72 protein-coding genes and 2 tRNA genes are annotated in these 81,154 nt (G+C 46.4%); 47 read left to right on the forward strand and 27 right to left on the reverse strand.

Translation table 11 applies throughout. The features are described from left to right. Positions 1-574: 574 nt before the first annotated feature. From EPO18_RS10730 to EPO18_RS10760, 7 genes are all read left to right on the forward strand, one after another. Entirely contained in the window at positions 575-1,531 is a 957-nt protein-coding gene (locus EPO18_RS10730; protein ID WP_292433364.1) for an AAA family ATPase, read from the forward strand. Positions 1,532-1,534: 3 nt separating this feature from the next. Next, on the forward strand, positions 1,535-2,866 hold the full coding sequence (locus EPO18_RS10735; protein ID WP_292433365.1) for a DUF58 domain-containing protein: 1,332 nt from the start codon (positions 1,535-1,537) through the stop codon (positions 2,864-2,866). A gap of 109 nt (positions 2,867-2,975) precedes the next feature. Further along, the gene (locus EPO18_RS10740) at positions 2,976-5,027 is read left to right on the forward strand and encodes a transglutaminase-like domain-containing protein (RefSeq protein ID WP_292433366.1); all 2,052 of its coding nucleotides are present in this window, start codon (positions 2,976-2,978) and stop codon (positions 5,025-5,027) included. Between the two features lie 65 nt (positions 5,028-5,092). Beyond that, positions 5,093-5,794, forward strand: coding sequence for an arginyltransferase (locus EPO18_RS10745; RefSeq protein WP_292433367.1), 702 nt, complete (start codon positions 5,093-5,095; stop codon positions 5,792-5,794). A gap of 181 nt (positions 5,795-5,975) precedes the next feature. Beyond that, positions 5,976-6,236: a DUF5062 family protein gene (locus EPO18_RS10750; protein ID WP_292433368.1), complete on the forward strand. Its 261-nt coding sequence runs from the start codon at positions 5,976-5,978 to the stop codon at positions 6,234-6,236. 23 nt (positions 6,237-6,259) lie between these two features. Then, the gene (locus EPO18_RS10755) at positions 6,260-7,273 is read left to right on the forward strand and encodes a Gfo/Idh/MocA family protein (RefSeq protein ID WP_292433369.1); all 1,014 of its coding nucleotides are present in this window, start codon (positions 6,260-6,262) and stop codon (positions 7,271-7,273) included. 186 nt (positions 7,274-7,459) lie between these two features. Then, a complete protein-coding gene (locus tag EPO18_RS10760; RefSeq protein ID WP_292433370.1) occupies positions 7,460-7,645 on the forward strand; it encodes a DUF6726 family protein in 186 nt (61 codons plus the stop codon). Between the two features lie 97 nt (positions 7,646-7,742). Here the strand turns inward: EPO18_RS10760 and EPO18_RS10765 are convergent, their stop codons facing one another. From EPO18_RS10765 to def, 11 genes are all read right to left on the reverse strand, one after another. Further along, entirely contained in the window at positions 7,743-9,365 is a 1,623-nt protein-coding gene (locus EPO18_RS10765; protein ID WP_292433371.1) for an ArnT family glycosyltransferase, read from the reverse strand. A 6-nt stretch (positions 9,366-9,371) separates the two neighbouring features. Next, the gene (locus EPO18_RS10770) at positions 9,372-9,650 is read right to left on the reverse strand and encodes a lipid-A-disaccharide synthase N-terminal domain-containing protein (RefSeq protein WP_292433372.1); all 279 of its coding nucleotides are present in this window, start codon (positions 9,648-9,650) and stop codon (positions 9,372-9,374) included. After that, positions 9,643-10,374, reverse strand: a complete 732-nt coding sequence (locus EPO18_RS10775) for a glycosyltransferase family 2 protein (RefSeq protein WP_292433373.1) — start codon at positions 10,372-10,374, stop codon at positions 9,643-9,645. Before EPO18_RS10775 ends, EPO18_RS10770 begins: the two co-directional genes overlap by 8 nt. A gap of 106 nt (positions 10,375-10,480) precedes the next feature. Beyond that, a complete protein-coding gene (gene rpsI / locus EPO18_RS10780) occupies positions 10,481-10,873 on the reverse strand; it encodes a 30S ribosomal protein S9 (protein ID WP_292433374.1) in 393 nt (130 codons plus the stop codon). An 11-nt stretch (positions 10,874-10,884) separates the two neighbouring features. Continuing rightward, a complete protein-coding gene (gene rplM, locus EPO18_RS10785; protein WP_292433375.1) occupies positions 10,885-11,313 on the reverse strand; it encodes a 50S ribosomal protein L13 in 429 nt (142 codons plus the stop codon). A gap of 141 nt (positions 11,314-11,454) precedes the next feature. Further along, on the reverse strand, positions 11,455-12,819 hold the full coding sequence (locus tag EPO18_RS10790) for a sigma-54-dependent transcriptional regulator (RefSeq protein WP_292433376.1): 1,365 nt from the start codon (positions 12,817-12,819) through the stop codon (positions 11,455-11,457). 16 nt (positions 12,820-12,835) lie between these two features. After that, positions 12,836-15,034, reverse strand: coding sequence for a sensor histidine kinase (locus EPO18_RS10795; protein WP_292433377.1), 2,199 nt, complete (start codon positions 15,032-15,034; stop codon positions 12,836-12,838). Beyond that, entirely contained in the window at positions 15,016-15,624 is a 609-nt protein-coding gene (locus tag EPO18_RS10800; protein WP_292433378.1) for a DUF4390 domain-containing protein, read from the reverse strand. Before EPO18_RS10800 ends, EPO18_RS10795 begins: the two co-directional genes overlap by 19 nt. Further along, a complete protein-coding gene (gene rsmB, locus EPO18_RS10805) occupies positions 15,602-16,888 on the reverse strand; it encodes a 16S rRNA (cytosine(967)-C(5))-methyltransferase RsmB (protein ID WP_292433379.1) in 1,287 nt (428 codons plus the stop codon). Before rsmB ends, EPO18_RS10800 begins: the two co-directional genes overlap by 23 nt. A gap of 7 nt (positions 16,889-16,895) precedes the next feature. Continuing rightward, entirely contained in the window at positions 16,896-17,825 is a 930-nt protein-coding gene (gene fmt / locus EPO18_RS10810; protein WP_292433380.1) for a methionyl-tRNA formyltransferase, read from the reverse strand. 2 nt (positions 17,826-17,827) lie between these two features. Continuing rightward, complete coding sequence (gene def, locus EPO18_RS10815; RefSeq protein ID WP_292433381.1) at positions 17,828-18,334, reverse strand: peptide deformylase; 507 nt, start codon at positions 18,332-18,334, stop codon at positions 17,828-17,830. Between the two features lie 331 nt (positions 18,335-18,665). Between def and EPO18_RS10820 the strand changes: the two genes are divergently transcribed. Next, on the forward strand, positions 18,666-20,369 hold the full coding sequence (locus EPO18_RS10820; protein WP_292433382.1) for a site-specific integrase: 1,704 nt from the start codon (positions 18,666-18,668) through the stop codon (positions 20,367-20,369). A 39-nt stretch (positions 20,370-20,408) separates the two neighbouring features. On the opposite strand, the gene EPO18_RS10825 is transcribed toward EPO18_RS10820, so the two are convergent. Beyond that, the gene (locus tag EPO18_RS10825; protein ID WP_292433383.1) at positions 20,409-20,732 is read right to left on the reverse strand and encodes a hypothetical protein; all 324 of its coding nucleotides are present in this window, start codon (positions 20,730-20,732) and stop codon (positions 20,409-20,411) included. Positions 20,733-20,812: 80 nt separating this feature from the next. Continuing rightward, positions 20,813-21,475, reverse strand: a complete 663-nt coding sequence (locus EPO18_RS10830; protein ID WP_292433384.1) for a recombinase family protein — start codon at positions 21,473-21,475, stop codon at positions 20,813-20,815. A 163-nt stretch (positions 21,476-21,638) separates the two neighbouring features. On the opposite strand from EPO18_RS10830, the gene EPO18_RS10835 reads away from it, so the two are divergent. The 25 genes from EPO18_RS10835 to EPO18_RS10955 all read left to right on the forward strand — a co-directional run bounded on the left by EPO18_RS10835 (position 21,639) and on the right by EPO18_RS10955 (position 47,849). After that, entirely contained in the window at positions 21,639-22,022 is a 384-nt protein-coding gene (locus tag EPO18_RS10835) for a hypothetical protein (protein ID WP_292433385.1), read from the forward strand. Further along, positions 22,019-22,327, forward strand: a complete 309-nt coding sequence (locus EPO18_RS10840; RefSeq protein ID WP_292433386.1) for a hypothetical protein — start codon at positions 22,019-22,021, stop codon at positions 22,325-22,327. Before EPO18_RS10835 ends, EPO18_RS10840 begins: the two co-directional genes overlap by 4 nt. Beyond that, positions 22,327-22,932, forward strand: coding sequence for a helix-turn-helix domain-containing protein (locus EPO18_RS10845; RefSeq protein ID WP_292433387.1), 606 nt, complete (start codon positions 22,327-22,329; stop codon positions 22,930-22,932). Before EPO18_RS10840 ends, EPO18_RS10845 begins: the two co-directional genes overlap by 1 nt. Positions 22,933-23,167: 235 nt before the next feature. Beyond that, the gene (locus tag EPO18_RS10850; protein ID WP_292433388.1) at positions 23,168-24,166 is read left to right on the forward strand and encodes a hypothetical protein; all 999 of its coding nucleotides are present in this window, start codon (positions 23,168-23,170) and stop codon (positions 24,164-24,166) included. Positions 24,167-24,274: 108 nt separating this feature from the next. Beyond that, positions 24,275-24,451: a hypothetical protein gene (locus EPO18_RS10855; protein ID WP_292433389.1), complete on the forward strand. Its 177-nt coding sequence runs from the start codon at positions 24,275-24,277 to the stop codon at positions 24,449-24,451. 183 nt (positions 24,452-24,634) lie between these two features. Beyond that, positions 24,635-25,759, forward strand: coding sequence for a LysM peptidoglycan-binding domain-containing protein (locus EPO18_RS10860; RefSeq protein WP_292433390.1), 1,125 nt, complete (start codon positions 24,635-24,637; stop codon positions 25,757-25,759). A 50-nt stretch (positions 25,760-25,809) separates the two neighbouring features. Then, positions 25,810-26,862, forward strand: coding sequence for a DNA-processing protein DprA (gene dprA / locus EPO18_RS10865; protein ID WP_292433391.1), 1,053 nt, complete (start codon positions 25,810-25,812; stop codon positions 26,860-26,862). Between the two features lie 14 nt (positions 26,863-26,876). Further along, entirely contained in the window at positions 26,877-27,344 is a 468-nt protein-coding gene (locus tag EPO18_RS10870) for a Smg family protein (RefSeq protein ID WP_292433392.1), read from the forward strand. 90 nt (positions 27,345-27,434) lie between these two features. After that, entirely contained in the window at positions 27,435-29,747 is a 2,313-nt protein-coding gene (gene topA / locus EPO18_RS10875) for a type I DNA topoisomerase (protein ID WP_292433393.1), read from the forward strand. A 621-nt stretch (positions 29,748-30,368) separates the two neighbouring features. Beyond that, the gene (locus EPO18_RS10880) at positions 30,369-34,064 is read left to right on the forward strand and encodes a pyridine nucleotide-disulfide oxidoreductase (protein WP_292433394.1); all 3,696 of its coding nucleotides are present in this window, start codon (positions 30,369-30,371) and stop codon (positions 34,062-34,064) included. 410 nt (positions 34,065-34,474) lie between these two features. Then, entirely contained in the window at positions 34,475-35,215 is a 741-nt protein-coding gene (locus EPO18_RS10885) for a TorF family putative porin (protein WP_292433395.1), read from the forward strand. Positions 35,216-35,304: 89 nt separating this feature from the next. After that, entirely contained in the window at positions 35,305-35,907 is a 603-nt protein-coding gene (locus EPO18_RS10890) for an RNA polymerase sigma factor (RefSeq protein ID WP_292433396.1), read from the forward strand. 4 nt (positions 35,908-35,911) lie between these two features. Next, positions 35,912-36,583: an anti-sigma factor family protein gene (locus tag EPO18_RS10895; protein WP_292433397.1), complete on the forward strand. Its 672-nt coding sequence runs from the start codon at positions 35,912-35,914 to the stop codon at positions 36,581-36,583. After that, complete coding sequence (locus EPO18_RS10900) at positions 36,580-37,827, forward strand: S8 family peptidase (protein WP_292433398.1); 1,248 nt, start codon at positions 36,580-36,582, stop codon at positions 37,825-37,827. Before EPO18_RS10895 ends, EPO18_RS10900 begins: the two co-directional genes overlap by 4 nt. Positions 37,828-38,053: 226 nt before the next feature. Then, the gene (locus tag EPO18_RS10905; protein WP_292433399.1) at positions 38,054-39,607 is read left to right on the forward strand and encodes an InlB B-repeat-containing protein; all 1,554 of its coding nucleotides are present in this window, start codon (positions 38,054-38,056) and stop codon (positions 39,605-39,607) included. 502 nt (positions 39,608-40,109) lie between these two features. After that, a tRNA-Val gene (locus EPO18_RS10910) sits at positions 40,110-40,186 on the forward strand. Between the two features lie 62 nt (positions 40,187-40,248). Next, positions 40,249-42,156, forward strand: coding sequence for a threonine--tRNA ligase (thrS, locus tag EPO18_RS10915; protein ID WP_292433400.1), 1,908 nt, complete (start codon positions 40,249-40,251; stop codon positions 42,154-42,156). 21 nt (positions 42,157-42,177) lie between these two features. Then, on the forward strand, positions 42,178-42,702 hold the full coding sequence (gene infC, locus EPO18_RS10920; protein WP_292433431.1) for a translation initiation factor IF-3: 525 nt from the start codon (positions 42,178-42,180) through the stop codon (positions 42,700-42,702). A 160-nt stretch (positions 42,703-42,862) separates the two neighbouring features. Then, positions 42,863-43,060 carry a 50S ribosomal protein L35 gene (gene rpmI / locus EPO18_RS10925; RefSeq protein WP_292433401.1) on the forward strand — a complete coding sequence of 66 codons (198 nt, stop codon included), beginning with the start codon at positions 42,863-42,865 and terminating at the stop codon, positions 43,058-43,060. 13 nt (positions 43,061-43,073) lie between these two features. Beyond that, a complete protein-coding gene (gene rplT, locus EPO18_RS10930; RefSeq protein WP_292433402.1) occupies positions 43,074-43,436 on the forward strand; it encodes a 50S ribosomal protein L20 in 363 nt (120 codons plus the stop codon). A 135-nt stretch (positions 43,437-43,571) separates the two neighbouring features. Further along, the gene (gene pheS / locus EPO18_RS10935; protein WP_292433403.1) at positions 43,572-44,591 is read left to right on the forward strand and encodes a phenylalanine--tRNA ligase subunit alpha; all 1,020 of its coding nucleotides are present in this window, start codon (positions 43,572-43,574) and stop codon (positions 44,589-44,591) included. 68 nt (positions 44,592-44,659) lie between these two features. Further along, a complete protein-coding gene (pheT, locus tag EPO18_RS10940) occupies positions 44,660-47,035 on the forward strand; it encodes a phenylalanine--tRNA ligase subunit beta (protein WP_292433404.1) in 2,376 nt (791 codons plus the stop codon). A gap of 2 nt (positions 47,036-47,037) precedes the next feature. Next, a complete protein-coding gene (ihfA, locus tag EPO18_RS10945) occupies positions 47,038-47,334 on the forward strand; it encodes an integration host factor subunit alpha (RefSeq protein WP_006893011.1) in 297 nt (98 codons plus the stop codon). Beyond that, positions 47,318-47,671 (forward strand): MerR family transcriptional regulator, encoded by a 354-nt coding sequence (locus EPO18_RS10950; protein ID WP_104424099.1) that lies wholly within the window; start codon positions 47,318-47,320, stop codon positions 47,669-47,671. Before ihfA ends, EPO18_RS10950 begins: the two co-directional genes overlap by 17 nt. A gap of 101 nt (positions 47,672-47,772) precedes the next feature. Further along, positions 47,773-47,849, forward strand: a tRNA-Pro gene (locus tag EPO18_RS10955). 43 nt (positions 47,850-47,892) lie between these two features. Here the strand turns inward: EPO18_RS10955 and EPO18_RS10960 are convergent. Both EPO18_RS10960 and EPO18_RS10965 read right to left on the reverse strand, forming a co-directional pair. Continuing rightward, complete coding sequence (locus tag EPO18_RS10960; RefSeq protein WP_292433405.1) at positions 47,893-48,114, reverse strand: hypothetical protein; 222 nt, start codon at positions 48,112-48,114, stop codon at positions 47,893-47,895. Next, the gene (locus EPO18_RS10965; RefSeq protein ID WP_292433406.1) at positions 48,111-48,491 is read right to left on the reverse strand and encodes a transposase family protein; all 381 of its coding nucleotides are present in this window, start codon (positions 48,489-48,491) and stop codon (positions 48,111-48,113) included. The genes EPO18_RS10960 and EPO18_RS10965 overlap by 4 nt, the downstream gene beginning before the upstream one ends. A 639-nt stretch (positions 48,492-49,130) precedes the next feature. Between EPO18_RS10965 and hxlA the strand changes: the two genes are divergently transcribed. The 8 genes from hxlA (at position 49,131) to EPO18_RS11005 (ending at position 58,602) form a co-directional block, all read left to right on the forward strand. Beyond that, entirely contained in the window at positions 49,131-49,772 is a 642-nt protein-coding gene (hxlA, locus tag EPO18_RS10970) for a 3-hexulose-6-phosphate synthase (RefSeq protein WP_292433407.1), read from the forward strand. A gap of 2 nt (positions 49,773-49,774) precedes the next feature. After that, positions 49,775-50,308, forward strand: coding sequence for a 6-phospho-3-hexuloisomerase (hxlB, locus tag EPO18_RS10975; protein WP_292433408.1), 534 nt, complete (start codon positions 49,775-49,777; stop codon positions 50,306-50,308). A 137-nt stretch (positions 50,309-50,445) separates the two neighbouring features. Continuing rightward, a complete protein-coding gene (gene tkt / locus EPO18_RS10980) occupies positions 50,446-52,431 on the forward strand; it encodes a transketolase (protein ID WP_292433409.1) in 1,986 nt (661 codons plus the stop codon). A gap of 162 nt (positions 52,432-52,593) precedes the next feature. After that, positions 52,594-53,274, forward strand: a complete 681-nt coding sequence (locus EPO18_RS10985) for a hypothetical protein (protein ID WP_292433410.1) — start codon at positions 52,594-52,596, stop codon at positions 53,272-53,274. Between the two features lie 3 nt (positions 53,275-53,277). Further along, positions 53,278-54,393: a hypothetical protein gene (locus EPO18_RS10990; protein WP_292433411.1), complete on the forward strand. Its 1,116-nt coding sequence runs from the start codon at positions 53,278-53,280 to the stop codon at positions 54,391-54,393. 406 nt (positions 54,394-54,799) lie between these two features. Next, on the forward strand, positions 54,800-55,786 hold the full coding sequence (locus EPO18_RS10995) for a transaldolase (RefSeq protein ID WP_292433412.1): 987 nt from the start codon (positions 54,800-54,802) through the stop codon (positions 55,784-55,786). 1,154 nt (positions 55,787-56,940) lie between these two features. Then, on the forward strand, positions 56,941-58,122 hold the full coding sequence (locus EPO18_RS11000; protein WP_292433413.1) for a pyridoxal phosphate-dependent aminotransferase: 1,182 nt from the start codon (positions 56,941-56,943) through the stop codon (positions 58,120-58,122). Positions 58,123-58,257: 135 nt separating this feature from the next. Then, positions 58,258-58,602 carry a hypothetical protein gene (locus EPO18_RS11005; RefSeq protein WP_292433414.1) on the forward strand — a complete coding sequence of 115 codons (345 nt, stop codon included), beginning with the start codon at positions 58,258-58,260 and terminating at the stop codon, positions 58,600-58,602. A gap of 277 nt (positions 58,603-58,879) precedes the next feature. Here the strand turns inward: EPO18_RS11005 and EPO18_RS11010 are convergent, their stop codons facing one another. The 5 genes from EPO18_RS11010 to EPO18_RS11030 form a co-directional block, all read right to left on the reverse strand. Further along, complete coding sequence (locus tag EPO18_RS11010) at positions 58,880-59,050, reverse strand: BrnT family toxin (protein WP_363331497.1); 171 nt, start codon at positions 59,048-59,050, stop codon at positions 58,880-58,882. Positions 59,051-59,075: 25 nt separating this feature from the next. Beyond that, the gene (locus EPO18_RS11015) at positions 59,076-59,516 is read right to left on the reverse strand and encodes a VOC family protein (protein WP_292433415.1); all 441 of its coding nucleotides are present in this window, start codon (positions 59,514-59,516) and stop codon (positions 59,076-59,078) included. A gap of 63 nt (positions 59,517-59,579) precedes the next feature. After that, positions 59,580-60,917: a POT family MFS transporter gene (locus EPO18_RS11020; RefSeq protein WP_292433416.1), complete on the reverse strand. Its 1,338-nt coding sequence runs from the start codon at positions 60,915-60,917 to the stop codon at positions 59,580-59,582. Between the two features lie 95 nt (positions 60,918-61,012). After that, positions 61,013-61,444, reverse strand: coding sequence for a thioredoxin TrxC (trxC, locus tag EPO18_RS11025; RefSeq protein WP_292433417.1), 432 nt, complete (start codon positions 61,442-61,444; stop codon positions 61,013-61,015). Positions 61,445-61,515: 71 nt separating this feature from the next. Next, the gene (locus EPO18_RS11030; RefSeq protein ID WP_292433418.1) at positions 61,516-62,013 is read right to left on the reverse strand and encodes an alpha/beta hydrolase; all 498 of its coding nucleotides are present in this window, start codon (positions 62,011-62,013) and stop codon (positions 61,516-61,518) included. A gap of 79 nt (positions 62,014-62,092) precedes the next feature. Between EPO18_RS11030 and EPO18_RS11035 the strand changes: the two genes are divergently transcribed. After that, positions 62,093-63,100, forward strand: coding sequence for a hydrolase (locus EPO18_RS11035; protein WP_292433419.1), 1,008 nt, complete (start codon positions 62,093-62,095; stop codon positions 63,098-63,100). 257 nt (positions 63,101-63,357) lie between these two features. Here the strand turns inward: EPO18_RS11035 and EPO18_RS11040 are convergent, their stop codons facing one another. Then, complete coding sequence (locus tag EPO18_RS11040; RefSeq protein WP_292433420.1) at positions 63,358-65,166, reverse strand: ABC transporter ATP-binding protein; 1,809 nt, start codon at positions 65,164-65,166, stop codon at positions 63,358-63,360. A 463-nt stretch (positions 65,167-65,629) separates the two neighbouring features. Continuing rightward, positions 65,630-68,833, reverse strand: a complete 3,204-nt coding sequence (putA, locus tag EPO18_RS11045; protein WP_292433421.1) for a bifunctional proline dehydrogenase/L-glutamate gamma-semialdehyde dehydrogenase PutA — start codon at positions 68,831-68,833, stop codon at positions 65,630-65,632. Positions 68,834-69,608: 775 nt separating this feature from the next. Between putA and EPO18_RS11050 the strand changes: the two genes are divergently transcribed. After that, complete coding sequence (locus tag EPO18_RS11050; protein ID WP_292433422.1) at positions 69,609-72,653, forward strand: PAS domain S-box protein; 3,045 nt, start codon at positions 69,609-69,611, stop codon at positions 72,651-72,653. Positions 72,654-72,886: 233 nt separating this feature from the next. Here EPO18_RS11050 and cmoB read toward each other — a convergent pair whose 3' ends face one another. Then, positions 72,887-73,858, reverse strand: coding sequence for a tRNA 5-methoxyuridine(34)/uridine 5-oxyacetic acid(34) synthase CmoB (gene cmoB / locus EPO18_RS11055; protein ID WP_472850893.1), 972 nt, complete (start codon positions 73,856-73,858; stop codon positions 72,887-72,889). 247 nt (positions 73,859-74,105) lie between these two features. Next, complete coding sequence (locus EPO18_RS11060) at positions 74,106-74,750, reverse strand: MlaC/ttg2D family ABC transporter substrate-binding protein (protein WP_292433424.1); 645 nt, start codon at positions 74,748-74,750, stop codon at positions 74,106-74,108. A gap of 157 nt (positions 74,751-74,907) precedes the next feature. On the opposite strand from EPO18_RS11060, the gene hemB reads away from it, so the two are divergent. From hemB to aroE, 3 genes are read left to right on the forward strand one after another with little or no spacing between them, the layout of a single operon-like run. Next, complete coding sequence (gene hemB, locus EPO18_RS11065; RefSeq protein ID WP_292433425.1) at positions 74,908-75,912, forward strand: porphobilinogen synthase; 1,005 nt, start codon at positions 74,908-74,910, stop codon at positions 75,910-75,912. Positions 75,913-75,967: 55 nt separating this feature from the next. Continuing rightward, positions 75,968-76,501, forward strand: coding sequence for a hypothetical protein (locus EPO18_RS11070; RefSeq protein WP_292433426.1), 534 nt, complete (start codon positions 75,968-75,970; stop codon positions 76,499-76,501). After that, positions 76,498-77,331, forward strand: a complete 834-nt coding sequence (gene aroE, locus EPO18_RS11075) for a shikimate dehydrogenase (RefSeq protein ID WP_292433427.1) — start codon at positions 76,498-76,500, stop codon at positions 77,329-77,331. Before EPO18_RS11070 ends, aroE begins: the two co-directional genes overlap by 4 nt. A gap of 169 nt (positions 77,332-77,500) precedes the next feature. Here aroE and EPO18_RS11080 read toward each other — a convergent pair whose 3' ends face one another. From EPO18_RS11080 to lptF, 3 genes are read right to left on the reverse strand one after another with little or no spacing between them, the layout of a single operon-like run. Continuing rightward, entirely contained in the window at positions 77,501-78,028 is a 528-nt protein-coding gene (locus EPO18_RS11080) for a gamma carbonic anhydrase family protein (RefSeq protein ID WP_292433428.1), read from the reverse strand. 33 nt (positions 78,029-78,061) lie between these two features. After that, positions 78,062-79,132, reverse strand: a complete 1,071-nt coding sequence (lptG, locus tag EPO18_RS11085) for an LPS export ABC transporter permease LptG (protein ID WP_292433429.1) — start codon at positions 79,130-79,132, stop codon at positions 78,062-78,064. Next, entirely contained in the window at positions 79,129-80,199 is a 1,071-nt protein-coding gene (gene lptF, locus EPO18_RS11090; protein ID WP_292433433.1) for an LPS export ABC transporter permease LptF, read from the reverse strand. Before lptF ends, lptG begins: the two co-directional genes overlap by 4 nt. 363 nt (positions 80,200-80,562) lie before the next feature. Here lptF and EPO18_RS11095 point away from each other — a divergent pair. After that, positions 80,563-81,154: M17 family peptidase N-terminal domain-containing protein (locus EPO18_RS11095; protein WP_292433430.1), on the forward strand; the 592-nt coding region annotated here is incomplete at its 3' end.

Below are 81,154 nucleotides of genomic sequence, written 5' to 3' on the forward strand. Positions count from 1 at the left end.
TCAATTGATTAAAAATCATGTAGCAGACAAGTTAATATCCTTAGCTTTTAATAATTGCACTGAATATTCAGCGTGTATTATCCCTTATCGATCACAGCAACTAAACCGCTGATTGAGTTAATGCTGAGTAATTTTATCAGATTAGTTTGGGAGAACGGTGAGCAGGCTTTCGAAATCTGAAACCATTAAAGCGGCTTTATTCCAGCTTATCGCTTTCATAGTTTACTCATATTGTTCTATAAAATATTTATAAGCATATATTGAAATATAAGCATTTGTATAATATTGACATTCTATACAGCGATAGGTTTTTTCTATATAAATACATTTTTATTGCCTTGTTCTTACGTGCCACTCTATGTAAATCATCTACCTTTTTATTTTATAAATATCATTTTACCGGTTACAGCTATCAAATCCTTTATAACCGCAATTAATGCTTGAATCCTTTATCAACCGAGCTGCTTTCTTTATACTGTCTAACACAAAATTCAACCTCCGTTGCGGCAGATAAACGAGCTGAATTTTGCCGTTATTTCCCTCCTCTAAATTCAACAATCGAGTGATTTGCACTATGACTATTCTGTCGCCACCTTTTGCACAAGCACACGCTATCTTGAAAAGGCTTAACATCAATATAGAACAAGTGATGTTTGGGCAGCAGCGCAGCTTGCAGTGGCTGCTGGCGGCGTTCAGTACGGGTGGGCATGTATTGCTGGAGGATGTTCCGGGCACCGGCAAAACCACGTTGGCTAAAGCGCTTGCGGTTTCCTGCGACGCGCAGTTTCAGCGCATTCAATTTACGCCCGACTTGCTGCCGTCCGACATCATAGGCATCTCGATTTTCGACCCGCAAAAACAAAGTTTTCGCTTTGAACAGGGACCGGTTTTTTGCCACATTCTGCTGGCGGACGAAATTAACCGCGCATCGCCCAGAACCCAATCGGCTTTACTGGAAGCCATGGCGGAAAGCCAGGTCAGTATCGAACGCCAAGTCAGACTGCTGCCCTCGCCTTTTTTTGTTATCGCTACTCAAAACCCGATTGAATTTCACGGCACTTATCCATTGCCGGAAGCGCAGTTGGACCGCTTTGCGATGAAATTCAGCTTGGGTTATGTTTCCAATGCTCAGGAAGTGGCTATCTTAAACTCTCAAGGCAGACAGCACCCTTTGGATGCGTTAAAAGCCTGTATTACGCTGGACGAGATGCAGTTTTTGCAAGCCCAAGTTAAGCAAGTGCGGATCAGCGAGGAGCTTAAGCACTACATTGTCGCCCTTGTCGCGGCCACTCGCAGCAAGCCGGAAATCAAGCTGGGCGCGAGCCCGAGAGCCTCATTAACACTGATGAGAACAGCCCAAGCCTTGGCATTACTGGACGGCTTTGAATTTGTGACTCCCGATGTAATTAGAGAACTCGCCGTCCCGGTAATTTCGCATCGTCTTAACGTGGACTCGCAAAGCAAGTTCTCCGGCATTGAAGCGACTACGTTAGTGCAGGAAATAGTCGACAGCCTCCCGATACCGAGCTAGACGATGTGGCAAGGTTTTGCGCTCAGGCAATATCGCAAGGTTTATCATTTCGATAACTGGATGCGGCGGAATTTTACCTTTACCGGACATCTGGTCGTCGCGTTTATGATCGCCGCTGCGGTGTTCGGCGTGAATACCAAGCAAAGCACCACCTATCAGCTATTTGTATTTTTATTGGTATTGCTGATTTTTTCATGGCTGAACAGCCGGTTTAATCGTCTTAAAGTGACATTAACCCGCCAATTGCCGCGTTACGGCATGGTCGGCGAGCCGCTGCGTTACAGCGTTACGCTGACTAATTTAACGACTAGAACTTATGACCGTCTGGCCTTGTGCGAACAGCTGGCTGAGACCTTGCCCAACCATGCTCAGTTGAAAAGTTTTTACCAATTGAATAAACAGCCGTGGTTTAAACAAGGCGTAAGCTTTCGACGCTGGCTCCGCTATCTGGCGTACCAACGCGGCGGCGTGATTGCCGAAACAGTCTTGCCTGATTTGCAACAGGCGCCGCTACAGATAAAAATCAGCTTTACCCCTACCCGGCGCGGCTCCATAATCTTTGCCGACAGCTATCTGGCTAAACCGGACTTGCTGGGCTTGTTCCGGCGCTTAATCGTGCTGAAAGCACATCAAAGCTGTCTGGTGCTACCCAAACAATATCCGACAAAACCGTTAACACTGCCTGGGAAACGCAAATATCAGGCAGGCGGAGTATCGCTGGCAAATTCAGTCGGTAATTCCAGCGAATTCATGTCGCTACGGGATTATCAGCGTAGCGATCCGCTAAACAGCATACACTGGAAAAGTTTTGCCAAGCACGGCAAGCTGATCGTTAAAGAATATCAGGATGAGTATTTTGTCAGACGCGCGTTATTGCTGGATACTTTCGTTGGCGATGCCGCGGCTGAACAATTTGAAGCGGCAGTGTCGGTTGCCGCTTCGATTGCAATCGACGAGCGGCAAAACGAAGCCTTGCTGGATTTAATGTTTGTCGGCCTGCAAACTTATTGTTTTACCGCTGGGCGCGGCGTTGACCAGTTATTGCATTTGCAGGAGATTCTGGCAGCGGTTCAATCCACTTCCGAAGGTTCGTTTGCCCGGCTACAGCAGGCTGTGTTGGCCCGCGCCGGATTATGCAGCAGCTTGGTTTGCGTGCTGATGCATTGGGATGAAGCCCGGCAGGACTTTATCAAACAACTTCTAGCTCACGATTTGCCCGTTGCGGTTTTTTTATTGCATGACGGTTCATTAACCGGACAACAATGCGCCAATAAACCGGAGCATTTTTATCTACTGGATTATCATCATCTGGCTGAACAACTGGCGGCTTTATGAGCTTAGAAAAATTATTTCATCCACGAAAAGCACAAAAAGCACGAAAATTTTCAAAGCGATACCAAACTGTCGACCACATGGAGGCTGGAGGCACGCCCTCAAAAAATGAATGGCTAATTCAACGGAATATACTGATTTATTTCGTGCTTTTCGTGGACAAACTGCGGTTTTCAGGATGAACAGAGACTTGCTATTTTTAAGCTTCGGTTTATTGTCGTGGGGCTGGCTGTCTGAAACATGGCCGGCGGCTTTTGCACTATTATTTACAGTTGCCGTCAGCCAATACGGCTCGTGGCGTTGGCAGATAAGCCCGCATCAGTTTAATCGTTGCGCCGATTTATCCGCCCTGCTGGTGATACTGCTGTTAATCGATGTGTATATTTTACAGCCTTCCAGCCAGCCCATTTTTGTACTGTTAAAATGGTTCCCGGTTTTGTTTGCTCCTGCGTTATTTGCACAGTTATTCAGCAGCAATCAAAAACTGCCTTTAGCTGCCTTATTTTATTCGTTGCGTAAGCAACAGGCCGAACAACCTCAAGAGACTGACTTTAATCTGCCTTATACAGCGCTTTATAATAGAGAATCTACAGTGGTCCGGCTGCTGAGAGAGATCGATTTTATACAACCTTATGCGGCATTGACTGTATTGAGCGCGGGGGCTGCCAATGTGCAAACACCCGCTTATTTTATTATTGCCGTAACGCTGTTCACCGGCATTCTCTGGTCGGTCAGGCCCAAACATAGCCCGGTACTGCTTTGGTTGTTAAGTATCGGTTTGGCTGTTGTTGTGAGCCATTTCGGTTATCACGGTTTAAGTCAGTTAAACGCATTAGTCGAAGAACAATCGGTTAAATGGCTAAGCGGCTGGCAAACCGACCCCTTTAAAAGCCAAACCTCTATCGGCGATATAGGTGAATTAAAGTTATCCGACAAAATCGAATTCCGAGTAAAAGCCGATAATCCGCTACTGCTGCATCAAGCCAGTTACGATATTTATTTGGAACACAGCTGGACGGCTTCCAAGCGTGTATTTACGGCTGAAAGCTTAATATCTCCAGTCGAAAACCGCGAACTGAAACGGCTGGAGATCCTGCAACAGCTTAACCGGGAAGCTGTATTGGCATTGCCGGACGGCACGGTAAAAATAACAGGACTTGATAATGCTTATCTGCAATATACCGAACTGGGCTCGGTAAAAGCGAGCCTGCCGCCAAGGTTCGCCCGTTATCAGGTGTTTTATTCCGGTCAACGAGTCGGCATGGCCGGCAAATATGATCTGCAAATCCCGAAGCAGCATCTCGATTGGCTGCAACAGTTTAGCGGCGAATTAAAACTGGCAGGGCAACGCCCCGAAGCCGTCGCCGAACGCATCAAAACGTATTTTCAGAATAATTTTTTTTACAGCCTTTATCTAGGCGCAGAAACCGATGCCGATATGGCGCTAAAGGAATTCATGCTTAAACGCAAAGCCGGCCATTGCGAATATTTTGCCGCCGCCACCGTATTATTACTCAGGCAGGCGGGAATACCCGCACGTTTGGCCAACGGCTACGCTGTCGATGAATATGACAGTCGGCAAGGTTTATATATTGTTCGCCGCCGCCATGCTCATGCTTGGGCGATTGCCTATATTAACGGCGTTTGGCAGGCAGTCGATTCCACACCGTCGCAATGGCTAGATATGGAAAAAGAACATGCCGGCCTGTGGCAGCCGCTTGTCGATGGATGGTCTAATTACCTATTTCATTTTAGGCAATGGCAACTTCAACAAACCCAACAACAGAACGCCGAATTGGGGCTGCTTGCCGCCTTATTGTTGGCGATTTATTTAGCGTGGCGAATTTATTCCACAAAGAAAAAACCATGTCGGAGTGTACAAACTGCAAAAACAGTCGAACCTAAGCCCGATTATCAGGGACTGGATTCCGAGTTTTATCTTATCGAGCAATGCTTGCAAAATACCGCTCAGGCACGGCACTATAACGAAAGCATTCAGCAATGGGTCGAACGTTTGCAAATACCGATGTTAAATCGGCTTTATAAACTGCATTATCAGTTGCGTTTTGACCCTATGGGACTCTCCATCGAACAAAGACAATTGTTACAACACCAAGCAACAGGGTGGGCGGATGATTTCCGAAACAATGCAGCCAAGCACTAACACTATTGTTGGGCACACTCTATGTACCTTAAACTAAATATATCTTGAACTTATAACAGCATTTTATGGCCTCTGTTCCTTTACTAGTTACCGCCCCGCATCCTTGCAGCTATTTGGAACGAGAGCTGGCACAATCCGCATTTGTTGCTCCCTCGTTTGGACTTAATACCGCTATTTACTCGCAGCTTATTGCCCATGGTTTCAGGCGTAGCGGAGATGAAGTTTATCGCCCTCATTGTGCGCAATGTTCGCAATGCGTTCCGGTACGCTTGCCCGTTGCACAATTTAAACCCAACCGTAACCAAAAGCGTTGCTTGCAAAAAAATCAGCAAACCGCAGCAATAATCAAACCCGCAGTCTTTGAACAAGCCCATTACGATCTTTATCTGCGCTACCAAAATCACCGCCATGCCGAAGGCAATATGGCAAAATCCAGCCCCGACGAATACATCAGATTTTTAGGCAGTTCATGGTGCGACACCCGATTTATAGAATTTTTCGTTGCCGATGAAATTGCCGCTGTGGCAATTGTAGACTGCGTTGATGACGGCCTGTCCGCCGTTTATACCTTCTTTGACCCCAAGTTTTCAAGCTACAGCCCCGGCGTTTATGCGGTGCTTTGGCAAATATACTATGCGCAAAAACAAGGCTTGGAATGGCTGTATCTGGGTTTTTGGATTGCCGATTGCCCAAAAATGAACTACAAAGACCAATACCAACCTCTGCATGGCTTTATTGACCAACAGTGGGACTTTTTAAAAAAATAAGAAATACCGCATCGCAGTCAGACTCTCTTTGCAATTACTGATGAGTTGGTTATGATGAAATCGGTAGGTCGGGACAGATAACCCGGCACAGACGCTAGCATTCGGCTATTTACTAAATTTCCAAAAAAATAACAGCTACTTAATTTTACCTAGCAATAATATTGAAGAAGGATGAACATCAATGACTAAGCTAAAAAATGAGCCCCAGCTGCTAAAAAAAGCTATCGAGGTTGCTGAAAATTACGCGAAAAATCGCGGTTACTCAGGATTTTCCTCGACAGATTCGGCAAAGGATAAGGTTGAATGCCTTTACCGCCTGCTGGTCAATGACCAGCTCATTCAGCCGCTGGCGATTGATCAGGAAAACGGGATTAATATGAAACATAAGTTAGCGTTATGGATAGCGCGGCAATTGCCGAAAGATCATCCTCTGTTGAAATAATCCATTTATTCAAGGTAAAGCTCATGACTATCAAAACAAAACTTCGCTGGGGTATTTTAGGCGCGGCCCGTATCAACGAGCGTCTGATGCCTGCCATTATCGAAGCGTCCAATTCCGAGCTGGTTGCGATAGCCAGTCGTCGCCCCGGCGCTGCGGCGCAAACGCTGAACCAATATGCGCCGGACCAGCAGCGGGTACGCACCTATGACAACCTTGAAGCGTTACTCGACGATCCGGAAGTCGATGCCGTATACCTGCCGCTTGCCAATCACGAACACGCCGAGTGGACGCTCCGCGCCATCGAACATGGCAAACACGTACTGTGCGAAAAGCCTATGGCGCTGACTGTAGCTGACATAGAAGCCATTCAAGCCGCCGCACATCGGCATAAAGTTACTGTTATGGAAGGCTTTATGTACCGTTTCCACCCGCAGCATGCAAGAGTGCAGGAATTGATTAACTCGGGAGTAGTTGGCGAAATCAGGTCGGTGCGATCCAGTTATTCTTTCATGATGCGGCCTGCGCGCTTATATCGCTTAGCGGAAAGCGTCGAAAACGGCGGCGGCGCAATGTGGGATATCGGTTGTTATGCGATTCATTCGGCGCGGATGTTTTTCGACGAGCCCGCTGCCTCCGTTACAGCCATAGCCAAATATATCGAAAGCGGCGCCGATATTGCGACCAGCGGCATTATCGATTTCGGTGACGGAAAATACGCGCATTTCGATTTCAGCTTTGAACGCGCAAGGCGCTGTGAATACGAAATCATCGGCACCTTAGGCGGCATTAAATGCCATAACGTCTGGTGTATGCCCGGCGATATACCGGTGATTTCATGGTGGACCGAAGCGGGTGAGCCAGTTGAAGAACGGCTGCTTGCAGCCAGTCACTTCCGGCTGGAAATCGAGCATTTCAGCGATTGCATATTAAACGGCAATGCCCCCGCGCTGTCGCTGGACGATGCAAAAGCCAATTGCCAAATCATCGTTGCTGCCTTGCAATCTGCAGCGACTGGGCAACGGATCAAGCTGGGCTAGACCAATACCTGAGGGCCATATCGATTTGATTTTTCACTCGTTTGGAAAGCTTGCCATTGCAGAACAAGTACGAAGATGTTTGACTGCTAATAAAATGTTGCGCATGGTAATTTATAAGTCATTAGTTTATTGTACGGAAGACTTTATCAGATATGCCTACTAAATATTTACCAAAAAGGGTTAAAAATGAAATTAAAAATTGTATTTTTATTAGTCACAACCATTATTTTACAAGGGTGCGTATTAACAAAAATTGCTTCCGTACCCATGCGTTTAGGCGGAGCGGTTGTATCAATCGTGCCGGGAGTTGGCAATACTGCTCATGATGCCATCGATAAAGCGGCTGATGGCGTGGATGATATTCCCATTTAAATGCTGAATACTTTGATGATTTTTTGCAATATCAGTGGGTTGCCGGAAAGCAGGCAACCCAACCATACGTGCTTAAGCGAAAACCTAATAAAATAATCTACGGTTTCAAAACAGCACTAAGCCCAGGATTGGCCAACAGTGCCTGGCAGGAAAGAAAACCTATGTTTTGGCCTTTGAAAGGATAACGGCTACTGATTAGCGGCAGAGGCAAGGCCTCGGCATCTTGATAGGTCACTATGATATAACCGGACTGATGATGCTCGGCCCAATTATATAAATCGGTAAAATTTGATATGGCGTCAATTGGCTGTTTAAGACGCCCGGCAAAATGATATTGACCGTGATATTTGCTGCCGTAATAAGCAATCGCTCTGTTTTCATCCATTAAAGCGGCAATCGCCTGAGCGGCTGGCTTGGTATCGTAGCGGTCGGCTTTAACTTCAAAAAAACCGCTTGAAATCGTTATGCTTGCGATAATCGAAGCTATGCAAACATAAAGAACCGAATCCTGAGCCCGCTTTGCCTTGTTTACGCCCAAAACCACTGCACTAATAGTCAGCAGACCTCCCCACATAGGCGAGATTAACGATAATTCAGTCCGCCAATGATAAGCATCATTGAACCAAGGCAACAACATTAATGCCACACCCAGCAATCCGAAAACCGTCATCACAACAATGTGGGCTCGCTGCCAGCGCTCTGGTTCGGTTATCTCATCTATGACTCTTGCCAATATCAAGCCCAAGGCCGGAACCAAAGGTAATAAGTAATGGATGCGCTTACCGCTGACCAGCGAAAATGCGACAAAAACAGGTATCGCCCAAGCCAAGCAAAAACGGATGCCCAAATCTTGATGCGGGAATTTATATAATCCAATCCATAGAGGCTTCCAAAGCAGCCACGGTAACAACAATAATGGTAAAATTTCTAAATACCACCACCATGGCAACCGGTGCGCAAAAGACTGGACTAACCGTCCGCTGGTCTGCCCGAGAAAAATCGCTTTTCTATACACCTCACCACCGGCAATCCCGGCCGGTATTGCCCAGCATAAGGCGATGGCAGCCCCGATTAAAATGGCGGCAATCAAGCCTAAATACCAATGCTTCCAGCGGAAATCGGATGTTTTCAGCCACCAGGGCGCCAACAGCGCGACAGGCAAAATATGCAACAAGATCACCGGGCCTTTGCTAAGAACACCGCCGCCTATGGCTATCCCTAACAGCGTCCAGTATTTTAAAGACAAGCCCGAGCCGACAAGTTTTAACAGGCTGTAAATGCCCAGCAACGCGAAAAACGCCAGCATCATATCGAACATTGTCAACGTGCTGTAGATCATCCAGAAAAACGATCCCAACAACAGTAACGGCGTAAGCGTTTCGACCTGTTTGCGTTCAGGCCATAAAGTAGAAGCCACTGCGCCCGATAAATACAATGTCGCCAGCGAAAAAAGCGGTGAAATCAGGCGTAACGACCAATCGTTAACCCCAAGCATCCACCAACTTAGTTGCATCAACCAGAATAACAACGGGGGTTTATGACTGTAGGTCTCCCCATTTAAATAGGGAACGAGAAAATCGTTTCTAAGCCACATTTCCCATGCAACAGCTGCATACCGGGTTTCATCGATAGGAAATAACGGCCGAATATAAAGACTAACGGTAACTAAAACGCCCCAAAGGAAAAAAATCCAAAGCCTGCCAGACAGCAATTGATACATGAGAAGTTATTCAAGATTTAAGTTTTTACGCTCGTGAACCACAAAATACAGGTTTCGAAAATAAATAAACAGTCCGGTCAGTTGCCCTACAATAAAAACCGGATCTTGCCGATAAACCGCATAAGCCAGCAAGGTAACGCCACCGCCGATACTGAAATACCAAAAAGCGATAGGAAATACGCTTTTTTTCTCACGCTCACTTTTAATCCATTGCACGATAAATCGAGCTGAAAATAACCCCTGCCCCAGAAAACCTATAATCAGCCAAATTGTTTCTTTATCCACGTTCAATTTCTTTTACCTCTGACAGTTTTGCCCGTTTCTGTAACCATATCACACCTAATATATCGGTAATTCCTACCCACAGCCGGTCTAAGGTGCCGTATTTAGAATAACCATGCGCTCTAGCTCGGTGATTAACAGGTTCGGAAATCACCTGTCCACCCGCTCTTAAAATTAACGCAGGTAAAAAGCGATGCATATGGTCGAAATACGGCAAACCCAGAAACTCATCCCTTAAAAACACTTTTAAACCGCAACCGGTATCAGGCGTATTATCGCCTAATAAGGTGGAGCGAACAGAATTGGCTACTTTTGATGAAAACAGCCGCCAGGCGGAATCATGGCGTTTATTTCTCCATCCGGCCACCATCGACAAATTACTGGTAGTCTTTCTTTGCTGCATCAATACCTGGTACATTCGGGGAATATCGGCAGGATCATTTTGTCCATCGCCATCCAGCGTTGCAATACAGGGATAGCTTGCAGCCTTTATGCCTGTATAAATGGCGGCGCTTTGTCCACAGCTTTGCTGATGCCGAATCACTCTCAGCGCTTTAACATTTTGTTGCGCTTGCTTTAAAATTGCCGCTGTATCGTCATTACTGCCGTCATCGACATAGATAATTTCATAGGCTTCGGCCTGGCTCATAGCCGTAACGATCTCGTCAATTAAAGAGATGATGTTATCGGCTTCATTATAAACAGGCACAATAATCGAAATTTTCACTGCCTCTTCCCCTTTTAAATATCCATAAAAAAGGGCCACATCCTACGAATGCAGCCCTTTTATTTTTACATGCGTAGCAAGAGTTACCGCATATAAGAGTAATCGATTAACGTTTCGAGTACTGAGGACGTTTTCTGGCTTTGTGTAAGCCCACTTTTTTACGTTCTACAATACGTGAATCGCGGGTAACAAAACCGGCTTTTCTAAGAGCTGGACGCAAGGCTTCATCATAGGCCATCAACGCACGAGTCAGTCCATGACGAATCGCGCCGGCTTGACCGGATGGCCCACCGCCTTTAACGATTACATTAATATCGAATTTGCCTTCCATGTCGACACAACCCAGTGGTTGACGGGAAACCATCTGATCGGTTTTACGGCCAAAATATTGTTCGATAGTTTTTGTGTTGATAGTAATTTTTCCGGTACCTGTTGTTGCGTAAACGCGCGCTATTGCACACTTACGACGACCTGTTCCGTAATACTGAGCTGCTGCCATAATCTACCCGCTTATAAGTCTAATACTTGTGGCTGTTGAGCCTGATGATCGTGTTCAGGACCGGCATAAACCTTCAATTTCTTGAACATTGCACGACCTAAAGGATTGTTAGGTAACATTCCTTTCACCGCTGTAGTAAGAATACGATCAGGGAAAGTTTTTCTTAATTTACCCAGGCTAACGGTTTTAAGATTGCCGATATAACCTGTATGGCGTTGATACAATTTATCATTTTCTTTATTGCCGGTAACGCCTATTTTCTCTGCATTTACTACAATAATGTAATCACCGGTATCAACGTGCGGTGTATATTCTGGTTTATGTTTACCGCGAAGACGAAGCGCAATTTCAGAAGCAAGACGACCTAGCGTCTTTCCTTCTGCATCGACCACGTACCAATCACGCTTAACTTCTGCTGGCTTTGCACTAAATGTTTTCATCGTTGCTTAGGCTTTCTGTTAAAGGCTCAAATATAAAGAGCGAAATTCTACTAAGAAATATTAAATGTTTCAAGTTTATTTATGATTCGAATAAAAGACGCAGTACAAAAGACAGAAAAACCGCATCCATTCGCCTTTTGCCTACAATTTAATATTCAATGAATGTAACTTACGGTAAAGATGAGTCCGCTCCATACCTACTGCGGCTGACAGCTTTGCAACGCTGCCGCCGGTTCTTTCAAAATGATATTCCAGATAAGCCTTCTCAAAATGATCCCTGGCTTCTTTTAACGGCAGATTAAAAAACTCAGGCACCGCATGGGACGTAACAGTATCTCCAATCACCGAAGGACCCATCGCCGCTTTCACTTCATCCAACTCTATATCTTCCCCTGCCCCCAAAATCATCAAGCGTTGCACTAGGTTTTTCAATTCCCGCACGTTGCCGCGCCAACTATAATTGCGTAAAAAGTTTTGTGCCGCCATAGAAAATCTTCGAAAAGGCAATCTATCCTGACTGACAAAATAATCGACATAAAAACTCAGTAACGCCGGCACATCCTCACTATGCTCCCGAAGCGATTGAATATCGAGCGAGACCTCATTAAGCAGATAATATAAGTCCTGCCGAAAACGTCCGGCCTTAACCTCTTCATCCAACGCAATGCGAGTCGACGCCACTACCCGGACATCGACACGAACCGCCTCGCTACCGCCTACTCGCAAAAATGAACTCGACTCCAGGGCGCCAAGCAGCCTTAGCTGGGTCTCTTTGTCCATGCCGCCGATTTCGCCTAAGAACAATGTTCCTTTATGCGCCCGCTCCAACAGCCCCGGATAAACCTTGCCTCCATCTTCTTTGCCGAAAAACTCCACCGCCGAGTTTTCCGGCGATATGCTGCCTACCGCCACATCCACAAAGGGGCCGTCCCGATGCGCACTGTTATTATGTAAATATCGAGCATACATTTCCTTACCCACGCCTGCTTCACCGACAAATAACACCCTGGCATCATGCTGAGCCAAGCGCTTTAGTTGGTCCTTGATTCTGGCAACGGTAGCGCTCCTGCCAACCGGTTCAATATCGGCGGCCAACTGCTGCTTAAGCCCCGCATTTTCTATTTGCAGGCTACTGGCTTCCAAGGCTCTTTCTACGATCAGCAATAATTTTGCCAAAGACAACGGCTTTTCAAGAAAATCGTAAGCTCCCAACCGGGTCGCTTCAACAGCGGCTTCAACAGAACCGTGTCCCGACATCATCACCACCGGGCAAAGCATTGCTTCTTCCGCAACCCATTCTTTCAATAAGGTAATGCCGTCGGTATCCGGCATCCAAATATCAAGCAGGATCAAATCAGGCGCTGTGGACTTTTTTAATTCCCTGGCAGCAGCGGCATTCTCCGCCGTAGCGACTTGGTAGCCTTCATCCTCAAGAATTTCGCAGACCAACCGGCGAATATCCGGCTCATCGTCTACAATCAATACATGCTGCATATATGCATTCATAATTTTTTACGGCACCTCAAAAATTACACGCCGGAAGCTGAATGATAAACCCGGCTCCCACTTTGTCGCATCGATTCCCTGCCGATTGCGACACTTCCGCCATTCCTGGCGGTCGACGGCTGGTATCGACCCATATTGCACCGCCATGTTCTTCAATTATTTTTTTGACTATTGCCAAGCCTAATCCCGTACCTTTAGCCTTGGTAGTCACGTAGGGTTCAAAGATTTGCTCGATTTGCTCGTCTTTAATACCCGGCCCGTCATCATAAAGCGCTATTTCAATAAAATCGGTATTATTTTTTTGCACCCGGTGCAGGCTTATTTCGATTAAACCTTTGGCACCTATTGCTTCCAAAGCATTTTTTATCAAGTTATGCAGTACCTGTCTGATACTAACCGGATCGCCCTTAATCATCAACAAACCGGCATCATAATCGAGTTTAAATTTAACGCCCGACTTTAACACATAAAGCGCCAACACCTCCTGAACCAAAGCGGGTAAATCAATATCTACGGTCTGCTTTTTGGAAGGTTTGGCGTATTCCGAAAAATCATCCACCATTTCTTTCATCGCCTCAACCTGCTGCACAATGGTTGTGGTCGAGCGTTGCAACATATCCGCATCACCGGTAGTCAGCTTGTCGGCCAGCTTGTGCTGCAAACGTTCTGCCGACAACTGGATGGGCGTTAACGGATTTTTGATTTCATGCGCCAGCCTTCTGGCTACTTCTCCCCAAGCCGCATTTTTTTGCGCCTGAATCAGGTCGGTCACATCATCAAAAACCACCACCGCTCCAACCCGTTGCCCTTCCTGAGAAAACAGCGACGTGCCTCTGCACAACAATTCCTGCCGACCGTTGGGGCCTAAGAAAGCAATCCGCTGCTGCCATATATCGTCGGCTTGCTCTAATAAGCGCTGAATGGATTTTAACGGTTCCGCCAATTCTGCGTAATTCTCAACCAACTCCAATAAAGTTCGTCCGACAAACTGATTCACATGAATATGAAAAATCCGGTAAGCCGCCTGGTTCGCCGTACGTATCTTATGCGTCACGTCGAAACTGATGACCCCGGCTGTTAAATTCGCCAGTATCGTTTCTAGATAAGCACGTTGATTTTCTACTTCTATACCGGCCATTCGGGTTTCATCGCTGGCTCTGGCAATACGATGCGTCATCTCATTGAATGACTCGACCAAAAAACCCAAATCATCCTGGGCAATAACCGGCAGTTCTTGGTCATAATGTCCGGAAGCCACAGCTTGCGTTCCTTTAACCAGCGCCTTTACCGGGGCGATAATATTACGGATGCTGATAAAGGCCACCCAGATGGCCGCCAGCAAACTCATCAGCAAGACCAGAGATAACGCCAGAGAGAAACTCAATTTTAATGAATGCCTCAAAAAATGCATTTCCCGATAACGCACGAAGGCAAATTCCACCGAGTCGGCCAAATCGGCAATTCTTACCGGAACCGGGTATAAAGCCTGTAAAAATTGCGGCTCCTTAGCCTTAACGGTAACGATAACCCTGATCATCAATTCATCTTCGCGCGCCGGCGCCAAAGCGACAAATTCGGAGTTCTGCCGTAACTGCAACCAGCTATGCTCATCCGGCAAACTCGGCAATATATCGCCGGGATTGATGCTGCTTGAAGCAATAATCCTGCCCTGCCGGGAGAACAAGGTCATCTCGGCTGCTCCCGAGAGTTCGCGCAGGTTTTCCATTTCCAGCGTCGCCAATGTTTCGGGCACATCCACCAGCTTTCCGGTCAATTGCTGAGTTTGCCGCAAATGCCAGCGCATCCTTTGGTCTAATGATGCCTGACTGAGTTCCAACGCGTCTTCCATCGCCCGGTCTATTTCTACATTAAACCAGCTATCGATGCCCTGGTGCAGAAACTGCATCGAAAAATAAAACACAATAGCCGCTGGCGCTAAAGCCAGCACCACAAACAGCGACACCATACGCGTGGTTAACCTGGAACCCGCTTCGCGCTTTTTTAACTGCCTCGCCAGAGAGTAAATATTGGCGCCGACCAAACCCAGCAAGACCACCGATCCCAACGCGTTGACCAACAGCAGCCATGAATACATCGCACTCAGTTCCGAAGATTCCTGCGTTGCCGAACTCATCAGCTGCAACAGCAGCAGAATCAAGCCGAACAGAATCAATATAGACAAACTGATAGGGGGTTTTATTTTGTCAAAGGCCATAATGTCCAATCACTGGATAAATACCATTGAGGATTAGTATACGCAACCGGGCGTAACGGCAAGGGCAAGGCATCCCGATCGAGCGTTACTTTTATTTCAACTGCGTAACGCTCCCCCTGCTTATAACGCGCCCTATACATCACAGGAAAATCATATATCGCCGACATCAAATCGAACGCCGCAGATAATGTAGAAAAATTATAGGTCGCACCGCTACTCTCGTTCCTGACCCGATACATGTTCAGCAATGCATGGTACTGAATACGGTAACGTATAGCGGCATTAATCAGCGTTTTATCCCATAAAAAATCGCGACGCTGTATGGTCTTGATGTGAATATCCCAAAACAAAGGCACCCCACTTTGCAGCGCCTCCATTGCCCGCGCACTGAGTTGATAATCTATATCGGCAGACAACATATAGTTATCTCCTTTCAAAGTGATCTCGGCATTTTTCACTTCCACGCCAAACCCTTCGGCTGCACTCAGGACGGGCGTGTCGGCATAACTTAAAGCGGGCAACAGCCAGACAAAAAGACAATATAATAGCGACCGGCAAAGTGCTAATTTATTGCTTACTGATAAGCGCATAATAAAACCCGTCCATTGCCGATTCACCGGTAAGAATCTGGCGACCGCATGCTCCGGAAGTTCCCCAGTCGGCATCTATAGATAGCTCGACCGCATTGCTGTGTTCGGCTAAAAAAGCTTTAACCTGTTGCTCGTTTTCCTGCTTTAAAATAGAACAGGTTGCATAAACCATTAGCCCTCCGGGCGCTAACAGAGGCCAAACGGCTTGCATGATAGTCTTTTGCAAAGCTTGTAACTGCCCGATGTCTTCGGCTCTACGCAATAATTTAATATCGGGGTGACGACGGATAACGCCCAAGGCCGAACACGGCGCGTCCAGCAAGATCCGATCAAACGGCTTGCCGTCCCACCAATTTTGCGGGTTCGTTGCGTCGCCAACGACCAGCTTGGCTTGCAACTTTAAACGCTGTAAATTTTCGCCGACCCGTTGCATTCTGGATTCGTCTATATCGACGGCGACCAGCTCTTTCAACTGCGGCTGGCTTTCGAGTATATGCGCAGTTTTACCGCCAGGCGCGGCGCACACATCCAACACCCGATGCCCCGGCTGGACATCCAACAATCCGGCCGCCAATTGCGCGGCAGTATCCTGAACGGATACCGATCCATCGGCAAAACCGGGCAGCAAATCTACCGGCACCGGCTTATCCAACATGATCGCCGACGGGCAAAAGCTGACGGTTTGAGCCGCTATGTCCTGTTCAGTTAACAATTGCAGATAGTCTTCGCGACTGGTTTTCGAGAGATTAACTCGCAACACCATAGGCGGCTGCTGATTGTTCGCCAACAATATCTTTAGCGCCTGCTCAGGCCAATCCTGCTCAATCTGCTTGATCAACCAGTCAGGATGACTAAGCGCTGCTACTGGAAATTTATCGGCTTTATGTTCCAACTCTTCCTGTTCGCGCAAATAGGTTCTAAGTACCGCATTAATCAGCGATTTGGCCCACGGTTTTTTGCGTGCCGCCAGGACCGTTTCGGATACCGCGGCATGGGGTTTTACTCGCATAAACTTAAGCTGGTACAAGCCCACCAACGCCAGCGCTTTAACATCTGTATCTTTTAACGGTTTATCCAGCAATTGAGTTAAAATAAAATCCAGCCGATGAAATTGCCTGCAAACACCGTAGCATAGCGCTTGAATAAAAGCCCGTTCTTTAACCGAGTCTATGGTCAGAAATGCATTATCCAGTGCCACAGTTAAGGACTGTCCGTCTTGCAAAACCCTGGACAGTACCCGGGCTGCAACTAATCGTGTATTCACTGAGTATTCAACCTAATTTGACCCCGTTAACGTCGTGAGCACTTAAAAAAGCCTGAACAGGCATGCGTTTTCCGCCGGGAAGCTGTACTTCTAGCAATCTTAAAAAGCCTTTCCCGGTTGCCACATCCATATTTTTATCAGCACTGCGCACCACGCCGGGCTCCATTTGCCAGGACGAGTCATCATTCACCGCCACAGCTTGCCAAATGCGCAATACATTGCCTTGATAAAGCGTCTGAGCAACCGGCCATGCGTTTAATCCTCTGACTTTTCGAGCAATATCCGCTGCCGGTTGCGTCCAGTCGATAACCGCTTCGCTTTTTTCCAGCTTTTCGGCATAGGTCACCAAAGCTTCATCCTGTTGTTCAGCATGAACAGTTCCGGCTTCCATTTGCGCCAACACCTTAGATAAGCCTATTGCGCCCAACACAGCCAATTTATCAAGCAAATCGCTGGCCGTATCGGTCTCGCCGATTATGTATTCTTCCTTATGCAGCATGTCGCCGGCATCCAGTTTGCGCACTATTTGCATAATGGTCACACCGGTTTTTTCATCGCCCGCCATCAACGCTCTTTGAATGGGGGCAGCTCCGCGCCAGCGAGGCAATAATGAAGCATGTACATTGATGCAGCCCAATTTGGGCACATCCAGAACGGTTTGCGTTAAGATCATGCCGTAAGCGACCACCACCATCAAATCGGCATTGAATGCGCTGATTCGCTGCAAATCCTCATCGGTCTTCAGCGTAAGCGGCTGAAAAACAGGAATGCCGGCAGCTAAGGCCAGTTCCTTGACCGGACTTGGCTGTAACTTGCGCCCCCTACCGGCAGGACGGTCGGGCTGAGTATAAACCGCACAAACTTCGTGTTCCGAATCCAGCAACATCTGTAGACAAGGCACCGCAAATTCGGGTGTTCCGGCAAAAATGATCTTCATGCTCAACTGGCTTCCATTTTATGAATTTTTTCCAATTTTTTCTTAATTCGCTGCCGCTTTAACGGTGAAATATAATCGACGAACAACTTCCCTTCCAAATGATCCAGCTCATGCTGAACACATACGCACAACAAATCCCTCGCGCTGAGCTCAAAAGGCTCCCCCTCCCTGTCGAGCGCCTTCACTATAATATGTTCAGCCCTGGTCACTTTTTCAAAAAAACCGGGTACTGAAAGACAACCCTCTTCGGACTCTTTAACACCGTCTTTTTCTATGATTTCAGGATTGATTAAACATAACGGGGCATTTTTTTCCTCGCTGACATCAATGACAATTACTCGCTGATGCACATTGACCTGAGTAGCGGCCAATCCTACACCATGAGACTCATACATGGTTTCAAGCATGTCATCGACCAATTTTTTGATTTTATCATCGACCGTTTTCACGATTGCAGCTTTCTTGCGCAACCGTTCATCCGGAAACTCGAGAATAGATAGAATACTCAACAAACTCTCCACTATAATAATTAAATACTGGTAACTAGTCAGTACATAGAAAAATGAAATAAGAATGCCACGGAGCGGACGGATTAGACGGATTTTTAAAAAATGAAGCCAAGGCTGTTTTGTGCTTTTTAATCACTGTTTATCCGTTTAATCGGTGGCATCCGTGTCCCATTAATCATAATTAGCGTACGCCAAATAGTTACGAATACTGGAATTCTATCTGATTCGGGAAAATTTAGAAACTCCATAGTTATTAAGGCTTTCAGGCTTTCGCTCTTGCGGTGTCACACTTTAGGGTTACGTAACCCTGACACATCAAGAGGGTGCAAATATGGCTGGTATAGCCTACATGTGCAAAAATCGGCACGGAACTTATTACGCCCGTTTTATTATCCCAAAGCACTTACAATCACATTTTAAAAACAGAAAAGAAATACGGCGATCACTGCAAACTGACAGCCGGAAGCTTGCCATTAAAAGAGCGCGGGTATATCGAGTGGAAATTGAAAACCTTATAGACCAACTTACAGAAACCCCTGATGAAACAGCAGAAAGGGCGCGGTTACTAGAAAGCCTAAAACATCAAAATATCGAATTTGAGCGATATTTAGAGGGTAAAACAAAGGCCATTTTGCCCAACGGTGAAGAAAAGATCATAACTGGTAAAGTTCCCATCAACACTTTGGAGGAAGATAACAAACCTCATCGGGAACACCTATTAAACCAGCTTAGAGCAGAAGCCAAGCGCGAAGAGGAAAGGGCAGAACGTGCTGAGGAACGCACCCAAAGAGAAAGGCGCGAAGTAGAATTACATCAAGCTCAACTTGCGGCATTGGCACACAGTCAATCCGCAACACCAGCCAAATCCATTAACCCGAAAAAGTTATCGGAATATCTTGATGACTACACTAAATTTCAAACCTTGCCGAGAACAATTGACGGATGGAACTCACCAACCACAGTAACAAAAAAAGTTGGACTGTTAAAAGCAACATTTATCAAATATTGCGATAAAGCGGCGGCAGCCTTTAGCTGGGATGATGCGAAGCGATACATTCAAATTGCCCATTCGATACCCAAAAACTTTGAGCACAGGTTCCACCAATCGGAATTTGCAGGTATAACAATCGAAACCATACTGGATGACAGTATTGACACATCCAGGTTTAAATCCAGAAAACCCAGCGCGGTTGCGATGGACATTAAAACAGCACGTGCATTCTTAGAGTGGATACGAACAGAGAAGCGAGTCTATGAACTGCAAGATGCAATTCAGGCTTTTGATAACTCAACTAAGCGTATCAATATGAAGTCAAACAGACGCGCCTTTACACATCAAGAATTGAAAATATTATTTGATGACGATAACCCCGCGAGAGAAAATTACGTAAAAGGTTTTAATTCAAAGCGTGGAATTGATGCGAACCTTAAGTATTGGTTGCCATTATTGGGGCTTTATACCGGTTCGGCTATATCGGAGTTATGCCAACTCCACTTAAGCGATATTCGGCTTCATAAAGCCTTTGACGGTTCAGAGCATTGGATTATAGATTTCAATGAAGAGTTGGAAAAGTGCGCTATAGATGATGACGTTCGCTTTAAAAACGATCACAGATCAAGACTTATTCCGATCCACAAAGTTTTGCTGAATCTCGGGTTCATAGAATACGTTCAAGCCTTGAAAGATAAAGGGGAGGTCGAATTATTCCCAACATCAAAACGTAATCAGGGTAAATACGGTAAAGAATCTTTCGGAGCGGAATCTCAATGGTGGGGTGAATACAGCAGTAATGCGGGCGTAACTGATAGCAACGTAGTATTTCATTCATTTAAGCATACACAAGATACTTGCCTTTCAAATCTTCATATCGACAGAGATATTGTTGCGGCTTTTAGCGGGCATTCTATTGGAACAATGGGAAAGTCAACTTATCGCACAGGCGGACATAGAGATGCGGATATAGCGCCGCTGGTTGAGGTGATTAACAAAATTGATTATGGCTTGACCCATCATCCTTTTAAAGCCGCGCCATAACATTCTGTCATGGCATGGGTTTATCATAAAATATCACTACTATCTTTTAGCTCTATACCCTTTAGAAGCGTAACAAGCTTCCAGAATCGCTTGTTTTCTTTCGTGCATCGCAATACCAGCCGCAATAGGATCACTCACCCCATCGTAGGTGGGGGTATTCTTTACCACATCGTATTGACAGTCGGCGTTATCCTTAGCTAACTGTGCCGGAGTAGCACCGGGCTTGACGTATATTGTTTGAGCGCATCCGGTCATCAATATAACGCCCACAACTAATACGATTTTTCCTGTGTTCTTTTTCATATTTTTAATTTTATAGGTTAGATAGAGAGCACCCACTGGCTCAAGGTGAGTGTAGCTCATAGCAATGTAAGAATATCCTTACACTAAAATCAGCATAACCTTACAAATCAACAGCATTACCTCTTTTCAAATAGCACCGATTAAAATCGACTCATAACCCGCTGCAACTGAACCAGTGACCACGCGCCACCGCGAGCAGTTTTAATGCCAAGCTGATTCAGTTCAGCAATCATTCCACGCTGAGATAATCCGCGAGCTACCATTCCATCAATAACACCTTTCAGTTTACCGGCAAAGTTATCAGCGGTTTGCTGGCGTGCTTCAATGTTCGGTTTCAGGTTTGCAGCACCAGCAGCCCCTAATACAACACCACGCGCTTTAGCGGCAGCAAGAGCGGCCTTTGTCCGCACACTGATTTGATCACGCTCCCATTCAGCCATTACAGAATACATTTGCAGCATCACTTTGTTAGCTTGTGGCATATCCGCACAAACGAAATCAACGCCGGTTTCTAATAACCCACTAATAAAGTGAACATTACGCGCCAGCCGGTCAAGCTTGGCGATAATCAAAGTCGCCCCCTGCTTTTTGCAAGCATCGATAGCAGCCTTAAGTTGCGGACGGCGATCAAGAGCATCCGAACCTTTGCCGGTTTCAACCTCCACAAAATCGCCCAACAATTCCCAATCCCCACCGTTTAAATGATTTAGCACAGCTTGCTTTTGAGCGTCCAAACCTAAACCGGATTGACCCTGCTTTTGAGTGCTTACCCGATAGTAAGCAATAAATTTACCGTTTGCCATAACCTGAATCCTCTTTGACTACATTACAAGACGTTCGTTTAATATGTAGTCAAAGATGATACAGCACTAAATATTTAATGCAATTTATTTGTGACGTCACGTGACATCACTAATTTAATGATATATGATAAGCACCATTAAAACAAAAGGTTAATGGTGCTATATGAAGGAAATAAAAAAGAAACGTGGGGTTAAGCCGCTGAATGAGACGGCTTTGACTGCCGCACAGCGAAAACGGCGCGAGCGAGCAAGGCTGGCATTCTCTATTGAAGCAGCACAAGACAGTGGCTACACCCCAATGGGGATTCTACTTAACAATAAACAGTTACGCGCTTGTAGAGAACTGGAGATAAGCTGGGGCGGTGACCTATCAGCAGATAAGCTGAATATTCTGATTTTTATGGCTTTGAAGCATTTTCTCGAAGATGATTCAAACCAACATCTTAAAACGCCAAAGCTCAACGATTGGCCTGAAAATTGTGACGAGCTAGGTAGTATCCAATTAAAAGCAAAACTTAAATTCATGGAATGGGAAAAGCAACAATGACTATATCAACATCGTTTTTAAACAAATCAGAAGCTGTTCATCACCTCCACAATCGGTATGAGGAATTCATAACCGGCAATGGCCTGGATGACACCCACCCAAACTTTCAGAGCTTGATACATGAGAATGTCAGAAACCCATACTCTATGAGCGCCATTGCTAAAGGCTACCCACGCGGCAACCGAGCGGCATACGGCGTAATTGAAACAGTCCGTATTAGCAACCGTCCATACTTCGCCCGTCAAACTCTTGATGAGTGGTTCGACAAGCACTATGCGCCAAAACTGTTAAAAGCGGCGGCATAGTGACCGGCACAGTTAAAACCAATCGCACGATCAAGACACCGGCAGAAATACAAAACTGTTTGGTATTGAGAGAAGCCGGGTATTCATTAGCCGCTATATCAACCAAGACCGGCATAAGCCCGGCTACTTTAACGCGCCATTTTAAAAAGCATGGCGCGGTTAAAGGCACGTTATCACTATCGGCGGTAGATGAAGCAAGGCAGCAATTATTAAGCGACAGCGGCTTTATAGGTGAGCTTAAGGCGGCGATAGCGTCATCAATCGTTGACGATCTAAGCCACGTTGCACAGCTTAGGGAATCGATGGCAGTGACGCTTGAGCAGGTGATGACAGATGCAGCCTTGCCAGCACACTGTAAGTGCCGCGCTATCGCCGCCCTTGCTACCAGTTTAACCCTAACACAGAAAGCCGCTAGAGTAGCACTACAGGCCGATAATCAACTGATTGAGCAGGACACAATACCGGAGTTATTTATATCTGAGCTAACAGCAGAAGACATTGAGCGTATGCGTATTGAACAGCGGCTGTTATCAGGTGAAGTAATCGACGACGCGCCAACCGATGACATTGATTACGACGACAATATTATTGAAGAGATGGAATAAGTCACCGATGACTTAGGGATGAGGGGCAGTAGTCTTAGAAAAAAACGCGTATATGGCAAGGTAATAAAGTCATCGTCTGATACCAATTTGAAAATCCAGAAAGGAGTGAGCAAAAAAATTGGGCCAGATGCAACCGAAAATCTAGCAAGACAAATAAACAAAAGCCGGTAATAGGTCTGCCAACCCTACCGGCTCTTTTTAACTAATCCTCTTACAGATAGTGAAGTAATTATACATGAATAACGAACATGAAACACGCGGTGCAGAGTGGCCTTACTTTGACCTATATGCAACTAAGAAAATTGCAAAATCCCGCAAAAAAGTAACGCGTTCCATTACAAAATCTCGCAAAAAAGTAACTTTTGTTGATCAACTTAGAATTGATGCAACGCTAGACTCGGCATGGCTTGCAGCCTTATTGCATAGGGGCAATGAAAGCGCGGGCTTTAGTATAATAGATTTAATACAATCTATACCTTCCAACATACAAGTTAGCAATTACTTTCTTCAAGACTCAAGACGACAAGCACAACATTACAACAAAGCGCCAGAATGGAGAAACGCAAGACATCGACTTAAAGCAGTATTCTATCAATTAGCTATGTTACATCAGGCAGAGCAAAGCGACTGCCGACTTATACCATTCACTGCCAATCTGACACCGGACTTTGTTAATAAAGCACTTCGGCATAAAAAGGGCTTCATTGACTACACAAAACGCAAGATCGATAGAGCTATGAAATCAGAGCTTTCAAGAGTTCCCCAATACTGGTTTGTTGTAGAGCTGGCTCCCGTAACTGGAAACCCTATAAAGGGGCGGCAACGTCCGCACCTGCACGGTGGCATTCTCTTAACACCACCGGAGAAAGAATCTGTGCGTAAACAAAAAACACCCATATCAAGAGCGTTTCATAGGGCTATTGGAAAATGCCACCCTGATTTTAGCGAACGCCTTTTTGTTATGGATGATCATAAAACCTATGCGCAACAAAGAGGCATTACAGAAATAACAGCGGCTTTAAACTGGCCTGGATACTGTTTAAAGTATTATTCGTTTACAAGGTGGTTTCTTAACAGACAACCCAATCTGACGGCTGACAATGCCACAAAACGCCAAGCAGAGGCTCTTTACGGCCTGTTAACGCCAAAGTCATCACCAAAGCTAAGCACAGAGGATGAGGCGGCTTTAGAAGTATTTATGAACTTCAATTATGAAAAGCAAGTAAGTGCTTAATTAATAAGCTATTTAAAAAAGATAAGCGCTTGGTTACTTCGACTTTCATTTGCTATGCTATCAACTCACGCTCTTATTGCGAGAGCCAAATCAAGAGGAACCAAAACTATGAACCCGTCACAAATTACAGAAGAAAAATTATGCAACATTCTGGAGGTATCAACTATTATCAGCACCGTAGATTATGCCGGTATGCGCGTTAACACTATCGATCATCCCATCATCGGCAAAGCAGCAACGGTTCAAGGTGGTTCTGGCGGTGCGCTGTTATTCACTAACTTGTAACCATCTTAATTTAGTGCCAGACTAATTACATTAACCGGCACCAGTTAGGTGTCACACTTCACCAAAAGAGCAAAGTTCGCAAGCCATAGAAATCAATAACTTATTTTCAGACTAGATTTCTATCTGAATTCATCTAAACTTTGAATTCAGATAGTGCAAAAAGACTCCATAGGAACCCAAAACATGGCTTTTCGAATATTCACCGGATTGATAGTTTCATTCCTCATCAGCTTAAGTGTATGGGCTGATGAAATAAAAATAAACCCGTCTCACCCCGACCAATATACCGTTACTAAAAGCGATACTTTATGGGATATATCCGGCAAGTTTTTAACACACCCTTGGCAATGGCCTGAGTTATGGAAAAACAATACTCAAATTAAGAATCCCCATCTTATTTATCCGGGCGATACAATTTATTTTTCAATGGTCGATGGCAAACCGCAGCTTAGCCTTTCCAGAAACGAGCTACCCCATACTCAAACACAGGCTGACCCAAATTCCCCCTGCGTGTTGAAAGAAGAAGACTATAAATATGGTCGCAAAGATTTTGCCGTTTCCAAAGAAGGAAAGGTACTACCTTGCATTCGGGAAACTGAAATAAAACAGGCTATCAAATTAATTCCTACGGAAAATATAATGAGTTTCCTTTCATCGCCCAAGGTAGTGGATGAAAACGAGCTCAACAATGCGCCTTATGTTGTTGACTTTGCCGGCGAACATATTGTTGTGGGCCCTGGCGACCGTGTTTATGTGCGCTCGATAACCGATCCAAACAACTTATCCTATACGATTTACCGGCCGGGAAGCGCCTATATCAGTCCGGAAAGCGGGGAAATCCTGGGCTATGAAGCGCAATATATTGCCGATGCCTCTTTAGAGCAACCCGGCGACCCGGCAACATTAACCATAACCAAATCAGCCCGTGAAATCCGCACTGGCGACCGGATTATGCCCAACGCGGAACTGGACATTGCATTAAATTATTTTCCCCGTCCACCTGAACAAAGCATAAAAGGCAGTATTATCAGTGTGCTTGGCGGCGTTTCCCAAATCGGTCGATATAATGTGGTCGTGATAGACAAAGGTACAGCAGACGGCCTTTTACCCGGACACGAGCTAAATATCTATAAAACCGGCAAAATTATCAGAGACACTTACAGCCCGATTAAAAACGATGCCGTTAATCTTCCAGATGAGATTGCCGGCACCCTGATGGTTTTCCGCCCGTTTGAGCGCGTCAGTTACGCTCTGGTCATGAAAGCAACCCAGGCTCTTCATGTATTAGACAAAGTTAGAACCCCCTGAACATTACCGCACAACAAACTGATCAAGACATAAAATACTGGCTTGCGCTATTGCGCACGCCAGGTGTCGGTTGCCGCACATTTCTCCGCTTGCTCGAAAGCCACACCCCGGCGCAGTTATTTTCAGAATCATCATCCGCACTCAGCACGCTGGGCTTAAAAAACGACATCGTTCATGCAATCAGAAAACCTGATTGGACGCTTATCGACTATGATCTAAGCTGGCTGAATCAACCCAATAACAGCGTAATTACCCTCAATGACGCAAACTATCCGGCGCAATTAAAGGAAATACCCGATCCTCCGCCGATTCTGTTTGTACGCGGCAATCCCAAGTTATTATCACTGCCGCAACTTGCTATTGTAGGTAGCCGCAACCCCTCGACATCAGGACTGGAAATTGCCTTTAACTTTGCCAAGACCCTGAGTCATTGCGGCTTTGTGATTACCAGCGGCTTGGCCTTGGGCATAGACGCCGCCAGCCATCAAGGCGCATTAAAGGCCAACGGTTATACGATTGCGGTAGCCGGGACCGGGCTGGACCGGGTTTATCCGGCGAGACATAAAGACTTGGCTACTGAAATTGTTAATACCGGGGCGATAATCTCGGAGTTTCCACCCGGCACGACCGCCAAAGCCAACCACTTTCCCAGACGCAACCGCATTATCAGCGGCTTGAGCCAAGGTCTGCTGGTAGTTGAAGCCGCCAAACAAAGCGGTTCGCTGATTACAGCCCGCATGGCGCTCGAACAAAACCGTGAAGTTTTTGCAATCCCCGGCTCCATATACAACCCATTGGCCCGAGGTTGCAACGCATTAATCCGTGAAGGGGCAAAACTTGTCGAAACAACCCAAGATATTCTTGACGAATTAAATCAATATAATCAACAAGATGAGAATATTACCGCACTAACAATGCAATCAACGCTTGACCTGGAGCAGCAAACATTATTGAATCTTGTCATGTTTAGTCCAACTTCTATCGATACTTTGGTTGAAAATGCCAACGAATCCGTCGAAGTTATTTCGTCAATGTTACTGATTCTGGAACTGCAAGGATACATAGAAGCAACCGCCGGCGGTTGCTACACCCGAATCAAATAAACAACTAAAAATCTATGAAAGAAAATATTTTTGATGTCCTGATGTATTTATTCGAAAACTATATGGAAGATGAAATTGAAATACTTCCAGACAGCGATATCGTCAGAACAGAATTGCTGGAAGCGGGCTTTGAACAAATCGAAGTCAACAAAGCTTTCGATTGGTTGGAGTCGCTTAGCCTGCAACGGGCTATAAACACCTCAGCATCTCCAGCGTTCCGCATCTTCTGTAGTCAAGAAAAGGCCAGACTGGATATTGAGTGCCGCAATTTGCTTATGTTCCTTGAGCATAGCGGCATCCTGAACTCAGCCAACCGGGAAATTGTCATCGACCGGGCCATGGCATTGGAAAATGAAGAAATATCGATGGAAAAGCTAAAATGGATAGTCCTGATGGTATTGCTCAGCCAGCCGGACGAGGAAATTGCTTTCTCCCGAATGGAAGATATAGTCTATGACCTTATTCCAGCTTATTTCCATTAGTTTAAGGTTCAAGATGACAAGGTGAAGGGCCCAAAAATATGTCTTTTCGCCTTGAACCCTACCCCTTTTACCCTGAACCTTTTTGAATAAATGAGTAAAAACCTCGTCATTGTAGAATCGCCTGCAAAAGCCAAAACTATAGAAAAATATTTGGGCAAGGACTTTCAGGTTTTGGCCTCTTACGGTCACGTCCGCGACCTGATCCCCAAAGAAGGCGCAGTCGACCCGAACAACAACTTTGCGATGAAATATGAAGTTATCGATCGCAACCAAAAACATGTACAAGCCATCAGCAAAGCCCTTAAAGCCTCTGATGCTTTATATCTTGCAACTGACCCTGATAGAGAAGGGGAAGCCATTTCCTGGCATTTGCTTGAGCTGCTGAAAGAAAAAAAACTGTTGAAAGACAAACCGGTGCATCGGGTTGTTTTCCATGAAATCACCAAAAAAGCCGTCACCGAAGCCATAGCCAACCCGGAGCAAGTCGCTATCAGCTTGGTTAACGCCCAACAGGCGCGCCGCGCTTTGGATTATCTGGTCGGTTTTAACCTGTCACCGTTGCTATGGAAAAAAATCCGTCGTGGTCTGTCTGCGGGCCGTGTACAAAGCCCTGCTTTACGGATGATCGTCGAACGCGAACTGGAAATCGAGGCCTTTAAATCCCGCGAATACTGGACGATCGATGCGGCATTGACCACTCAGGATCAAGCATTCAAAGCCAAACTGACCCAATTTGACGGCGAAAAAGTCACGCAATTCAGCATTACCAATGAAGAGCTGGCGGAAAAAACCAAACAAACCTTGCTGAACGCAGCTGACGGGCAATTAATGGTTGACAAGCTGGAGAAGAAACAGCAAAAACGCAACCCAGCCCCGCCATTCATCACCTCGACACTGCAACAGGAAGCCTCGCGCAAATTGGGTTTCACCACTAAGCGCACGATGATCGTTGCTCAGCAACTCTATGAAGGCATTGATATAGGCGGCGAAACCGCCGGTCTAATCACCTATATGCGTACCGACTCGGTTAACCTGTCGGTTGACGCTGTCGAAGAAATCCGAGCCCTGATTGCCGAAAACTACGGCGCTGAAAATGTGCCCAAAGAGCCGAGAGTTTTTAAGACTAAATCGAAAAACGCCCAGGAAGCGCACGAAGCGATACGCCCAACCTATCCAAGGTACTTGCCCAGCCAGCTAAAAGACCACTTGAGCATCGAGCAGTTCAAACTCTATGAGCTAATCTGGAAGCGTACTATCGCCTGCCAAATGATTCATGCCACGCTGAATATGGTCGCCGTCGATTTAAGCTGCGGCGACGGTAAGCACGTATTCAGGGCAACCGGCTCCACGATAGCCCATCCAGGCTTCATGGCCGCCTACTTGGAAGGCAAAGACGACAGCAACGAAAGCGATGACAAAGAAAGCTTTCTGCCGCCGATGGAAGAAGGCCGCCCGGTCCAGCTTAACGACATCAATGCCGCACAGCATTTCACCGAGCCGCCACCACGCTACGGCGAAGCCAGCTTGGTAAAATCCCTTGAAGAACATGGTATAGGCCGCCCATCGACCTATGCGTCGATTATCTCGACCTTGCAAAACCGTGAGTATGTCACGCTGGACGGCAAACGCTTCTATCCGACCGATGTCGGCAGAATCGTCAATAAATTCCTGACCGAACATTTCACTAAATACGTCGATTACGATTTTACCGCCAACCTGGAAGATGAACTGGATGCGGTTTCTCGGGGAGAAAAAGACTGGATTCCGTTAATGCGCGATTTCTGGAACCCTTTTACCACTCTGATTCACGAAAAAGAAGAAAGCGTCCAGCGCAAGGATGTCACCCAGGAAGCTATCGACGAGAAATGCCCCGATTGCGGTAGCCCTTTGTCTATTCGTCTGGGACGAAATGGCCGGTTTATAGGCTGCACTAACTACCCTGAGTGTTCTTATACCCGAAACTTGAACGATGACGGCGGCGCCAGCGATGAACCCGAAATTGTGGAAGGCCGAGTCTGTCCTAAATGCGAGTCGCCTTTAGTCATCAAAACCGGACGCTACGGCAAATTTATCGGTTGCAGCAGCTATCCCAAATGCAAACATATCGAGCCTTTGGAAAAGCCGACGGATACCGGTGTTGAATGCCCGCAATGCAAAAAAGGCAACATCCTCAAACGCAAATCCCGGAACAGCAAAATATTCTATTCCTGCTCGGAATATCCAAAATGCGATTACGCATTATGGAATGCGCCGATACATGAAAGCTGCCCGGAATGCGAGTGGCCTATATTGACTGTCAAAGAAACCAAACGGCGCGGCGTGGAAAAGGTTTGCCCGCAAAAGGAATGTAAATATGCAACGCCGTATGAAGGCGATCCTGCGGATGTACAGGGGCCTAAGTAATTTACATGGTCAACATGAGCGAATGAGTTTTCGCCCATGGAATTGATACAAATTCTCTCTACATGGCAATGCTTGAACAAAATCTTAAACTTGCGTAATTCCGACACTCAGCGTTATTCACAAGTGTTTCAAGCACGTCATTGGCAAGGATTCGCTACGCGCTCTACCGTGTCACTCCTGACTATCGCTCGGAGTCTTTTGGATAAATGCAAATCCGTTCCAGACGGATTTGTGCCGGACCCGTTAGAGCGCCTAGCGAATCTAGATCTCAGCGACGTGGAAAATAGACCAGAAAGTTTTTTTGTGGTTAAAGCACGATCTGATATACCCAGGGCTTCTCGGCAATCGTTTCCTGAATTACCCCAGCTCAAGCATAATAATATCCTCGATAAAACAAGTTTAGTTTTTAGAACGGCTTCCGCATGATCTTAGCTCTTCATGAGCCTTGGTGGCATATGTCAAGTATCGATAAATATAAAAACAATTATCTATAGCAATCAAAGCCATATCTACTTTACAATATACGGTTAAATTTAGTCTATTCGGCAATCTTTTTAAGTACAGATCAAGTCATTTTTAGGCGTTCTGTATGAAAAAACGAACTAATTCAATACGAGAACTATGGAACAACACAATCTTACCCTAGGCATCCCCGGCTTTAATTACCCCGATTTATACAATTCTGCACGATTGAAAGATTTGCTGGATGTGTTTGATGCCTCGGTTGAACGTCATGACCCGCAGCTGCACGCTGAATTCAAGGCTTACCGCCAGAATCAGGGCGCAGGGTTATCGGCGGAGGCTGTTTCTGATCTGCTGGTGCGCATGGGGCCTTATGTCGGTCAGTTTGTCGCCAAGCTTTTTAATGTTTCCGAACAGCATCAGGCGCAGGGCGCTAAAATCAAAGACGAAATCGACACTATTTTTACTTATAAAAATGAAGTGGTCGATAAATTGGCTTTCTTCTTTAAAGGTCAGGATGCCGGCGACTGGGCTATTCCAGCTATCCTGAACCGCTTTGATCTGTTGATCGATGCGGGCTTTCCCGAAGCCAACCAGGATAACGATCCTGAACACCGCGTTGCCCGTGTCGGCGCGGCTATTGGTCTGCTGTATAGCCATTACAAACTGGTTGCCAAGGGCAAAGACAGCGATTACGAAAATGCCGACTTAGTCGTAGAGGCTTTGCGCGCCAAGCTTGCCGCGCATCAAGAAGCTGCAACTGAATTTAACGACATCATCAGTCAGCAAGATCCCGCCGAATTTATTAACAGCTTAATGGACGTTGTACTGCGTTGGAGCTTTGTAGCTCAACAGGATAACGATGTGATCGCCAACTGGCCGAGTTTCAAACTCCCGCAAAAACGCGATTTCGACCATTTGGTTAAACATGAGCTGGTCGATCGCGGCGAGTTCAAGGCCTGGATGGGCGAGCAGGAACACCGCCGCCGTCGGGACGGTTTTAAACTGACCGACCCGCGTTTTAACCAGCGTCAAGTATTATCCGAAGTCAATCATTGTATTTACTGCCACGAGCGCGATACCGATTCCTGCTCTAAAGGCATGCGTAACAAAAAAACCGATACATTCAAAGTTGATCCGCTGGGTGTAACCACCATCGGCTGCCCATTGGATGAGAAAATTTCGGAAATGCATCTGGTCAAACGCCAAGGCGACAATATCGGCGCGTTAGCGATGATTGTGATCGACAATCCGATGTGTCCTGGCACCGGGCACCGTATCTGCAACGAGTGCATGAAGGGCTGTATCTACCAAAAAACCGACCCTGTCGATATTCCGCAAATTGAAACCAATGTGCTGACCGATGTATTGTTCATGCCCTACGGCTTTGAAATATATAGTTTGCTGACCCGCTGGAATCCGTTAAACGTAAAGCGTCCGTACATGCTGCCTTACAACGGCAAAAATGCGCTGGTGGTGGGCCTAGGCCCCGCCGGTTACACGATGAGTCATTATTTATTAAATGAAGGCTTCGGTGTTGCCGGTATCGACGGCTTAAAGCTTGAGCCATTGCCTGTGAAATTGACTGGTGACAGCGACAACCTGCCTATTCCGATTGTTAATTTTCAAGACCTGTACGAAGATTTGGACAAACGCATCCTGGCCGGTTTTGGCGGCGTTGCCGAATACGGCATTACCGTGCGTTGGGACAAGAACTTCCTGAAAGTCATTTACCTGACATTGCAAAGACGTGAAGCTTTTCGCGCATACGGCGGCGTGCGTTTTGGCGGCACGATCACCATTGAAGACGCTTGGAACATGGGCTTTGATCATATCTGTATCGCTTCGGGCGCAGGCCAACCTACTATCATCGGCCTGAAAAACAACCTGATGCGCGGCATACGCAAAGCCTCGGATTTCCTGATGGCATTGCAATTAACCGGAGCAGCCAAAGCTTCTTCACTAGCGAATTTACAGGTGCGTTTGCCTGCCGGCGTTATCGGCGGCGGCTTGACTGCAATGGATACCGCAACCGAATTGCTGGCGTATTATCCGGTGCAGGTCGAAAAAATCCTGCATCGTTATGAAATGCTGGTTGACGTGTATGGCGAGCAAACCGTGCGCCGCCGTTACGACCAGGAAGAAACCATCATACTCGATGAATTCCTGGAGCACGGCAAAGCTATCGTCGCAGAACGCCAGCGTGCTGAAACGGCAGGCGAGCAGCCGAATTTCCAACCTCTGGTAGAAGCATGGGGCGGCGTCACACTGTTTTATCGTAAAGGCATTTTCGATGCGCCTGCGTATCGCCAAAACCATGAAGAAATCGTTAAAGCACTGGAAGAAGGCATCGCCTTGGCTGAAGGCATGAGCCCGCTCGGTGCAGAAGCCGACGAATACGGACACCTGAACGCAGTGGAATTTGAAAAACTGGCGCTGGAAGAAGGACGCTGGAAAAACTCAGGTCAAAACGTCACTGTTCCGTTGCGCAGCTTATACGTTGCGGCGGGCACATCGCCGAACACTATCTATCAAAGCGAATATCCCGACACATTTGTGATGGATAAATGGTTCTTCCAACGTTATCAGCCGGAATGGACCAACGACTCGGTCGAATTGGTTCCGATGCACGATGAAGCCCTTCCTAAACTGGGCAAACCTGCACCGCTGACGTCTTACCAAAAAGACGGCAAATTTATCAGTTTTTACGGCGACAATCACCCGGTTTACGCCGGCAACGTGGTCAAGGCCATGGCCAGCGCCAAAAACGGCTATCCGCATGTGGTCAAGCTGTTCGAAAAAGAATTGGCTGGATTAAACCCAGCCCAGCAGCCGGAGCGCGATGCGGCGTTAAAGGCCTTATTTGCTCAATTGGATGAGTCGTTTAAAGCCACTATCGTTGCAATTAACCGTTTGACGCCGACGATCATCGAAGTCGTGGTCAAAGCTCCGATGGCAGCGGAAAAATTCCATCCCGGACAGTTTTACCGCGTCCAAAATTACGAAGCTTTTGCGCCTGTCGTCGAAGGCACGGTGCTGGCGGCTGAAGGTTTGGCGCTGACCGGCGCGGAAGTCGATAAGGAAAAAGGCACGATCTCCCTGATTGCGCTGGAAATGGGGTCATCTTCGCGGCTGTGCGCTACCTGGAATGTCGGCGACCCGTTGGTAATCATGGGTGTAACCGGCACGCCAACCGACATCCCGACCGGCAAAACCGTGTTGTTGCTCGGCGGCGGATTAGGTAATGCGGTACTGTTCTCCATCGGCAAGGCATTAAGAGCAGCCGGCAACAAGGTAATTTATTTTGCCGGTTACAAATATGCGCAAGACCGCTTTAAAGTCGAAGACGTTGAAGCGGCTGCCGATATTATCATCTGGTCGGTCGATACGGGCGAAGGCGTTACTGCCATTACACCAACCCGTCCTCAGGACAAAACCTTTGTCGGCAATATTCTGGAATGTATGTTGGCTTATGCCCAAGGCGGCTTAGGCGAACAGCCTATTTCGCTGGCGGATGTCGATCACCTTATCGTGATCGGTTCGGACCGCATGATGGCGGCAGTAAAAAGCGCGCGCTTTGATGTATTGAAGCCTTATTTAAACAAAGCCCATCATGCTATCGGCTCAATCAACTCGCCGATGCAGTGCATGATGAAAGGCATTTGCGCGCAATGTCTGTGTAAACATGTCGATCCCGATACCGGCAAAGAATGCTTCGTGTACTCCTGCTACAACCAAGATCAAGATTTGGATAAAGTTGATTTTCCGCATCTGAATGCAAGGTTGCGGCAAAATACCGTTCAGGAAAAACTGTCTAATCTTTGGTTGGATTATTTGTTGGAGAAACAGCGGTAGAATTAGAGGGCAAGTCGAGGCCCATAAAAATCGGACGGAAAAATTAATTCGTCCTCAGAACTTTTCGCATAATCAAAAAGTAGACCGCTTCAAATGTTTGGGACGTGGTTACAAACCTCGTCCCTTGCGGCTTACCTTTTTCTATGAGTGAATGCCCTTTTATCTTGACAGGTATATTCCGGCATAAGGCCAGCAGTTTGATGAAACCGCTTGGGCTAATTGTTGCCCGTAAGCCAATATCAAGCAAAATTCATATCATTATATTCTTGGAAAATGTACATTTGACCGCTGTAAATATGATGAAAGCCAGATCGAAAACTTGGAAAAGCAGTTAAAAGGCACCTACACTACATACACCGATAGCCATTTATGTATTCCAATTAGTCCCGGTGCTTTACGCATGTAATTTCATGTCTTCTTTATCAGGTAGTTTTTTGAGATTTACCGGCTTACTCTTTTTTGTTCTTTGGCTTCCATCCGCACAAGCACAGGCAGATTGGCACGGGGATATAAAATTTCTGACTGATTACGTTTATCGAGGCTATTCAAAGAGCAGAGGACATCCAGTAGTTCAAGGACATCTTGATTATCAGGATAATTCCGGCTGGTTTGCCGGACTCAGTTTGTCCCAGGTGCGTTTTGATGATCAGTTAAATATGGATCGAGCCGAAATTGAAATTAAACCTTACTTGGGGTGGAGTCTGCCTCTTTCATCAGATTGGCGAACCGAGTTGTCAGTCAGCGGGTACATCTATGACAACAAAATCTTCAATCACGAAGCCAATTACGCAGAATTTTATGCCTCTCTGCATTATCAAAACTGGCTCAGTGTCAGAGCGTCCATAGCACCTAATGCCTATCAACGACAGGTCGATGTAGCAAACTATGAACTGAATGTTCGCCATGATCTTTTGGATAACGTTCAATTCTCGGCTGGGCTGGGTTACAACCAAGCCGGCGCTCTGCTTGGACAAGATTATTTTTATTGGAATGCAGGTGCATCGTGGTTTATGACATCTTATTTAGCCATCGACTTGCGCTATGTAGATGTTGCGCTAAGTTCCCGTCAAGAAACTGAATTACATCATGATGAATTTTATCCCAGGCAACAAAACAACAAGTACCTATTCTCTGTCACACTGGGATTTTAAAAAAAATTCTAAGGGGATTGAACTTTATGATCAGTCAAAGGAATACAGTAATCAAGACAATTCTAAATTACAGAAAATCAGTTTGAACCATGTTGACTCTAGTACATAACAAAGAAACCCCGCAACCGCAAATGCTGGACAAGTCAACAGCCGGGGTTGATGAATCCGCTTTGCTTCAGCGTATTGTCGAGGGAGATGTATTAGCATTTGAAGCATTTTATAAGCATTATTATCCCAGACTGTTTCGTTTTATATTGCGTACCACGCGGCAACCCGAAACTATTGAGGAATTGATTCAGGAAACTCTGTTGCTGATTTGGGAAAAACCAGAACGCTTCAATCACGGCAGCAAAATATCAACCTGGGTATTTGGTATTGCTTATCACAAGGCGCTTAAATCGATGTCTAAAGCTGCTCGACGCTGTCGCGATGTGGATGTTGACGAGTTAAGCGAATCCATCGGCGATCCATTAGCCAATTTGGCTGAAAACGCCGAAACCCAGGATTGGTTGAGTAACGCGCTCAATATACTTCCTGCTGACCAACGGGCAGTGATTGAGCTTACTTTCTATCATGGACTACCTTACCAGGACATCGCTAAAATCCTGGACTGCCCGGAAAATACCGTTAAAACCCGCATGTTTCATGCACGCAAAAAGCTTCAAGTGTTTGCAGAAGCACAGGAGGATTAATACCATGAACCATTCAACATCCAGGACAACCGATTTACACCAACAGGCACTGCTTTTACTGCCTTGGTACATGAACCAAAGCCTGCAACCGGAAGAACGTCAACAGTTGGAAAGCCATATTCGGCATTGTTTGCTATGCCGCCGTGAACTGGTTAGCCTGCGAAAATTAGCCGAGGCCGTAACAGAGCCATCCGATTTGGAGGTGGCCGCCGAAACGTCTTTTGCCAGTCTACGCTCAAAACTGCCTGCAAGAGCGTCTGACAATGTCCCATTCATTTCTTCGTCCAAAACAACAACGTTAGGCAAATTGACAAGGTCCGTCCGTCAAAGTGCTGTTCAGTTTGCTTTGGCCGCTTCGCTATTACTGGCCATCATTCCGTTAACTTTGCATACAGTTCAAACAAACACAGCTGACAATTACTACACACTTTCAGCAGCAAGACCTGAACTCGCCGCTGGCAAACAATTACGGGTGATTTTCGCCAAGTCACTGTCCGGCACTGAGGTTGCTGCGATTCTGGCAGCTATTCACGGTCAACGGATGGATGAACCCAACAGCGTTGGTGCATTTACAGTAAAACTAGATAGTATTGAAAGCCCTAAGCTAGAGGATGCTATAGCTTTATTAAGAAGCCGCTCGGATGTACTGCTGGCCGAACCCGTCATACAGCCATGAAATTGTTACGCTTTATTCTACTGGCTTTGCTGATCGTCCAACTAAGCGGTTGTGTCAATAAAACAGATTTCTCGCGATTGGGCGATAGCCAAAATACAGGGGAGAGGCGTCTGCTGGTAACTTTTGTTGACCGAACTATCAACCGCGATTTGTCAGGCAATGCCCAAAACGATTATCGGCTCCGCGGACAATACAGTAATTCCGGTTGGAGTGAACGCATTGCCCTTCAACTAGCCGAGCGTCATCAGCTGGACTTTGTCGCCCAATGGCCGGTTACCGAATTGGGAGTTAGCTGCGTCGTTTACGAAGTTCCAGAAACATTACCTTTGCAGCAGGTGATAACTGCTTTGCAAAAAGAACAGGATGTTTCTTTAGTGCAGCAAATGCACAGCTTTGAAGTATTGGGCGATAAACAGTCGGCCGTCAAATCCTACAGCGATCCATATTTGTCTTTACAGGCCGGCTTTCAATCATTAGGAATTCGCGAGTTACACAAAAGCAGCACCGGCCAGGGTGTTCGCATTGCATTGATCGATACCGGTGTTGATCTTGATCACCCGGATCTTAAAGGTCAAATTAGCTATTCTGAAAATCTTGCACCGGAACCCAGCGATCACAACTTGGCAGAATTGCACGGCACTGCGGTGGCTGGCGTGTTATCGGCACGCCCCGACAACGGAATCGGTATCGCAGGCATTGCGCCGGGAGCGGAAATTCTGGCTTTTCGAGCTTGTTGGCCGGTTAAACCCGGCTCACTGGCGGCACGCTGTAACAGCTTTACGCTGGCTCTGGCCCTTAATCAAGCCATCCGTATGGACAGCCGTATTGTTAATCTCAGTCTTAGCGGTCCTGAGGACCCTTTACTCCAGCAATTAATTGAAAAGGCCTTAGCAAAAGGGATCATTGTTATTGCGGCAGTGCCCGGAAAAGATCAGGCTGGTGGATTTCCTGGCAGCGTTCCTGGCGTAATAGCCGTTGGACAAAGCGGTGGATTTAATAGTCCGGAAATTATTGCGCCCGGTCAGGACATTCTGACTACGGTACCTCATCAAGCCTACGACTTTATGACCGGCAGTTCATTTTCCACCCCACATGTAGCCGGTGTTGCAGCTCTGCTGCTGCAACTACACCCCAATTGGCACACTGCTGATATTAAGCGGCTTCTGGACAATGATTCTCATCTACTTACCGCGAAATTAATTGATGTGGCGATGGCTGTTGCCAAGCAGGATGATCAACACTAATCCACTGACAATCTGTTTAATCTACTTAGCATCAATATCTCGAAATCGCCGACTTTTATTTATCAAGCTTGTATCAAACGCTCTTCAAAACTTCCAAGTTTAACGGCAAAAAATATTTTTCATTACGGATTGAACTTTTCCCCTCTGGTCGGGAATAGACGCTACGAATAAAACAGAATGTTAAATGTCCGTCTAAGACATTAATTTTTAGCCAGAGGAACGTAACGTGCATAGATATAAAAAAGGGTGCGACAAGCTTGCTTGCGGCACTGTCCTGACACTCGCCCTATTCGCGGCAGCACCCGCAGCGAATGCATTGAACTATATCGCCGGTGGACTCGGCAATTTTGATGCCGCTAACTTCGAGGGGCAGGATGCCTATGGCTTCGAAATCCAGATTGAAGGTATTACGCCAGCCGACTTGGCGCCCTCATGGACGGGTAACAAATTCGGTGCACCTTTAGTCGTGCCTTATGCCGGCGGAGTTTATGTGCGCTACCAGAGTGCTTATGATTCAGGTACACAACAGTTTGTCTCAAAGACGATTCCAAAGACGCTTGGAACTAGCTGGCAAGGCACCTGTTACATGGGCTATCCATCCGCTTCTGCTTACTTAAATGCTGGCTGTGACCATTTTGGCGTCCATTTGAACTACACCGCCATGACCAGCGCTCATCAGACGACCTATCGCTGGATGTTTGCTGATCCAAATAATCCAGGTCAGCTTGTGGGTTCGCCGAATTCCATAATGGTGGCGACTCCGACTTATTATTTTCAACCTGCTCCAGTTAATCAACCGACGGCACCTCCAGTATTGGTAGCGGAAGTCGATTTACCGCCTCCGCCGCTACGACCCGTGCCGCAATATGGCGATGCAGTATGGATGAAAGTGTTCAAAACGGAAATGAACCGTGAAGTCGCCCTTGATGAACTGACCTCGAATAACCCTGATGGCACGACGAATACAATAGTACCGCAGGATGCTGCGCAGCTTGAAACTGAATGGAAGTTGATGCAGCAAAGTCCACCACCCGATGGAAACCATCGGCAACGCGGTAAGCTGGTCAACGAAGGTACCCCTAACATCGACTCAAAGGCGGTGATTCGGCGCTATGAAAGCTATGCTTATACCGGCTTATACGACAACATCACTCATGAGGCTACTTGTGCAGGCGACCCTAACGATCCTAACAACCTTCCAGGCAGCTGTAACGCTCCGATGGTTGATGAGGTCGGTGACATGCTCGCCGCGCAGATGGCTGCCGTGAACATAGTCGTCCCCTCGCTGACGGTTACCACAGTCGGCAGTGGCAAAGTTGAGTCTGCAGACAAAATTATCAGTTGTGGCGGCAAATGCACATCGCCTTATGCGCTGAACACTGTCGTTACGCTAACCGCCCAAGCCGCAAGCAACAACACATTTACTGGTTGGACCGGAGCTTGCACGGGCGCTACGCTGACCTGCAACATTACCGTTAATGATGCCATGAATGTCACCGCGACATTTAAGGCAGCGGCAAGCGGTGGCAGTGGCGGCGGTGGGGCCACCACGACCCTATCAGTGAAATCATCGGGTGGTAAAGGTGTTGTAACCAGTAACCCAGCAGGCATTAATTGCGGCAATATTTGTTCTACGAACTTGTCTGGAAAAACCTTCACACTTACCGCGACACCAGAACCAGGATTCTTCTTTGTGAACTGGTCAGGGGCGTGTACAGGCTCCACATGCACAGTGGCGGGGAACAACAGTATGTCGGTACAGGCAAACTTCTCAAAATAAGGCCAAGCGGCTTAAAGACTTCCAACGTTTAAGGGCTTTGGAAGTCTTTCTGCTTAAGCCGTGTCAAATTTTTAGCTTTGGCGACTTTTGCCACAGCATATTCGTTCTTCGATAATGTCTCGAAAAAACGCTCTACCAGATTTACCCACGATACTGATATAGATCAATTAATACGCCGCAAAGCAAGAAAATCGTGCTTAGTTTGGTCGTAAATTTCACCCTTTGTTGCATTTTAAGTGCATAAATCACGCAGCAGACTTATGGGCAGTCAGAAATAACACGCTACCTGTATTTGGCATTTGGAAAGCGACACTGTGATTTGATTTTGGATTGAAAATCATCACAACTATGAACGTTTTTACTAATCAATATTCTTGTAACGCACTAAATGCTCTATTTGAAAATCACATTAAAACCATAAAAACAAGGTCGAGCCTTTACTTTTAAGTTGCTTAACAAAATTCTACAGGTATAATGATCGGCTTGAAGTTAAATAAGCTTCAGGCGCGTAGCTCAGTTGGTTAGAGCACCACCTTGACATGGTGGGGGTCGGTGGTTCGAGTCCACTCGCGCCTACCAAATATATAAAGCACTGCACCGCAGTGCTTTTTTTATTGTAGACACAAAAACGCGGATAAAAAATGCCGGTAATCACTCTTCCCGATGGCTCAAAGCGAGAATACGACCAAGCTGTAACAGTAATGGACGTTGCTGCATCTATCGGTTCGGGATTAGCTAAAGCGACTTTGGCGGGCAAGGTTAACGGTAACTTGGTCGACGCCAGCGCATTGATCGATCAGGATGCAACGCTGCAACTGATTACCGCAAAAGATGAAGACGGCATCGATGTTATCCGTCATTCAACCGCACATCTATTGGCGCAGGCCGTCAAACAGTTATTCCCTTCAGCGCAAGTAACCATCGGACCGGTTATCGAAAACGGCTTTTTTTACGATTTTTCCTATGAAAGACCTTTTACGCCGGAAGATCTGAGCGCAATTGAAAAAAAGATGGAACAACTGGCTGCGGAAGATTACCCCGTTCATCGCTCGGTGATGTCACGGGATGAGGCGGTCAAGTTTTTCAAGAATCTGGGCGAAGCATATAAAGCCGAGATTATTGAATCTATCCCCGCAAATGAAGATTTATCCTTGTATGAGCAAGGCGGCTTTACCGACCTGTGCCGCGGCCCTCATGTGCCTAGTACCGGCAAGCTAAAAGTCTTCAAGCTAATGAAGATTGCCGGAGCCTATTGGCGCGGGAATTCCAATAATGAAATGCTGCAACGTATTTACGGTACGGCATGGGGCGACAAAAAAGACTTACAAGCTTATCTGCATCGTTTGGAAGAAGCGGAAAAGCGCGATCACCGCAAGCTGGCAAAAACACTGGATTTGTTTCATTCACAGGAAGAAGCTCCCGGCATGGTGTTCTGGCATGAAAAAGGCTGGACCATTTATCAACAAGTTGAGCAATACATCCGCGAGAAGTTACGCGTAAACGGCTACGGTGAAGTTAGAACACCGCAAGTGGTGGATCGCTCCCTTTGGGAAAAGTCCGGCCATTGGGAAAAATTCGGTGACATGATTTTCACCACGCATTCCGAAAACCGCGATTATGCGATCAAACCGATGAACTGCCCTTGCCACGTACAGATTTATAACCAAGGCCTTAAAAGCTATCGCGATTTGCCGATCCGCCTGGCGGAATTCGGCTCCTGCCATCGTAACGAACCTTCCGGCACTTTGCACGGCTTGATGCGAGTCAGAAACTTTGTGCAGGACGATGCTCATATTTTCTGTACGGAAGGCCAGATTCAGGATGAAGTATCGACCTTTATCGATATGCTGTTCGATGTTTACAAAGATTTCGGCTTTGAAGAAGTTATTATTAAATTGTCCACTCGCCCTGCAAACCGGGTTGGTGACGATTCGGTCTGGGATAAAGCGGAAAATGCCTTGGAACTGGCGCTTAATACCAAAGGATTGAAATGGGATTTACAGCCGGGTGAAGGCGCTTTTTACGGCCCTAAAATCGAATTCTCGTTGAAAGACTGTATCGGACGTGTCTGGCAGTGCGGCACGATTCAGGTGGATTTCTCGATGCCGGGCCGCCTGGATGCAACCTATATCGCCGAAGACGGATCCAGACAAGTACCGGTCATGCTGCACAGAGCGATACTTGGCTCGCTGGAGCGTTTTATCGGTATTTTGATCGAACAACATGCAGGAACCTTTCCTTTATGGTTATCTCCTGTGCAAGTGGTAGTACTTAATATTACCGACCGACATGCCGAATATGCGTCAAAAATCATGCTAGACCTTGAAAAACAAGGCATAAGAGTGAAAATTGACTTGAGAAATGAGAAGATCGGGTTTAAAATCCGCGAGCATTCTATGCAGCGCGTACCGTATCTTGTCATTATCGGTGACAAAGAATTAGAACAACAAAGCATTACGGTACGCACGCAAAAAGGTGATGACTTAGGTAGCCTGTCGATCAATGAATTTACCGGACGGTTGAAACAAGAGATTACAGGCAGACAATGAATAATTTTGGAGGATTAGGATATCGCTGCTAAAAAAGATGAAACGCGCCTGAATGACTCGATCACTGCCAGACGAGTGAGAGTAACAGGTCCGGATGGTGAAGCGTTAGGAATTATCTCGTTAGATGAAGCCAAACAGATTGCGTATGCTGCAGACTTGGACTTAGTAGAAATATCGCCAAATGCGGATCCTCCGGTTTGCAAGGTGATGAACTACGGCAAATACCAGTTTGAGTTAAACAAAAAATTGGCCGTCGCTAAAAAGAAGCAAAAACAAGTTCAGGTCAAAGAAATCAAATTCAGGCCCGGAACCGACGAAGGGGATTATCAAGTTAAACTGCGAAGCTTAACCAAATTCCTTAACGACGGCGATAAAACCAAAATCACCTTACGTTATCGCGGACGCGAAATGGCCCATCGGGAAATTGGTGTTGACTTGCTGAAGCGGATAGAAAAAGACCTGGAAGAGATAGCCATCGTAGAGCAGTTTCCTAAAATGGAAGGCCGCCAAATGGTTATGGTTATGGCGCCGAAAAAGAAAAAGTAGTTCAACGAAAATAGTAGGTGTTGCATTGCAACATCTCTACAGCAGCACAGGATGAGCCGCTAAGTGTCATGAATAATGATGCAGTAATTCTTCCGGGCCATGCATTTTGCCTAGTTGGGTTACAACTCAGGGATTTATTTTAATTAATTGGAGCAAACAAATGCCAAAGATCAAAACTAACCGTGGAGCTGCCAAGCGTTTCAGACGCACAGGCAACGGCGGTTTTAAATGTGGTCAGTCCCACAAACGTCATATCCTGACTAAAAAATCGACTAAGAGAAAAAGACAGTTACGCTCTCCGGCAACTATTCATCCATCAGATGTGCGCATGGCTGCACGTATGATGCCTTACAGTTAAGCAGGAGTAGATAATGCCTAGAGTTAAACGCGGCGTAACAGCCAGAGCAAGACATAAAAAAGTATTAAAGCAAGCGAAAGGTTACTACGGCGCACGAAGCCGGGTTTATCGCGTTGCCAAACAAGCGGTAATTAAAGCCGGTCAGTATGCATACCGTGACCGCAAACAGAAAAAACGTCAATTCCGCGCTTTGTGGATCGTCCGTATCAATGCAGCCGCTCGTCTTAGCGGCATGTCATACAGCCGCTTCATCAATGGCTTAACTAAAGCCAATGTGAAGATAGACCGTAAGGTTTTGGCTGATATTGCAGTTCGCGACATTAACGCATTTGCGAAAATTGCGGAAATTGCTAAAGAACATCAAAGCAAGCCTTAAGCAAAGACCTGGATTTTAGTTTACTAAAATCCAGCCATTTCCCCCTCCCTTCCCTTAGGGAGGGCGGAATTAAGGTATAACCTTTTCCCGACAAATAAACATCCTCCCACCCAATTTACGCAGCGAGCTAACCCCGTGTCCGCTACCCTAGAAGAAATTCTCGCGCAGGCATTACAACAGCTTCGCGACACACAAGACCTTAACCAGCTCGACCTGGTTCGTGTCCACTATCTCGGCAAAAAGGGTTTATTTACCCTCCAGATGAAAGAACTCGGCGCGCTCGATCCTGAGCAAAGGCGCGCTGCCGGACAGGTCATCAACCAAGCCAAAGATCAATTTCAAGAGCAGCTGGAAGCCAAAAAGGACCTGCTGCAAAACGCGGCATTAGAAGCAAGACTAGCCAGCGAAAGCATAGACGTCACTCTGCCGGGCAGAGGCCAAGCCGTTGCAGGCTTGCATCCAGTTACAACTACGTTGCGCCGAATTTCCAAGATTTTCGCCAGCGTCGGCTTTCAAGTTGTTGAAGGCCCTGAAATCGAAGACGATTATCATAATTTCGAAGCATTGAATATTCCGGCCCATCACCCGGCCAGGGCGATGCATGACACGTTTTATTTCGATGCCCACACCGTATTAAGAACCCATACCTCGCCGGTACAAATCCGAGTCATGGAATCTGAAAAGCCGCCCTTAAAAGTAATTGCGCCGGGGCGTGTATATCGTTGCGACTCGGACATCACCCACACGCCGATGTTTCATCAGGTCGAAGGCTTTCTGGTCGATACCGATGTCAGCTTTGCCGACTTAAAAGGCGTGGTTTACGAATTTTTGCGCGCTTTCTTTGAAAAAGACATCCAAGTGCGCTTTAGACCGTCTTACTTTCCGTTCACCGAACCATCCGCAGAAGTCGATATTGAATGCGTGATGTGCGGCGGCGAAGGTTGCCGCGTATGCAGCCATACCGGCTGGCTGGAAGTAATGGGCTGCGGCATGATACATCCCGAAGTTTTCAAGGCAGTCAATATCGACAGTGAAATATACAGCGGCTTTGCGTTCGGCATGGGCGTTGAGCGTCTTGCAATGTTGCGTTACGGCATTAACGATTTGAGACTGTTTTTTGAGAACGACCTTAAATTTTTGGAACAATTTAATTAAACAGGCGCCGCGACTGCTCCCGGCAGACCAGCGGCATACACCCCATCCCTGTAGATAAAGTTTGAGTTATGCAAATTAGTGAAGCCTGGTTAAGAGAATATGTCAATCCAGCAATAAGCACAGAACAACTGGTCGAGCAATTGACCATGGCAGGCCTTGAGGTCGACTCAGTGACGCCTGCTGCCGCACAATTCAGCGGCGTGGTTGTCGGCGAAGTTCTTGCGATAGAGCAACATCCCGATGCAGACCGCTTAAGAGTCTGCCAAGTCGCGGTAGGCGAAGCGGAACCGTTGCAAATCGTCTGCGGCGCCAGCAATGTTCAGGTCGGACTGAGAATCCCTGCCGCATTGATCGGTGCAGTATTACCGGGCGATTTTAAAATTAAAAAGTCCAAACTCCGTGGCGTAGAATCCTCCGGCATGCTGTGCTCGGAAAAAGAACTGGGCCTGGCCGCCGATGCCAACGGCTTAATGGAACTGGCTGCCGATGCCCCTGTAGGCGTTGATATACGCGACTACCTGTCGCTCAATGATAATATCATCGAAGTCGACTTGACGCCCAACAGAGCCGATTGCCTCAGCGTTGAAGGCATAGCGCGTGAAGTGGCAGTACTGAATAAAATGGACTGGTCGACTACTCAAGTTGCAAAATCCGCAGTCACTCATACCGACACACTAACAGTCTCCGTAAAGGCGACAGACGCTTGTCCGCGTTATTTGGGCCGATTGATCAAAGGCATAAATCCTAAAGCCGAAACCCCGTTATGGATGCAGGAACGCCTGCGCCGCTCGAGCGTCAGAAGTTTAAGCGCGGTAGTCGATGTCACCAATTACGTACTGATCGAATTAGGCCAACCGTTACATGCCTTCGATGCCGCCAAATTAACCGGCAACATTAATGTGCGCTATGCACAAGCCGATGAAAGCGTTGCCCTGTTAAACGGCCAGACTATTAAGCTGGATAAGGAAACCCTAGTTATTGCCGACGACAAACAAGCCTTGGCCTTGGCCGGCGTAATGGGCGGCAGCGAGTCTGCGGTTAGCGACGACACGCAAGATGTCTTCCTTGAATGCGCGTTTTTCAGCCCGCAAAGCATTGCTGGTAAAGCACGGAACTACGGCCTGCATACCGATTCATCGCACCGTTTCGAGCGCGGCGTTGACCCGACCTTGCAAGAACGAGCCATAGAACGCGCGACCCAACTGATTATCGATATTGCAGGCGGCAGCATCGGCGCAATTACCGACGTGACAACAGCATCAACCCTACCGCAACGCACAGCCGTATTGCTTAGAAAGCAGCGCCTGGAAAAAACTTTGGGTATTGCGTTGGTGAATGAGCAAGTCGTCGATATTTTTCAGCGCTTGGGAATGTCGATACAAACACTAGCGGATGGCTGGTCTGTGACTCCACCCGGATGTCGTTTCGATATCGCTATTGAAGCCGATTTGATCGAGGAAATAGCCCGCATTATCGGCTACAACAACCTGCCGAACAGCAGCCTGTTAATGCGCTCTGAACTTGGCAAAGCTACCGAAGCCGTGCTGGAGCTGGACCGTGCTAAAGATTTGTTGGTTGACCGTGACTATCAAGAAGCAATTACTTATAGCTTCGTCGATGAAGAGATACAACAAGCCATCGCCCCTGACGATGACGTAGTCCGGTTAAAAAACCCGATTTCTGCGGATTTATCGGTGATGCGCACGACTCTCTGGTGCGGTTTGCTGAAGGCCGCCCTGCACAATACCAATCGTCAGCAAAACAGAGTCCGTTTTTTTGAAACCGGCCTGCGCTTTGTTAATAAAGACGGCAACACGCAACAGCAAAAAATGCTGTCCGGTCTGGCCTTGGGCAGCGCTTATTCCGAACAATGGGGCAACGCGACCCGCAAAGTCGATTTTTTCGATGTTAAAGCCGATGTGCAGGCCCTGTTTTCCTTGACCGGCATTGATGTGCAATTTGCCCCGGCCAAACATCCATCATTGCATCCTGGACAAACAGCTGAAATCTTGTCGTTACAAGGCGAAAAGATCGGCTGGCTGGGTATGTTACATCCAACACTGGAAAAACAGCTGGGGTTTGACACTCAAGTTTTCCTGTTCGAATTGGATCAGGATCTATTGCTGAACAAACAAATTCCTAAATTCAAGCCGCTGTCCAAATATCCGTCGGTACGCCGCGACTTAGCCTTGATTGTTAAGGAAGAAATCGCCGTCAGCGAGATAATAAATTGCATTAAGGCTTGTGCAGAACCAACCTTACAAGATATAGTAATATTTGATATTTATCGTGGAAAAGGTGTTGAAGAAGACAGCAAAAGCGTCGCTTTAAGTATAAACATACAAGATTTTTCACAAACCCTAACAGATTCCGAAATAGATGCTATATTTAGTCGACTGTTAGAAACATTGACCACACAAATAAGTGCAAAGCTGAGGGATTAACAATGGCATTAACTAAAGCCGATTTTGCCGAAAGGCTATTTGACGAGCTTGGCTTGAACAAGCGCGAAGCTAAAGATATGGTCGAAATGTTTTTTGAGGAAATCAAAGGCTCCCTAGAACACGGCGAGCAAGTAAAAATTTCCGGTTTTGGAAAATTCGAACTGCGCGATAAGAGCAGCCGTCCCGGCAGAAATCCAAAAACAGGCGAAGAAATCCCCATTACCGCCCGTCGTGTAGTTACATTCAGATCAGGTCAAAAACTAAAAGCCAGAGTGGAAGCGTATGCTGGAGCCGAGTAATAATAATGAGTTGCCGGTCATACCGGCAAAACGCTATTTCACTATAGGTGAAGTCAGTGAGTTATGCGGCGTAAAGCCCCATGTGCTTCGCTATTGGGAACAAGAGTTTACCGAGCTTAGTCCGGTAAAAAGACGCGGCAATCGTCGTTATTACCAGCGCCATGATGTGCTGATGATCCGGCAAATCAGATCTTTGCTGTATGAACAAGGCTACACTATCGGTGGCGCCAGAGCACATTTGGGCAGCGACGACGCGAAAGAAGATTCAACCCGCACCAAACAACTGATTCATCAAATGGTCAGCGAACTGGAAGAAATTCTGGAGCTGCTCAAGTAGATTTTCCCATTCAATGCGGCGAAATGTAGTACACTAGCCATATTGAATTATTGGGGATTGTGCTCACAATCCTTTCAGCTTTAAATTCTTTTTCAAACTGTCGGGGCGTAGCGCAGCTTGGTAGCGCACTTGTCTGGGGGACAAGGGGTCGTAGGTTCAAATCCTATCGTCCCGACCAATTGAAATAAAGAGTTACAAATTTCGTTGCGTATGGTTTTCTCTCAGTGCCGGCACATAATCGGCTTTCGCCTGAATGATTTTTTCAGCGATCGCTTTCTGGTAGCCTCATCGATAGTCACCACCGTACCTGTTAAATCCAGACAACTTAATAACTCCAGAATAGCTGTGATTTCTTGGATTTTCCGTCCACCCTGGTCTGCCATCAAAACCAGCCATGCTTTGGCAGAATAAACGCTTAGCAGACGCACGGCCTTACCGTTCATGCGCCTACCCCCAAAGTTTTGCTATCCAGACAAATCTGCTCGTCGGCAAGACTGAGCAAAGCGGATTGTGTCCAATTCAAAAAGGCTTCCACAAAGACGTCAAGGTGCAAGTGACCGATCATATCGCTTAACGTGTCATCTAAAGAAATGCCGTTAGGCAATTCCAGAAATTTTCTAAACCGGCTTTCTTTTTCTTCTGCGAAGGTTTCCATCTCTACCCAATCTTCGATATCGCTTAACACAGCACAGAAGACAAGCATGATGATGTCGGTTAATTTATGCAGTTTATTTTTGGTTTCGTGGCGCGGATCGGTTAGCTCGGCAAAATAAGGTCGGGGATCGGGTAACACAAAGCTTTTGTCAAAAACCTTTAACAAAAACTTCAGCTATCACAAGGATAAATAGCGCGATTGCTCGGGGCATCTAATCTTGTTGCAAAAAAATCCGCTGGTTTACGGTCGCCATGCCATGCCGGTTATTAAGATCAGCCGGCAAGCAGTCCTCGACGTAATTTCACGATCTGGATTTGCTATAACCTTGTTGTTTTTTATTTCAATTTTCAGCACATGTGCATATTTAGAATAGAACATTGCCGTTCGACAAGTTAAAAGATTTATGATGCCCTTCCAACTCCGCCGTAATCCAATTCACATTAAAGCTAAGTAAGTAAATAACAATATGGCACAGCCCATAGAAATCAGAAAAAACTTTCATATAAAAACTTACCCTCGGTTCACTCATTTTATATACCACACTGATTATGAATCATTTATTTTTTAATTTCTCCCAAAAACCAGGATATCTTCGCGATATAGTTGATTGAATCTTTGAAACTTTACAAAAATGAGCGAACGGTCAGACCTATTTGTATATTCCGCTTCTATCCAAGTGTTAACACAGAACATTGAGCATTGGGCATTGACATTGATCCCCTTTCTACTTTAAAGTTGCATTCGCATAAACAGTAAGTAACTAAAATTATAACTATATACAATAAACCCATCGGAGCACGCATCATGGCAAAACCATTAATACAAATGGCATTAGATTCATTGGATTTCGACCAAACAGTAGGCCTTGCTACCTTAGTAGCTCCTCACGTCGATATCTTTGAAATCGGAACCCCATGCATTAAACATAACGGAATTAACTTGGTTAAAGAATTAAGAGCAAGATTCCCAGAAAAACTGCTTTTAGTTGACCTTAAAACTATGGACGCAGGCGAGTACGAAGCAACACCTTTTTATGCAGCGGGTGCTGATATTTGTACAGTTCTGGGTGTATCTGGCCTTGCAACTTGCGCAGGCGTCATTAAAGCAGCTAATGCATACGGTGCTGAAGCTCAAATCGACTTAATTAATGTTGACGATAAAAGAGCGTGCGCACGCGCAACTGCTGAAATGGGCGCTCATATTATGGGTATTCATACAGGTCTGGATGCGCAAGCTGCAGGTCATACCCCTTTCGCTGATCTGAATGACATCGCAGGATTAGGTTTAAACGTCAGAATTTCTGTTGCTGGCGGCATTAAACCATCAACTGTTCAAGATGTAGTACGTGCAGGTGCAAACATAATCGTGGTTGGCGCTGCAATCTATGGCGCGGCTTCACCTGCTGATGCAGCACGTGAAATTCGCGAATTGGTTGACGCGGTATAATTATGCATCAGCAACTTATCATAGAAAAGATTTCAGGTGTTCTTGAAGCTACAGATGATACGTATGATGTAAAGTTAACCCAATTGCTTGATAACGCAAAGCGCATATTTATTGCTGGCGCTGGGCGTTCCAAGCTTGTCGGTAATTTTTTCGCGATGAGACTGGTTCACGGCGGTTATGATGTAAGCGTCGTAGGCGAAATTGTGACGCCAAGCATTAAAAACGGTGACTTATTGATCATTATTTCCGGATCCGGAGAGACTGAGCAATTAATAGCATTTACTAAAAGCGCAAGAAAAATAGGTGCTAACATCGTCTTGATCTCTGCAAAAAGTGAATCAACCATTGGCGATCTAGCAGATGCAGTATTTCAAATCGGTAGCCCTGAACAGTATGGTAAGGTTTTAGGAATGCCAATGGGAACTGTGTTTGAACTATCTACTTTGCTATTTTTGGAAGCGACCATTTCTCATATTATCCATGATAAAGGAATTCCTGAAGAAGTAATGAGAGAGAGGCACGCTAATCTAGAATAGCGGCACAGGACGAGTGGCTATGACCACTCGTTCTAATCCTTGTAAGGTAAAAACGCCGAAAGAATATTTCGTGACAGAGTCGATCAGGCTAATATAAAGTCACTATTTAGTAATTTATCAATAGTAAGGAGAAGAATATGACTTCGCGTCGAGAATTAGCGAACGCCATACGCGCTTTGAGCATGGATGCCGTACAGAAAGCAAACTCTGGGCATCCAGGCGCACCTATGGGCATGGCGGACATTGCCGAGGTGCTGTGGAATGATCACTTGCGCCACAATCCGTCCAATCCGAAATGGTCAGATCGTGACCGTTTTGTTCTTTCCAACGGCCACGGTTCAATGCTGATTTATTCACTATTGCATTTGAGTGGTTATGATTTGCCCATGAGTGAATTAGCCTCTTTCCGTCAACTACATTCAAAATGTGCGGGACATCCCGAATACGGTTATGCACCAGGCATTGAAACAACGACCGGACCGTTAGGCCAAGGTATTGCCAATGGTGTTGGCTTTGCGATGGCTGAAAAGCTGCTTGCAGAACAATTCAATCGTCCAGGTCATAAAATCGTTGATCATCATACCTATGTATTCATGGGTGATGGCTGTTTAATGGAAGGTATTTCTCATGAAGCCTGTTCATTAGCGGGCACTTGGGGTTTAGGTAACTTAATCGCTTTCTGGGATGATAACGGTATTTCTATTGATGGTCATATTGAAGGCTGGTATACGGATGATACAGCAAAACGATTTGAAGCTTACGGTTGGCATGTTCTGTCAGTAGACGGGCATAATCCTGAAGAGATAAACAAAGCAATTGTCATGGCTAAAGCGATGACTGATATGCCTTCGTTAATCTGTTGCAAAACAACCATTGGTTTTGGATCGCCGAACAAAGCTGGCACTCATGAATGTCATGGTGCGGCTTTAGGTCAACCTGAAATTAATTTAACTAAGGCGGCTTTAGGTTGGGATCATGAAGCTTTTATCATTCCGGATGATGTTTATGCAGCTTGGGATGCTAAAGCAAAAGGAGCAAGAGTCGAAGCGGCATGGGATACTAAATTCTCAGCCTATGAGGCAGAGTATCCAGAATTAGCTGCAGAATTCAAGCGCCGTATGGCTGGCGATTTACCCACTAATTGGAAGGCAGCAACTGACGCGTTGATTGCTGAAACCAACGCAAAAGCAGAAAATCTTGCCACACGTCAATCTTCACAAAAAGTAATTGGAGGATTAGCCCCTACATTACCTGAGTTTTTAGGTGGCTCTGCGGACTTAACAGGTTCTAACTTAACCAGTTGCAGCAGCTTCAAACATGTCAGCGGCAAAGAGATGGGTAATTACATCTCCTATGGTGTGCGTGAGTTTGGTATGTACACTATTATGAACGGTATGGCGTTACATGGTGGTTTATTGCCTTATGGCGGGACATTCCACATGTTCTCTGATTACGCGAAAAGTGCTTTGCGTATGTCAGCGTTAATGAAAATTCGCACCATTGCTGTTTTAACTCATGACTCTATTGGTCAAGGGGAAGACGGCCCAACGCATCAGCCGATCGAGAATACTTCTGCTATGCGCTACATTCCAAATATGGATGTTTGGCGGCCTGCCGATACCACAGAAACTGCGGTTTCCTGGGTAATGGCGGTTGAGCGTATGACAGGTCCTACGAGTTTAGTATTAAGTCGTCAAGGACTGCCTTTCATAGCGCGTACTGATGAACAAATCGCAGCTATTCGCAAAGGGGCATACGTTATTTCGGAAGCAGCGGGCAATGCTCAAGTTATCCTTATCGCTACCGGGTCAGAAGTTGATTTAGCAATAAAATCGCAAGAGGCCTTAGCGGAAAAAGGTATTCAAGCGCGTGTTGTTTCAATGCCATCAACCAATGTATTTGACCGTCAAGACCAAGCTTATAAAGACAGCGTATTAACACCAGGGGTAAAACGTGTTGCGATTGAAGCAGGTGTTACCGATTTTTGGCGTAAATATGTTGGTTTAGAAGGAACGATTGTCGGTATTGATACTTTCGGAGAATCTGCTCCTGGCGGCGTATTAATGAAACACTTCGGCTTTACTGTTGAAAACGTTGTCAAAAACGTGGAAGCAGTACTTTAAATTTTAAAGGCCATGTCTGCGGTAGTTATTGCTTATTAAAAGATCTAAAAACTAAATTGTATTAGGTGCGTGTTTAACTCACTGATTCAGTATTTATAGTTCAAAGGCTAAACAACGCAGATATGGCTACTCTAAAAACAACGCATAGAGGGGGATTCACACGTGAAAATAAATAATTTGACGAATGGTTTAGTTGCTACGCTGTTACTGGCAAGTCCCATAGTAGGGGCGGAAACAGAATATCCAGCAGCAGATTTCAAGCCAAAAGTAATTTATCAGGATACTGACAGCAGCCAAAGCAAGTCTACATCTGCGCCGACCCAGCAAGCTAAATCTGTTGAGTCAACTGAGTCGGATTCAAAATATCCAGCAGCAAATTTTGAACCAAAGGTTCTGTACAAGGATGCAGACTATAAGCCAAGCAAGTTTACGGAAACATCATCGTCGACATCAGAACGAGCAATGACAGGTGATGTGACCGTAAGCGGAGCCCCAAAAGCCGAAGAAGAATCAATGATGAGTTATTTAATAGGATTGGTCGCTTTTGCTGTGGCTGGGTATCTCTTCTTAACTAAGCGCGAGTCAAAAGCCAAAGCTAGCGATTCACGGACATATTCAAGTCATGTTAGCGGACTCTCTGGTGTTGCTCGATACTTGAGAAAGCATAATATGGGACCAGTAACTGGTGTTGCCAGATATTTGGAAAGCCAAGTTGCATCTACAAAAGGCTCAGCCGCAACAAGTAGCGTTCAAAAATATCTTGAAAAACAAGCTAAATCAGCAAAAGAAAAATCAGCACAAGCGGCAACCGGAGTTGAAAAATACATGCGCGACCGGGGGTGATAAGTGGATCAAAATTACTTGATCGATTTAGTGTCTGGACTGTTTGGTTCCAAAAGGGCGATTGAAACTCAAACCAGTCGTCCCTGTACGTATTTGAGTGATTCAAGCGGACTTACCGGAGTCGCCAAGTATTTGAAAAGGCAAGAAGTTGTGCCGGTGCTAAGTGGAGTTGCTAGATATCTGAAAAACTTGGAAGAGTTATCAGTAACCAATGAGGAAGCTGATTTCTTGGAAAGCCAGGAAGAAGCGTTAATAGCAGACGTTGGTCCGAAACTGGAAAACCAGATAGAAACACTTTCCAGTGTCGCCAAGTACTTGAAGAAATTGGATCAATCCCCTGTGAGCAGCGTTGCCAAGTACATGGCAAGACAGGCTATAAATGCAAAACAAGCGCCGAAAATAAGCGGTGTTGCCAAATATGTAGCTAAGCACGCTGTTGTTATAAAAAAAGCACCCGCCAGCAGTGTTACAAAATATGTAGAAAAACAAGCAAAGTCTCCTGTTATAAGCAGCGTTTCTAAGTATTTAATAAAGCAATCTATATCTGCCAAAAACACAGCTGCATCAACGAGGGTCGGTAAATATCTTGAAGACGAGTCTATTGCCACCAGAAAAGCTGCAGCCGCTGCTATAGTTGCTAGGTATCTGGAAGAGCAGCGCCTACTTGCGAAAGAGCAAGAACAAGAAAAAGAAAAAGCACAGCAGTTGGCGAGAGAAAAAGAGATGCAAAAGGCGCAGGAAAGAGCCGCGGCAGCAGCTGCGGCAACTGGAGTAGCTAGGTATTTGGAAAAGCAGGAAATTTTGGCGAAGGAAAAACCACCAGTAAGTGGTGTTGCCAAATATATGGCAAAACAAATTATATCCAGCAAAGAAGCGCCTATTTTAAGTGGAGTTTCAAAGTACGTAGCAAAGCAAGCAATTAATGCAAAAGAAGCTCCAATTTTAAGTGGAGTCGCAAAGTATTTAAAAAAAGAGGCGATGGCCGTAAAGAAAATGCCTAAAGTAAGTGGAGTTGCCAAATATATAGAAAAGAAAGCTGTATCTCCTGTGGCAAGTGGTGTTTCTAAGTATATGATGCGGCAAAATATTTCTGCAAAAGCAAAGCAAGAAAAAGCGTAATTTACTGAGCGGTATTGGTATTAGAAAATATTAGGCATCTTTAAATGTGAGTCGAAAGACCTATATACGAGATCACCGCTCATTGTTGCGATTAAGGTGCTCATGTAAGTTATCTAAAGCTCACTAGATGCATGAAATGAAGCGTAGACGCTGACTTAATTGATTTCCAAAAAGAATGAATTAAATTTGAGGTTCTGCGAAAAAATAATTCATAAAAGTAATCGCTTTAGTTCACATTGGCGGTCGTTTGTTGAGGCTTGTTTTTTGACGATTAATCACTGCTGCTCGGATATAATCCTGTCCCTATAATTATATTAATGTCATACACACGCATTCTAAATGTATTTGGAAATGACGAGTGTATATCTTGATTTTTTAATTTTTAAAATAAAAAAGGAGCCCCCAAATGGCGAAGACTTTACTTGAACAACTGAGAGAAATGACTGTGGTGGTTGCCGATACAGGTGATATCCAAGCGATTGAAACTTTCAAGCCCCGCGATGCGACGACCAACCCTTCGTTGATCACCGCTGCTGCTCAAATGCCGCAATATCAAGGAATCGTTGATGATACTTTGAAAGGTGCCAGAGACACTTTAGGTAAAGATGCCTCTGCAGCGCAAGTGGCTACCCTTGCTTTTGAACGTTTGGCTGTTTCCTTCGGACGGAAGATACTCGAAGTCATTCCAGGACGGGTTTCCACTGAGGTAGATGCCCGTCTTTCTTACGATACCGATGCCAGTGTCCGCGTAGGCCGTGAACTGATTGCTATGTACGAAGCGCAAGGCGTTTCGCGCGAACGAATCCTGATTAAAATTGCCGCGACTTGGGAAGGTATACAAGCAGCTGCCATTCTTGAAAAAGAAGGCATCCACACCAACTTAACTTTGTTATTTGGTCTGCATCAGGCTATCGCCTGTGCCGAGAATGGTATCACTCTAATCTCACCTTTTGTTGGACGTATTCTGGATTGGTACAAAAAAGATACTGGTCGTGATTCTTATGCGCCTGCTGAAGATCCAGGTGTATTATCAGTTACGGAAGTATATAACTACTATAAAAAATTCGGCTATAAAACCGAAGTTATGGGCGCCAGCTTTCGTAATGTCGGCGAAATAGTTGAATTGGCGGGATGTGATTTATTGACTATTGCTCCATCCCTGCTGGCTGAGCTTCAGTCTACTGAAGGTGACCTAGTACGCAAGCTGGATCCTAAAAATGCTGCTAATGCGCCCATCGAAAAATTAAACATTGATAAGGCGACTTTTGACCGCATGCATGCTGAAAATCGCATGGCATCTGAAAAACTTGCAGAAGGCATTGATGGTTTCACTAAGGCATTGGAATCGTTAGAAGGAATTCTTGCGGCACGATTGGCGAGTCTGGAAGGTTAAACAGTTTTAAGCTGCCCGGCGGTATGTTTTCGTATTATAAAGCCGGGTGGTGCTGATTTTCATTCAAACTATACGCAAGGGTAAAATCCCTGCTATGTTTAAAAATTGTAATATATAGAAGACGAATTATAAGTTGCCAATGTTAGCTTTATTGTATTCAGTAGAACTTTTAAAGTAGTATTCAAACCGACTCATTAACTTACATCTGTTTTCAGCTTATGTAATTCTATAAGTTGGGATTATTGTACTGTTTCTAAATTACCTGGTTATCAGGCAACGTGTCTTCGAAAAGGGTGCTAACACCTATGTTGCTCATACATTGATCGTTTCCTTCTGGCGATCTGAAGCAACTGGTGATTTTCTGGCGAACGTTACATGTGGATATTATTTTCGCCTTGATTGTTAAACGGTATCTCAACGTCGGTCATAAAGTGTAAGGTTTAGATTTCATAGTTCCGTAAGCGTTCGATTGCGGGACTTGCTACACGTTTGTGCCAGCCACGCTGACCGGGCGCTTTCATGAGTTCTGGTGTCAAACATTCTGCTACGGCTTGTTTCAGTAAAATCCGATGGGGCAAAATTCGGTAGCTTGCGCCTCGAACAACTCAACTTTCTTGCATTGGAACCAGTAAAAGGTCATTCATCCAGCTTAGCTCAATCTTTTTGCTCCTGTTCGTGTGCATAAGTCTGTTCCGGTGATGGGCATTACTCTGCGCATGCTGACAGATTGATCGAGAATAAGGTTTCCAATGGTCGTGTATATCGGGGAGTCGCTATTTTTGCGAAAGTATTTTTCGGCATCCTCGCCCAGCAAGCGGCAAAGAATATGTGATAGCTAATTCCCGCTGCCCCAGCCTTCCGCTCCTACTCACACCAAGTATCTATATCCTTGTAGGCGACGCGAACGTGATTTCGGAAAGCCTGCATTCTCAGTACTCAAACTACACTTCGTGAAAACACACTCGCTATCAGTTCAGGAAACTATTTTGACTCCTGTCCGCAGCGAAGCAAAGAGTATGGTAGTTCTTCATAATCTAATGAATGCTTTTATGACTTAAACTGATAATTGTAAGAATTAACACCGAATGTTATTAAGCTATTATACATAGGGTATAATTTGCTTCACCTTTGACATTGATTTTACACGGGGAAACATGAGCATCAAACTTTCTAACAGAGTTCAGGCAGTTAAACCATCACCGACTTTGGCGATTACCGCCAGGGCCGCGCAAATGCGTGCTGCGGGCAAAGACATTATCGGCCTTGGCGCCGGTGAGCCGGATTTCGACACCCCTGATCATATCAAGGCTGCGGCGGTTAAGGCTATTGAAAATGGTCACACCAAATACACCGCAGTGGACGGCATCGCCAGCCTGAAAAAAGCCATTATCGCCAAATACAAGAACGATAACGGCCTTGATTACCAAGCCAACCAGATCCTGGTTTCCTGCGGCGGCAAACAAAGCTCATTCAACCTGACTCAAGCCCTGCTTAACGCGGGTGACGAGGTCATTATTCCCGCGCCGTTCTGGGTATCTTATCCTGATATGGTGTTACTGGCTGACGGCGTACCGGTTATTATCGAAACCACCCAGGCGCAAAATTTTAAAATATCACCGGAACAATTGCGCGCCGCGATTACCAATAAAACCCGGTTAATTTTTATCAACAGCCCGTCCAACCCGTCCGGCGTTGCGTATAACCTGGAAGAGCTTAAAGCGCTGGGCGACGTGTTGAAAGATTTCCCGAACATCATCATTGCCACCGATGATATGTACGAGCACATCCTGTGGAAGAAAGGCACGTTTGTTAATATCTTAAATGCGCATCCTGAGTTTTATGACCGCACCGTAGTCATGAACGGCGTATCCAAAGCTTACTCAATGACCGGCTGGCGTATCGGCTATGCCGCAGGCCCGGCGGATTTGATTGAAGCGATGACGACCATCCAATCGCAAAGTACCTCCAACCCGACCTCGATTTCGCAACATGCCGCAGAAGCCGCATTAACCGGCGACCAAAGTTTCATCGACAACATGTGCGTTGAATTTAAAAAACGTCACGATTATGTCGTTAGCGAACTGAACAGCATAGACGGCGTTGAATGCCTTGAAACCGACGGTACGTTTTATGTATTTCCTAATGTGGAAAAGCTGATTGCCAGACTGGACAACATCAATGACGATCTTGGCTTTTCCGAGTATTTAATTGAAGAAGCCGGTGTTGCGTTGGTGCCGGGCTCTGCGTTCGGCACACCGGGGCACATCAGAATTTCGATAGCCACCAGCATGGCGAATCTGCAAAAGGCTATGGAGCGGATTAAGAAAGCGATTTAAGGTTCCTCGTGGGCAAGCGGAGAAATTGCTTGCCCACCCTTACATTTCCGACGAAGTAACACAACCTCATCGGATGGGAGAACACATGGATTTAGTTAATATTAGTGTTGCAATAATAACAGCGATACTGCCTTCTTGGTACTTCGCAACGAAAAAGAGCAAGAAAGATTAAAATCCTTAGAGACTTATACATCGGAGGATAGGTATAAGGTAATCCTTCGGGACAGTTTTTTCACAATCTCTTATTCACTGGGCCTTTCCTTAAGTGTTGCCGGGCTAGCGCTGTTTATTGCGGCAGTGTTACCAATCCCAGAGTTAAAGAGGTTCCTGATTATTTTAACGGCTACCGTTTTTTTTAGTGCTGGATGGATGCTTTTGCAATTGTTTGTCGAATTATCGAGAACGTTTAACCCTATAAAATCTTTAACAAAGAAGAAAAGTAAAATAGAGGCGCTGGAAAAAGAGAAAGATTTATTATAATTTTTAACTTAAAGTTGTAAGGCAAAGCCAAATTCAGCCATTTGTCCTTTGCAAAGCTTTGTTAGCTGCCAGCTCTTCAAGGCGTTCGGCCAGCCTACTTTTATGATGGACTGCCGGGTTACACCCACCCTGCTCGCCTCTTTAATCTAATACATCAATCATCCAGGCAGGAAAATCAACATTTATTCATTTTTGGTTTTGCAAAGTTCTCTTTGCTTTAGATAAGTCCAAGGCATCAAAGATGTCATCTCCCACATCAAAGTTCTTATCAAATTCATCAGCTTTCATATAAGGCTTCCTCTTCTTTTCGTGATCTGCGAGCAGATATAATTCTAATGCGTGTTCCTCGGTATGTGATTACGCCAGACCAATGCTTTCCTGCAATCACGCCAGCAACTAAAAACCGAGGCTCAAGAGGTAAATATTGGGCTGGAATAGATTCACCAATAACAGGCTATTTTAGGAAGCATAATTTACCAAGTCCCGGTATTTTCCATAGCCAGCCATTTCTCCGAAGGTAACAACGGCGCATCTTTCTGCAAAAGCTCGATAGAAATCTTGTCCGGCGAACGGATAAACGCCATGTGTCCGTCACGCGGCGGACGGTTGATAATTACCCCGGCATCCATCAATTTTTGGCAGGTTTCATAAATATTATCGACTTCAAAAGCCAGATGACCGAAGTTGCGGCCGCCCTGATAATCCTCGGTATCCCAGTTATAAGTCAGCTCCAGCAACGGCGCGTGCATTTTTTCAGCCTGATAGGTATCCTCCGGCGCATGCAGATAGACCAGTGTATAGCGTCCTTCTTTATTATCCATCCTGTGGTGTTCGATCAGGCCGAGCTTGTTGCAATAAAAATCGAGTGATTCATTCAGGTCATGAACCCGAACCATCGCATGTAAATAACGCATAGTGTTTCTCCTTGTAATTGTGAGTAATCATTCTAAAGAGCACAAAGTGTATCTGTGCATTTTCTAGGTCGCATCTTGCAGATAAGTCTTTTCTTGATAGCTCCGGCTATGCCAAATAAATCCCAAGGCTGTCGCCAACATCAATGCGGTAAAAAACCAAAAATAATCGGCTCCGGCAAGACGGCTGGAACCGTCCGGGGCTTCAATAAAAAAGTTCACCCCGCTGGTGAACAGGTTCCCGAGCGCAACCGCCGCCATATAAAGCGACATGACCAAAGATTTCATCGTCTTTGGCGCTTGCGTATAGGAAAACTCCAGACAGGTAATCGACACCATCACTTCGGCGGAAGTCATCAATAAATAAGCCGGTAACTGCCAGCAAATATTCGGATGAAACCCTGCATCGATACGCATCTGAATACCGGCTATCCATCCGAACGACAAAACTGAAACAAACAAACCGATGGCGATTTTGTTCAGATAACTTAAATGTAAAAACCTGCCCAGTGCCGGGTATAAAAACTTGTAAAACAACGGCGTGAGCAACACAATCAGCAAGGGGTTGGCGGCTTGAATCTGCGAGGGCAATATCTCGGTATTTAACACGACCCTATCCATCTGTTGCGCCTGCAAAACCCAGGACGAACCGTTTTGGTCGAACAAAGCCCAGAACATCGTAATGAATAAATAAATTCCGCCTAACCGGCCCAGGCAACGCAGGCCTTCTCCGCTCAAGGCCTCATTCACAAAGCCCATTCCGGCTGGGGGGATATGTACAAACCGGTATCGCCCCGACCAGAATATCGCCGTCGCCAACAGCATTAACAAGCCGGGCACCAGAAACGCGACCGATGCGCCGTAGGTTTTCAGCAGCCAAGGCATCATCAACATAGAGACGAAAGCCCCGAGATTAATCCCCAAATAAAACCAACTGAAGATCTTGCTAAGCAAATGCCGATTGCCGACTCCAAACTGGTCGCCGACATGCGCCGAAACACAGGGTTTAATGCCGCCCGCGCCTAATGCAATCAAGATTTGCCCGACGAACAAACCGGTTCGCGTGTCATCCAGCGCCAAGCAAAAATGCCCCAAGCAATAGACAAGCGATAATAAGATGATAGTCCGGTATTTACCCAAAAACCCATCGGCCAGCAACGCCCCTAAAAACGGCGTGAAATAGGTGATGGAGGCGAACAAATGATAATACGCTTTTGCCTCGCTGTCCGACATAGGCGCAAGTTTGCCTGCCGCATCCACCATATATTGGGTCATGAACACGACCAAAATCGCCCGCATGCCGTAATAGCTAAAGCGTTCCGCGAATTCGTTACCAATAATAAAAGGGATGCCGGAAGGTATTTTGGAGGAAAGAACCGGGACGGTACGATATGAAGTGTTCATAAATTCTGGTTCCATTTAAGTTATATATTGTCGCCGTTAAGTAATTTTCCAGTTGTCGCTTGGACACGCCACAATAAATCCGGAATTATTCGTGTTCAAATATTGCTGTTGATCCAGCGGACGATACCCGCAGCATCCATTGCGCCGGACATACGGGCTACTTCACGGCCGGATTTGAATGCAATCAGGGTAGGAATGCTGCGAATATTAAATTGCGCGGCGATGCCCTGCTCCTGTTCGGTGTTGAGTTTGGCTAAGCGCACCTGCGGTTCAAGTGAAACAGCCGCTTGGGCATAGGCTGGAGCCATCATTTTGCACGGCCCGCACCAGGACGCCCAGAAATCGACAACAACAGGAATATCGTTACGTCCAATATGCTGTTGAAAATTTCGGCCTGTCAGTTCCAACGGATGCCCGGCAAACAAAGACTGTTTACATTGCCCGCAACGGGGATAATGGGGCAAGCGGTCCGATGCGACACGATTTACCGTATCGCAATGAGGACAAACAATGTGCAATGTATTCATGGGATGACCCTATTGTTAAGGTTTAGTTGCTCACGATATGAGGCCATCAAGGTTAAAACTCAAACTTTAATTCATATACCCGCCAAAAACCGGCCGAATTCATCGATTAACTGCGGCAATACGCTTAGCATCCGATGGTCGGTGTCATATAGATTCAAGCGGACACGATACTTTTGGCAAAACCGCCAAGCATTTTCAGGCGGCACAATATCGTCCTGCCAACCGTGGAATACCTGAATAGCCTCAGCGCTCGGTTTAAACTCCGTTTGCCGATAACCGGGCAAATAAAACGCAGGCGCCAGAAAAAAAAGCCCTTTGGGTTTGATCGATTCCGATGCGACAGTCGCAACATAAGCGCCCATGCTGGAACCGATTAATACGACTTTATCGTAGCCGGATAAATCCATCGCCAGCAGTTGCTCGACCCGTTTATCGGGATCCAGTTGCTCGCGGTAATCCGGGCTTTCAAATGCATAGCCGTAGCGTTTGGCAACATCGGCAAAACCGACGGTTTTTTCGCCCCAAGGTGTACTGTCTTTTCCGTGATTATATATGACTAATTTTTTCATATCGGTAACTGCCAAGATTGATTAATTGCTGATGAATGGTATTACAATCTTGCACTCTTGTTATAGAAATCTATTTGCCATGCCGACCCAAACAACATTCAAGCCCGCTTGGTGGTTAAGCAACAGCCATTTGCAGACGCTTTATCCTGCTTTATTAAGAAAAGCGCCTGCCCCGCCCGATTACCGACGCGAAAGATTAACGACTCCCGACGGTGATTTTATCGATGTCGATTATTGCGGAACAGGCAATCAACCGCTGATTATCCTGATGCACGGCTTAACCGGCAGCTCGCAATCAAGCTATATTAAAGGCTTACAAGACGCTTTGTTCAGACAAGGTTTTCGCAGTGCCGTGCTTAATTTCCGGGGTTGCAGCGGATCGTCCAACAACAAAGCGCGCTGTTATCATTCAGGCGAAACAGAGGACATTCATTTTCTTTATCAAACCTTGCGCCTGCGCGAACCCGAGACGCCTTTAGGCGCGGTCGGTTTTTCATTAGGCGGGAATGTGTTGCTCAAGTGGCTGGGCGAACAAGGCGATCGATTAGACTTGTTTGCTGCTGTCGCTGTTTCAGTGCCGTTGCTGTTGGGAATCTGCGCGACAAAACTGGATAGCGGTTTTTCGAAATGTTATCGGGTTAATTTATTGCGCGAGTTAAAGATATATATGCAGATCAAACTGCAACATCTGGAGCGCATAGGTCAAGCTGAAGAAGCGATGAAGATCAGAGAGCTGGGCGATTTATCGACAATCGATTCGTTTTGGCAATATGACGACCGGGTTGTAGCCAAATTGCATGGCTTTAGTGATGTACACGATTATTACCGGCGCTCCAGTTCCAGACAATATCTCAAATTCATCAAAGTACCCACGCTATTGATTCAGGCGGTTGACGATCCGTTTATGACAAAGGAAATCCTGCCCGATCCGGATGAACTATCGCCGCATATACAATTGGAAATTACCGATCACGGCGGACATGTCGGGTTTATCTCAGGATCAATACCGTTTAGCCCGAAGTATTGGTTGGATCAGCGGATAACGGAATTTTTGGTGGGCTATATCGTTGACAGGGTTTCTGAGTAGTTATTTTATAAGCAGTCACCACGAACGACTGCACGGATGCAGGAGGTAGAGCAATGCAGGAGCGATTGCCGAGACACGAAGGACACGAAGAGCGCAGGAAAATAAAGTTTCATGCAGCCAGCTTGAGGCGAGGTAAATAACAAGTCTTAACCGTTTCTGAGCTTGCCAAAAGGGACGATCAAGTTAAAAAGTCAAACTTCGTGTCCTTCGTGTCTTCGTGGTGATTTTTTAAGCTTGCTAATCGGGTTTTCGCAACGTTACATTTCCGCTTGTTCCGGTAAGAAACCACCCGCCTGCATACTCCACAAGCGGTAATAAACGCCCTGCTGCGCCAAGAGCCGATCATGTCCGCCGTCTTCGACGATGCGCCCCTGATCGAACACCAAAATCCGGTCCAGATGCGCAATCGTGGACATACGATGTGCAATCGCAATAACCGTCTTGCGGCCCATAACTCGATCCAGGTTTTCCTGAATGGTTTTCTCGGTCACCGAATCCAAACTGGACGTAGCTTCGTCCAGAATCAAAATCGGCGCATCTTTCAGCATCACCCGGGCAATCGCAATACGCTGGCGCTGGCCGCCGGACAATTTCACCCCGCGCTCGCCGACCAACGAATCGTAGCCCTCAGGCATTACCCGGATAAACTCATCGGCATGCGCCATGCGCGCCGCCGCTTCAATGGCTTCATCGTCCGCTTCCAAACGGCCATAGCCGATGTTTTCTTTCAGGCTGCGATGAAACAAGCTGGGATCTTGCGGTATCAGGCTCACCTGTTCATGCAGCGAGTCCTGCGACACCTTCTGAATATCCATGCCGTCGATCAGGATCTGACCGCTTTGCGGCTGATAATTGCGCAACATCAGGCTAACGAAAGTCGATTTGCCCGAACCGGAAAAACCGACCAGCCCGACGCGCTGCCCCGGTTCAATGACCACATTCAAATCGTCGAACACCGGTTGATTAGGCTCATAACCAAAACACACATTACGAAACTCAATTCGGCCCTGGCTGATTTTTAGCGGCAACGCATTCGGCACATCGACAATCTCATGTGCTTGAACAATGGTTTCCACGCCGTTAGAGACATTGCCGACATATTCGAAAAACTCCAAAAAGCGCCGGGTTAAATTGCGCGCATCGTTGATGATCAGCAAGGCCAGACCGACGCTCATCGTAAAATCGCCGACACCGATCAAGCCGGTGCCCCACAAGGTCAGCGCATAATAGACAGTGCCGACTTTAAGCATCGCGGCAGCGGTAAACTGGAACCAGCGCACCCGTTCCATATACCAGAAAGTGCGCCGTGCGGCCCGGACTTCGGTTTCCAAAAAACCGTCCAGATATTTTCTTTCGAAATGCAGCCGTGCAAACAGCTTGGCGTTTAGGATATTGGTCACCGCATCGACAATCTTGCCGTTCACCAGGCTGCGCATCGCCGCATAACTTTTCGCATAGGGCTGACAGCGTGTCGCCAGCCAATACGAGAGGCTCACATAAGCCAGCACCCAGCCTGCAACCAACAGCCCCAAACCTTGATGCACGTTCAATAACAGCGCGATGGAAACTGTAAAAGTAACCAGGATGGGCCAAAAATCGCACAACACCGACCAGGTTGTATGGTTTACGCTCATAGCCGTCTCACTGATGCGATGAGCCAAAGCGCCTGCAAAATGGCTGCCGAAATAGCGCGGCGCGTGATATTGCAAATAAGCGTATAACGCTTTTGTAGTGCTCTGGCGCAAACGCGGCCCGACAGTAATCAGCACCGCGCCGCTCGCCCGGCTAAATAGGATTTCCGCCACATTCAAACCCGCCAGCAACAGCAACGGCCCGCGTAAACTGTCCAGCACTGCCCCGCCCGACATATGTGCCACGCCGTCCATAATGGCTTTGATCGCGTAAGGCACCAAAATGCTGCCCGCCGCTTGCCCGGTCTCCAGAATTACCATCAAAATAAGCCAACCCCGAAAACCGGCCAAGCAGTGCAAAATAAATTTAACCGTGCCGGTAGGTAAAGGCGGTGCATCAGAGGCTTGTTGGAAAGGAGGATTCTTTTTGGGCATGGCTCAGGAAATATCCGGGAAATGGCGGCCATTATAATGGAAAGCACAGCAATTCAGAGTTTATGAAAAATGTCCTAATGTGCTTTCTGCACAAACGATAGCCATAGAACATATCAGGATGACTTCAAAAACACAAAATCAACCAGTTACTAACTGATGTTACGCAGTTATTCGAATTTAAAGTGTCGCTAACGCGACGGTTATTTGAATCGGGCTCTCGCACCCGAAGGCGAGATACTTTCTTTTGCTTCGCCAAAAGAAAGTATCCAAAGAAAAGGCGACCCGGTTGCCGCTTGCTTCCTGCGTTCCTCGCTTTCGCCGGGGGTTGACGAAAGGGGCTCCTGCCCCTTCGTCAACGTGCGGCATCCCTGCCGCCCCCCTACGGGCTATTCCCGACGAAAGCTCCGGTACTCGGCGCGGCATACGGGAGAAATACCGCCTGTGCGTAGCATCAGTTACTAAATTAGCGTAAATCCTGAGCCAGCAAACCGATATTGCCGCCTAACGCAGCGGTATTTGTTGTGACTGTTTGTTCAATCGCAAAACGGCGCAGATAATCAGGTCCACCCGCTTTGGGGCCGGTGCCGGACAACCCCGTGCCGCCAAACGGCTGCACACCGACCACTGCGCCGATCATATTCCGGTTGACATAGATATTGCCGACTTTTACGCCCTGCCGGATTGCATTAAAGGTAGCGTCTATTCTGGTATGTATGCCTAGTGTCAAGCCGTAGCCGGTCGCATTGACCGCGGCAATGACCTGATCAAGTTCCGGCTCACGGTAACGGATCAAGTGCAATACCGGCCCGAACACCTCATTGGTCAGTTGCGCTAGCGACTGTATCTCTATCAGACTGGGCGGGAAAAAACTGCCCTGCTCCAAACCGTCCGGCAGCGGCAGTTGGTAAAGCAGCTGCGCTTCTCCCTTCATGGCTTCCAAATGCGCAGTCAATGGAGGCAGTGCGGCATGATCGATAATCGGGCCTATGTCGGTTTGATAAAGGCCGGGATTGCCGACAGTTAATTCCTGCATTGCGCCGATCAGCATGGCGATGGTTTTATCGGCAATTTCCTCTTGCACGAACAAAGTCCGTAGAGCCGAACAACGCTGACCGGCACTGTTGAAAGCCGAGACGATAGCATCCTGTACCAGTTGTTCAAGCAATGCCGAGCTGTCGGCGATCATCACATTCTGTCCGCCGGTTTCTGCAATCAGCGGCACAATATCCTGGCGATGTTGAGCTAATTGCAGGTTAATAAACTGCGCTGTCTTTGTGGAACCGGTGAAAACAACACCGGCAACTCTGGGATCGGGAAGTAAATGCTCTCCAAGCAAGCTGCCGCTGATCGGCAAAAACTGCAACACCGATTCGGGAATGCCGGCCTGATGCAGTAACTGAATGCAGCGCATCGCGATTAATACGGTCTGACTGGCCGGTTTGGCGATGACTGTATTACCGGCGGCAAGCGCCGCAGCTATCTGGCCGATAAAAATGGCGATCGGGAAATTCCACGGACTGATGCAGACATAAACGCCGCGGCCGTAATGATAAAGCCAGTTTTCCTCTCCGGTAGGACCGGGCAGACTGATGGGTCGGCCGAACAAGTCCAGCGCGGATTGGGCATAATAGCGGCAAAAATCGACTGCTTCCCTGACTTCCGCCAACGCGTCTTTAATCGTGCGACCGCCTTCTCGTACGCACAAAGAGACCAGTTCCACCCGATTTAATTCCAAAAGATCGGCAGCCTGCTTCAAATACTCGGCACGTTTTGCAACAGGGGAAAGCCGCCAATCGGCGAATGCTTGGGACGCCTCGCTTAACGCCTCGCCAATAACCGCCGGTTCTGCAAAAATGACTGAGCCGACAGTCAAGCGATTATCATAAGGATTGACTATAAGCCGTTCCTTACCGGAGCGGGAACTGCCGTTTATCAACGGCGTTGCCGTCCACTGTTTGTCAGCCAACGCATCCAGATTTTGCTGCAATGATTCCAGTTGCTCAGGATCGGCTAAATTTAACCCAGATGAATTAACCCGCTGCTCGCCGAATAAATTGCGGGGCAATACGATCAGCGGTTGATTGATCGATACTCTTACCGCCGCTACCGGGTCGCTAATCAGTTCGTCGACGCTAATATCCTGACGGCTGATTTGATTAATAAAAGAGGTATTGGCGCCGTTTTCCAGCAGGCGCCTGACCAGATAAGGCAGTAACTCATGATAAGCGCCGACCGGCGCATAAACGCGGCAAGGCGTCTGCCAGTTTTGAACTTCGATGATTTCCCGGTAAAGGCTCTCACCCATGCCGTGTAAACGCTGGAATTCATAGCCAGGATGCTGCTGCCCGAGTTGATGAATAGCCGCGACGGTATGCGCATTATGGCTGGCGAACTGCGGATAAAGTGCATCCGGCTTGGACAGTATAAACTGCGCACACGCCAGATAAGATACATCGGTCGCCGACTTGCGGGTAAACACAGGGTAATCGGAAAGGCCATTTTCCTGCGCCCGTTTTATTTCGCTGTCCCAGTAAGCGCCTTTGACCAGCCGCAACGGAATTTTCCGGCGCCGGCCTTCGGCTAATTTAGCCAGCCAGCGAATGACCGGCAACGCTCTTTTTTGATAGGCCTGCACCGCGAAACCCAGCCCCGGCCAATCGTCTAAATCGGGACGATTAAAAACGGCGGCAAAGACATCCAAAGACATGTCCAGGCGTTCGGATTCTTCCGCATCGACAGTCAACGTAATATTGGCCGCGCGGGCTGCCTGCGCCAGCACCAGCAGTTTATCGCTCAACTCTTTGACGGCGCGAACATGCTGTAACGGCTCATAGCGGGGACATAAAGCGGATAATTTAACCGATATGCCCGGATTAGCGTAAATATCGGCCGATACCGCATGCCCAACCAGTGCATTAATAGCCGAACGGTATATTTCGAAATAACGCTCTGCATCGGCCTGCGTCAGCGCCGCCTCTCCCAGCATATCGAAAGAATAGCGGAACAACGGGTCCTGCTCGCTACGCTGAACGGCTTGCTGTATAGACTCCGCAAAAACAAACTGCAACGCCAAATGCTGCATGGCCTGCTTTACTGCAGCGCGTATTAACGGCGCACCCATCCGGGACAGCAGCTGTTCGAACCCCGGAGACTCATAATGGGCTTCAAAGTCTCCGGCAAATAATAGTGCTCTTGTAGCTAAATTGACCAATGGAGAATCGCTATGTTGCAGATGGCTTTGCCAGTCCACGCCGGCGAGCTTTTCCTGTAAAAACAAGTCTTGCGTGGAGCTATCGGGAATACGCAGCAAAGCTTCAGCAATTCCCATTAAAACAATGCCTTCATGAGAAGCAAGCTGATATTCCTCAAGGAATGCTTCAATCACGGATTGGTGATGTTTTCTTTCTCTGACTGCGATAGCCAGTGTTCTGGCGCATTCGCTTATCGAAGCCGGATCGTAACCGTTTAATGCGGATATATTCAACAACGGCGCAAAATGCAGTTGCTGCCCTCCCCTTCTTTCATTGAAAGGCCGATGAGATGGCTTTCTAAAAAGCGCAAACCGTGCCCATACGCAATATAACAATTCGCTGATAAGGTGTTTTTCATCAGCCAAATAGGCCTGGTTTATTATTTTCCGTAATTCGGCTAAAGATTTTTGAGTCATAGGCTAACCCCATTGGCAAGAATCTCCAGTTTCTTAATAGGTAATCTTTGAAACCGGAAATTGGATCAAAAAAATAGTCCGATCGATGGCTTCATTGTTCCATAGTAGATGTGCAAGTCAATCTCTTTTACACCCGCTCCCTTATTCCTACACGCCGCGTGAAAGCGCTGTTTAGGCGCTATACGAACAAGAGTGGGTGTTCCCATGGAGTCTGTAAGAATTTGGAAAATCAAGAATAACGAGGTCACCCGATAAGTAATGATACGTATTGATTGAAAACATTGAATTCCTTATCCTACAATTACTTATACAAAAACACCGCCCGAATTTTTAAGCTTAAATAAACCACTTAGATCACAAAATTTATCTTGGCTTTTGTTAATAATTGCATTGGGTTCAGGAGCATAGCGATACATCGAGGAGCCAATAGCTGTCCGATCAGTCATTCGCGATCTTCGTATTCTTCGTGGCTTTATGTCTCCAATTGATGCGTATAAGCAAAAATACGCTCACCCAGCCCTATATTTTTTCGAATAATATTCACACGTAGCAAGGAGGGCGGCAATGTTGGGTTTCAGCATGTCTATATTGGATCTTGTATACAAGCAACCATAAGCCCTGCTGCAAATCCGGAGCTAATAAAGTGACCGAATCAGTGAAGCATTGGATTCGAACATGGTTTGGACCTCTATTTTTATAGCGGAACATGGGATGAAGTCCGCTTTAAACTCTACTAAAAATGGCGCAAGTTTCACCTTTTTCCTACATCCGACAAATGCAGCCACTTATTGATTTTTTTGATATTAACGAGTTCACTCCGCACGGTTATTGCCTGTCATGGAAGCCGGCATTGCTTTGGCTACATGTCATTTCAGACCTGCTGACCACTCTCGCCTATTATTCTATTCCGCTGATTCTCGTCTACTTTATCCGGCAGCGTAAAGATTTTCCCTATCCGTGGCTGACTATCATGTTTGCCGGGTTTATTGTCGCCTGCGGCACCACGCATTTACTTTCGGCTATCACGATCTGGACGCCATTATATTGGCTGGACGGCTTGGTTAAAGCCCTTACAGCGATTGTTTCTGTCATCACCGCCGTAATGATGCTATGGGTCATTCCCGGCGCCTTGTCCTTACCCAGTGTTGCACAACTGCAAGCTGAGATACAAAAAAGAAAAACAGTAGAAGATGCATTACGGGAAAACGAATATCGCTGGAAATTCGCCGTTCACGGTTCCGGCGACGGCGTATGGGACTGGGATATGCAGACTAATGAAACTATGTATTCCAACCGCTGGAAAGAAATGCTGGGATATGCCGAGAACGATATCCTGCCTAATCTCCAAGAATGGATAAATCTTATTCATCCCGATGATCAGCCGCTCGTTACAGAAGCGGCACAAGCATACCTGAATGGAAAAACGGCAATTTATGTCGTTGAATATCGCTTGCGCTGCAAAGACGAGAGTTACAAATGGGTTTTAAGCCGAGGCATGGTGGTCAGCCGTAGCGAAGACGGCAAGCCCTTGCGTATGATCGGCACGCATAAAGATATTTCTGTACGTAAAAAAGCGGAAGAGGCGCTACGACAAAGTCAGGCGGCGCTGCAAGAAGCGCAACGGATCGCCCATGTGGGCAGCTGGCAGTTGGACCTAACAACTAATCATGTCGTTTGGTCGGAGGAACTTTACCGCATTTTGGGCATGAATCCCGAATTGCAACCGCCGGATTGCACTGAATACCATCGGTTGTTCACTTCTGAGAGCTGGAAGCGATTGAATGCCATCCTGGCCCATACACAAGAGACAGGAAGATCCTACGAACTGGAGCTTGAGATTATCAGGACAAACGGAACGCACGGATGGATATTAGCGCGCGGGGAAGCAATACGGGACAGCAATGAAGCCATTATCGGACTCCACGGCGTGGCGTTGGATATCACCGAGCGCAAGCAGATGGAGAAAAAACTGCGCGACAGCGACGCCTTTAATCTCAGTATCCTTAACTCGCTGACTTCGAATATTGCCGTGTTGGACGCACAGGGTATCATCGTTGAAATCAACAACGCATGGCGGCGGTTTGCCAAAGAAAACGGTTTACCGCAATCCTATCAAAATATGCTGGGAACTAATTATCTGGATGCCTGCAACAAAGACTATGAGGCAACCGCTGCCAAAGAAGGTATTGCAGCGGTTCTGGCAGGCGAGTTGGAAACATTTCATTTAGAGTATTCTTGCCATTTGCCTAACCAGCAACGCTGGTTCCACATGAATGTATCGCCTTTGCAGGGTTCACGTCACGGGGTTGTGATCAGCCATGAAAACATCACCGAGCGTAAACTCATGGAAGAAGAGCTAAAAGCCAGTGAAACAAAATTCCGCTCGATTATTGACGCTTCTCCCGTGCCGATGGCGTTGAATGATGAACAGTCGAATATCACTTTCCTGAATCCGGCGTTTATACAAACCTTCGGTTACAATATAAATGACATTCCCACCTTGGCAGATTGGTTTCCAAAAGCCTACCCTGATCCTGACTATCGTCACCGGGTCGAAACAACCTGGCAAGCGTCACTGGAAAAAGCCAAGCAGGAACATACCGACTTTCCGCCTTTAGAGCTAACTATTCGTTGTAAGAACAACAGCATTAAAACTGCGTTAGTTAGCGCTGCGGCGATTCAACCCGGTTTTGCGGGTGAGCATTTGGTGATACTGTACGATATTACTCGGCGCAAACAAATTGAAGCCAAGCTTAACGCCATTTTTAATGCATCGGTGGAAGGCATTATTACTTATGGCAAGGACGATATCATCGTATCCGCTAATGCCGCAGTAGAAACTATTTTCGGCTATAAGCCGGAAGAGCTGATTGGTTACAGTATTTGCGCAATCATGCCGTCATGTTGCAGTTTATCCCAGACAGAAAAACTTGCCGGTCAAATCGGTGAAATTGAAGGCCTTCGCAAAGACGGTTCTGTGGTGCCTCTGGATCTGTCCGTAGCAGAGTATTCAATCAACGATACGCATTATTTTACCAGCATTGTGCGCGATGTGAGTTTGCGCAAACACCGGGAACAGCAAGACAAGGAACATCTGGATGAACTAGCCCATGTCACCCGCCTTGGGCTGATGGGGGAGATGGCTTCCGGTATTGCTCATGAAGTCAACCAACCCCTGGCTGCCATTTCCAGCTATACGCAAGTCAGTTTAAACCTTATCAATACTGAAAATCCTGATCTGGTACAACTTACCGAGATCTTATCCAAAACACAGCAACAGGCTTTAAGGGCGGGACGGATAATTCATCGGATGAGAGAGTTTGTCAAATCCCATGCAAAGCATCGCTCAACCGCTGACATTAACGTATTGATTCATGAGGCTGTCGGCCTGTGTATGGCTGATCTTAAACAAAACAGTATAAAACTGACATTTGAATTGGAAAAAAATCTGCCGCCTATTTATGTTGATCAGATACAAATCGAACAGGTCATCATGAACCTGATCCGAAACAGCATTGAGACCTTACAAAACAAACCCGCAAAACAGCAACCTCAGATCAATATCCATAGTCAATTAACTTCCGACAATAACATTCTGGTCATGGTAAAGGACAATGGACAGGGACTTGATGAAGGCCAACAACAACAGATATTGACGCCTTTTTACACTACCAAGGCAAACGGAATGGGCATGGGACTATCCATCAGTCGCTCAATTATCGAAGCCCATGAAGGTGCTTTGCATTTCAATAGCCAACCTGGGAAAGGCGCTTCTTTTTATTTCACCCTGCCAACACAGAGAAAACCTGATGAGCCTTAATATACTGAGCGCGAGTCAAATAACTGATGTTCCGCAGTGTCCACGAAAAGCACGAAAGACACGAAAAAATGTCGACCTGTATATTTCTCGACTTACGATGCTAGCCAAGGTTTTTTGCTAATCATCAGAATTTCGCTTTGCTTATTGCATACACATGCTTCTCTATACTCAATTTTTTTCGTGCCTTTCGTGGACTGCGATTTATCTATTATGTCCGTGCGTAACATCGGTATTTAAGCTGAATTTGCAATTACGATAGCGCGTTTCGGAGCCGGCAAACCTTCGCAAGTCAGTTGCGGATTATCTGCATCCAAAAAATCTTTCAACGAATGGAAAGTCATCCATTCGGTAGTTCGCTGTTCTTCAACGCTGGTTACAGTGACATCAACCAGGCGGATATTTTTAAAGCCGCAACGTTTTAACCAGCTGATAAGGGTGTCGCAGCTGGGCAGGAACCAGACGTTGCGCATTCTAGCGTAACGGTCTTCCGGCAATAATACTTGCCCCAGGCCTCCGTCAATAATCAGGGTTTCCAATACCAATTCGCCGCCGGGTTGCAGGCAGTCTCTTAATTCCAACAGATGATCGATAGGCGAACGGCGATGGTAAAGGACACCCATCGAAAATACCGTGTCGAACGCTTTCAAACCATAAGGCAGGTCTTCTATGCCCAACGGCAAGACATAAACCGGCGCTTCGCCATATAGTTTTTTAACCAGCTGAAACTGCATCACATTGAGCAGCATCGGATCGATGCCTATCACTGTTTTTGCGCCAGCACCGAGCATACGCCAGCAGTGATAGCCGTTACCGCAACCTACATCCAACACCAGCCGATGCTCAAGCGGTGCGATATGCTCTTTTAACCTGTTCCACTTCCAGTCTGAACGCCATTCGGTGTCTATGTTGATGCCGAATAAGTTATAAGGGCCTTTGCGCCAGGGATGCAGCGCTTTTAACTTTTTTTCAAGCTGTTCTTTTGTTTTCTCGCCAAGATGATCCAAGCTGCCTATTTGCACTGTATCTGAATCCAGATTATGTTGTGCGGTAGGCAATACTGGCACGCTATCGACCAGAGCCTGCCAGCCCGCTAAATTGCCGTGTTTGGTTTGGTCAAAGCCATGCTCAAGTTGCTGCGGCAGCAGCTTTGCCCAAGCATCGGCCTTTGCATCGATCAGCGCTTCATATAAAGGTTGATAATCAATCATTTCAGGGCAACGATTGAGGGAAAGTTGAAATGTTGAATCATGTTCGGGAAAACGCTAGCTACTATTTCGTCGAATTTAAAAGCGCTGATTTCACCAACGGGACTGGCATAAATGGAGTCTTTCGGGGAAGTCATGATTTAACAAACAAAACTGCGCAAGGCAGCGCAATGAAGGGAGGAGCAAGGCGGCCCCGGTTTTGGCCGCCCATACGAATAGACTTCGTGTATCGTGTGTTCTCAATGCATCAGGAATTTGCTTCATGTTTTGAGGCCAATGCTTCGGCATTACGCTTCACCAGCCCTTCAATCACCGCATTCAATGAACCTTTGGTTTGAACTTCATTGGTAAAAGTGCTGCGATAGTTGGTTACCAAGCTAACACCTTCAATCATAATATCGTAAGCTTTCCATTCTCCGTCACTCAACAGCATCCGGTAATTAACGCCGATAGGCTGTATGCCGGGCTGTAAAACTTCGGTTTTTACAATAACTTTTTTATCATCGCTGCCCATCTCAAGAGGGAGGAAACGAACCGACCAATCATTAAACTCTACAAAGGCACGGGAATAGGTTCTTACTAACAATGTTTGAAATTCGTGTTTAAAACGCTCCTTCTCATCATTAGTGGCTGTTTTCCAGATTTTCCCTAAGACTAACTCCGAAATTCTGTCAAAATCGGTGTGCGGATAAATGACTTCGTTAACAAATTGTGTAATCTTCGCAAAATCTTTGGTAAACGACTTATCTTGCAGTCTTTGCTGCAACTGCGCTGAAGCTGTTTGTATGGCCTGTTGCGGAGGCAATAAATCAGCTGCGATTACCTTAGTAACAGTCATTAAACCAAGTAATACAGCGATTAAACCAAATATTGTGACTTGTTTAGTTTTCATAAAACCCTCTAAAATTAAACCCGTATATGCGTTTTATCTTCAAATATCAGTGTGCTAATTTCCCTGATACAATAAACCGCATAAAACCTAAGTCTTAAATTTGATGACTTAGGACAGAACCTTTGATACTTCCCAAACCCTTAGAGCTAAGGATAAGATGGCATATAATAACATCAATTTTCCTCAAACACGCATGAGAAGAATGCGTTATAACGATTTTTCCCGTCGTTTAATGCGCGAAAACCGCCTGTCTGTCGATGATCTGATTTACCCGATGTTTGTCACTGAAGGCTCTAACCAACGGCAAACTATCTCATCCATGCCCGGAGTGGAAAGGCTCTCGTTGGATTTACTGCTTGAAGAAGCGCATCGGCTTCATGAATTGGGTATCCCGGCCATCGCGCTGTTTCCAGTAACGCCCGCCGATAAAAAATCGGAACACGCCACCGAAGCCTATAATCCTGACGGCTTGGCTCAGCGTAGTGTAAGAGCTTTAAAAAAAGCTATCCCCGATTTAGGTATTATTACCGATGTCGCACTGGACCCTTTCACTATCCACGGACAGGATGGGCTGGTCAATTCCGATGGTTATGTGATTAATGATGAAACCATTGAGGTGTTAACCCGGCAGGCGCTGTCCCATGCCGAAGCCGGAGCCGATATTATCGCGCCGTCGGATATGATGGATGGCCGTATCGGCGCAATAAGACAAGCGCTGGAAGCCCAAAACCACACTAATACACTGATACTCGCTTATTCTGCCAAATATGCCTCCAGCTTTTACGGACCGTTTCGGGATGCGGTCGGTTCCGCCGGAATGCTGGGCAAAGGCAACAAATACAGTTATCAAATGGACCCAGCCAATTCCGATGAAGCCATGCGCGAAATACAGCTGGATTTACAGGAAGGTGCGGACATGGTCATGGTCAAACCCGGCATGCCCTATCTGGACATCATTCGCCGGGTAAAAGATCAATATGGCGTACCGACGTTTGCCTATCAGGTCAGCGGCGAATATGCGATGCTCAAAGCCGCCTCGATGAACGGCTGGCTGGATGAAAAACAAGTCGTGCTCGAGTCCATGCTGGCTTTCAAGCGTGCCGGTTGCGATGCAATCTTGACCTATTACGCCAAATCCGTAGCCCAGTGGCTGCAAGATTAAATGCGGACATTTTAAATAATCCTTAATCCAACAAACTGAAGTGGGGGCCTGTTTTATGTCAGAAGATATTCTAATCGCCGAAAAAAGAAGATTTCACATCGAGGAAGCTATTTTAGTTTTATTGCTGATCCTCTCGCTAGTCGGTATCGGAATCATGGATTTTTCCCCCGCCGACGGCTATGGTTACTGGCTTATTATGATGCTCCTGTTCGGCCTGTTTGCAATGATTATCGGCTGGATACAATCCAAGCATCGTGCCGATGATTTCAAGATAATACTCCGTGAACAATCCATGCACTGGGCCACATCATTATTGGTTGTTGGCGGGGCGTTTTTAATACATCAGTCAGGGCGGATTGCCGAAGAAGATGCCGGGCTGATTATTCTGCTGATTTTATCGCTTTCAACCATACTGGACGGCCTGCGCGTAGGCTGGCGCTTTAGTCTGGTTGGTCTGTTCCTGGGCGTTGCCGCTGTTGTGTCGGTATATACACCGCATTTTCTGTGGATAGAATTGGGCATCGCCGTTTTGATTGTTGCGGTGACCATTGCATGGGAATTATGGATGGAAAGAAAAGCACAAATATGAGTTTAATTGACCGCTATGCCGTGCTTGGGCACCCTATCAAACACAGCAAATCGCCGCGCATTCATCGGCTTTTTGCCGAACAAACCGGACAACTGCTTGAATATAGCGCACTGGAAGTGCCTGCCGAACAGTTCCAAACAGCCGTTACAATGTTTTTTGCCGAAGGCGGCAAAGGCTTAAATTGTACTGTACCTCTAAAAGAGATTGCTTGGGGCTATGCTGACCGTAAAACAGAACGAGCCCAACTGAGCAAGGCTGTCAACACGCTCGCACTTCAAGCGGACGGTTCTATATTAGGCGATAACACCGACGGCATTGGCTTGGTAACCGACTTAATCGACAACCATGCCATCGCCTTATCGAACATTCGCATATTAATTCTGGGCGCCGGTGGCGCCAGCCGGGGCATCATAGCGCCGATTCTGGAACAATCCCCGCAAACCCTGGTTATCGCAAACCGCACCGAGGACAAGGCCGCCAAGCTGGCTGCTGAATTTCACAGCAAGGGTTCTATCACAGGTTGCGGCTATGATGCTTTAAAAAACAGGCAATTCGATTTGATTTTAAACGCGACATCAGCCAGTTTAAGCGGGCAATTGCCGCCGCTACCGACCGGTTTACTGGCGGCAGGAGGCAACTGTTACGACCTCGCCTACGGCAACGAACCGACTGCTTTTGTGCGCTGGGGGCTGGAGAATCATGCGACAAAAAGCCTGGATGGACTGGGTATGCTGGTCGAGCAGGCGGCGGAAGCTTTTTTTATCTGGCGAGGTGTTCGGCCCAAAACTCGGCCTGTTATTGAATTGTTGAATTTAGAGCGGCGGCATTGAAAGGCGAAAGGCGAAAGGCGAAAGGCGAAAGGCGAAAGGCGAAAGGCGAAAGGCGAAAGGCGAAAGGCGAAAAATTTTGACGACTTCTTAAATCTACATGCAAGCTTTTTTTGCCCTTAGCCCTTTGTCTTTCGCCTCCCTCATCATAAAGATCAGCATCATCCGCGTACTATTTCAAATACTCATCTTTCAACTGAATATACTGCTGAGACGAATATTCCAAAAACTCTTTTTCGGACTCTTTTAAAGATCTGACCTGTCTGGCAGGCACTCCCACATAAAGATGGCCGCTTTCCAGTTTTTTCCCCGGAGAAACCAGCGCACCGGCTCCAAGCATCACATAGTCTTCAAGGACGGCGCCATCCATAATAATCGCGCCTATCCCTATCAAACAATAATCGCCCACAGTGCAGGCATGCACTACCGCTCTATGCCCTATAGTAACGCCTTTGCCTATAATTAACGGATAGCCTTGATCCGTATACTTTCCGGCGTGAGTTACATGCAATACAGAACCATCCTGAACATTGGTGCCGGCACCAATAACGATGCTTTCTACATCGCCTCTGAGCACTGTCGTGGGCCATATGGAAACATCATCGCCCAACGTAACGTCGCCAATAACCACAGCGCTGTCATCTATAAAAACCGACTTGCCGATTTTTGGCTGTTTATCGTTAAATTTTTTAATTGCCACTCTAGCTCTCCCGCTTGTGCATTGAATGATTAATTACGCTTGCACCCGATTCAACGCAAACAGCGCCAGGACTAATACAGTCAAACTGGGCATAAACGCCATTAACGGTGGATTAAGATCATAAATCAATCCAATATGTCCGACGATTTTATCGATAATATTAAAGCTCATGCCGATGACCACACCTATCATCATTCTGGCTCCTACATTTACACCGCGTTTAACACCAATAACAAAAGGCGCGGACACCAGCAACATAACAAAAACAACCAAAGGATTGACCACGCGCCCCCAGAAAGCCAGTTCAAAATCGTGCGACTTTTGATGGTTATCCTTTAAGAAATCGATATACATCGCCAGATCATACATAGATAAATTATTCGGGTTGACCACAACAATTTCCAATAAATCCGGGGCAACGGTTGATTGCCACATCTGTTCGGGTTGACTGCTTGCCGCCATTTGCTGAAGCGAAATGTCCGATCGCCTGATTTGCTCTAATTTCCATTGCTGATCACCTTGAAAGCTTGCTTTCTCTGCATGGGTCGAATAGCGCAAACGGCGCTGATCATCCAATTCATAAATATTGATGTCCGCCAAACTTCCGTCATCTTGTATTTTCCGGACATTAATAAATTTTTTGCCTTCGCGCAGCCAGAGTCCATATTTGACATTCATGACAACCTGCTCATTCTGGGCGGTGACTTTAATCACTCGCGCCGTCCGCTCGGCTACCGGCGCAATAAATTCGCCGACTAATATTGAAATAGCGACTAAAATGGCGCCAGCCACCATAACTGCCCTGATAATCCCTAAAACGGACAAGCCCGCCGCCCGCATGGCAATAAGTTCGCGGTTATTACCCATCGCCCCTAATATAAACAGGCTTCCTAATAGAGCCGATGCCGGCATCAATTCATAAAAAACGGTAGGCGAAGTCAGCGCAAGATAATAAAAAATATCTTGTAGATCGTAACTTCCTTTACCCAAATCCTTCAACTCGTCGCTAAAGGTGAACAAGTTAAATAAGGTCAGTAACAATACAACAGCAACAAAAGATCCCTTTAATATTTCCCTGACTATATAGCCCGTTAATACATTCACTTATGCACCTTTTCCCTAAATTGCATAGCCAGCCATTGCCATCCGTATAATCGCGCCAACAAAATTCCGCCTATTAGCAGCAACAGAGTATTCACGCCAAAAACTCCCAGCCAGGCAGGAATAGTTTGATTCATTACCCAGCTCTGGCTGACTCGGATAAGATTTCCATAGCTAAAATAGATTAAAAAGCCAATCAGCATATTCCCGTAAACACCGCCTCGAGGCGACATCTGAGCCAAAGGTACGGCAATAAAGCAAAGCAACATTATCCCCACGGGAACGGAAAACCGACGCTGCAATTCGGCAATATCGGTTATTTGACCGGAATTCAATAATTTATCGCTGGAAACCGATTGTTTGCCAAAATCAGTGGCTGACTCTTTGGTATCCAATCTCACTGCATATTCATCAAACTGTTCAAGCACATAATTTACAGTTCCCGGCTGTCCTTGTATGCGCTCACCATTCTCCAAAATGACATAGCGTCCATCAGGCAAATCTTTCATTCTCCCCACTTCGGCGTTAATAATTGCCAAGCGATTCCCCTGCCTGTGCTGTACAAAAACTTGATACATTTTTTTATCGTCATCAATCTTTTCTACATAAAAAACCAAGTCACCTTGACTGTATTCGCTAAATTTTCCGGCGGCAACGCCTCTGAGATCGGCAGACTCCTTATCCTGATGCATAAGCTGTTCCATCATGGCTTCAGCCCAGGGCGAGACATAGAACGACAAGCCGGCTGCTAATACACTTAAAGGAAAAACCAGCAGGAATATGGCTCGATAAACCGTTCCCGAGCCGCCGCCTGCCGAAGCCACCGCCGACATTTCCTGATCCCTGTACATTCTGCCCAAGACCATCAGTACTGCCATAAACAAGGCTGCGGGCAAAAAGGTCGCACTGGCGATAATCGTTTTCAATCCCAGGACAGTCATCAAAGTTTGGTTAGATACTTGCCCTTCGATAGCCTTATCAAGAATCCTGATAAACTGCCGGCTGACGATAATGACTACGATTACCGACCAAACTGCCAACAGCGTCCTTAACAAATCCAAGGCGATCATTTTATCCAAGACATTAATTATCTTACGCTTTCCGGTTTTATAGCCTTTAGCCCAGTTTGTTTCCAAACGTGTCTCCCAATCAAAAACGAGTGTATGTTGTATAAAGCACAAAGTTTAAATTTTACCTTGAGTTGGTAAATTATGAACCATTTTATAAGAAACAGGTTATTGGAAGTGCCTTATTGCGACAATTCTAATTTTAGTGATTATCAACCGAGTCTCCCCAATCAAAAGCAATATTTGTGTTGTATAATCACAGCTAAACGCCCCATCTTGAGCCGCTCCCTTTGACAGATTCAGGGCAACTTAAATTTACGCTCGGTTCAAGATGACGCTCTACTCCACAAATAAACGAGTTAACTTATGGATTATTCAATAGAAACCGCATCCCTAGAAGAACTGCAATGTGATTGCATTATTGTCGGTGTTTATCAAGACCAACAATTCAGTCCGTCAGCCATTGCTCTTAATAACCTCACACAAGGGCTCATTAGCAAAATCGTCAGCCGCGGCGACCTGAGCGGAAAAAATGGCGAAATCGTATTAATAAACGCGATTCCAAGTGGCAAGATTGAGCGCATTTTGCTGGTCGGATTGGGAGAAAATAAGCCTTTATCCGGCAAGAACTATAAAAAAGCTTTGATTGCAGCCATTAACAGCCTGAAAAAACCTCAAATAAAATCGGTTGTCTGTTGCTTGGCGGAATGCGATGTTGCAGACCGCGACTGGCAATGGAAATCTCAGCAAATTATTGAAGTTTTTAACGATGCTGTGTATCAATTTACCCAAACAAAATCCGACAAAGAAACAGAAAGCAAGATTCAAAAAATCTCCATTACCGCCACGGAAGCTGAACGCACTTTGGCACATTCCGGATTATTGCAAGGCAAAGCGATTGCCGAAGGTATCAATTTAACCAAATATCTTGGCGATTTACCGGGTAACATCTGCACAC

It is taken from the genome of Methylobacter sp. (assembly GCF_004322395.1).
In the GTDB taxonomy this organism is placed as follows: domain Bacteria; phylum Pseudomonadota; class Gammaproteobacteria; order Methylococcales; family Methylomonadaceae; genus Methylobacter_A.

Coding starts and splice junctions, on each gene's coding strand:
- EPO18_RS10730 (WP_292433364.1), top strand. CDS start 575: ATGACTATTCTGTCGCCACCTTTTGCACAAGCACACGCTATCTTGAAA.
- EPO18_RS10735 (WP_292433365.1), top strand. CDS start 1,535: ATGTGGCAAGGTTTTGCGCTCAGGCAATATCGCAAGGTTTATCATTTC.
- EPO18_RS10740 (WP_292433366.1), top strand. CDS start 2,976: ATGGCTAATTCAACGGAATATACTGATTTATTTCGTGCTTTTCGTGGA.
- EPO18_RS10745 (WP_292433367.1), top strand. CDS start 5,093: ATGGCCTCTGTTCCTTTACTAGTTACCGCCCCGCATCCTTGCAGCTAT.
- EPO18_RS10750 (WP_292433368.1), top strand. CDS start 5,976: ATGACTAAGCTAAAAAATGAGCCCCAGCTGCTAAAAAAAGCTATCGAG.
- EPO18_RS10755 (WP_292433369.1), top strand. CDS start 6,260: ATGACTATCAAAACAAAACTTCGCTGGGGTATTTTAGGCGCGGCCCGT.
- EPO18_RS10760 (WP_292433370.1), top strand. CDS start 7,460: ATGAAATTAAAAATTGTATTTTTATTAGTCACAACCATTATTTTACAA.
- EPO18_RS10765 (WP_292433371.1), bottom strand. CDS start 9,365: ATGTATCAATTGCTGTCTGGCAGGCTTTGGATTTTTTTCCTTTGGGGC.
- rpsI (WP_292433374.1), bottom strand. CDS start 10,873: ATGGCAGCAGCTCAGTATTACGGAACAGGTCGTCGTAAGTGTGCAATA.
- rplM (WP_292433375.1), bottom strand. CDS start 11,313: ATGAAAACATTTAGTGCAAAGCCAGCAGAAGTTAAGCGTGATTGGTAC.
- EPO18_RS10790 (WP_292433376.1), bottom strand. CDS start 12,819: ATGAATGCATATATGCAGCATGTATTGATTGTAGACGATGAGCCGGAT.
- EPO18_RS10795 (WP_292433377.1), bottom strand. CDS start 15,034: ATGGCCTTTGACAAAATAAAACCCCCTATCAGTTTGTCTATATTGATT.
- EPO18_RS10800 (WP_292433378.1), bottom strand. CDS start 15,624: ATGCGCTTATCAGTAAGCAATAAATTAGCACTTTGCCGGTCGCTATTA.
- fmt (WP_292433380.1), bottom strand. CDS start 17,825: ATGAAGATCATTTTTGCCGGAACACCCGAATTTGCGGTGCCTTGTCTA.
- EPO18_RS10820 (WP_292433382.1), top strand. CDS start 18,666: ATGGCTGGTATAGCCTACATGTGCAAAAATCGGCACGGAACTTATTAC.
- EPO18_RS10825 (WP_292433383.1), bottom strand. CDS start 20,732: ATGAGCTACACTCACCTTGAGCCAGTGGGTGCTCTCTATCTAACCTAT.
- EPO18_RS10830 (WP_292433384.1), bottom strand. CDS start 21,475: ATGGCAAACGGTAAATTTATTGCTTACTATCGGGTAAGCACTCAAAAG.
- EPO18_RS10835 (WP_292433385.1), top strand. CDS start 21,639: ATGAAGGAAATAAAAAAGAAACGTGGGGTTAAGCCGCTGAATGAGACG.
- EPO18_RS10840 (WP_292433386.1), top strand. CDS start 22,019: ATGACTATATCAACATCGTTTTTAAACAAATCAGAAGCTGTTCATCAC.
- EPO18_RS10850 (WP_292433388.1), top strand. CDS start 23,168: ATGAATAACGAACATGAAACACGCGGTGCAGAGTGGCCTTACTTTGAC.
- EPO18_RS10855 (WP_292433389.1), top strand. CDS start 24,275: ATGAACCCGTCACAAATTACAGAAGAAAAATTATGCAACATTCTGGAG.
- EPO18_RS10860 (WP_292433390.1), top strand. CDS start 24,635: ATGGCTTTTCGAATATTCACCGGATTGATAGTTTCATTCCTCATCAGC.
- EPO18_RS10870 (WP_292433392.1), top strand. CDS start 26,877: ATGAAAGAAAATATTTTTGATGTCCTGATGTATTTATTCGAAAACTAT.
- topA (WP_292433393.1), top strand. CDS start 27,435: ATGAGTAAAAACCTCGTCATTGTAGAATCGCCTGCAAAAGCCAAAACT.
- EPO18_RS10880 (WP_292433394.1), top strand. CDS start 30,369: ATGGAACAACACAATCTTACCCTAGGCATCCCCGGCTTTAATTACCCC.
- EPO18_RS10885 (WP_292433395.1), top strand. CDS start 34,475: ATGTCTTCTTTATCAGGTAGTTTTTTGAGATTTACCGGCTTACTCTTT.
- EPO18_RS10890 (WP_292433396.1), top strand. CDS start 35,305: ATGTTGACTCTAGTACATAACAAAGAAACCCCGCAACCGCAAATGCTG.
- EPO18_RS10895 (WP_292433397.1), top strand. CDS start 35,912: ATGAACCATTCAACATCCAGGACAACCGATTTACACCAACAGGCACTG.
- EPO18_RS10900 (WP_292433398.1), top strand. CDS start 36,580: ATGAAATTGTTACGCTTTATTCTACTGGCTTTGCTGATCGTCCAACTA.
- thrS (WP_292433400.1), top strand. CDS start 40,249: ATGCCGGTAATCACTCTTCCCGATGGCTCAAAGCGAGAATACGACCAA.
- rpmI (WP_292433401.1), top strand. CDS start 42,863: ATGCCAAAGATCAAAACTAACCGTGGAGCTGCCAAGCGTTTCAGACGC.
- rplT (WP_292433402.1), top strand. CDS start 43,074: ATGCCTAGAGTTAAACGCGGCGTAACAGCCAGAGCAAGACATAAAAAA.
- pheT (WP_292433404.1), top strand. CDS start 44,660: ATGCAAATTAGTGAAGCCTGGTTAAGAGAATATGTCAATCCAGCAATA.
- ihfA (WP_006893011.1), top strand. CDS start 47,038: ATGGCATTAACTAAAGCCGATTTTGCCGAAAGGCTATTTGACGAGCTT.
- EPO18_RS10950 (WP_104424099.1), top strand. CDS start 47,318: ATGCTGGAGCCGAGTAATAATAATGAGTTGCCGGTCATACCGGCAAAA.
- EPO18_RS10960 (WP_292433405.1), bottom strand. CDS start 48,114: ATGAACGGTAAGGCCGTGCGTCTGCTAAGCGTTTATTCTGCCAAAGCA.
- hxlA (WP_292433407.1), top strand. CDS start 49,131: ATGGCAAAACCATTAATACAAATGGCATTAGATTCATTGGATTTCGAC.
- hxlB (WP_292433408.1), top strand. CDS start 49,775: ATGCATCAGCAACTTATCATAGAAAAGATTTCAGGTGTTCTTGAAGCT.
- tkt (WP_292433409.1), top strand. CDS start 50,446: ATGACTTCGCGTCGAGAATTAGCGAACGCCATACGCGCTTTGAGCATG.
- EPO18_RS10995 (WP_292433412.1), top strand. CDS start 54,800: ATGGCGAAGACTTTACTTGAACAACTGAGAGAAATGACTGTGGTGGTT.
- EPO18_RS11000 (WP_292433413.1), top strand. CDS start 56,941: ATGAGCATCAAACTTTCTAACAGAGTTCAGGCAGTTAAACCATCACCG.
- EPO18_RS11015 (WP_292433415.1), bottom strand. CDS start 59,516: ATGCGTTATTTACATGCGATGGTTCGGGTTCATGACCTGAATGAATCA.
- EPO18_RS11020 (WP_292433416.1), bottom strand. CDS start 60,917: ATGAACACTTCATATCGTACCGTCCCGGTTCTTTCCTCCAAAATACCT.
- trxC (WP_292433417.1), bottom strand. CDS start 61,444: ATGAATACATTGCACATTGTTTGTCCTCATTGCGATACGGTAAATCGT.
- EPO18_RS11030 (WP_292433418.1), bottom strand. CDS start 62,013: ATGAAAAAATTAGTCATATATAATCACGGAAAAGACAGTACACCTTGG.
- EPO18_RS11035 (WP_292433419.1), top strand. CDS start 62,093: ATGCCGACCCAAACAACATTCAAGCCCGCTTGGTGGTTAAGCAACAGC.
- EPO18_RS11040 (WP_292433420.1), bottom strand. CDS start 65,166: ATGCCCAAAAAGAATCCTCCTTTCCAACAAGCCTCTGATGCACCGCCT.
- putA (WP_292433421.1), bottom strand. CDS start 68,833: ATGACTCAAAAATCTTTAGCCGAATTACGGAAAATAATAAACCAGGCC.
- EPO18_RS11050 (WP_292433422.1), top strand. CDS start 69,609: ATGCAGCCACTTATTGATTTTTTTGATATTAACGAGTTCACTCCGCAC.
- EPO18_RS11060 (WP_292433424.1), bottom strand. CDS start 74,750: ATGAAAACTAAACAAGTCACAATATTTGGTTTAATCGCTGTATTACTT.
- hemB (WP_292433425.1), top strand. CDS start 74,908: ATGGCATATAATAACATCAATTTTCCTCAAACACGCATGAGAAGAATG.
- EPO18_RS11070 (WP_292433426.1), top strand. CDS start 75,968: ATGTCAGAAGATATTCTAATCGCCGAAAAAAGAAGATTTCACATCGAG.
- aroE (WP_292433427.1), top strand. CDS start 76,498: ATGAGTTTAATTGACCGCTATGCCGTGCTTGGGCACCCTATCAAACAC.
- lptF (WP_292433433.1), bottom strand. CDS start 80,199: ATGATCGCCTTGGATTTGTTAAGGACGCTGTTGGCAGTTTGGTCGGTA.